Raw genomic sequence first — 115,343 nt, 5'->3', positions numbered from 1 at the left:
CGCCATTGCCGTGCTAGGAGGCGATAACGATGGCAGGGGAAGACATGGATATTGAAACGGACATGGAAACGGGCTGTCCCGGAAGTCCCGCCGGGCGTTTTGCGGCAGGCGAGGACCCGGCAAAGCGCGAACAGATACTTGCGGGTGCCTGGCGCGTGTTCAAGCGCAAGGGCTTCGATGCGGCCAGCATGAACGATATTACCCGAGAAGCGGGCGTTTCCAAGGGCACGATCTATGTCTATTTCTCCAATAAGGAAGATCTGTTCGCCGCCCTCGTCGACCATCACCGGCAGGAATTCGCCACCTCCATGCGCAATATCCTGGCCGGCACCGAAGAGGTGCGCGAGGGGCTGAAGCAATTCGGCAAGGCTTTCGCCAACAAGATGATCTGTTCCGAGATGATCCCCGCCATGCGCTCGGTCATCGGCGTCATCGACCGCATGCCGAAGCTGGCGCAGCGTTTCTTCATCGCGGCACCCAACAATGTCCGCACCGTGCTTCAGGATTTCATCGAGCACCATGTCGCGCTCGGCCACCTGAAAGTGGATGACGTCGAGCTGGCCGCCCGGCAATATATAGAGCTTTCCACCGGCACCTTCTTCAAGCTGCGGCTGTTTGGAGAAATCGACGGTCCGGTGCCCGAAGAGGAGCTGGACCGGGTGATTACCAGCGCCATCAAGGTGTTCATGGCCGCCTACGGAACCGACAAGGCCTGAGATCATTCAGCAACGGCGGGAACGCCAATACGCGGTTTACGCGAAATTTCGATGAAATCTTGCCATGCAAAGACTTCATCTCCTTGTTTCTCGCGTATTGCGCTATAAATCTCGTTGACCGAATTCTCGGCTGGCCTTGTTGCTGAAAGGAAATATTCCCTGATGGAGTCCGTTCTCCCTCTCCTGTCCGACCCCGCTGCGTGGGTGGCGCTTGTCACGCTTATCGTCATGGAGGTCGTGCTCGGCATCGACAACCTGATCTTCATCTCGATCCTCACCAACAAGCTGCCGCCCGAACAGCGCGAAAAAGCCCGCAAGATCGGTATCGGCCTTGCGCTTGTCATGCGTCTCGGCCTTCTCGGCACCGTCGCCTGGATAGTGCAGCTAACCACGCCGGTCTTTGAAATCTTCGACTATGCCTTCTCCTGGAAGGACATGATCCTGATCGCCGGCGGTCTCTTCCTGATGTGGAAGGCCACCAAGGAAATCCACCACAATGTCGATCCTGAAGATCACAAGGAAGACATGGTGGGCGGTCCCGTCGCGATGAATTTCGGCGCGGCCATCGGCCAGATCCTGCTGCTCGACCTGGTCTTCTCGGTGGACAGCATCATCACCGCCGTCGGCATGACGCCGCATCTGCCGATCATGATCGTCGCCGTCGTCTTCGCCGTTGCGGTCATGCTTCTGGCCGCAACCCCGCTCGCCAACTTCATCGAGCGCAACCCCACCATCGTCATGCTGGCGCTCGCCTTCCTGATGATGATCGGCACGACGCTGATCGCCGAAGGCATGGGCCTCCATGTTCCCAAGGGCTACGTCTATGCCGCCATGGCGTTTTCGGCGCTGGTGGAACTGCTCAACATGCTCGCCCGCAACGCGCGGCGTCGGAAGAAGGCGAGTGCTGAAGAGGCACATTGACCGCACTTCCGTCATGCCGGACTTGATCCGGCATCCAGCCAGCCCAAGTCCTTGGGCAGAAAAACTCCTCTCGCCGCGCAGACGCGCGTCGGCTGGATACCGGATCAAGTCCGGTATGACGGAAATAATTTCACCTCTTGCCAAAACAATGACCTTTGCGCATGCTTTTCTCATGCGCGAAGGTTACGTTTATATTCTTGCATCCAAAAGAAACGGCACGCTCTATACTGGCCTAACAAGCGACCTTTCTCACCGTTTATATGAACATCAGAACAACCTGACGCCCGGCTTCACAACCCGTTATGGCGTTAAGACGCTTGTGTGGTCCGAAACATACGATCTCGTCACGGACGCAATTGCGCGAGAAAAGACTATAAAAAACTGGCCGCGGGCATGGAAGATCAAGTTGATTGAAGGTCTCAATCCAGCCTGGGACGACATTGCTCATTTTCTTCTCTGACAACGCCGCCGCTCCGTCATGCCGGACTTGATCCGGCATCCAGCCAGCCCAAGTCTTGGGCTGAAAAGACTCTTCTCATCGCGCAGACGGCTGGATTTCGGCTCAAGACCGGTATGACGCAAGAGATATGAATGACCATCCCACTCCGGAACCGCTTCACCCCGGCTTGCGTTCTTCGATATCCTCATCGATAGAGTCATTCCCGCCGCCTCTCCTTCGAAAGCATAAGCCAGCATGACAACCGACCAGATCCTCGCCTTCACCGTGATCGCCGGCATGATGGTCGCGTTCATCTGGGACAGGTTCCGCTATGATGTTGTCGCCTGCAGCGCCTTGCTGGTGGCGGTGGCGGTGGGTGTCGTGCCTTTCGAGAAGGCTTTCTCCGGTTTTTCCGACGATATCGTCATCATCGTCGGCAGCGCGCTGATCGTCAGTTCGGCCGTGGCGCGCTCCGGCATCGTTGACATGACCATCAAGAAATATTTCCCCGAAATGCATTCCAAGGGCCTTCAGCTGGCCTTTCTGATGATCGTCGTCGCCATCATGTCGGCCTTCATCAAGAATATCGGTGCGCTTGCCATCATGATGCCGGTCGCTTTCCAGTTCGCCCGCAAATCCGGCAGCCCGGTCTCCTATTATCTGATGCCCATGGCCTTTGCCGCTCTTCTGGGCGGGTTGATGACGCAGATCGGCACCTCGCCCAACATCGTCGTCTCGCGGTTGCGCGAGGAAATGACCGGGCAGAGCTTCTCGATGTTCGATTTCACCCCCGTCGGCCTCGGGCTGACAGTGATCGGCATCGTCTTCCTGACCTTCGGTTACCGGCTGCTGCCGGTGCGCAACCGCCAGCAGGCGTCGGTGGAGGATATTCTCGACCAGTCGGCCTATACCGCCGAAGCGACGCTGCCCGCAGACAGCACCTTTGCCGACAGACCGCTGCGCGAGCTTTTGAAACAGGCGGATGGCGATGTGATTGCCAGCACCATCCTGCGCGGGCCGCGGCGCATCTCCCCCTTCCCCGATGTCAATCTGAAGCCCGGCGATACCATTCTTCTCGAAGGCAACCCGGAAGGCCTCGATCGCATCGTCTCGCAGGCCAAGCTGCTGCTATCAGGCAAGCCGCTCACCGAAAACGGCCAGAAGACCGCCGACCTCATCTCAATGGAAGCCGTGATCAGCAACGAATCCGTTCTCAACGGAATTTCGGCGCGCGAACTGGCGCTGTCCTATACACGCGGCGTCAATCTGATCGCGGTCAGCCGGCGCGGGCACCGGGTCAGCCAGAGGCTCTCCGACCTGACATTGCAGGCGGGCGACGTCATTCTCTTGCAGGGAAGCCGCAAGAACCTGCCGCAGGTGCTGCAGGAATTTTCCCTGTTGCCCCTGGCGCAGCGGGAAATCCTGCTTGGCGTGCAGCGACGCGCGCTTTTGCCTGTCATCGTGCTTGCCGCCGCCATGATTGCCGCCGGCAGCGGGCTCGTGCCGGTCTCGGTGGCCTTTTTCGCCGCCGCTTTCCTGATGATCGTCGTCGGCGCGATCCCGCTGACCGAGGTCTATAAATCGATCGACGGGCCGATCCTCGTCATGCTCGCCGCCCTCATTCCCGTCAGCGACAGTCTGCGCACCAGCGGTGCCAGCGAGCTTATCGCCGCCTGGCTCGGCCACGCGGCGCAAGGTCTGCCGCCCTTTGCCGCGCTGGGCATGATCCTGCTCACCGCCATGGCGGTGACGCCCTTCCTCAACAATGCCGCAACCGTTCTCGTCATGGCCCCATCGCCGCCGGTTTCGCCACCACGCTCGGCTTTAGGCCGGAGGCCTTTCTGATGGCGGTGGCGATCGGCGCCGGCTGCGATTTCCTCACGCCCATCGGCCACCAGTGCAATACGCTGGTCATGGGTCCCGGCGGTTATCGTTTTGGTGATTATCCACGCCTCGGACTGCCGCTGTCGATCATGATCGTCATCGCCAGCATTCCCATGCTGCTTTACGTCTGGCCGGTGAATTAAGGGTGGTTTGGTTCGGGCGGTGCACCGAGGCAAAGACAGCCCAACGTCCTTATTTCCTTGACGCCTGCGGCATAATATGGCCTAAGCCGATGCCGAACGGGAATGTGCAAAAGCGCGCGTGACACGCGCCTTTCGGCATGATTTCCTACCGCATTCAAACGAAAACTTCGTGATGTCAGGGTGAAAAAGCCCTGATCTCACTGCCCCGTCACGACGAGTGAATTTCATGACCACTTCCGGCGTTCGCGTCCGCATCGCACCTTCCCCCACCGGCGAGCCGCATGTCGGCACCGCCTATATCGCGCTGTTCAACTATCTCTTCGCCAAGAAACACGGCGGCGAGTTCATCCTGCGCATCGAGGATACCGACGCCACCCGCTCGACCCTCGAATATGAGCAGAAGGTGCTGGAGGCGCTGCGCTGGACCGGCCTCACCTGGTCGGAAGGTCCCGATGTCGGTGGCCCCTACGGCCCCTATCGCCAGTCCGAGCGCAAGCCGATGTACTGGCCCTATGCTGAAGAGCTGCTGGAAAAGGGCCATGCCTTTCGCTGTTTCTGCACGCCCGAGCGGCTTGAGCAGATGCGCGAGGCGCAGCGCGCCGCCGGCAAGCCGCCGAAATATGACGGTCACTGCCTCAACCTGAAGGCAGAAGAAGTCACGGCCCGCGTTGCCGCCGGCGAGCCCAATGTCGTGCGCATGAAGATCCCGACCGAAGGTTCGTGCGATTTCCATGACGGCGTCTACGGCGATGTCTCGATACCCTGGGATTCGGTCGACATGCAGGTGCTGATCAAGGCCGACGGCATGCCGACCTATCACATGGCAAACGTCATCGACGACCATCTGATGAAGATCACCCATGTGGCGCGCGGCGAAGAATGGCTGGCCTCCGTGCCCAAGCACATCCTGCTCTACCGTTATTTCGGCTGGGAGCAGCCCACGTTCATGCATCTTTCGCTGATGCGCAACGCCGACAAGTCGAAGCTCTCCAAGCGCAAGAACCCGACCTCGATCTCCTATTATTCCGCTCTCGGCTACCTGCCGGAAGCGCTGATGAACTTCCTTGGCCTGTTCTTCATCCAGATCGCCGAAGGCGAAGAGCTTTTGACCATGGAAGAACTGGCGGCGAAGTTCGACCCGGAAGCGCTTTCCAAGGCCGGCGCCATCTTCGATATCCAGAAGCTGGACTGGCTGAACGGCCGCTGGCTGCGCGAGAAGCTGACACCGGAAGACTTCATTGCCCGCACCCTGGAATGGGCGATGGAAAATGCCCGCCTGACCGAAGGCCTGAAACTCGCCCAGAGCCGCATTTCCAAGCTCGGCGAATTGCCGAACCTTGCTGGCTTCCTGCTTTCGAGCGATGTCGGCCTGACGCCTGCTTCCTTTGCGGGTCTCAAAAGCAAGCCGGAGGAAATCCACGAAATCCTCACCACCGTTGCCGCCGATCTGGAAAAGATGCCGGATTGGAACGTGGAAGCGATCGAGGCCGAGCTGCGCGATGTTGCCGAACGCACGGGCAAGAAGCTGCGCGTCGTGACGCCGCCGCTCTTCGTCGCCGTCTCCGGTTCCTCGCGCTCGCTGCCGCTGTTTGACTCGATGGCGCTGCTTGGCCGCTCCGTGGTGCGCCAGCGGTTGAAGATGGCGATTGCCGTTGTGGCCACGATGGTTGGCAGCGGTGTTTGATGCCTGCCGGGGCGGGTTTTACATCCACCCCTCATTCCTGTGCTTGTCACAGGAATCCAGCCACGGCGCGTCTGCGCCGTGAAAGAATGAATTGAGGTCTCCCGCGCCCAAGGACTTGGGCGCACTGGATTCCTGTGACAAGCACAGGAATGAGGGATACGGGAGGCGATGGTCGCCGCGGCAACGCCGCAACAGGAATTGAACGATGAACGACAAGACAACCGAAACCACCGCCCTTTCCTCCGACGCCACCGAAGTGCGTCGCCAGAAACTCGCGCTGCTGCGCGAGCAGATCGGCGATGTCTATCCGGCGCATTTCCACCGCACGCTCACCAATGCGGAGCTCGCGGAAAAATATGCCGATATCGAAGCCGACGTCGAAACCGGCGATACGGTGACGGTGGCTGGCCGCGTTTATTCCTCGCGCAATTCCGGCATGTTCATGGATATCCATGATGCCTCGGGCAAGGTGCAGATCTTCTCCCACAAGGATACGACGCCGGAAGCGGCGCGCAACCTTTTGCCGATGATCGATATCGGCGACATCATCGGCGTGACCGGCAAGGTGCGCCGCACCAAGCGCGGCGAGCTGACGATCAACGCCGAAGAAATCACCATGCTGACGAAGTCGCTGCTGCCGATGCCGGAAAAGTGGCACGGCGTCTCCGACATCGAGCTGCGTTACCGCAAGCGCCATCTCGACATTCTCTCCAACGAGGAATCCAAGCTGCGCTTCCTGCAGCGTTCGAAGATTCTCTCCGGCATTCGCCGTTTCATGGAGGCCGAAGGCTTCCTTGAAGTGGAAACGCCGATGCTGCAGACCATCTATGGCGGTGCGACGGCCGATCCGTTCAAGACCTTCCACAATACGCTGAAGATGGACATGTATCTGCGCATCGCGCCGGAACTGTTCCTGAAGCGCACGCTGGTTTCGGGCCTCACCGACAAAGTCTTCGAAATCAACCGCAACTTCCGCAACGAAGGCGTCTCCACCAGGCACAATCCAGAATTCACGATGATGGAGTGCTACTGGGCCTATGCCGACTACGAGGACATCATGGGTCTCGTGGAGCGGCTGTTCGAGACGCTGGCGATTGCCCTGCACGGCACGACCGAGGTGGAATTCCAGGGCCAGACGATCTCGTTCAAGGGTCCGTTCAAGCGCGTGCCGATGCCTGATGCGGTAAAGGAAGCAACCGGCATCGACTTTCTTGCCATCAAGACGGATGAAGAGGCCCGCGCTGCGGCCAAGGCCGCCGGTTTTGCCGTCGAGAAGGACTGGACATGGGGCGAATGCCTTGCCTTCATCTTCGAAGAGAAGGTGGAAGGCACGCTGATCCAGCCGAGCCACGTCACGCATTTCCCGAAGGACATTTCGCCGTTTGCCAAGGAAGTGCCGGGCGAGCCGCGCCTCGTCGAGCGTTTCGAAAGCTATTGCAACGCCTGGGAAGTGGGCAATGCCTTCTCGGAACTCAACGATCCGGAAGAACAGCGCCGCCGCATGGTGGAACAGCTGGAACAGGCGCACGCCCGCGGCGAAAAGGACAAGCAGCTGGACGAGGAATTCCTCGATGCCATCGACCAGGGCATGCCGCCCGCCGGCGGTCTCGGCATCGGCGTCGATCGTCTGATCATGCTTCTGACCAACGCCCGTCGATCCGCGACGTCATCCTGTTTCCGGCCCGCCGCAACAAGGCGGATTAAGCAAAGAACGACACGGGAGCTTCATGTGACGAAGTTCCCGATAGTCTCCGTCAGCCAGCCCATCCATTATTCCTCATTCCTGTGCTTGTCACAGGAATCCAGTCAGCCCAAGTCTTTGGGCTGATAAGGCTTTTTTCGCCGCGCAGACGCGCGTCGGCTGGATTCCTGTGACAAGCACAGGAATGAGGGAAGATGGGTAGGCTCGTGCGAAAAATCTTCGCGTGGCATATTGTGGATTCAGCTTAAATCCGCCGTACCCTAATGCCCCGACTTCCCCGCAACCGGCTCTTTCGCCGGTGCACTTTCAGCTGGCTTCCCCTCCGCCGCCTGCGCAGTCGTCGAGCCTTTTCCGAAGATCAGTGACTTCAGATAGGTCAGGCTGAAGATGCTGCCGCCATCGGCTTCCGGTGTGGAGGTGAGAAGCTCATCGGCGCCAGGTTCGCCGTGGGCTTCGGGAGACGAGGCCTCCGGAGACGGGGTTTCGCCATGGGCGGCTCCGCCGTCATTCGTCTGCTCCGGCGCGGCGTCATGTGCGCCCTCGCCCTTGGTTTCGCCGTGGCCCGATGCCGCTTTTGCGGCCTTGCCATCGTGGCCTTCGGCAGCGGCATCCGAAGCGGGTGTCGCGCAATCGGTCGCATCCGTCAGGCTTGCCGCCATCGCTTCGCTGTCTTCCAGCGGCAGATCGATGCGAAGCCCGTAAAACTGGCCGCTGCCATTGGCGGCGCCATCATAATAAAACGCTGAGTAATGCTGGGCATCGGCGCCCTCGGGCATTTTCGCCGGGTCGGCAATAAAGACCACCTGCGCGGCAATGGCGCGGCCGCGCATTTCCGAGCGCAATTGCGGTCCGTTTTTGTCGAGCACGGAAACCTGCACCAGATCCGGCTTCTGCTTGTCGTAAACCGCTTTGGCGACGCGTAGCGCGGTCTTCAGGCGATCCGTGCCATCGCCGCCATCGGTGCGGATGAATTTGCGCACCCAAAGGGAGCCGTTCTTGCGGATGTTGACTGTCTGGACTGCGTCGCACGAAAGCCCGTTGGCGGAGGCATAGGATGGGCCAAGCAGCCGCTCGCTGCCGATGAACACGGCAGCAGAACCGGTCGCACCCGCCAAAAGCAGGATCCCGCCTCCGATCATAACGAGTTTGCGCGAAAACCGCATTCGTCCGAATACAGCCTTCACCCGCAACATCCTGACATCCAGTACCCCGCCTATCGCCCTCACCCCAAAACGTGGCTCGAAGGATGAGGAACACACGCGGGATGAAGCCCAGGACCACGCTGTCCCAAGCCTTGCGATAGTGCCGCTTTCTCATTGAAAAAAGTTTAACCCGCGCAGCATGGCATCGGCAAAAACGCACCATTTTCGGACATTTGCGAATTCCACTAAATTGCGAATGATTTGCAATAGCGTTGACAAGTGTGATTTTATAACAGATGGTATTGAGAATTAATCGCAACAACATTCGGTGACAGACGTGAATTTCCTTAAAATCCGGCATGCCGTTTTCGCTTTCTCCCTTTTCCTGCCCGCCGCCGCCATTGCCCAGGAAAAACCGACGGTGGTTACCACCTTCACCATCATCGCCGACGTGGCGCGCAATGTGGCGGGCGACGCGGCCGAGGTGGAGAGCATCACCAAGCCGGGCGCGGAAATTCACAACTACCAGCCGACACCGCGCGACATTCTCAAAGCCCGCAAGGCCGATCTGGTTTTACGCAACGGTCTCAATCTGGAATTGTGGTTTGAGAAGTTCCTGGCCAACCTCTCCGGCGTGCCGAGCGTGACGGTGAGCGACGGCGTGAAACCGATGGCGATCAGCGGCGGCGCCTACCAGGGAAAACCCAATCCGCACGCCTGGATGTCACCCGATAACGCCTTGATCTACGTGGAAAATATCCGTAAGGGCCTGGCCGAGATAGACCCTGCCCATGCCGATGTCTATGCCGCCAATGCCAAGGCCTATTCGGACAAGATCAGAGCCACCATCCAGCCCATCCGCGACGAGCTTTCCGCTCTCCCACAAGACAAGCGCTGGTTGGTCACCAGTGAAGGCGCATTTTCCTATCTCGCCCGCGATTTCGGACTGAAGGAACTGTTCCTGTGGCCGGTCAACGCCGACAGCCAGGGAACGCCGCAGCAGGTGCGCGGCGTGATCGATGCCATGCGCGAACATAATATACAGGTCATCTTCAGCGAAAGCACGGTTTCCGCCGATCCGGCCGAACAGGTGGCAAAGGAAACGGGTGCGGCTTACGGTGGCATACTCTACGTGGATTCGCTGAGCGAGGCCGACGGGCCGGTGCCGACCTATCTCGATCTGCTGCGGGTAACCAGCAGCACGATTGCGAAAGGACTGTCCTCATGAGGATGGGCGGTAAAAAAACCGCAGGCGGCCTGACGGTTCAAAATGCGACAGTGACCTATCGAAACGGCCACACCGCATTAAGAAATGCCAGCTTTTCCATTCCACGCGGTACGATCACTGCACTTGTCGGCGTCAACGGTGCCGGCAAGTCCACGATTTTCAAGGCGATCATGGGTTTCGTGCCGCTGGCCGCCGGTTCCGTCTCGATTTTCGACCTGCCGGTGAAGGACGCTCTGCGCAAAAACCTCGTGGCCTATGTGCCGCAGGCCGAAGAGGTGGACTGGAGCTTTCCGGTGCTGGTGGAGGATGTGGTGATGATGGGCCGCTACGGCCACATGAACTTCCTGCGCATCCCTTCAAAACGCGATCACCAGATGGTGGAGGAGGCGCTGAGACGCGTCAACATGCTCGACTATCGCAAGCGGCAGATCGGCGAACTCTCAGGCGGTCAGAAGAAGCGGGTGTTTCTCGCCCGTGCGCTGGCGCAGGAGGGCCAGGTCATTCTGCTGGACGAACCCTTCACCGGCGTCGATGTGACGACGGAGGAACAGATCGTCGCCCTTTTGAAAGCGCTGCGCGACGAGGGCCGCGTCATGCTGGTTTCCACTCATAATCTCGGCAGCGTGCCGGAATTCTGCGATCGCGCCGTTTTCGTCAAGGGAACTGTGCTGGCCTCCGGCAAGACGGCGGATACCTTCAACGAGGAGAACCTGCAAAAGGCCTTTGGCGGCAGCCTGCGCCACTTCATCCTTGGCGGAGCCGACCTGCATGACGACGCCGATCCGCGCCGCGTGAAGGTCATCACCGATGACGAGCGGCCCTTCGTGATTTACGGAAAGAACGGCCAGAACGGGCACGACCCTGACGCTCCGAAGGAAAAAATCGATGATAAACAGCCTTCTTGAGCCCTTTACCTATGGCTACATGCTGAACGCCATCTGGGTAAGCGCGCTTGTCGGCGGTGTCTGCGGTTTTCTGTCGGCCTATCTGATGCTGAAGGGCTGGTCGCTGATCGGCGACGCGCTCTCGCACGCCATCGTTCCGGGTGTGGCGGGCGCCTATATGCTGGGCCTGCCGTTTTCACTAGGGGCATTCCTCTCCGGCGGGCTTGCGGCCGGCTCCATGCTATTCCTGAACCAGAAGACGAGGCTCAAGGAAGACGCGATCATCGGGCTGATCTTCACCTCGTTCTTCGGGCTCGGACTATTCATGGTCTCGCTCTCGCCCACCTCGATCAATATCCAGACCATCGTGCTTGGCAATATTCTGGCGATCACCACCGAAGACACGATCCAGCTCGCGCTGATCGGCGGCATCAGCCTCCTCGTACTGGCGCTGAAATGGCGCGACTTCATGGTGGTGTTCTTTGATGAAAACCACGCCCGCACCGTGGGTCTGAAGCCGGAAGTGCTGAAGGTGATCTTCTTCACCCTGCTCGCCGCCTCCACTGTCGCGGCCCTGCAGACGGTCGGCGCCTTCCTCGTCGTCGCCATGGTGGTGACGCCGGGTGCAACCGCCTACCTCTTGACCGACCGTTTCGAGCGGCTGATCCTGATGAGCCTCGTGATCGGTGCGGCCACCAGCTTCGTCGGCGCCTATCTCAGCTATTTCCTCGATGGCGCAACCGGCGGCGTCATCGTCGTGCTGCAAACGGCGATCTTCCTTGCCGCTTTCGTCTTTGCCCCGAAACACGGGCTTCTCGCTTCCAGAGCCAAAGCCCGCAAGGCGCTCGGAGAAACGTCATGAGCGAATATCTCGAACTCGCCATCCTGCCGTTCCAACTGCCATTCATGCAATATGCCTTCGTGATCACGCTGATGATCGCGGTGCCGATGGCCATGCTGTCGTGTCTTCTGGTATTGAAGGGCTGGTCGCTGATGGGCGACGCGGTTTCGCATGCCGTTCTGCCAGGCGTCGTCATCGCCTATATTGCCGGAATTCCGCTTTCCATCGGCGCTTTCATCGCCGGCATGATCTGCGCGCTCGGCACCGGTTTCATCAAGGAAAACAGCCGCATCAAGGAAGATACGGTGCTTGGCATCGTCTTTTCGGGCATGTTCGGGCTTGGGCTGGTGCTTTATGTGAAGGTCCAGAGCGACGTACATCTGGATCACATCCTCTTCGGCGACATGCTTGGCATTGCCCCGTCAGACATGCTGGAAACTGGCCTGATTGCGCTTTGCGCAACGCTGTTCCTGACGCTTCTGCGCAAGGACCTGCTGGTCAACGCCTTCGATCCGCAGCATGCCAAGGCGATCGGCCTGCCGGTGCGTGTGCTGCATTACGGCCTGCTGATGGTTCTGTCGCTCGCTGTCGTCGGCGCGCTGAAGGCGGTGGGCATCATCCTGTCTGTCGCCATGCTGGTGGCGCCGGGCGCAATCGCTTTCCTGCTGACGCGGCGCTTTTCCACCATGCTCGTCGTGGCGATTGCGGTGGCGGTCATCTCATCCCTATCTGGCATATGGCTAAGCTTCCTGATCGACAGCGCGCCTGCTCCCACAATCGTGCTCTTCATGAGCCTCGCCTTCGTTGCCACCTTCATCCGCACCACCTGGAAAGCCCATCGCATCAATGCGGCGCGTGAAACGGCGATTTAAAACAACGATTTTTGCGGGCGCATGGAACATTTTCGCCTTTTGCGCGTCATTTTCGAGAGTCCGCTGCAAGACGGCAGACTCTTGAAAATTAAGCGAAAGGGGAAGCTCCATGCTGAAATGGGCTCTTATTTTCTTTGTTATTTCTTTGATCGCGGGCGTATTCGGCTTTACCGGCATTTCGGCGGCGGCAGCGGGCGTGGCCCGAATATTGTTCTTCATCGCCGTGGTGATCTTCCTGGTCTTCCTCGTGCTTGCACTGATGGCCGGAAGCGCGGTCGTCTGAATGAAAAAAGGCGACCGGCTTTTACGCCGGTCGCCTCTCGCATTTCCCTTAAAAAAATCAGCCCGTCCAACCGCCATCGATCACATGGATCTGGCCAGTGGTGAAGCCCGCCTCATCAGAAGCGAGATACGTCACAAGAGCTGCGATTTCTTCCGGCGTGGCGATGCGGCCCATCGGCTGGCGGGCGATGAAATCTGCCAGAGCCTGTTCGTAATTGCCGGTAGCGCGCAGCCGGTCATGCAGGGACGGGCTGTCCACCGTGCCGGGGCAGATGGCGTTGCAGCGAATGCCCTTGGTGACGAAATCGGCAGCAATGGCCTTGGTCAATCCCACGACGGCCGCCTTTGAGGCAGTATAAGCGAAGCGGTTCGGCACGCCTTTTACACTTGATGCAACCGAGGACATGTTGACGATCGCGCCTTTGCCCTTTTCCAGCATGCCGGGCAGGAAGGCGCGGCAGGTGCGGTACATGGCCTTGGCATTGAGATCGAAGGAGAAATCCCAGTCCTTTTCCTCGCAGTCGAGAATGGTGCCGGAATGAACGAAACCGGCGCAGTTGAACAGCACATCCGCATGGCCGATATCGGCGGCGAAATCCTTGACGCCGTCGCCATCCAGCACGTTCAGAACCCGCGTTTCCGCACCTTTCAGGGTGGAAAGCGCCTGTTCGTTGATATCGGTGGCAATCACGCGCGCGCCGAGCGATATGAAACGCTCCGCCGTCGCCCGGCCGATACCCTGGCCGGCGGCGGTGATCACCACTGTCCGGCCGTTAAAATCCTGCACCATGAATAGCCTCCCGCTATGGCGCGCCCGCCCATCGGGGACCGGACCGCTGAATTTCGATGATCTCAAATATGGATCGACAATTCATATGTAAACGCGGTATTCATATGGCGTCAAGCAAACTTGCGCGGATGGCGGGCATCGGGCAACCATATTTTCAGGTTGCCATATCCGCCCGGCCACCATGCAAAACACCATCGAGGCCAGATGACCGACGACGACAGCGAAAGATACCGCGCTCCTGCCCTCGACAAGGGCCTTGATATTCTCGAGCTTCTGGCCCGCACCGATGGCGGGCTGACGCAGATCGAGATCGCCAAGGCGATCGGCAAAAGCCCGAACGAACTTTACCGCATGCTGGACCGGCTGGTGCGCCGCGGTTACGTGCAGCGGCTGGAGGGCGACCGGTTTTCACTGACGCTGAAGATGTTCGGGCTGGCGCATTTCCACGCACCGATCCGCCGCCTCGTTTCTTTTGCCGCACCGGTGATGCGCGATTTTTCCGCAAGCGCCGCGCAGGCCTGCCACCTGGCGGTCTATGACCGCGGCAGCGTGGTCGTCATCGCCCAGCAGGAATCTTCCACCTACTGGGCCATGTCCCTGCGGGTGGGGGCGCAGATGAGCCTGTTCCACACCGGTTCCGGCCACGTGCTTCTGGCCTTCCAGACAGACGCCCAACGCGAGATCATGATCACCGAGCAGGTGCGGGGCGGTGGCGAAACAGTGCCTGAAGGCCTTGCCGAGCGGCTGGCGGAGGTGCGCCGACAGGGTTTCGAATCCATGGACAGCCTTCAGACCGCTGGCGTGCGCAATATTTCCGCCCCGGTGCTGACGCTCGACGGCACAGCACTTGCCGTCATCACCTGCCCCTACATCACCCCGCTCGGCGGCAAGGCGCCCACGCGCGAGGCCTGCGAGGCGCTGATCCGCGATGCGGCAAAGCGCATTTCCGAAGTGGCGACGGGAAACGGAAGCGACTGAAACGCACAAAAAACGCGACCGGCAGGGGCCCGATCGCGTTTTGAGTGACTGGAGATTATGTGGTGTAAACGCGGTGAGAGCGTTGATGGTTCCCGTCGCGGTTGATAACAAAGTCCGAGCAACTCTCCTCCGTCATTCCGGCCTTGAGCCGGAATCCAGCCACGGCGCGTCTGCGCCGTGAGGAATGAGTCTTTTGCGATCAATGACTTGATCGCACTGGACCCCGGATCAAGTCCGGGGTGACGCGGTGGGGATGCTACGCTTTCGCCAAACACCCGAATTATCCAAGAGGAACACAATGTTCCCCCTTTTTTATTAGGCAGCAGCCAGCGTCAGTTCCTTGCGGACCATTTCGCGCAGCGTCACCAGATCCTTTGCGAACAGACGGATGCCTTCCGAGAGCTTCTCGGTTGCCATCGCGTCTTCGTTCATCGCCCAGCGGAACGCCTTTTCGTCAAGCGACTGCAGCGCCTCCGGCTTGGCGTTGTCGGGCGAAAGCTTGCGCTCGAGCGTACCGGTGTCCTTGTCCAGCTCTTCCAGGAGAGCCGGGCTGATCGTCAGGCGATCGCAACCGGCAAGCGCCTCGATCTCGCCGACATTGCGGAAAGATGCGCCCATGACGACGGTGCTGATGCCATTGGCCTTGTAGTAATTGTAGATGCTGCGCACCGACACAACGCCCGGATCGGTCTCGGCGGTGTAGGTCTCGCCGGTCGACTTTTTGTACCAGTCGAGGATACGGCCGACGAAAGGCGAGATGAGGAAGACCTTGGCTTCGGCGCAGGCGATGGCCTGTGCCTGCGAGAACAGGAGCGTCAGGTTGCAGTCGATACCCTCGGACTGGAGAACCTCGGCAGCCTTGATGCCTTCCCAGGTGGAAGCAAGCTTGATGAGGATGCGTTCACGCTCGATGCCGCGCTCCTTGTAGGCGGCGATGATGTGGCGCGCCTTGGTGATGGAGGCCTGCGTATCGAAGGAAAGGTCCGCATCGACTTCGGTCGATACGCGGCCTGGAACGAGGCCGGCAAGAGCCGCACCCACGGAAATGGCGAGGCGATCGGCAACGGCAGCGACGACGGCGTCGGACTGGCCGCCCTGCTTCTTGCCCCAGGCGACGGCTTCCTTCACCGCATCCGCAAAAGCGGGCGTGCCGAGAGCTTTCAGAACGATGGTGGGGTTGGTGGTGCAATCCACCGGCTTCAGGCGCGCAACCGCCTCGATATCGCCGGTATCGGCAACGACCGTTGTGATGGCGCGAAGTTGTTCGAGTTTAGACGTCATACCGAATGATCCTTCATGATCTCTTCAAAACTTGCCAAGCCGTCTTTTCGTTCCCGCACCATGGGTGCGCCCAAGGCCGAAATCGCGGTTCTGTCCGGCTCCGACTATCGCAAGCGACAGGGCCAAAAGTCAAGACATTTGCGCATCGCAATTGACATAAGTTTCACGCCTGCGATACTCGGCCGTCCATAAAGAATGGCGGAAACCGTGGCGAAACTGAGAAGAGAAACCCATACGGCCTATTCGGAAGCGGCTTCGCTGAGGCTGCGCGCCGCGTGGCTCTATTATAATCAGGGCATGACGCAGAAAGATGTCGCCGAGAAACTCGGCATTAGCCGCTCCACCGTCATCCGTCTTCTCGACGAGGCGATGAAGCGCTCCGAGGTGCAGATCTGGATCAATGAAGGCATCGAGGATTTCGTCGAGCTCGCCGGCCGGCTGGAGGCGGCTTATGGGCTGGATGAGGCGGTGATCATTCCCTCCCCGGCTCATCCCCCGGCAAGGCAAGTGCTGAAGGCACCGCCAAGGCCGTGGGCCTGGCGCTCGGGCAATTTCTCTCTGAAGCGGTACCGAATGGCGCCACCATCGGCGTCGGCTGGGGCCGCACCATGACCGCATCGCTATCGAGCTTTCGTCCGCCGCGCCGGGAAAACTGCAAGGTCGTCTCACTGCTCGGCGGCATCGTCGCCGTGCACCAGACCAACCCGCTCGATTACACCTGGCGGCTGGCGAGCGCGCTCGGCGCGGAATGTTACATGTTTCTCGCACCGCTACTGGTGGATTCCGTCGAGACCAAACGGGCGCTGATCGAAAAATGCGGACTTGCGACGCTTTACGATCTGGCCGAAACCCTTGATCTCGCCATTGTCTCCTGCGGCGATATCGGCCCGCATTCGACATCGCTGTCGGAAGGCTTCATTTCGAAGGCGACGCTTCAGGAACTCATCGACGCCGGCTGTGTCTGCGACACGATGTTCAACTTCATCGACGCGGAAGGCCGTTCCGTCGATCACCCGATCAATCAGCGCGCCATGGCGATAGATCTCGACACGCTGCGCAAGGCCAAGCATATCGTCCTTGCCTCCGGCGGCGCTCACCGCGCCGTCGCCATCCGCGCCACCATCAAACGTATCGGATGTAATACGCTGATCACCGACGAGGCGGCGGCAAGGGCGTTGATGGAGCTGGTTTAGGCCTCGTCAGGCGTTTCAGTCTCTTCCTCATTCCTGTGCTTGTCACAGGAATCCAGCCGGCGCGCGTCGGCGCGACGGGAAGAGTCTTTTCAGCCCAAGGACTTGGGCTGGCTGGCAACTGTATTGTCAGGTTTTAGCAAAGACGGTTTTATCCCTGAGGATTGCGTTTGCGGCGACGAGGATTTTGCGGGCGATGGCAATGATCATGACCTTGAACGGTTTGCCCTTGGTCTGCATGGTTTGCGCCGTGCGGGCGAAGGCGGTCTTCAGCCTGTAAGCCACCAGCGCCGCCATGTAGAGGGCATCGCGCACGCGCTTTCGTCCGCCGCGAATATGGCGCTGGCCGCGTTTGATGCCGCTGTCGGCATTGAAGGGAGCAAGTCCCGCCAATGCCGCCATGGCTTTGGAAGAGCTGCCGCCCAGTTCCGGCATATGCGCCATCAGCGTGAATGCGGTGACTGGCCCGACGCCCGGAATGGAACGAAGCCTGGTGCTTTGTTCGTTCAGTTCCGCGTTTTCCCGGACATGGGCGTGACAGGCTTTTTCGATCGCCTCGATCTCGCCGTCCAGCCAGATGAGATGGCGCTCCAGACTATCGTGCTCCATGGGTTCTGCGCTGGAAAGGCGAAGCCGCTCCTGCTGGCGCATGGCAACGAGCTGATCGCGCCTTGTATGGAAGCTGGCAAGCGCCTGCCGGGCCGGATCGGGTGGTGTGCTGGTTGCGGGGCCAAGCGTTTCGCCCATGCGTGCCAGCAGGCGGGCATCGATGGCGTCGGTCTTGGCCAGGCGGCCGGTGGCTCTTGCGAAGTCGCGCGCCCGGGCGGGGTTGACCCGGCAATACGGACGCTGTTGCCGATCGAGAGCCGCGCGCAGCTGCCTGTCATAACGCCCGGTCGCCTCCAGAATGACCGTCGCCTCCTGCCCCTCCAGGCTTTGCAGCCATGCATGAATGGCGGCAGCGGTGTTGTCGATGCGGATATGCCGGGATGTCCGGCCGTCGAAAAGATCAAGATGCGCCTTGGCGACGTCGCATCCAATGAAAACAGGGTGTATCATGGCAAGCCTCATCCTGTGCTTCGAGGTCCGCGCTCACGGCCTCAATCAACTGTTCAGGTTGGGATATCAAAGGCGGACGGAGGACCAGAGCCAGCAAGCGGTCTCAAACGACCAGGATCCCGACGGCCTTCCGTCCGCTACCATTCTAGCACAGACGCAATACACAGGATCCCTGTGACAAGCACAGGGATGAGGGAGACCAGCCTCACACCTTCCCCGTTTCCCAGCCGAGCATCGCCCTCTTGCGGGTCAGGCCCCAGTGATAACCGGTCAGCGCCCCGCTTTTGCCGACAGCACGGTGGCAGGGAACGACGAAGGAAACGGGGTTGGCGCCGACGGCCGCACCGACAGCGCGGGAAGCCGTGGGCTGGCCGATATCGCAGGCGATATGCGAATAGGTGACGGCGCGGCCCATCGGGATTTTCAACAGGCTCTCCCAAACCCGCACCTGAAAATCCGTGCCGAGCAACACGACGCGCAGCGGCCTGTCCGCCGACCACATGGACGGATCGAAAATGCGCGCGGCATAGGGCGCCGTCGCTTCGCGATCCTCGACATAGCCCGCATTCGGCCAGCGGCCGGCCATGTCCTCGAAACAGGCCCTTTCATCACCGGCATCGGCAAAGGCGCAGCCGGCAAGGCCGCGATCTGTCACCATGACCAGCGCAAGCCCGAAGGGCGAGGTGTGGAAACCGTAACGGATCGTCAGCCCACCGCCTTTGGCCTTCCATTCGCCCGGCGACATGGCCTCATGGGTGACGAACAGATCGTGCAGGCGGCCCGGCCCCGACATGCCGACCTCGATCGAGGTTTCCAGCAGCGGCAAGTCCTCTTCGCGCAACAACCTCTTGGCATGATCGAGCGTCACGGCCTGCAGGAATGCCTTGGGTGAAAGGCCAGCCCAACGGGTGAAGGTCTTCTGCAATTGCGTCGGCGACTGGCCGAGCTCTGCGGCAATGGCTTCGAGGGAGAGCTGCTCGCGATAATCCAGCGTCAAAAGCTCGATAACCCCGCGCACCGTGTCGTAATCCGATCCGATGGGGGTGATGTCTTCATTCAGCATGATATTGGCGTTCATCGCATTTCTCCTAACGCTTCACAGAAAACCACCAAAGCGCGTCGGTCTCCACCCGTTTCTTGCGTTGCATCACAATACGCAACCTAAATGTTTTATCTGCCGGAATATCCCCACCCCCTCATTCCTGTGCTCGTCACAGGAATCCAGCCGACGCGCGTCCGCGTGGCGGAAAGAGTCCTTTCATCCCAAAGACTTGGGCTGGCTGGCAACTGTATTGTCAGGTTTTAGCAAAGACGGTTTTATCCCTGAGGATTGCGTTTGCGGCGACGAGGATTTTGCGGGCGATGGCAATGATCATGACCTTGAACGGTTTGCCCTTGGTCTGCATGGTTTGCGCCGTGCGGGCGAAGGCGGTCTTCAGCCTGTAAGCCACCAGCGCCGCCATGTAGAGGGCATCGCGCACGCGCTTTCGTCCGCCGCGAATATGGCGCTGGCCGCGTTTGATGCCGCTGTCGGCATTGAAGGGAGCAAGTCCCGCCAATGCCGCCATGGCTTTGGAAGAGCTGCCGCCCAGTTCCGGCATATGCGCCATCAGCGTGAATGCGGTGACTGGCCCGACGCCCGGAATGGAACGAAGCCTGGTGCTTTGTTCGTTCAGTTCCGCGTTTTCCCGGACATGGGCGTGACAGGCTTTTTCGATCGCCTCGATCTCGCCGTCCAGCCAGATGAGATGGCGCTCCAGACTATCGTGCTCCATGGGTTCTGCGCTGGAAAGGCGAAGCCGCTCCTGCTGGCGCATGGCAACGAGCTGATCGCGCCTTGTATGGAAGCTGGCAAGCGCCTGCCGGGCCGGATCGGGTGGTGTGCTGGTTGCGGGGCCAAGCGTTTCGCCCATGCGTGCCAGCAGGCGGGCATCGATGGCGTCGGTCTTGGCCAGGCGGCCGGTGGCTCTTGCGAAGTCGCGCGCCCGGGCGGGGTTGACCCGGCAATACGGACGCTGTTGCCGATCGAGAGCCGCGCGCAGCTGCCTGTCATAACGCCCGGTCGCCTCCAGAATGACCGTCGCCTCCTGCCCCTCCAGGCTTTGCAGCCATGCATGAATGGCGGCAGCGGTGTTGTCGATGCGGATATGCCGGGATGTCCGGCCGTCGAAAAGATCAAGATGCGCCTTGGCGACGTCGCATCCAATGAAAACAGGGTGTATCATGGCAAGCCTCATCCTGTGCTTCGAGGTCCGCGCTCACGGCCTCAATCAACTGTTCAGGTTGGGATATCAAAGGCGGACGGAGGACCAGAGCCAGCAAGCGGTCTCAAACGACCAGGATCCCGACGGCCTTCCGTCCGCTACCATTCTAGCACAGACGCAATACACAGGATTCCTGTGACGAGCACAGGGATGAGGGCGGCAGAGCGCGTCGACACTTCCTGATTCCCTCACATCCGCCTCCTGACATTCGCCAGCGCACCGCCAAAAGCCTTGGCGAAACTTTCCCGGTCATCCGGATTGAGAAACGACCCGATATCGGTCGCCTTGCCTTCGCCCGTGACATGCATGGAGACAATGCCGATTTCGTCGTGCCGCTGAACCCTGAAGCGTGCCCAGAAGGGATTGAAACGGTGCTCCACCATGCGCCCTGCCGGCGAGAACTTGCGGATCGACAGGCTCGTGCGCGAGACGCTGACCTCCTCCCGCGCCTTTGCGGCCCGGTAATTGGCGCGGAAGGCGACATAAAGCAGCAGAAAATCCAGCCCGAAAAACAGGCCGACGGGCCATGCCCGCTGGCGAGGAAAAAACCGCCATAAAGGAGGCAGGCGAGCCCGGACAAGGCAAGAAGCAGCCGGAAACCTCTTCTGCCAAGCGAACGGTGCGGAACGAGTTCCGCCGCGAAAATCGGGTGGTCGTTGAGCGTATCCACGTTGATTTCCTCAAGGCGGGCTGGCTATAGATAGGTCATGACAGTCGCCAAAAAACGATCCAGCACCCAAACCTTGAAAAAGTCAAATGCGACATCCGCCCGCAAACCGGTTCGGGTGAAGACGGCCTATTCCAGGGACGAGCTGACCGAAATATTCCGGCGTTTCTCCATCCAGCGGCCGGAGCCGAAAGGCGAGCTGGAACATACCAATCCCTTCACCCTGCTGGTGGCCGTGGCGCTTTCCGCGCAGGCGACCGACGTGGGCGTGAACCGGGCGACGCGGGCGCTGTTCAAGGTGGCCGATACGCCGGAAAAAATGCTGGCGCTCGGAGAAGAACAGCTGATCGGCCACATCAAGACCATCGGGCTTTACCGCAACAAGGCCAAAAACGTCATTGCCCTGTCGCAGATGCTGATCGACAATTTCGGCGGCGAGGTGCCGAAAACCCGCGAGGAGCTGGTCACCCTGCCGGGCGTCGGCCGCAAGACGGCCAATGTGGTGATGTCCATGGCCTTCGGCGTGCCCACGCTTGCCGTGGATACGCATGTGTTCCGCATCGCCAACCGGCTCTGTCTTGCGCCGGGGAAAACCCCGGACGAGGTGGAAGACCGGCTCGTCCGCATCATTCCCGAAGAATATCTGTTCCATGCCCATCACTGGCTGATCCTGCACGGGCGTTATTGCTGCAAGGCGCGCAAGCCGGAATGCGAACGCTGCGTGATTGCCGATATCTGCAAGTCGCCGGAAAAGACCTTCGATATTCCGGCGCCGCTGGTGGAATTACCCGCGCAGCTGTTCGGTGCGGCCAGCGGCGAATAAAGGATCACGCCGGCTGACGGCCTTGTGCAGATGCACCATCATCGAGGCGGCGAAAAGCGGTGTCAGAAGGTTCAGGAACGGGACGGCAAGAAATGCGGCGATCACCAGCCCGGCCATAAACACGGTGGTGCGGTGTTTTGAGCGGAACAGCCTCGCCTCGGCCGGTGTGCGGAAACGCATCGCCGCAAATTCGAAGAACTCCCGTCCCAGCAGATAGCCGTTGACCAGAAAAAACGCGATGAGGTTCACACCCGGCACCAGCAGCAGCAAAAGCGCGATGAGGTTGCCGGCAATAACGACGCCGAAGAACTTGATCGAGGAAAGCACCGCCTCGCCGATCGGCATCGCCTGGCCTGGCGGATCATTGGGATAGGTCTTTTTTTCCACCACTTCGGCGACATCGTCGAGAAACAGGCCGGCAATGACGGCGGTGACCGGCGAAATCAGCAGCGCCAATGCCAGCGCCAGTCCTATGCCGGCGAAAATGGCGAAAACGAACGTCAGCCATCCCGCCCAATCTGGCACGCCGGGGATCAGCGTATCCACCCACGGCAGGGCGAAATAGATGAAGATAGAGCGGATGGCGAACCACAGCGCCGCCAGCACCAGAAGCGTCAGCCCCAGAACCTTCCAGAAAACAGACCGGGTCTCGGCGGCGAAGAGATTTTGAAACGCCAGCCTTGCCGCATCGAATATCATTCGGAACTCCCTTGACGCTTCCGCGTTGAAACTTTCTGACTGAGCGAGAGATAAGAGCTTGCCGCCAGCTCTGCAAGAAGCACGGCAAGACGCCAACCGCTTGGAATTAAACCGCAGATGGAATTTCCCTTGAATAAAAGATATCTCTAAAATATAATAAAACATCTATTATAATTCGCATTCCGGTCCGGTGGAGGACATGGCCGGAAAAGCTTCCCCCACCGTCAAAACGCGGTTCGCACGCTGTTTTGCGCGCGCGCATGCATCATCGTTCAATAATCATAAGAATGAGGCGTTGGTGGAAAAGCTGCTGTTGAACCTCACGCGTGCCATGAAGGCTGGCACACCCTCCGAGCGCAAGATCGCCAAATATCTGATCGAGCATCTGGACGAGCTGCCATTCGAAACGGCGCAGACACTGGCTGCAAAGCTCGGCCTCAGCCCGATGACGGTCGGCCGCTTCCTGCGTTCGCTCGGATACCGGCAATTCAGCGATATCCGTGCCGATCTGCGCCATGCGGAGGAAGTGGTTGGTGAGGAACAGCCCGCATCGTCTGGAAGCAGCGAACAGTCCAATCCGTTTTCGCAGCTTCTGTCGCAGCAGATACAGGCCATTCAGACCGCTTTCGACATGACCTCACAGCCGATCTGGCGTCTGGCGATGAACGAGATTGCCTCGACGCCCGACGTTTTTCTGGCCACATCTCCCGAAGGCATGGGGACAGGACGCCACTTTCACGGGCGATTGCTGGAATACCGCAAGCAGGTCCATTATCTCGGCAGCGACAGCGCCGCTTATGTGACGTTATGGGATTTTGAGCCGGCAAAAGCCCTTCTCATCCTCATGGACTGCGGCGGCAGCCTCTCGCCGCTGCAGAACCTCTCATCCACGGCGCGCAAGAGCGGCTACAGAACCCTTTTGATCACCACCCGTTTCTATGAGTGGGGACCTGAAAGTGCCGATATCTGTCTTGCCATGCCGCACGCCCAGAATGGCGGCCAGGGCCTGCTGCAACTCGTCGCACTGATGGAATTCACGCTCTGCAGCCTGATTGCCGGCGCGGACGAGACGCGCAGGGCACGCATGAAAAACCTCACCGGCCTGAAGCGCTCGCTGGGCATCTGATCTGCGTCCTACGGGCATATGGATCGAGCGGGTGCCCCATCGCCAAACATTCTTGCCAAAATCAGAGGCTTTCCAGCTCCTGGCGATGGCGGTACATGGCAAGAAACCGGCGATAATCTCGCTCATAGCGGGACGCAAGCGCCGGATTTCCGGAAATTTCCGCATTGCCCGGATACATGGCGGCCCCCGCCGCCGCAATATCCGCATGGACGCCGCCGGCGGCGGCCGCCGTCATTGCCGTGCCGAGAAGAACGGCGTCAGCGGTGGCGGGAACCACGATGCGTTTGCCGGTCACATCAGCGTAAAGTTCCATCAGGAGCCGGTTTTTCACATGGCCTCCGGTGACATGCAGACTTTCCACCGCATAACCGAAGCGCTCCATGGCATCGAGAACATGGCGTGCGCCAAGCGCGATTGCCACTGCGGTGCGCCAGTAAAGCCGGCAGAGACTGTCGAAAGACGTATCCAGCGTCAGCCCGCTGATGACGCCGACGGCGTGCGGATCAGCCAGCGGCGAGCGGTTGCCGTGGAAATCCGGCAGCACATGCAGCCGATCGGCGAAGGCCTCGCCCTCGAGTGCGCGCAACTCAGCCACCCGTGCAACGATCCGGGCATGCAGCGCCGTATCCGGCTCACCACCGGCCGCATGCATGCGCACGATATGATCGAGCAGCGCGCCGGTGGCCGATTGCCCGCCCTCCACCAGCCAATGGCCGGGCAGGATCGCCTGCCAGTAGGGACCCCAGAGACTGTGGCCGGGCATCTGCCGCTCGGACATGGCGACAAGGCAGCTTGAGGTGCCGGCAATCAGCGCCACATGCCGGCCCACATCCCCCGAAAGGCATCCGCCGAGCGCGCCGAGCGCACCCGCATAGGCATCGATCATGCCCGCCGCCACCTGGCAACCCGTATCCAGACCAAGTTCTGCCGCCGCTTCAGGCGACAGGGGACCGATGCTTTCCCCCGGCATCACCGTGGTGTCAGGCAGCCCGGCCCGCTCTTTCAGATCGCCAAGCCCGGCCAGTTCGAGATAATCCGCCTGCCAGCCGGGATTTTCCTGCGCCAGGAAATTCCACTTCGCCGTCTGCGTGCAATTTGAACGCTTCGCCGAAGCGGTCGCTTTCCAGGTGAGGAAATCCGCCAGATCGAAGGCGAAAGACATGCGGGCCCAGCTTGCCGGCAAATTCTTCTTCAGCCACATCAGCTTCGGCATCTGCATTTCCGGCGACACGCTGTTACCGGCAAAATCCAAAACCCGGTGGCCGGATGCCGTCAACCGATCGGCCTCGGCGATTGCGCGGTGGTCAAGCCAGACGATCGTGTCGAACTTGTCTTTGCCAGTGACGGAGACCGAAACCGGCTCTCCCTTTTCGTCGCGGATAACCAGCGAGCAGGTGGCGTCGAACCCGATGGCGGCAATGCTTTCGCGCGGAACAGCCGCCTCGGCAAGCGCTGCCCTGACCGCGATGCAGACCGCGTTCCATATGTCGGTGGAATCATGTTCAGCGTGGTTTTCCTGCGGCCTCTGCATCAGGATGGGATGGGTGGAGCGGGCGAGAAGCCGGCCGGCCGGATCGAAAATCCCGGCGCGCGCGCTCGCCGTACCGACATCGACAGCCACGAGATTCTGACGCATCAAGACTTCAATTCCATCCCTTGCGCAACGACTTCCGGGCGGCGGCAGGCATGGTTTCCTTCAGCCTGCGTCACGTGCCACCTGGCTGTCAAAACCGCCCTTCCCCACATAACCGTCGACAAGTTGGACCAAATCCGGCATCGCGTCAAACGTGGCATCGGCCCCGAGACCCGCGATCTTTTCCCGGAATGCGGGAAACCGCGCATGCGAGCCGCCGGTAAAGGCAAAAACCGCCATGCCGGCTGCCTTTGCCGCCGCAATGCCCGCCGGGCTGTCCTCGATCACGATGCAGTGACGCGGATCAGCGCCCATTTCACGCGCGGCATGCAGGAAAAGATCGGGCGCCGGCTTGCCATTCTTCACCATGGTGGCGCTGAAGACGTGCGGCTCGAATTTGTCGATCAGGCCGGTCAGCCCCAGCGAATAACGGATGCGCTCCGGCTGGCTGGAAGAGGCAACGCAGCGTTTCAGGCCCACAAGCCTGTCCAGCGTTTCGGCAATGCCGTCAATGGGCCTGAGTTCGGTGCGGAAACGCTCGAACAATGTTGCGCGCATATGGTCGAGAAAATCGATATCGGTTTCGACACCGTAATCCTCAAACAGCGTCGTCGTCATGCTGGCAACGCTGCGTCCGAGAAAGCGGTTATAGGCTTCCTCCTCTCCCATCTCGACGCCGAGATGGGAGAGCATGTCGAGAAGAACCGAGATGGAGACCGGCTCGCTGTCGACGAGAACGCCGTCGCAGTCGAAAATCAGAAGAGGTCCGGTCCCGTCTTGCATCTCTTGGTCACTTTTCAGCCAGCTTGTCGTCCAGATAAAGCTGCAAGGTCTTCGCCGTGCCTTCTTGCCACAACGTCGCCAATGCGTGAGCGAAGCGTTTACGGAAAAGCGCCGATTCGGCAACCTCCCCGAAAATATCGCCCAGCGCGAGGAAGGCCATCGGATCGTCCTTGGCCTTGATCGCCGCCGCCTGAAGCCGCTCGGCGCTCGCATCGTTGAAGGCGATTTCCTTGCCGCTATCGGAGGTGCCGTAGAAATAACGGCACCACAGCGCCGAGACCAGCGACAGGCCGACAATATCCTCACCGCGCGCCAGACGGTCGGCGGTGGATGGAAGAATGAACTTCGGCTGACGGTTGGAGCCATCCTGCGCCAGTCGCGGAATGGTGTCGCCGATTTTCGGATTGAGGAAACGCCGCTCGATCAGCCCGAAATAGTCGGCAAGATTCGTATCGGGAACCGGCGGAATGACCGGGATGATCTCTTCATTTTCGAGCTTTGCCAGAAACGCCCGGATCAGCGGATGTTCCATGGCCTCATGCACGAAATGGATGTCGAGCAGCGCCGCCGGATAGGCTATCGCCGCATGGCCGCCATTGAGGATGCGGATTTTCATGTGCTCGTAGGGCGCAACATCCTTGACGAACTGCACGCCCGCCTTTTCGAGCGCCGGGCGACCCGCAGGGAAATTATCCTCCATAACCCATTGCTTGAACTCCTCGCAGAAGACCGGCCAATTGTCCTCGATGCCGAAATCATCGCGGGCGATATTGCGTTCGCGCTCGCCTGTCGCGGGCGTAATGCGGTCGACCATGGAATTCGGAAAAGCGACGTTTTCGCCGATCCAGTTGGCGAAAGCCGGATCCGAGAGAGCCGCCAGGCCGACCACGGCATTTTTCGTGACCTTGCCATTATGGGGAATGTTGTCGCAGGACATGACGGTGAAGGGTTGCAGCCCTTTGTCCCGTCGTGCCTTCAGCCCGGCGACGATGAGGCCGAACACGGTTTTCGGCGAAGCCGGGTTTCTGCCATCCTCGGCAATGGCCGGATGCTGCGGGTTGAAGGAACCGGCGGCATCGATGAAATACCCGCCTTCAGTGATCGTCATGGAAACGATGCGGATTTTCGGGTCTGCCAGCTTATCGATGATGGCCTTGCTGTCACCAACCGGCAATATGTCGATCATCGGCCCGGTAACGCGCGCGCCGGTGCGGTTATTGTCCTGCTCCACCACCGTCGTCAGGAAATCCTGCGCGGCAAGCTTTTCACGCATCACTGCATCGGAGGGCAGAACGCCCGCGCCGATGATGGCGAAGTCATGGTCCGCGCCCGTGTTGAACAGGTCATCCAGATAGACCGCCTGATGGGCACGGTGGAAATTGCCGACGCCGAAATGCACGATGCCGGCGGAAAGATCGGCCCGGGAATAGGCCGGAACCGCCGCCGTTTTTCTGGCTTCATCAAGCGTTGCGAGGGAGAGTTTGCATGTCATGTCACGATCCTCGAAGGGGAAACGTTGTTAGTGCCAAGGCCGGGCGGCAGACGCCCGATACTCAGCTCATCCAGTTGCCGCCGTCGACATTATAGGTCTGGGCGACGATGTATTCGGCCTCATCGGAGGCAAGGAAGATCGCCATGCCGGTCAGGTCTTCGGCACGGCCCATGCGGCCGAAGGGTACGGCCTCCCCGACCAGCCGCTTCTTTTCACCGGCGGGGCGGTTTTCATATTTCGCAAACAGCGCATCCACGCCGTCCCAGTGCTCGCCATCGACCACACCCGGCGCAATCGCATTGACGTTGATGCCGTGCCTGATGAGATCGAGCCCCGCCGATTGGGTGAGGCTGATGACGGCGGCCTTGGTGGCGCAATAAACCGCCACCAAGGCCTCGCCGCGCCGGCCCGCCTGGCTTGCCATGTTGATGATCTTGCCGCCTCTTCCCCGAGCAATCATTGTTTTTGCGGCGGCCTGCATCATGAACAGCGTGCCGGACACGTTGATCGAAAACAGTCTTTCGTAGCTCTCGCGTTTGATCTCGACAATCGGTGCCAGATCGAACAGCGCGGCATTGTTGATGAGGATATCGAGGCCACCGGTCTGGCCCTCCACCGTGCGGATGGCGGTATCGATGGAATGCTGTTTGGTCACGTCGAGTTCGACGGCATAGGCGTTCTCGCCGATCTCACGGGCCGTCTTGCTGGCGCGATCGAAGTCGATATCGGCAATGGCGACCCGCGCCCCCTCACGCAGATAAGCTTCGGCAAAGGCGCGGCCGATGCCGCGCGCCGAACCTGTTATCAGCGCGGATTTGCCTTCCAGTCTCCCCGTCATATTGCGATACCCTTGTCATCGAACCTGTGGATCTTGGTCTCGTCCGGGGTGATGAACACGGTATCGCCATGCCTGCATTCGAACTCGCCGTCGGTCCTTGCGGTAATCGGCCCGATGCCGGGAACATCGAGATGCAGGAAGGTATCCGAGCCGAGATGTTCGGCAACGGTGACCTTGCCCTGCCAGAGACCGCTGTCCTTCGACAGCTTCAGGTGCTCCGGCCGCACACCGGCGGTGGTGGCGCCCTTGCTGCGGGCGTAATCGCCGGTCACCAGGTTCATGCGCGGCGAGCCGATGAAGCCGGCGACGAAGAGGTTGGCGGGGGAGCGGTAAAGCTCCATCGGTGAGCCGACCTGCTCGATATTGCCGCGGTTGAGCACGACGATCTTGTCGGCCATGGTCATGGCCTCCACCTGGTCGTGGGTGACATAGATCATCGTCGTCTTCAGCGTGTTGTGCAGCTCGGAGATTTCCAGCCGCATGGTGCCGCGCAGCGCCGCATCGAGGTTGGAAAGCGGCTCGTCGAACAGAAACGCCTTCGGTTCGCGCACGATGGCGCGGCCGATGGCGACACGCTGGCGCTGGCCTCCCGACAGCTGCGAGGGCCGGCGTTCGAGATAATCGGTGAGATTGAGGATGCGGGCGGCATCATCGACCTTTTTATCGATGACGGCCTTGTCGAGCTTGGCCATCTTCAGCGGGAAGGCGATGTTGTTGCGCACGCTCATATGCGGATAAAGCGCATAGGACTGGAACACCATGGCAAGGCCGCGCTCGGCCGGGGCCTTTTCAGTGGCGTCATTGCCGTCGATGACGATCCTGCCGCCGGAGACGTCTTCGAGCCCGGCGATCAGGCGCAGCAGCGTGGACTTGCCGCAGCCGGACGGGCCGACGAAGACGACGAACTCGCCGTCATGGATATCGAGATCGATCGACGGGATGACTTTTGCCTCGCCGAAGAGCTTGGACACGTTCTGAAGGGAAATGCTGCCCATTATTGTCGTTCCTTATTTCACGGCGCCAAAGGTGAGGCCACGCACGAGTTGTTTCTGCGAGAACCAGCCGATGACGAGAATGGGGGCGATCGCCATCATCGAGGCGGCTGAGAGTTTTGCCCAGAACAGCCCCTGCGGACTTGAGAAGGAGGCGATGAAGGCCGTCAGCGGGGCTGCATTGGTGGTCGTCAGCCGGATCGTCCAGAAGGATTCGTTCCAGGCGAGGATGACGTTCAAAAGCAGCGTCGAGGCAATGCCCGGTACCGCCATCGGGGTCAGCACATGCACGATCTCGTTCCAGAGCGATGCGCCATCCATGCGCGCGGCTTCGAGGATCTCGCCGGGGATTTCGCGGAAGTAGGTGTAAAGCATCCACACCACGATCGGCAGGTTGATGAAGGTGAGCATGACGGTGAGCCCGATGCGGGTATCGAGCAGGCCGGCATTGCGGAAGATCAGGTAGATCGGCACCAGCACGGCAACGGCCGGCATCATCTTGGTGGAAAGCATCCACATCAAAATGTCCTTGGTGCGTTTGGTCGGCGAGAACGCCATGGCCCATGCGGCGGGAATGGCAATGATCAGCGCGATGATCGTTGAGCCGAGCGACAGCACGACCGAGTTCATGAAGGGCTTGAAGTAATCGCGCTGGGTCTGCACGGTGATGTAGTTTTCGAGCGTGCCCGAGGGAATGAGGCTGAAGCCCGAGATCGCCTCCGGCTCGGTCTTGATCGAGGTGAGGAAGGCATAGAGGATCGGGAAGAACAGCAGGAGCGCCACGGCCCATGCCGCGATGGAAAAGCCGATCTTCGCACGTGTCGTTGTCTTGCGGGCCATGATTAGACCTCCCCTGAGGTAATAGCGGTAAAAGCACGGGGCCGTTTTGGTGTGGAGACGGAGGCATCCCCACCTCCCTCATCCCTGTGCTTGTCACAGGGATCCAGCCAGCCCAAGTCTTTGGGCTGAGAAAGAGTCTTCCCGCCGCGCCGACGCGCGTCGGCTGGATTCCTGTGACGAGCACAGGAATGAGGAGGAGTGGGCGCTGATGCCGCAGATAGAACCATTGTCATACCCCCTACCGATCCAGGTTCTTGCCGACGGCGCGCATCAGGAAGATGGCGACGATATTGGCGAGGATGACGGCGATGATGCCACCGGCCGATGCGCCGCCGACGTCGTAACCGAGAAGCGCGGTGCGATAGATAAGGAAGGCAAGGTTGGTCGAGGCATAACCGGGCCCGCCATTGGTGGTGACGAGGATTTCCGCGTAGACGCCGAGCAGGAAGATCGTCTGGATCAAAATGACGACGGTGATGGCGCGCGACAGATGCGGCAGGGTCAGATAGACGAAGCGGTTGACGAAGTTGGCGCCATCCATCTCGGCGGCTTCCTTCTGTTCGCCATCGAGCGACTGCAGGGCGGTCAAGAGGATCAGCGTCGCGAACGGCAGCCATTGCCAGGCGACGATGATGATGATGGAGAGCAGCGGAAACTGCGCGAACCAGTCAACCGGCTGGAAACCAAAGAAACGCGAGAGATCGGCAAGCACGCCATAACCGGGATGCATGATCATGTTCTTCCACACCAAAGCTGCGACAGGCGGCATGACGAAGAAGGGCGAGATGATCATGATGCGCACGATGCCCTGGCCGAAAATGTCATTGTCGAGCAGGAGCGCAATGGCGATGCCGCCGATGACGGTGATCAACAGCACGCCGCCGACGATCAACAGCGTGTTCCAGATCGACTGGAAGAAGGCCGGGTCGGTGTAGAAATACTGGTAATTGAACAGGCCCGCGAAGCTGACATTGGCCGGGTTGAGGAGATTGTAGTTCTGGAACGAGAACCACAAGGTCATCGCCAGAGGCACGATCATCCACACCAGCAATAACAGCACCGATGGCGCAAGCATAACCCGCGCAAGACCGCTCGTGTTTCGGGTTGCCATTACACTAACCTCCCCTTGGGCCTGCGCGTCACGACGCCCGGCATATCCGGAAGAACCGGCTCATTCTTGTTTTGATTTGAAAGGCATTAAAGCCGCATCGCGGCTTCCGGCCCGGAGAGTTCGCTGCCCGGCATTGGCGCCGGACAGCGATCTTCGGGAGGATTACTTGATGTAACCGGCGCGGGTCATTTCACGCGTTGCTGTCGACTGGGCGCCCGCAAGCGCATCATCGACGCTGGACTGACCGGCAACGACCGCCGAGAACAGCTGACCAACCGTGGTGCCGAGCGCCTGGAATTCAGGGATCGCCACGAACTGGCCGCCCGTATAAGGCACGGGCTTTACGGTCGGCTTGGTGATATCGGCGGCATCCATCGCCGCAAGCGTCGGCTTGGCGAAGGCGGCGGCCTTTTCATAATCGGCGTTCTTGTAAAGCGAGGTGCGGGTGCCCGGAGGCACGTTTGCCCAGCCTTCCTTGGAAGCTACGAGCGTGGTGTAATCCTTGCTGGTTGCCCAGGAGATGAACTTTTCAGCCGCATCGGCCTTCTTCGAGCTCTTCGGGATGGCAAGGTTCCACGACCACAACCAGTTGCCGTGGTTCTTCAGCTCGCCATGCGTCGGGAACAGCGCATAACCAACCTTGTCGGCAACGGTCGAATCCTTCGGGTTTGATACGAAGGAGGCAGCCACCGTGGCGTCGATCCACATGCCGCATTTACCCTGCTGGAACAGCGTCAGGTTTTCGTTGAAGCCGTTGGAGGACGCGCCCGAGGGACCGGCATCCTTCATCAGATCCACGTAAAACTGCAGCGAGCTCTTCCATTCCGGCTGATCGAACTGAGGTTTCCAGTTCTCATCGAACCAGCGGCCACCGAAGGAATTGGTGAGCGCGCTGATGAAGGCCATGTTTTCGCCCCAGCCAGCCTTGCCACGCAGGCAGATGCCGTTGATATCGGTCTTGCGGTCGGTAATCTTGCGAGCCGCGTCGCCGATGAATTCCCAGGTCGGGTTTTCAGGCATCTTCAGGCCGGCTTTTTCAAACAGGTCCTTGCGATACATGATCATGGCGGATTCGCCGTAGAAGGGTGCTGCGTAGAGCTTGCCCTCGGCGGAAAGACCACCACGGATCGCCGGCAGAATGTCATCCACGTCGTATTTGTCGCCAAGCTTTTCGAGCGGCAGCAGCCAGCCCTGCTTGGCCCAGATCGGCACTTCGTAGTTGCCGATGGTCATGATGTCGTATTGGCCACCATTGGTGGCGATATCGGTCGTCACACGCTCGCGCAGGACGTTTTCTTCAAGCGTGACCCATTCGACCTTGATGTCGGGGTTCTTTGCCGTGAAGTCGGAGGTCAGCCCCTGCATGCGGATCATGTCGCCGTTGTTCACGGTGGCGATGGTCAGCGTTTCAGCGGAAGCAAGGGTCGAAAAGGCGAGGGCCGAGCATGCGCCCAGCAAAATGGTCTTCAGTGTCATATCTTCCTCCCAGAAGAAAAATGATGAGCATTCGCTTTGCTCTGGGGCATTTACTCACCCGGAGACGAAAAAAGTCAAGCGACATCCTGTGCTGCGGCGCACATGGAAAAATCAAGCCATTGATTTTATGTGATTAATTTTTGCTCAATGCGTGAGCAAATATTCACTTGTCGCTTCGTCGGTGATGAGACCGTTCAACAGACCGCCCTCAGCGCCGCCAGAATCGAGGCATTCTTGCGCGCACCCTGCGCCATGCCGATGACGGTGCAGGTCTCTCTTGAAGGGATGGGAACGGAGGCGACGCGCTCGTTCACGGAATGCTCGAGAATGCGGCCCTTGGCATCATACATCCAGCCGCAGATCTCTCCGACCGCACCGCTTGCCATCAGCGCCTTCATCTCATCGACACCGAGAAAACCATCGACGCAGAGCGGTGCGTTCTCGCCGAGTTCGCCGACACCGACGAAGGTGACATTGGCCGCGGAACCCAGCGCCAGCGTGGAGCGCACCATGGACTGGTCGTGCAGCAGTTCCCGCTCTTCCGCAGAGGAGCAGAGGACAGGCAGCGGCATCGGAAAATGCCGGGCCTTGATGGCATCGGCCATGCTGAAGATGACGTTGTAATAAGCGGCCGAGCCATCCGGCCCGATATTGCCCGTCAGTGAGACGATGCGGTGCTGCGGGCACTCCATTGGCGGCAGCTGGTCGACGGCGGCCTTCAATGTACGGCCAGTACCGATGGCGAGCACGATGGGATCGGCATTCTTCAGCCAGCGTTCGATCTCCGCCGCCCCGGCCTCGGCAATGCCGACAGTGGAGGAGACGCCGGCCGGATCGCTCGGCACCACCTCGATATATCTAAGGTCGAATTTCTCTTTCAACCGCTCGGCTTTTTCGAGACAGGCGGCGATGGGATGATCGAGCCGGACCTTGATCAGCCGTTCGGCAACGGCGAGCGACACCAGCCGCTGCGCCGACTGCCGGGAAATGCCCATGGCGGCGGCGATCTCATCCTGTGTGCGGCCGGCGACATAATAAAGCCAGCCGGCACGGGCCGCATCGTCCAGCCGTCCATGTGCGTCGTTTCGTCTGGCCATGCCGCTGCCCTCTAGGAATTATGCTTGCGCATTTGCTGGCATTTTTTTGCGTCGGCTGTCAAACGGGGGATGCGGAAGAGAGCGTGCGGCAGAATGAAAAATGCATTGGCACAACGGTGCGGCGCGTTTCTTCTCCCCGAGGGGAGAAGGTGGCCCGAAGGGTCGGATGAGGGGGAACCCTCTCCCAATATCGCTACCGTCGCCCCCTCATCCCGCTGCCGCGACCTTCTCCCCGGCGGGGAGAAGAAACAAGAGGTGACCACTCGATCCCTTACCAGCCCTCAGCCCAAAGCCGACACTGTTCGATCACGCCGCTTCCTGCACCAGATGCCCCGCCGAAACCTCGCGGTAATGCCGCTGCGGCGGCACATAATCCACCGGCCGGATCGGGCTTTTGATCTCATCCGTCGCCATGTTGCGCCGGATCTGCCGTCGCGCCGGATCCGGCACCGGAACGGCAGACATCAGCTTTTTCGTATAGGGGTGCTGCGGATTGTCGAAAACCGCCGCACGCGGCCCGATTTCGACGATCTCGCCGAGATACATCACCGCCACACGGTGGCTGACGCGCTCCACCACTGCCATATCGTGCGAGATGAACAGGAAGGCCAGATTGAGGCTCTGTTGCAGGTCGAGCAGCAGGTTGCAGACCTGCGCCTTGATGGACACATCGAGCGCCGACACCGCTTCATCGGCGACGATGACCTTGGGGTCGAGCATCAGCGAGCGGGCAATGGCGATACGCTGGCGCTGGCCGCCCGAAAACTCATGCGGGAAACGCCGCATCATATCCGGGCTTAGACCCACTTTTTCCATCAAATCCGCCGCCTTTTCACGCGCCTCCGGCTTCGTTCCCAGCCGATGCTCAATGAAAGGTTCCATGATCGCCGTACCGATGCTCATGCGCGGATCGAGCGAGGCGAAGGGGTCCTGGAAGATCATCTGCACGCTGCGGCGCATGGTGCGCAGCGTCGTCTTGTCGAGCTTCAGGACCTCGTAACCGTCGAGCGTCACATTGCCCGAGGTCGGCTCGATCAGCCGGGTGATCGACCGCCCCGTCGTGGATTTGCCACAACCGGATTCGCCGACCAGCGACAGCGTCTCGCCCTCGGCCAGATCGAAGGAAACCTTTTCCACCGCATGCACGGCGCCGGATTTGCGGCCGAAAAGACCGGAACGGATATCGAAACGCGTGGTCAGGTCCTTCACGGAGAGAATGGGCGTGCGCGAACCGGACACCGTGTCCTTCACCTCCACCACGGGCTGGCTCTCGCCGGTCTTGATATCGATGATCGGGAAACGGGCCGGCAGCACGCGCTCCTTCATCGAGCCGAGCTTCGGCACCGCCGAAAGAAGAGCGCGCGTATAGGGGTGGCGGCCGCGGTGGAAGATATCGTCGGTGGTGCCGGTTTCCACCACATCGCCGCGGAACATGACGATGGTGCGATCCGAGACTTCCGCCACCACGCCCATATCATGGGTGATGAACAGGACCGACATGCCCTCTTCTTCCTGCAATTGCTTGATCAGGTCGAGGATCTGGCCCTGAATGGTCACGTCGAGCGCGGTTGTCGGTTCATCGGCGATCAGGAGTTTAGGCTTTGAGGCGAGCGCCATGGCGATCATCACGCGCTGGCGCATGCCGCCGGAAAACTGGTGCGGATAATCGTCGAAACGGTTCTTCGCATTGGGAATACGGACCTTTTCAAGCAGGCGAATGACCTCCGCCTTCGCAGCGGATGAGGAAATATTCTGATGTACCGTCAACGCTTCGGCGATCTGCTTGCCGATCGGGAAGATCGGGTTGAGGCTGGTCATCGGCTCCTGGAAGATCATCGAAATGTCCTTGCCGCGAACCTTGCGCATCTCCTCTTCCGGAAGGGCGAGCAGATTGCGCCCGCCCAGCATGACCTTGCCCTCGATGCGGCTGGTTTTCTTATCCAGAAGCCGCATGATCGACAGCGACGTCACGCTTTTGCCCGAGCCGCTTTCCCCGACAATTGCCACCGTCTCACGCGGCGCGATCTCGAAACTCATATTGCGGACCACGGATTTCCAGCCGCCATCGACGCGGAAGGATGTGGTCAGATTTTCAACCGAAAGAACCGGGCTTACCGAGCCGCCGGTCTGTTCCATGGACGTTGCCGCCAAAAGCATGCCGATCTCCTGAAAAGCGAAAGGCGGCCATGAAGGCCGCCGGATGTCTTACGCAGCAAGCGCGGTTTCGGCCATCGAGACCCAGTAGCTGATGCCGTAAGGCAGGGCGTCGTCGTTGAAGTCATAGGCAGCATTGTGAAGCCCGGCGGTATCGCCGTTGCCGATGAAGATGAAGGCGCCGGGGCGCGATTCCAGCATGTAGGAGAAATCCTCCGCGCCCATATGCGGGTTGGGATTGGTGTTGACGGCATTTGCACCGGCAACGCCCACCGCCACGCCGGTCGCGAATTCGGTCTCGTCATTATGGTTGAAAGTGACGGGATAACCGCGATCATATTTCACCTCGGCGGTCGCGCCATGCGCCATGGCGGTGGCGGTCGCCACTTCCTTCAGGCGCTTTTCGGCGAAATCACGGGTTTCCGGCAGCAGGGTGCGTACCGTGCCCGTCAGCGTTACCGAACCGGGAATGACATTGCCCGCGGTGCCGCCATGGGTGGTGGCGACGGTGACGACCAGCGATTTCAACGGGTCCGTCTCACGCGAGACGATGGATTGCAGGGCGATGATGATATAGGCCGAGGTCAGCACCGGATCGATGGAAAGATGCGGCGCGGCCGCATGGCTGCCCTTGCCGGTAATCGTGATCTCGAAAGCATCCGCCGCCGCCATGGTCGAGCCCTTGCGGATGGCGAAATTGCCGACGGGAATGCCCGGCTCATTATGCATGCCATAGACCTGAGAAATGCCGAATTTCTCCATCATTCCGTCGTTCAGCATGGCAAGAGCCCCTGCCCCGCCTTCTTCGGCCGGCTGGAAGATGACCGCGACGGACCCTTTGAAATTGCGGGTCTCGGCGAGATATTGCGCTGCACCCAGAAGCATCGCCGTGTGCCCGTCATGGCCGCAGGAATGGGCTTTGCCCGGCACCTTGGAAGCCCATGGTTTGCCGCTGGTTTCAAGGATTGGCAAAGCGTCCATGTCGGAGCGGAAACCGATGGTCGGGCCGTCCCCGTGCCGCCCCTTGATGATGCCCACCACGCCGGTCTTGCCAATGCCGGTTTCGACGATGTCGCAGCCGAAGGCTTTGAGTTTCTCGGCCACGAATTTCGATGTTTCGAAGACGTCGTAGAGCAGCTCCGGCGTCTCATGCAGATGGCGCCTCCAGCCGGCAACTTCTTCCTGCATCTCGGCCACACGGTTCAATATCGGCATTCCCATTTTTCCTTTTTTTGTTCCCCGCCGGGTTGTCGGGAGCCATATTGCGTTTGGAATTTCTGCTTTTGCAAGTATGAATTTTGCTCCATGAGCGAAAAATAGGCCCAAAGTCGAATGGCACAAATTTTGTTCATCAATAAAAGTTTGGGGCTTGCTTTTCAAAAAAACTGACAATAGCATCATCGGGGATGGAGGATTATTCATCAGCAAAATCAAATACTTAGAACAAAAGACCTTGCTCATGGCGACAGGAAAAGCGTCAAACATTCAAATAGATAAAATCTAAAAAGGGGAAAACCACAATGAAGAAGCGCAGCGTTCTCTTTGCCAGCACGGTGGCGGCGATGGCTTTGGCAGGCTCTGCCGCCCATGCCGAGCGTGGCAGTGACGGCGAACTGAAAATCCTGTTCTGGCAGGCCGTATCGACACTTAACCCTTATCTTTCTGCGGGCACGAAGGAAGTCTACAGCTCGTCCATGGTAATCGAGCCGCTGGCGCGCTACGACGAAAAGGGCGAGCTGGTGCCGATGCTGGTCACCGAGATTCCGACGATTGACAATGGCGGCGTCGCAAAGGACCTGCTCAGCATGACCTGGAAGCTGAAAAGCGATGTGAAATGGTCGGATGGCACACCGTTCACCGCCGAGGACGTCATTTTCACCTGGAAATATTGCCTTGCACCGGATGGCGGCTGCGCGCAGGCGGCGCAATATGAGGGCGTGAAGAATGTCGAGGCCGTCGACGCCCATACCGTCAAGATCAGCTTCACCGAACCGAAACCTTACCCCTATTCCGCATTCGTCGGCGCGCAATCGCCGGTTATCCAGAAGAAGCAGTTTGAGAAATGCGTTGGCGCTGCTGCACCCGGCTGCACTTCCGCCAATTTCGGTCCCATCGGCACCGGCCCCTTCGTGGTCAAGGATTTCAAGCCGAACGACGTGATCAGCTTCGTCGCCAACACCAATTATCGCGACCCCGCCAAGCCCGCCTTCGCCACCGCGACCCTGAAGGGCGGCGGCGACGCCGCTTCTGCCGCGCGCGCCGTGCTGGAAACCGGCGAATTCGACTATGCCTGGAACATGCAGGTGGAGCCGGAAGTGCTCGCCACCATGGTGGCTGCCGGCAAGGGCAAGCTGGAAACCGCCTTCGGCACCCAGGTCGAACGTATCAATCTCAACTGGTACAATCCCGATCCGTCGCTCGGCGACAAGCGCTCCACCAAGGAAGGCGGCCCGCACCCGGCCATATCAGACCCGGCCGTGCGCCGCGCGCTTTCGCTTGCCATCGACCGCGATATCATCGACGAGGCCGGTTATGGTGAGGCGGGCAAGCCGACCTGCAATATCGTGCCGGCGCCGGAAGCCTTCGCTTCCACCAAGAATGACAGCTGGTGCCTGAAGCAGGATGTGGAAGGCGCAAACAAGCTGCTGGACGATGCCGGCTGGGTGAAGGGTGCCGATGGCATCCGCGCCAAGAACGGCGTGAAGCTCTCCTTCCTCTACCAGACCTCCACCAACTCCGTTCGCCAGGCCACGCAGGAGCTGGTGAAGGACATGTGGTCGCAGATCGGCGTCGCCTCCGAGCTGCGCAATGTCAGCGCCTCGGTCTTCTTCGGCGGCGACCCGGCAAGCCCGGATACCTTCCAGAAATTTTATGCCGACGTCGAAATGTACACCAACAACTTCGACGGCACCGACCCGGAAAAATACCTGGCGGAATGGCTGTGCGATAAAATCCCGGCACCCGCTAACGGCTGGCAGGGACAAAACATTCCGCGTTATTGCAACCCGGCATTCGACAAGCTGGTCGGCGAACTCTCCAAGACCGCAGACCTTGCCAAGCGCGGTGAGATTTCCAAGCAGCTGAACGACATGCTGACGGAGGAAGGCGCGCATATTCCGCTCATCCACCGCGGCAGCGTTTCCTCGCATTCGCTGACGCTGGAAGGCGTTCGCATGAATGCCTGGGATTCGGAACTCTGGAACGTCGCGGACTGGTCCCGCAAGAAGTAACACGCAAATGCGCCGGCTTCTCCCCCGGAGAGGCCGGCCTTCTGCATGCCCCTGGACCATGATCTGAAGACACATTTGCCGCGCTAAGGCGAAAACGCTCCCAATTTTCGCCCTGTCGCGCTCTGGGTCTGGAGAGTTTCAGATGTTTACCTTTACGCTCCGGCGGCTAGCCTTTGCCGTACCGACGCTGCTCGTCATCAGCTTCGTCATCTTCGCGCTGCTCGATCTTGCGCCGAATGACCCGACCGGCGACCTGCCGCTCACCATCCCGCCTGAAGTTCGCGAGCAGATCCGCGCCTCGCTTGGCCTCGACCAGCCTTTCTTCATCCGTTACCTGATGTGGCTGCAGCAATTCTTCATCAACGAGCCGCTGAACCTTATTGAAAAACTCACCGGCTGGCAGATCGGCGATGGCAATCGCATGCGTGTGCTGTCCTGGGCAACGCGCAGCCCGGTGGTTGATCTCGTCATCCAGCGCATGCCGCAAACGCTCTGGGTGGTCGGCCTCGCCTATCTTTTCGGGGCGCTTCTGGCGATCCCGATCGGCGTCATTTCCGCCTACAAGCAATATTCGATTTTCGACCAGATCGGCACCTTCGTCTCGATGGTCGGTTATTCGGTTCCCACCTTCTTCACCGGCGTGCTGCTGGTCGTCATCTTCAGCTCTTATCTGCAATGGTTCCCTTCCGTCTATGACACCAACCTGCAGGTGACGGACTGGGGAAGCTTCGTCGCGCAGATCAAACAGATGTTCCTGCCGGTTCTGGTGCTGACCCTCTACAATGTCTCGCAGATCAGCCGCTTCGTGCGGGCCTCCATGCTGGACAATCTGCATCAGGATTATGTGCGCACCGCACGGGCAAAGGGCGTGAAGGAAAAATCCGTTCTGCTCGTTCACGTGCTGCGCAACAGCCTCATCCCGGTCGTCACCGTCATCGCACTCGGCGTGCCGACGATCTTTTCAGGCGCCATCATTACCGAGCAGATCTTCCGCGTGAACGGGCTTGGCCAGTTGCTGATCACCGCCGTTCAGGGCGCGGATATTCCGCTGGTGCAGACGCTGACCTTCATTTTCGCGGTGCTTATCGTGCTCTTCAACCTGATTGCCGACGTTCTGTACGGCATTCTCGACCCGAGGATCCGCTATGACTGACGCCACCATCGCAGCGCCGGCCGTCGCCGCCACGCCCGTGCAATCGGCACTTGCCGATATCTGGAAACAGTTTCGCGCCCATAAGGGCGGCGTGGCGGGCCTGTTCGTTTTCATCTTCATTCTGCTTGCGGTCTTTGTCGGCCCCTATATCCACACCGTCGCGCCAAACGCCATCAATGTGAGGGAGCGCAACCAGTGGCCGTCGCTGGCGCATCCCTTCGGCACCGACAATCTGGGCAAGGACATGCTGGCGCAGGTTCTGGCCGGCGGGCGCATCTCGCTTGCCGTCGGCATCACCGCCATGCTGCTGGCGCTGTTTCTCGGCACGCTGGTGGGGGTACTGTCTGGTTATTTCCGAAGGCTTGACGGGCCGCTGATGCGGCTGACGGACCTGTTCCTCGCCCTGCCGCTGCTGCCGCTGCTGCTTGTCATCCTCATGCTGTTTCGCGATACGCTGCGCGCGGCCTTCGGGCCGGAAACCGGCATCTTCATCCTGATCGTCTTCGTGATTGGGATAACCAGCTGGATGCATACCGCGCGTATCGTGCGCGGCGATGTGCTGACGATTAAAAGCCAGGAATTCATCATGGCGGCGAAATCGAGCGGCATGCGCGAATACCGCATCATTCTGAGGCATATATTGCCGAATGTGCTGAGTTCGATCATGGTCTCGGCCACGCTCGGCATTGCATCAGCCATCATCACGGAATCGGCGCTGTCCTTCCTCGGCCTCGGATTTCCGTCGGACTTTCCGACCTGGGGACGGCTGCTGTTCGACGGCGCCAACTTCCTGCAGCTGACGCCATCGCGCGTCCTGTGGCCGGGACTGGCAATCTCGCTGACGGTTCTGAGCGTCAATTACATCGGCGATGCGGTGCGCGATGCGCTTGATCCAAGGGCGCTGAAGAGCTGAGCACGCCCTCCCTCATCTCTGTGCCTGTCACAGAGATCCAGCCAGCCCAAGTCCTTGGGCTGAAAAGACTCCTCCCGTCGCGCAGACGCGCGTCGGCTGGATTCCTGTGACAAGCACAGGAATGAGGTGGCGGGGATGCATCGGCACGTAAAAAGCGGCACGCACTGCTAGTGGTAATTCACCTTCTCCGCATCGAGGATGCTGTCGGCGTCCAGCGCGGCAATCGGAACGTCGCTGCGCGCCGGAATATCGCCGGAAAGCTGCAAGGCCAGATAGCGTCCGCAGCAGACCCGCAAAAAAGAGGTGAAGTTGCCGAGATCGTGCCCGGCATCGATCGATTCATTATAAAGCTTGGCGATGAGCTGCACGCTGTTCATGCCATCGCGGCGTGCAATCTCGTCCAGCGTGGTCCAGAAGAAGTTTTCAAGCCGCACACTCGTGACCATGCCGTCGATCCGCAAAGACCGGGTGTGGCTTTCCCAAAGTGCCGGGTCCGCCTTGATGAAAAGCTTGCACATGGTTTCCTCCCTCACCACGCTCCAAAAGATAGACGGGAAACAGGGCCGGTAAAAGCCCCGTTCCGCGCAGCTTATTTGCCAAGCACCGCCATGAACTGCGAAAGCCATGCCGGATGGGCGGGCCATGCGGGCGCCGTCACCAGCTTGCCGTCGGTCACCGCCGCGTCGATGGCGATATCGGCATAGGTGCCGCCCGCCAGTTCCACCTCGGGGCGGCAGGCCGGATAGGCCGAGCAGGTGCGGCCTTTGAGGACACCCGCAGCCGCCAGCAATTGCGCACCATGGCAGACGGCCGCCACCGGCTTGTCGACCTCGAAAAAGTGCTTCACGGCGGCCAGCACATCCGCATTGAGCCGCAGATATTCCGGCGCGCGGCCGCCCGGAATGACCAGCGCATCGTAATCGGCAACCTTGATATCGGCGAAGGTGGCGTTGAGCGCGAAATTGTGGCCGCGCTTTTCCGAATAGGTCTGGTCGCCCTCGAAATCATGGATGGCGGTCGCGATCGTCTGGCCCGCCTTCTTGCCGGGGCAGACGGCGTGCACCGTGTGGCCGACCGCGAGCAGCGTCTGGAACGGCACCATGGTCTCATAATCCTCGGCGAAATCGCCGGCGATCATCAAAATCTTCTTCGGCATGCTTGCTCCTCCCGTTTTTTGAATGCCATGGGCACCGTAGCAGGGCGGGTGGAGATGCGGGTATTATGGCTATACTACACGGCCGATAAAGGCGGGATCATCGGCGCTCCGGCGGCTCCGGCCAGCGCCGCACGCCGCCGCCCCAATCCTCGAAGGCTTTGGACAGCTTGAGGACGAACAAATCCTCGTAGCGTGGGCCGACGATCTGCAATCCGATGGGCATCCCGGATTTCGAGAAGCCGCAATTGATTGAGGATGCCGGCTGCTCCGACATGTTCCAAGGGACGGTGAAGGCGATATGCTCGAAAGGCCGCTCGGGATCGTTGGTAGGCGAGGCCCAGTCGGCCGGATAGGAGACGATGGGATTGACGGGTGAAATCACCACATCAACCGACTGCATCAACCGTCCGCAACTCCTACGCATTTCCATGGTCTGGTTGAAACCGAAAACGGCGCGCGCGCCGGAGACATCGGCGCCCTTTTCCGCCCACTCATGAATATAGGGAAGGATCGCGCCGCGCCGCTCCGCGCTCAATGCCGCCATGTCACCCCAGAACTTCGCCCGCCAGAAATCGTCCAGCCCGTCCAGCATGTCCCGCGTCAGCACCGGCTCGACCGGGATGACGATGGCGCCTGCCTCTTCGAACAGTTTGGCGGCAGAGAGCACGGCATCGCGCACCTCGTTCTCCAAAGGCAGTCCGCAGCCGGCATCCAGCATCAGACCTATCTTCAGGCCCTTCACATTAATTTCGAGGTCCATCCAGTTGATATTGTTGGGCGGCAGCGCGGTGCCATCACGCCAGTCCGGGCGGGAAAGTGTGGCCATCGCATAGGCGGCATCGACAACCGTGCGGGTCATCGGCCCGGCGCAGCGGCCGGTATAATAGGGATCGACGGGTATGCGGCCCTGGCTGGGCTTAAAGCCGAACAGGCCCGTCCATCCGGCCGGCAGGCGCACCGAGCCGCCAATATCCGTACCGATATGCAGCGTGCCGTAACCCGCAGCACCGGCAGAGGCCGCACCGGCGCTGGAGCCGCCGGGGTTCTGCGTCGGGTCCCACGGGTTGCGGCTGAGCTTGTGGAAACTGGAAAGGCCTGATGACAACATGCCGTAATCCGGGCAGGTCGTCTTGGCGTAAAGGATCGCGCCGTCCTCGCGGCAGCGGGCGGCGACCGGCGCGTCTTCCAGAGCCGGCACCAGTTCCACCGCTTTGGTGCCAAGCGGAACCGGCTGGCCTTTGGTGGCGATGAGTTCCTTCAGCGAGACCGGAATCCCATCGAGCGCGCCGAGCGTTTCCCCTTTTTGCCAGCGCTCCGTCGAGGCCAGCGCCTGTTTGCGGGCATCCTCGGGATCATAGGCGTAAAGCGCGTTCACCGTGGGCTCGAATGCGTCGATGCGGGCCTCTACCGCCTGCCAATATTCCGATGGCGATAGCTTCTTTTGCCGGTAAAGCGCCAGGATTTCGAGCGTGTTGAGGTCTATGAGATCGGTCATCAGCGTCGTCTCGTCAGAAAAACAGATAATAGGGCGATATCGGCTAGAAGCGATCAGCTGGTATCGCGCGGGTCCAGCAGGTCGCGCAGGCCATCGCCGAGAAGATTGAGGCCGAAGACGGCAAGCGCGATCGCAAGGCCGGGCATGATGGCGAGCCATGGCGCTGTCCCAAGATAGGTCTGCGCATCGGCAAGCATCCGACCCCAGGTGGCGGCAGGCGGCGGCATGCCGAGACCGAGGAAGGAAAGCCCCGCTTCGGTAAGGATGGCAAGACCGAGCTGGATCGTCACCTGCACGATGATCTGGTTGGAAATATTCGGCAGGATATGAAACAGCGTGATCTTGGCGCGGTTCTGGCCGATGCTGGTGGCGGCGGTGACATATTCCCGCGACCATATCTGCAAGGCCGCCCCCAGCGTCAGCCGGGCAAAGACCGGCACCATGAAGGTGGCGATGGCGATGATGGCGGTGAACCGGCCCGTGCCGATGAAAGCGCCGAGCATCATGGCCGACAGGATCGGCGGCAGGGCGAAAATGATATCGCAGATGCGCATCACCACGGTTTCGGTGAAACCTCGCAGGGCCGCGACCGATACGCCGACGGCGGTGCCTATGAGAGCGCCGATGGCAACGGCGGCGATGGAGGTGGAAAGCGAGTTCCACGCCCCGGCCATCAGCATGGAGAGAACATCCCGGCCGAAATGGTCCGTGCCAAGACCGCCATAGGCAAAGGGCGATTTCAGTTTCTGGGCGATCTGCATCTTGGTCGGCGAAACCGGCGTCCAGACCAGCGAGAGCAGCGCAACCGCGACAAGAAAGGTGGTGACGGCGATGCCGACAACGAATGCGGGGCGGCGGCGGATCAGTCGCATCATCGCGCACCTGCCCGCAGTCTCGGATCGATGAAGAGATAGGCGATATCGACCAGAAAATTCATGACGATGACCAGCGCCGAGAAGAACAGCACGACGGACTGCATGACGACGATATCCCGCTGGGTCAGCGCCTGATAGGCAAGGCGCCCGAGGCCCGGCAGATTGAAGACATTTTCCACCAGCACCGCGCCGGCGATGAGGAAGGTGAATTGCAGGCCGATCATGGTGACCACAGGGATCATCGCATTCGGCACCGCATGCCGCCACAGCGCCACCCGCTCGCTCAGGCCCTTGGCGCGGGCGGTGCGCACAAAATCCTCGTTCATCACCTCCAGCACCGCCGAGCGGCAGACGCGGGTGAGAACACCCGCCTGCGAGAGCGCAAGGGCAATGGCCGGAAGCACCAGCGCGATGAGACCGGCCGAAAAACTCGGCTGCCAGCCGGGAAAACCGCCTGACGGCATCCAGCCGAGCGTGGTGGAAAAGACGATGATGAGCAGCAGTCCGACCCAGAAGCCGGGCACGGCAATGCCCACGTGGGAAAACAGCCCGGCTGCGAAATCCACCGGCCCGTTGCGGCTTCTCGCCGCCGCAACGCCGAGCGGAATGGCTATGGCCACCGAAAGGCAGACGGCCAGCAGCGCAAGCGGCAGGGTGACGGCAAGCCGCTCGACAATCAACCCCGCCACCGGCACGCCATAGGTATAGGATTGTCCGAGATCGCCATGAAACACGCCGGCCAGCCAGTGGAGATAACGCAACGGCAGCGGCTGATCGAGGCCCATCTGTTTCTGCAGCGCGGCGAGCGTATCGGGGCTCGCCGAGGTTCCAAGCATGATGGCCGCCGGATCGCCCGGCAGCAGGCCCATGACGACATAGATGATGAGGGAAACGGCAAACAGCGTGATGACGAGGCTTAAAAGACGCCGGATGAGGACGGCTAACATCTGGCATTCTTTCCTTGCTTTGTTTCGCCTGCGATCGAAGGTCCAGTTATCTCTCTCCCGTCATTCCGGCCCCGAGCCGGAACCCAGCCGACGCGCATCTGCGCGGCGGAGAGAGCCCTCTCAGCCCAAGGACTTGGGCTGGCTGGATGCCGGATCATCCTCGGGCTCGACCCGGGGACCGGCATGACGGAAGAAACGGCTATCGACAAACGTCACTCTTCCCAATGCACATCCGTCAGCACATTCGAGGGAATGGGCTCGTTTTCCCAAAGCCCCTTCACCTTCTTGTCCCAGACACCGAGTTTCGGCATGACGAAAAGGAAGAGAGCCGGCACATCTTCCGCGAGGATTTTCTGGGCTTCGCCATAGAGCTTTTCCTGCTCGCCGGCATCCGCCGTCTTTTCCACATTCGCCACGACCTCGTTGAAGGCCGGGTTCTTGTAATTGAAATAATAGGGGTCGCGCGCATAGATATCGATATCCATCGGCTCGGCATGGGCAACGATGGTCATGTCGTAATTCGCGCCTTTGAGAACATCCGCCACCCATTTCGCCGGAAATTCGGTGGTCTCGATGGTCATGGTCACGCCGAGTTCGGCAAACATCGCCTGCAGGATTTGCGAGGTGCGCTGGGCATAGGCCATTTGCGGCGCCTTGATGGTGAAGTTGAAACCATCCGGATAACCGGCTTCGGCAAGCAGCGCCTTAGCCTTGTCGATATCAAAGGGGTGAACGCCCGTCGTATCGATATAGCCGCGGTCATTCGGGGTGTAATGGCTGCCGATGGCCGTGCCGAAGCCGGACCAGGCGCCTTCAATGACAGTACCGCTATCCACCGCCATCATCAGCGCCTGACGCACGCGCTTGTCGTCAAAAGGCTTGCGGGCATTGTTCATGCCGGCCACGACCTTCAACTCGGTATTGCCGACGAAGGTGCCGAGGCGCGCGTCGCCATCGAAGGAGGTCATCAGTTCCGGTGCGCCGAATTCCGGGAAGGCATCGATATCGCCGGATTTTAGCGCCGCGGCCTGCGCCTGCGGATCGGAGACGAAACGGAAGGTCGCCTTCTCCAGCTTCACCGAAACGGCCTTGTCCCAATAGGCGTCGTTCTTCTGCAACTCGACCTTGTCGCCCTTGGCCCAGGCCACGAATTTGAACGGGCCAGTGCCGACAGGAGTGGTGCGGTTATTCTCCGCACTTTTCGGCGCCACCATCACGGAGGCCGGCCAGCCGAGCCAGTAGAGAAGGCTGCCGGCCGGCTGCTTCAGCTTCAGCACCAGCGTTGCGGCATCCGGCGTCTCGATACTGTCGATGGCGGCGAAGAAGCGTTTCTGCGGATTGACCGAGCTTTCGCCACGCGCCCGATCCAGCGCAAATTTCGCGACAGCGGAATCGAAAGCCTCACCATCATGGAAGGTCACGCCCTTGCGCAGCTTGAACGTATAGGTTTTGCCATCAGGGGAAATTTCCCAGCTTTCGGCAAGCTGCGGCTTTACCTTGCCTTCGCGGTCGATTTTCACCAGACCTTCGAAGACATTCTGCCAGGTGACCTGGCCGATGGCGACGGGGGCGGCGATGGTCGGATCGAGACCGGCCGGCTCGACGGCCATGCCAAGCGTCAGCGCGGTTTTCGGCGCTGCCTCGGCAGTCGTCATCGAAAGCGGCAGCCAGAGCGCCGTGCTCAATGCGAGGCCCAGCGCGGCGCGGCGCGAAAGCGTTGCCGCCTGCGAAAGATAAGTGCGTGGCATCATTGTCCCCTGTCTGGCGGCCGGGGCATTTTTGCCCTCGGAAAGACCGCCCGTTGCAAAAAGAGTGTCATGTTGCAGGCGCACACACAATCTCGATTTTTGTGTGCTCCGTGTAGCTGAAATGGCTACACGGAAATGCGGATGGAAATCAACCTTCCGCGCGGAAAGACCAAACCATCCCGCTTACCCCGCTGTCGCTTCACGCATGAAGCGCTCGATGAAATCGGCAAGCTTGGAGGCGGCAAAGGACAATTGCCTGTCGGGCGCAACGCAGAGATCGATCTGGGTGTGAATGCCCTTTTTGCCGGCAAGGGGAACGGCAACCATCTGGCCGCTGCGGATTTCACGCGCCACCGAAAGCGCCGGCAGCAACGTGGCTGCGGCGTGGCCCAGCACCAGCTCCTTAAGCATTTCCAGCGAGCTGGTGATGAAGACGGGATCAAGCTCGACGCCCGCATCCGCAAACAGCGTATCGAAGGCCTGACGCGCAGCAAAACTCTTGTCCGGCAGGGCGAGCGGCAGGCTGGCCAGTTCCTTCAGCGAAACTTCCGCCTGCGCAGCAAGAGCATGGCCGGCGGGAAAGATCGCGTCATAGCTGATGCGGGTGCGCGAGCGCACCTTCACGCCGGAGACCTTTGGCGCAAAAAGGCTGACGACCAGATCAGCCTCTGCCGCCCCTAGGGCTTCCATCGCCTGGCGTGCGCTGGTGATATGGACCTCGAAGCGCAGTTGCGGATATTTAAGGCTGAACTGTGCCAGCACCGGTGCCAGAAGGTTCGCCACCGTCGCGCCATTGGCATAGACCGTGACCCGGCCGCGCTGCAGGCCTTTCAGATCGTCGATCAGCTGGTGCACATGGTCGAGTTCCCGCAACGTCTTGCCGGCGCGGGCGGCCAGCAGTTCCCCCGCAGCCGTCAGCTTCACGCCCCGGCTGGAGCGCTCAACCAGCGGCGAGCCGAAATAATATTCGAGATTCTCGATCTGGCGGCTGACCGCCGTTGGTGCGACATTCAGATTTTCCGCCGCGGCGCGCATGGAATTGGTGCGGACCAGTTCGTCGAAATACATCAATGCGCGCAATTGCATAGTCTGAATACCTTGTTTTGGCCGACACCGTCCGTCATGCCGGGCTTGACCCGGCATCCAGCGCGATCAAGTCCTTGATCGCAATAGAGTCTCTGACCGCGCAGACGCGCTGTCGCTGGATTCCGGCTCAAGGCCGGAATGACGGAAGATGTCATTTGACCCGACTATAGCGGCACCTCAAGCGCGCTTGAAGCCCTCGCTCGCCACCAGCAGCTGCCTTGTATAATCCGCGCTGAATTCGCGGCTTTCCAGCGCCTCGGCTTCCAGCATTTCCACCACCTTGCCGCTTTTCATCACCGCAAGGCGATCGCACATATGGCTGATGACACCGAGATCGTGGCTGACCATGACGAAGGTGAGATTGCGGTCCTTGCGGGCCTGTTCCAGCAGGTTGAGGATTTCCGCCTGAATGGAGGCGTCGAGCGCCGAAGTCGGCTCATCCAGCAGCAGGATTTTCGGCTCGACGATCAGCGCACGCGCAATGGCGATACGCTGCCGCTGGCCGCCGGAAAGCTGGTGCGAATACCGGAAACGGAAGCCGGTGCCGAGACCCACCTCGTCCAATGCCCGGGCAATGCGCTGCTCGCGATTGTCGAGTCCGTGGATGACCAGCGGTTCGAGCAGCAGCGCATCCACCGTCTGGCGCGGGTGAAGCGAGCCATAGGGGTCCTGAAACACCATCTGCACATCGCTATAAAAGCTCTTGTCGCGGTGCTTGCCGGAATAGGAGCGCCCGGCCACCATCAAGGAGCCTTCATCGAAATGATTAAGGCCGGCAATGGCGCGCAGCAGTGTCGACTTGCCGGAACCGGATTCGCCGACGATGCCGAAGGATTCACCCTCGGCCACATCGATGCTGACGCTGTCGAGCGCGATGTAACCGTCGAAATCGACCACCATGTCGCGAACGGAAAGAACTGAACTCATGCGCGCCACTCCGGCTTGCGTTCCAGAACCGGCAGCGGATGCCGGTGGCCGCCAATCTCCGGCAGGCAGTTCAGCAGGCCCTGCGTATAGGGGTGCTTCGCCTCTTTCAGATTGGCAGAAGCAAGCTCCTCCACCACCTTGCCAGCATACATGACGAGAACACGGTCGCAGAAAGACGATACCAACCGCAGATCGTGGCTGACGAAGATCAGCCCCATGCCGCGATCCCGCACCAGCTTGTCGAGAATGTCCAGCACTTCGAGCTGAACGGTCACGTCGAGCGCCGAAGTCGGTTCATCGGCGATCAGCAGCTCCGGGCCGCAGACCAGCATCATGGCGATCATGACACGCTGGCCCATGCCGCCTGAAACCTCGTGCGGGTAAAGATCGAAGACGCGCTCGGGATCACGGATCTGCACAGCTTCCAGCATGGCGAGCGTGCGCTGGCGCGCCTCGCTGGAGCCGATATTTTCATGGGTGCGCAGCGTTTCCATGATCTGGCGGCCGATGGGCATGACCGGGTTCAGCGAATATTTCGGGTCCTGCAGGATCATGGCCATGCGCTTGCCGCGCATGAGCCGCCTTTCCTTCGCCGAAGCTTTGAGAAGATCGATATCCCCGAAGCGCAGGGCATCGGCCTCGATGCGCGCACTTTTCGGGGTCAGCCCCATGATGGCGCGGCCGGTCTGCGATTTGCCGGAGCCGGATTCGCCGACAATGCCGAGGCGTTCGCGTCCCAGCGTGAAGGAGACGCCGCGCACCGCCTCCACCAGCCCGGTGCGGGTGGGAAAGGAAACGCGCAGGTTCTCGACAGTCAGAAGCGGCGCGCTCATTGGTTCGCCTCCTTGGGGTCCAGCGCATCGCGCAGGCCATCGCCCAGAAGGTTGAAACCGAGGCTGACGATCAGGATCGCGATACCCGGCATGGCGGCAACCCACCATTGATCGAGAATGAACCGCCGACCGGAGGCGATCATCGCGCCCCATTCCGGCAGCGGCGGCTGCGCGCCAAGGCCGAGGAAGCCGAGACCGGCGGCAGTGAGGATGATGCCCGCCATATCGAGCGTGACACGCACGATGAGCGACGACATGCAAAGCGGCATGACGTGTTTCAGGACGATGCGGAAGGGCGAGGCCCCCATGAGCTTCACCGCCGCGATGAAATCGGAATTGCGGAAGGTCATGGTTTCGGCGCGTGCGATGCGCGCATAGGGCGGCCATGAGGTGACCGCGATGGCGAGCACGGCGTTTTCAATGCCCGGCCCAAGGGCGGCCACCAGCGCCAGCGCCAGAACCAATTTCGGAAAGGCCAGAAAGATATCGGTGATGCGCATCAGAACGGCATCCACCCAGCCGCCGGCATAACCCGAGACGGTGCCGACGATGAGCCCGATGGGGGCCGCGATGATGGCCACCAGCAGCACGACGAAGAGGGTCAGCCGCGAGCCATGAATGAGACGCGAGAGAATATCGCGCCCCTGATCATCCGTGCCGAGCAGGTAACCTTCCGTCCCCGGCGGCAGAAGCCGGGCATTGCGCAGATCGCCCTGCACCGGATTGTGCGGTGCCAGCACATTGGCAAACAGCGCGACGAACAGCAGCGCAACAATGATGCCGAGGCCCAACAGCGCCAGCCGGTTTTCCGAAAAGCGCCGCCAGATGACATAGGCACGGCCAAGGCGCGCCTGTCTGCGCGAGGCCGGCCGGTCGGAGAGCAGCCATTCGCGGCTGTAGGGTTTCAGTGTATCGGTCGAAATCGTCATCGGCTGCGCGTCCTTGGATCGAGCGTCCGGTAAAGCAGATCGGAGAAGAGATTGATGCCGACAAAGATGGCGCCGATCACGATCGTGCCGCCAAGAACGGCATTCATATCCGCATTCTGCAGGGAATTGGTGATGTAGAGGCCAAGGCCCGGCCAGGCGAAGATGGTTTCGGTCAGCACCGAACCTTCCAGCAGGCCGGCATAGGACAGCGCAATCACCGTTACCAGCGGCACGGCGGCGTTGCGCAGCGCGTGGAACCAGATGATGCGGGTTTCCGAAAGCCCCTTGGCGCGGGCCGCAACGATATATTCCTGGGCGAGCTCATTCAGCATGAAGGAGCGCGTCATGCGGCTGATATAGGCCAGCGAAAAATAACCGAGCAGAGAGGCAGGCAGGATGATGTGGCGGAAGAGATCCCACAACACGTCCCATTGCCGCTGCCAGATCGCGTCGATCAGGAAAAAGCCCGTGACCGGCGTGAAGGTGAATTCATAGACGATATCCATGCGGCCGGGATAGGCGACCCATTGCAGCCGGGCGTAAAACACCAGCAGCGCCAGGAGGCCGAGCCAGAAGATCGGCACGGAATAACCGATGAGGCCGATGACGCGCACGACCTGGTCGGCAAAACTGCCGCGCTTGACGGCGGCAAGCACGCCGAGCGGTATGCCGAAAACGGCGCCGATGATGGTGCCGATCGTCGCAAGTTCGATCGTCGCCGGGAACACCCGCTTGATATCCTCCATCACCGGATTGGTGGTGAGGACGGAGATGCCGAAATCGCCCGAAAGCGCCTGCTTCAGATAAAGAAAGAACTGCTGCCAGAGCGGCAGGTTGAGGCCGAGCTGCTCACGCACCCGCTCGACCACGTGCGCAGGCGCGCGGTCGCCGACAATCGCCAATGCGGGATCGATCGGCACCACACGGCCAATGAAAAATGTGACCGCCATCAACCCCAGAAAGGTGGTGATGACGGTGACGGCGAAGCCGAGAACGGCCTTCACACGGGCGTTGGCACGGCGTTTGCCCTGCCTCGCCCGGCTGTTCGTTTCAACGATGCTCAAGAGACCGATCCTTCCGGATCATTCCTTGGAGATCGTATAGACGTAATTGGTGTCGAAGCTCGGTCCGAGCTTCAGGCCCTTGAGCTTGGCGGAATAACCGGCCACTTCCGTCTGCTGGAAGATGATGACGAAGGGACCCTTCGCCAGAACTTCCTTCTGCAGGTTTTCATAAATGGCGGCGCGCTTGGCGCTGTCCTTCTCCAGCAGCGCCGACTGGGTTTCCTTGGTCAGATCAGGAACGTCCCAGGCATTGCGCCATGCGAGCGTCTTGTTCTTGCCCTCATCGGAATTGTCGTAGTTGATGGTGAAGGTTTCGGCATTCGAGTTCGGATCGAAATAGTCCGAGCCCCACTGGCCAATGTAGATATCATGGGTGCGGGCGCGGTACTTGGTCAGCGTCTGCTTGCCATCGCCCGGAATGATTTCCAGCTTGATGCCGGCCTGCGCCAGCGTCTGCTGCACGCTTTCGGCAATACCGGTTACCGGCTGCGTATTGCGCACATCCATGGACACGGTGAAGCCGTCCTTCAGGCCGGCCTTGGCCAGAAGTTCCTTCGCCTTGGCGACGTCGAGCTTGTAGGGGTTCTCGTTGAGCGCGCCGAGCTGGCCCTTCGGCAGGAACGTCTGGTGGACTTCGCCGATGCCCTTGATGATCGTCTCACCGATCGCGTCGTAATCGACGAGATATTTGAACGCCTCGATGACCTCGGGCTTCTTCAGGTTCTCGTTCTTCTGGTTGAGGCTGAAATAATAGACGGTGCCCTTCGGCGCAGAGGTGACGGCAAGGCCTTCCTTCTTGGAAACGGCTTCCATGTCGCCCGGCTCGAGGTTGCGGGCCACATCGATATCGCCGTTTTCAAGCGCCAGGCGCTGGCCGGAGCTTTCCTTCATGTGGCGATAGACAACGCGCTTCAGCTTCGGCTTTTCACCGTAATAATTCGGATTGGCCTCGAGGATGACCGCTTCATTGGCCTTCCAGCCAAGGATCTTGTAAGGGCCGGAACCGGCATAACCGGTCTTCAGGAATTCATTGCCGAAATCGGTGTCATATTTGTAATCGGCGCTCGGGGTAACGGACTTCGCCTTTTCGGTGATGAGCTTCTTGTCGACCACCGAAGCGACAGTTGCGGTGAGCACGTTCAGCACGAAGCTCGGCGCATAGGGCTTGTCGACGGTCAGTACGAAGGTGTTCGCATCCGCAGCCTTCGCCTTTTCATTGACGTTGTCGCCCTTGAGGCCGAACTGCGTCAGCAGGAATGCCGGCGACTTGTCGAGCTTGACGGCGCGTTCAAACGAGAATGCCACATCGTCAGCCGTGATCGGATTGCCGGAGGCGAATTTCAGGCCAGATTTCAGCTTGAAGGTATAGGTCAGGCCGTCTTCGGAGGTCGTCCAGCTTTCGGCGAGATCGCCGATCACCTTGGAGGTGTCGTTGAGATCGATGGAAACCAGCTTGCTGTAGGTGTTGCCGGTGACTTCAGCTGCGGACAGCTCGAATGCCTCGCCCGGATCGAGCGTGATGATGTCATCGATGGCGAAACCTTCGACCAGCGTATCGGCCGGTGTGGCAGCGAAAGCATGCGGCGCAGACAGCATCATCAGCGACAAAGCGGCGCTGGTGCTGAGAATACGCATGGATTTGTTGAGCGATTTGATCATAGGATCTCCCCTTTTGTTATAAGATTGATTTCGTTCGCTTTTATGTGCTCTCAGGCGGCCTCATGCCAGGCCTGGGATAAGACGCGCAGCCAGTTTTCCCGGCATATTTTAGCCAGTTCTCCGTCACCGTAGCCCGCCGATTTCAGCGCCGCAACCAGATTGTGATTGCCGCTCGCGTCAGCAACGCCAACGGGTACCGTCGCACCGTCGAAATCGGATCCGAGCGCCACGCAGTCGATGCCCATGCGCTCCACCATGTAGTCGATGTGGCGCACCATGTCGGAAAGCGGGGTGTCGGCAATGTCGCGCGCATCCGCCCGCAGCATGGTCACGGCATAGTTGAGGCCGACCAGTCCGCCGCTCTCTTTGATGGCATCCATCTGCCGGTCGGTGAGATTGCGGGCGACGGGGGTGAGCGCATGCGCGTTGGAATGGCTGGCGATCAAAGGCTGGTTCGTGGTCTTCGCCACATCCCAGAAGCCCTTTTCGGTGATATGCGCAAGATCGATGAGAATACCGAGCCGGTTGCATTCCTTCACCAGCGCAAAACCGGCATCGGTGAGGCCGGGCGCGGTATCGGGCGACATCGGATAGGAGAAGGGAACCCCGTGGCCGAAAATATTGTGCCGGCTCCAGACCGGACCAAGCGAGCGCAGACCGGCAGCGTAAAAAACCTCGAGCGCATCGAGATCGGCTCCGATCGCCTCGCAGCCTTCCATGTGCAGCACGGCCGCGAAGATATCCTCGGCAAAGGCCTTGCGGATATCGGCTGTCGAGCGGCATAGCCGCCAAGCCCCGGCGCGATCGAGTCTGAGCGCGATCGCAGCTTTTTCCATGGCGATATCAAGCGAAGGCTGGCGTTCGAGCGGCGCCGCGAGCGGTGTATTATAGTGACCCTGCGCGTCCGGCTCCTGCAGGATGAGATCGCCGGAGGGGATGTAGATGGCGCAGATGCCGCCGCCAAGACCGCCTGCCCGTGCACGCGGACCATCGATATGGCCTTCGCGTGTGCCATTCCTGAATTCCGCAACCGGATCGGCGCCGGCCTTGCTGTTGCGCCACAACCGAAGCAGCACATCATTATGACCGTCGAACACTGCATGCATTTGAAGAAATTCCAGTAAGCGGCAAAAACAAAGGGGGCGGGCAGACGCCGGAATGACACCGCGCAAAAGCAAACCGGCGCATTTTTTGCCGGCCGCTATAATCTGTCAGAGACGATCTTAGGACGATCTCTCGCGGCTCCGCAAGACGCAAATTAGGCAACGATGAAATTATCACCACTTGCCTTTTGCCGGGAATTGCGCAACGTCAAGCCCGCCAGCCGCCTTCCGCCTTTGTCAGCAGCGGCGTGGCGAAAACACCCCTCACCCGCTCCGGCCATTCCGGCCCGAAAGCAGCGATTTTTTGCTCCCAGCGGTCCGATTGCAGCATGGCTGCACCGATCACCACCGGCCGGATGCCGGACGAGGCGAGAAGCGAAAGACCTGAAATGATGGAACTGCCGCTCGATATGACATCATCCACCAGCGCCACCCGCCTGCCCTCGATAAGCGGCAACATGCGCGGATCGATATAAAGCCGCTTTTCCTGTTTGGTGGTGATGGAGGACATGGGCACCGACAGTTCCTCCAGATACCAGAATTTGCGCGACGTCCCGAGCGGCACGTAACGCGAATGGCCGAGATGGCGGGCGACGGCGGCGGCGAGCGTCAGCCCGAGCGTCGGCAGGCCGATCACCACCTCTGGCTTGAGGGGGAGAAGCTTCTGAGCAAGATCGGCGGCCAGCGCTTCCAGCACCTCAAAGGAAGCCTGATTGACGATGAGCGAGGCCAACGCATGCTCGCCATCCGCCAGAGGCCGGATCGGCAGGCAGATCTGACGTCCATCATCCAGTTCCGCCGGAAAGAAGGCGGAATGCGGACCTGCCGTTTCAAATGTGCGGGGCGCGCGGATATCCTGCCAGAACTCATGCGGAGCAGCAGGGGATAGGGCGGCAGGCGATGCGGATTGCGGCATCGTTCTTTTCCTTTCAGGAGCGGGGTGGCGAAAGACACTCGCATTGTTCGGCCACGCCAGCCCGGTTCTTCACATCAGGCATTTCAACAACCGCAAGCATGCGGCGGGTTCTTTTCATTGGCTTTTTCAGCTAGAACAAAACAAAGCAACAGGCATTCGGACAAGCTCACCTATGGCGTGGGTTTTTCCCATATTCAAGGACAAGCTATGAGACTGCTGGACCGCATCGGCGAGGACCTGCCATTCCTGACGGAGCTTCGTCACGACCTCCACGCCCACCCGGAACTGGGCTTTGAAGAGGAGAGAACGAGCGCCATCGTCGCCGACCTTCTGGAAAGGGCGGGACTGAAGGTCCATCGCGGTCTTGGCGGCACCGGCGTGGTCGGCACGCTGCAGGTTGGCAACGGCACGCGCAGCATCGGTCTTCGCGCCGACATGGATGCACTCGCCATGCCGGAAGTTCCGGATCGGCCGTATAAATCGAAATTCCCCGGCAAGATGCATGCCTGCGGCCATGACGGCCACACCGCCATGCTGCTGGGGGCCGCGCGTTATCTCGCCAGAACCCGCGATTTTTCCGGCACCGTGCATTTCATCTTCCAGCCGGCCGAGGAAGGCCGCGGCGGCGCAAAAAAAATGGTGGAGGACGGGCTTTTTACGCTGTTTCCCTGCGATGCGGTCTATGGCCTGCACAATATGCCGGGGCTTGGCATTGACGAGATGGCCGTGGTGGAAGGCCCGCAGCTCGCCTCGTCCGATAGCTGGCGCGTCACCTTCAGGGGCATCGGCACCCACGGCGCCAAGCCGCATCTCGGCCGCGATCCGGTAACGGCGGCGGGCACCTTCCTCTCTTCGCTGCAAAGCATCGTCGGCCGCGTCGTCGATCCACTACAACCTGCCGTGGTCAGCGCCTGCTCGGTGCAGGCGGGTGACCCCAAGGCGCTCAATGTCATCCCCGATCTCGTCGAGATCGGCGGCACGGCGCGCGCCTATGCGCCGGATGTGCGCAGCCAGCTTGAAACGGAAATCGGCAGGCTCGCCAGGGGTACGGCCGCGATGTTCGGCATCGAGGCAAACTATGAATTCATTCGCCGCATTCCACCCGTCATCAACGATGCCGATGCGACGAAACGGGCGCTCCGGGCCGCCAAGACCGTCTTCGGCAGCAAGGCCCGCACCGCCTTCCCGCCCTCGACCGCAGGCGACGACTTCGCCTTTTTCGCGGGCGAAGCCCCCGGCTGCTACGTCTGGCTCGGCAACGGCCCGGCGGTGGATGGCGCGCTGCACCACAACACCTCCTATGACTTCAACGACGCGGCAATCGTTCCCGGCGTCGCCTTCTGGGCAACGCTGGTGGAGCAGGAACTGGCGGCAGAATAAGGCGGCAAACCGCATTGCGCATTCCCAAAGCTGAAAAGCCAGGCAACACCAATGGTGCTGCCCGGCTTTCTCTCTCAGATGTCCCGGCGGTTCAGCCAATACAGCGCGATCAGAACGATGCAGGCCATGATCGATGAATAGGCGACCACCGGCCATGCCGCATCACCCGGCAGGACGACGACCGCCAGGGTGCCCACTATTCCCACACACAGACTTTGAATGCAGAAGTAGAAGGCGACGGCCGTGCCCGCCATATGCCCGAACTCCTCCAGCGCACCATTGGCGGTGACCGAGACCGTAAAAACGATACCGACCGCCATGACCCACATCGGCACGATGAATGTCAGGAATGACGGGACCGCCCCGATTTCACCTGCCGCAAACAGAAAGGCCCCCACCAGCAACAGGGCCATGCCCCTGACGAGACTGCCCTGCACACCCCATCTGGCGACGAAGAACTTCGCAAAACGGGTGGTAACGATCATGGCGATCGCCACCGTTGCAAAAGCCAGGCTGAACTCCACCTCGGACAGACCTGCCCTGCCGATCATGACGCGCGGAGCTGTGGAGAAGAATACGAAAAACGTCCCCATGGCAGCGCTGAACCCAAGCGTATAGGTCCAGAAGCGGCTACTGCCCAACATGCGCAAGGGCGATGGGCGCGACATCCCTGCCGTCACCGGCCGGGTTTCACTCCAGTTCATCAACGCGGCAACCGTGGCGATGAGAGCGGCCGCCCGAGAGTGACGAAGATGGCACGCCAGCCGTATCCTTCGGCGATGACCGCCCCGACAATCGGGCCGAGGGCCGGGACGAATGCGAGAATGGAGCTGAACGTTCCGTACATCGTCGTTGCTTCCGGGCGGTCCGCATAGACGTCGCGAACGGTGGCGAAAGTGGCAACCAATGCCGCCGCCGCACCCGCCGCCTGCAGGAACCGGAACACGATGAAGGCACTCGCAGTCGTCACGGCTGCAAGGCAGAACGAGGCCACGACGAATAGCACGGCGCCGCCGAGCAAAACGGGCCGGCGACCAATGCGGTCCGAGATGGGGCCAAACACGATTTGGCCAAGGCCGAGCATCAACATATAAACGGTGAGCGTCAATTGGATAACGACGGGCGTAGTGCCGAGAGTTTCCGGCATGATGGGGACGACCGGCAGGTAAATATCCATGGCCAGCGAGGCGAGAATATCAAAGGGAGCCATGAGCAGCATTGCTGCAAACAGCGATCTCCCCCAAACGGGAGTTTGAATAGACATGAGAATTGATCCGCTCAAATGAGGACATTTGGCGGCGTCTGCCCGTTGGAACAGAGATTGCTCGACAGAACGCCGCAACAACGAAATATCGTCGTTGCGGCTTACTTATCTGCTGACTTCGAGGCACCCATGTTCAACATTCCTATAAAGCGACGGGTAAACGGGGGTTGGATTTAGCAATATACCGGCTTTTTGGCAACGCTTGGCCCCGGCCTACCCCACCGTCGCAATCACCGGGCTCTCCATCACCCTTCCCGTCAACACATCGGCAATACCCATATCCGTCTGGTGCGGGCCGATGTTGCAGGCGAGCGTGGCGCCGAAGCAGGCCTTGAAGACCAGATAGGGCGGCTGCCATTCGACGACATCGCCGACAGCGGCGCGCAACGCTTCGAAAGCCCTTGCGACGTCTTCAAGCGGCGCATCGGAAACAAGGCCGGAGAGCGGCAGCGGTAGAAGTGCCGTCACCTTGCCCTCAGAGGCGACAGCCATGCCGCCGCCTGCCGTTATCACCGCATTGGCGGCCAGCGCCATGTCCTCGGCATTGCCGCCGAAGACGGTGAGGTTGTGGCTGTCATGCGAGACGGTGGTGGCGAAGGCGCCGTTCCAGCTTCCCCAGCCGGTGAGGAAACCGGTTTTTGTGACAGGCTCGGCCTTGCCGTGGCGATGGGTGACGGAAATCATCGTGGCACCCTCTGGCGGAACGACGAAACCATCCTTCACCTCGGCCTCCACCTCACCCCATTGCGTGAAACGCGGGCGGTCGATGGTGGCGAGGCGGACCTTCGAGCCTTCGGAGGCAACCCGGAAATCATCGGCCTTGCGCTGCGGCAGCTTCATCGAGCCTTCGAGCGTTGTCGCATCGCAGGCCGGAACCTCGACGCGCATACGCCCGCCTTCCGCGACTGCTTTGCCACCGGCCAAGACATGACGGGCCGAAAAGCCGCTCAAATCCTCGAAGATGACAATATCGGCACGGCGACCGGCGGCAATGAGGCCGAGATCGGAACGGCCGAGCCGTTGCGCGGCATTGAGAGTGGCGGCGCGCAGCGCCCATTCAGGCCTCAGCCCGTAACCGACGAGGCGGCGCACCACATCATCCAGCCCGCCACCCCGCAACAGATCGTCCGGGAAAACATCGTCGGTGCAGAGCGTCACCGTCTGCGGCAGATGGCCGAGCGCATTCAGCGCTTCCACGAATTCCGGCAGCAGATGATCGTGCGAGCCACGCAGTTCGATGGTCAGCCCCGCCCGAAGCTTTGCCATCAGGTCTTCAGCCGAGACCAGCTCGTGATCGGAAGAAACGCCCGCCGCCATGAAGGCGTTGAGATCGGCATCCTTCAGGCCGCGCGCATGGCCACAGAGCAGCTTTTCCGAGATGAGACCGGCCTGCACGATGCCGCTCATGCGCGGATCGCGCTCGATGACGCCGCGCATGTTCATGATTTCCGCAACACCACCAATCTGCGGCCAAGACAGGATATCGGTGAGAATGGCAGCGTCGAAATCCGCACCGCTGCATTCCAGCCCCGGTGCTGACGGTACTGAGGACGGCGCAAGCAGAATGGCGCGGAGTGGCAGGTTTTCTATTGCTTTCGCCGCCCAGCGCACGCCTTCGACACCATGCACATTGCCGAATTCATGCGGGTCCCAGACGATGGTGGTGACGCCACGGGCGACCACTGCCGCCGCATAGGCGGCCGGTGTAACCATCGAGCTTTCGATATGCATATGTGTGTCGATCAGGCCCGGCGAGACATAGGCACTGGTCGCATCGATAATCTGTGCAGCATCGCTGCGGCTTGCCGGTTCGTGAATGCTGGCGATCAGCGGGCCGACAATGCCGATATCGGCGGCGCGAAGCTCTCCCGTCACCACATCCACCAGCGTTCCGCCAGCAATGAGGACATCAAAAGGCGCATCGCCGCGCGCAGCGGCAACCGCGCGGGTGCGCAGTGCATCGTCGTTGAGATCGGTTGGCTCGCGCATCGGGATTTGCGCACTCATAGGGCAGCCTCCCGGCGCAGCGCCTCGAGAACCGCAGCCTTTGCAGCCTCGGCATTCACGGTTTCGGCGAAATGCGCGTTGAAACCCGTCACCTTCTCGGCCCGTGCCTCAACCACCGTTCGTCCGCGCGTCAGCGAGGCGTGAAGTTCGACATCAATCCGCGCATGGCGCCAGCCAAGGAACTCGGAGGTGAAGGCGACTGCGGCGACGGGATCATAAAGCGCCATGGCGGGTCTGCCGCGCCTTGTTGCGATGCCGATGAAACCTTCCAGCAGATCGGCAATCAGACCGGCGTTTTTTCCGCCGGCATTGCGGATCGGCAGCACATCGGCCGACGAGGCGGTAACCTTGCGGCAGGCGTCCAGATCGACCATGCGCAGCGGCAGGCCATGGGATAGCACGATGGCTAGCGCTTCCGGATCGGCAAAGGCGTTGAATTCGGCAGATGCCGTGTGGTTGCCGCTCGTCACACCGCCGCCCATCCAGGTGAGGTCAGAAATTCTGGCCGCAAGATCAGGCCGGGCAAGGCAAAGGGCGGCGATATTGGTGAGCGGGCCGAGCGCGAGGATGCGCTTCTCACCGGCTCCGTCCGCCAGCCAGTCGCAGAGAGCGGCGAAGGCATCGCTTTTCGGCAGAGCCGCCGCATCCGGCAGGCTTTGACCGACAGTCGGAATGCCGTTATCGCCGAGGATAGACTGGGCGGTTTCGAGTGCGCCGAGCACCGGCATGGCGCGGCCCTGATGGATCGGCATCGACCAGCCGAAGGCGGCAACGGCACCCGCCGCATTGCGGCAGACCGCCTGAAGCGTCGCATTGCCGAAGACCAGCGAAATGCCGTCAACGGCAAGGCCTGCCGATTGCACCACCATGATGGCGGCGATATCGTCAAAGCCCATATCGGTATCGATCCACACACCCATGATCAGCCAAACACCTTCAGGCTTGCCGCTTTTTCGACCGGCAGGTCGAAGGCGAGCGTATCACCGATCGTATGGGCGGTGAGCGCAGCATCGGTTTCCGCCTTTATGGCGCCAAGCGGCGTATCGAGCAGATATTCACGCGTATTTCCGGCAAAGGATGTGCCGCGCACGGTTCCCTGGAAAGGACCTGAACCGAGGGTGACCATGCGCGGCCGCCAGGCCAGTCCAGATGCTGAAGGGACTGGTCCGGTGAGCGGTGTTGTGCCGTTTGCGGTTTTCAGCGCGCCGCCTTCCAGCGCGAAGATATTTTCGAAGCCGACGAAGTCAGCCACGAAGGACGAAACCGGCGCATTGTAGATGTCTTCCGGCGTGCCGATCTGCTCGATCTTGCCGCCCTTCATGACGACGATGCGGTCGGCCAGCGCCAGGGCCTCGATCTGGTCATGGGTGACAAAGATCATCGTCACGCCGGTTTCCTTCTGCACGCGCTGCAATTCTGTGCGCATTTCGAGCCGGAGGCGCGCATCGAGATTGGAGAGCGGCTCGTCGAGCAGCAGCACCTTCGGCTCCATAACCATGGAGCGCGCCAGCGCCACGCGCTGCTGCTGGCCGCCGGAAAGCTCTGCCGGCTTGCGCGATGCGAAGTTCGACAACCCCACGGACTTCAGACCGGAGGCGACCTTGTCGTCCAGCGCCTTGCCGTTCATGCCCTTGAGCTTCAGGCCGAAGGCGACGTTTTCATAGACCGTCAGGTGCGGGAAGAGCGCGTAGGACTGGAACACCAGACCCACGGCGCGCTTGTTGGCGGCAACGCGGGTGATATCGGCCCCATCGAGATCGATGCGCCCGCCCGCTACCGGCATCAGCCCGGCAATGGCGCGCATCGTCGTGGTCTTGCCGCAGCCGGAAGGCCCCAGCAGCGCGAGAAGTTCGCCCTTGCGGATATCGAGATCGAGATCCTTGACGGCAATGCTGTTGCCATAGGCGAGCGAGACTTTTTGGAGCGAAAGATAATTTGCGTCAGACATAACGGGAGAACCCCAGAAAACGTTCGGCCATGAAAACGATGCCGATGGAAAGGAAGGCGAGCAGCGAGGAGAGTGCGGCCACGGAAGGATCGAAGACGATTTCCATGTAACCCAGCATGTCGATGGGCAGCGTGCGCACGCCGGGCCCCGACAGGAACAGCGATACCGGCACCTGGTTGAAACTCGTCACGAAACCGAGAATGAAGGCGGAGAGAATACCGCCGCGAATATTGGGCAGCACCACGCGGAAAAACGCACCGAGCCGCGACGAGCCGAGCAGCACCGCCGCCTCCTCGATGTCCGAGCGCAGATTGTTGAGGCTGGCCGATACCACCCGCACCGCATAGGGCAGGATGAGCGCGGTGTGGGCGAGAAACAAAGCAAGCGTGATGCCGATGCCGAAGGGCACGACGAAATAACGCAGCAGCGCGAGACCCACGATGATGCCGGGCACGATGATCGGCGCGGAAACGATGGTGCGCACCGTCTCTGCAAAAGGCAGCTTGTAACGCGACATGGCGTAGGAGGCGGGAATGCCGAGGATGAGCGCTGCAAAGGTGCCGCCAATGGCGAGGAACATCGACATTGCAAAGCTTTCCCGGAAGCTCTCAACCGTAAAGACCTTGGCGATCCATTTCAGCGAAAAGCCCTGCGGCGGGAAGGCAAGCGTATCGCCGGCCGAAAACGAGGCCGCGACGATGATGAGGAACGGCCCGATGAGGAAACCGACGACAAGAAGGAGCGTGAGCGGAATGAAGAGCTGCCGGGTCATTTCTTGTTCCTCGCGGTGGCGATGCGCTTCAGCAGGATATTGGCGGCAAAGCTCATGACGATCAGGATGAAGGCGATGACGCTGGCGGCGACGAAATTGTTGGAAACCGTCACCTGCTGGTAAAGCAGGGTTTCCAGCATCAGCACCTTGGAGCCGCCGAGAATGGCGGGCGTGATATAGGCCGTGAGCGAACCGGTAAAGACCAGCGTGCCGCCGACGACCAGCCCTTCCTTGGTGAGCGGCAGGATGACCTTCCAGAACACCTGCAACCAGTTTGCGCCGAGAACGCGCGCGGCGGCGATGGTGTCCTTCGGCATATTCTCCAGCGCACTGATGAGGGAGATGATCATCAACGGCAGAAACAATTGCAGGAGACCGATGAAGACGGCCGTTTCGGAAAACAGGATGCGTATAGGCGCGTCACTCAGCCCGACCGCCTGCAGCGCCTGGTTGACGATACCGGTTCTGCCCAGAATGACGATCCAGGCGTAGGTGCGGGCAACCGGCGAAATCATCAGCGGCAGCACGACCAGATTGACCACATGGCCTTTTGCCCCGGCGAAAGATTGACGATGGCGAAAGCCGCCGCATAACCCACCACCGCCGAGACGATGGTGACAAGCGCGCCAAGCTTCAGGGTGCGCAGGAAAACCGTCTGGTTCAGCGGATCGGAAAAGAAATCGGCGTAAGCGGACAATGTCCAGCCTTCGGCGCTGTGGAAGCCCTCCGACAGAAGCATGAAGACCGGCACAAGAAAGACCGCCGCCGCAAAAATAGCGGCGGGCAAGGCAAGCGCCAGCGCTTCGGCCCGGTTCTGAAACATGGGTTTATTCCCTGAACGGCCACGCGGCCGGTTACGGTTGAAGCCGGCGTGCCGGCTTGCGGTCTGAAAAGGTTGGAAAAGCGGTCAGGGGACGACCAAACCGCTTTTCCTGAAACGGGGCGAGCCCTTGCGGACGCTGAAAATCACCCCGTTCCTGACTGAAACTGTCCCGGCTTATTGCCCGACCTTGGAGTTCCACTCGGACAGCCACTTGTCGCGGTTATCCAGCGTCACGTCGGAAGGGATGAGCTGCAGGCTTTTTGCGGTTTCGTCGCCATAGGTGATGTTGTTCGCCACCTCGTCGGAAACCTTGACTTCCCTGTTGGTCGGGCTGTCCACCAGCTTTTCGGCCAGCGCCTTCTGAACGTCGGTCGAGAGCCAGAAATCCATGAACTGCAGCGCCAGATCTTCGTTCTTCGTGCCCTTCGGCACCACGAGCACGTTCATGCCGCCGGTCTGGCCTTCCTTGGGCGTTGCCCAGGCAAGCGGCAGGTCAAGCTTGGTGAAAGGCGCCCAGGAGAAGCGGCCGATCGGGGCAGCCCAGATTTCTTCCTGCTGCATCAACTGCACCAGCTGCGAGGACTTGACGTAGAAAGTGACGATATCGTCCTTCTTTTCGCCCACGGCCTCGATCGCGCCGGAAAGATCAGGCGTATCCTTGCCGATGGCCTTGCCGAGCATGTAAAGCGCCGGCGGGCCCTGGTTGGTGGTGACATTCGGGAAGGCGACGTGGTCGACGATACCGTCCTTGAGGAGATCGGCCCAGCTATCGACCTTCATCTTGTCGGTGCGATAGACGATGGAGGTGGCGTAAAAATTGACGCCGACGCTCATGCCGTCGCCATTCGGGTCCTTGGCGATATCATAGAGCTTGTCGATATTCGGGACCTTGGAAGCGTCGATCTTCTGGATCAGGTCCTTGCGGGTGGCGGAAAGCGCATCCGCCATGGAAACGATGGCGAGATCGACCACCGGATTGGCCTTGTTGGCCTCCATCTTGGCCAGACGCTCGACACTGTTGCCGGTCTCGACGACCAGCTTGCAGCCGCATTGCTTTTCGAACGGCGTATAGACCAGTTCCTTGAATTCGTCCTGCGCGAAGGCATAGACAGAGATCGTCAGCGTCTTGTCCTGCGCCTGCGCGGCACCCATCGTCAGCATCAGGGCGGTGCCCGATGCAAGAATGATTTTTTTCATGGTGTGAGTTCTCCTGCTGTCGTGTTTTTGGCTTCAATCGCATCATGCTTTTTTCTGCCGGTGGAGCCGCGCATGATCAGCGCCATCGGTATGTTCGATATTTCGGCCTTCACCTCGGCGGCAATGCCGTTTTCTAAACCGGCCTCGCCATCGATTGCGCGCAGCAGCGCCTCGACCGCCAGATCGGCGATGCGGCCCATATCCATGCGCATCGTCGTCAGCGGCGGCGTCACGACGGCCGAAAAAATCAGATCGTCGAAGCCTGTTACACTGGCCTCTTCCGGCACCTCGATACCCTCGCGCTGCAATTCGGTAAGCGCGCGCAGCGCATGCAGGTCCGATACGCAGGCAAAGGCGGTAAAACCATCCGCAACCCGGTCGGCAAGGCCAAGACGGCAACCCGCGCCATCAGCCTTTTCAATGGCATCTATCCATAGCGTCTGCGTGGTGCAGGCCTTGCCGAGCCCATCGCGAATGCCGCCAAGGCGGTCGTTCTGCACGTTGGAATCGCGGTTCTTGCCCACCAGCACCACCCTGTCGTGGCCAAGCCCCGCCAGATATTCGCCGACCTGCCGGCCACCATCCCAATGGTCGGCGGCAACCGTGTTGCCGGGCGTCGATGGACTGTCGATCACGGCCACCGGACAATCGACATCGGCGATGCGCGTGCCGCGGCGGGCACGATGACCATGCCATCCACGCCGCGCTCGATCAGCCGGTTGATCGCGTCCGTCTGCATGGCGATCTCACCGCGCGAGTCGGCGATCAGCACACCGTAACCGGCATTGACGGCCGCCTTTTCGATGGCCTGTGCGATCTGCGGGAAAAGAGGATTGGCAATATCGGGCAGAACCAGCCCCAGAACGCCACTTTTGCCGGTGCGAAGCGCCCTGCCCGCCGAACTCGGCACATAACCAAGCTCGGTTGCGGTCTTGCGGATGCGCTCCACCAGCTCCGGCGAAACCCGACCCTTGCCCGACAGCGCATTGGACACGGTTGCAACCGACACGCCGAGTGCCGCTGCTATCGCGCTCAGATTGGTGGCAGGCCGTGAAGACGCCATAATGGTCCGAAAGGGCTGATTAAACGTTTAATCACGATAGTCGAGCAAAACCGCCCTGTCGAGTCCGGACCGGGGCAAAACCGGGCGAAAACCGAGGCATAAAGTCTAAACGCCCGAAAAAAGTGCTATTATTTTTTAGAGCTGTGGATTGCTGGCCGCACGATAGGCCTCCACCTGCCGCACCAGCCAGTCGCGAAACAGCACGACCGGAACGTGGTTGGCGCGCGAAAGCGGCGCCACGGCATAATAGGAGCTGGGGCTTTTGGCCTGATGATCGAAGGCTTTCACCAGCTGCCGCGATTTCAGCTCATTATCGATCAGGAAAAGCGGCATCAGCGCCACGCCCAGTCCGGCGATGCAGGCCTGCGCCACGCTGGAAAACTGCTCGAAACGCATGCCCTGGGGCAGGGCAAGCGACAGGCCGAGGCTTTCAAACCAGTGGCTCCATGCGCCCGGCCGCGAAGCCATGTGCAGAAGCGGAAGCGCCGCAATATGTTCGCCCTTTTCGATCGGATGCGCCTTCAGGAACTCGGGACTGCACACCGGGGCGACCATTTCATGCATCAGAAAGGTGCTTTCCGCCCCGGCCAGTCCGCCTGACCGATATGGATCGCCATATCCAGCTGCTCGCGCTCAAAATCGAATTGCCCGATACGGGTGGCGAAATTGATGGTGATTTCGGGATGGTTCGCCACGAAATCCGGGATACGCGGCAGAAGCCAGCGGGTGCCGAATGTCGGCAGCATGGCAAGGTTCAGCGTATTGCCATGCGTTTTGGTCATGATTTGGAGGGACGCGGAGCGTATCTCGCCAAGGGCTGCGGCAATCGATTTCGCATAGGCGCTGCCCTCGGTCGTCAGCGCCACCCCGCGTGCGCCGCGCTCGAACAGGCGCACGCCAAGCTGTTCTTCCAGTGACATAACCTGCCGGCTGATCGCCCCTGCGTCAGGGCAAGCTCATCGGCGGCTGCGGAAAAGCTGCCGAGCCGGGCCACGGAATCGAAGGCGGCGAGCGCACTGGTGGAGGGCAGAAGTTTGCGGCTGAGAGACGTCATGAGCCATTACTATATGTAATGCAAAAATGAGTAAACATGGCTTGTGCCGGCTGGCTCGAATACCAATAATCCGGCCAGCAAATCCGGAGGCATCACGTGAGCGAACACGCAGCATTCAATTGGCAGGACCCTTTTCTGCTCGAAGACCAACTGACCGACGACGAGCGGATGATCCGCGACGCCGCCGCCGCCTTCGGCAAATCGGAACTATTGCCGCGTGTCTCCGAGGCCTATCTTTCCGAGACCACCGAGCCGGAACTGTTTCGCCTGATGGGCCGAACCGGCCTTCTCGGCGTCACCCTGCCGGAAGAATACGGCGCAGCCAATGCAAGTTACGTGGCCTATGGTCTCGTCGCCCGCGAAGTGGAACGGATCGACAGCGGTTACCGCTCGATGATGAGCGTGCAGTCATCGCTCGTCATCCATCCGATCTTCGCCTATGGCTCCGACGAGCAGAAGAAGAAATATCTGCCCGGCCTCGTCTCGGGGGAACTGATCGGCTGTTTCGGCCTGACCGAGCCGGATGCCGGTTCCGATCCGGGCGGCATGAAGACCCGCGCTGAAAAGATCGCTGGCGGCTATCGCCTGCGCGGTTCGAAAATGTGGATTTCCAATGCGCCGATCGCCGATGTCTTCGTCGTCTGGGCGAAATCGGAAGCCCATGACAACCAGATCAAGGGCTTCGTGCTGGAAAAGGGCATGAAGGGACTTTCGGCCCCAAGATCGGCGGCAAGCTTTCGCTGCGCGCCTCCATTACGGGCGAGATCGTTCTGGACGGTGTGGAAGTGGGCGAAGACGCACTGCTGCCCAATGTCTCCGGCCTGAAAGGCCCGTTCGGCTGCCTCAACCGCGCCCGTTACGGCATTTCCTGGGGGGTCATCGGTGCGGCGGAAGATTGCTGGTTCCGCGCCCTGCAATATGGTCTCGACCGCAAGCAGTTCGGCAAGCCGCTGGCCGGCATGCAGCTTTACCAGAAGAAGCTCGCCGACATGCAGACCGAAATCGCCCTCGGCCTCCAGGCATCGCTGCGCGTCGGCCGTCTGATGGACGAACACAGAATGGCGCCGGAAATGATCTCCATCATCAAGCGCAACAATTGCGGCAAGGCGCTGGACATCGCCCGCCAGGCCCGCGACATGCATGGCGGCAACGGTATCCAGATCGAATACCACGTCATGCGCCACGCCCAGAACCTCGAAACGGTCAATACCTATGAGGGCACGCACGACGTCCACGCGCTGATCCTCGGCCGGGCGCAGACGGGCATTCAGGCGTTTTTCTGAGGCTTGTGGACTGGAGGCGGGATCAGCACCGGCATAGTACACCCGCGAAGATTCCCCCACCGTCATTCCGGCCTTGAGCCGGAATCCAGCCGACGTGCGTCTGCACGGCGGGAAGACTCCTTTCAGCCCAAGGACTTGGGCTGGCTGGATTCCGGCTCAAGGCCGGAATGACGGAGGGAGAGTGCATGACGCCCCGGCAAATGTGAACCTGCCCTCTGAGCTAAGCTCAAATCGTATCATCGGGAGTAATCCCCCTGAAACAGAAAGACCTCCGAAGATCGCTTCGAAGGCCTTTTTCTTTTCGAGTTCAGGTGACGGCTCAGAACGTGCCGCGCACGCCGATGCCGAACATGCGCGGTTCGGTCATGCTGGCCTCGATGCCGCCAATGCCGCGGTTTTCCTTCATGAGCGTCGGTGCGCGCTCGTCGAAGACGTTCTTGACGTAGGCGTAGAACTCAAGCTCCTCCTGGAACTTGTAGCTCGCCCGCACATCCGCGATCGTATAGGGGTCGATCGCATAAACGGCCTTGTTATCCGTGTCGGAATAATAACCGTCGAGATGACGGACCTGGCCCGAGACGGTGAACTTGTCCGTCACATCCCAGCTCGCGCCGATGGTGAAGCTGTAACCCGGCGATTTGGCGAATTCCTTGCCGACATAGGCGGCGTTGCTGGAAATCTCGTCGATTTTCGTCTTCAGCAGACCTGCGCTGGCCTTCAGTGTCAGATTGTCGAGAACCTGATAATCCACGCCGATTTCCAGACCGTAGGCATGGGCTTCCTCGGCATTGACGGTGTAGGATTCGCTGATGCCCGTGGAAACAACGACCGGCACGTTAAACTGGGCATTGTTCATGTCCATGTAGAACAGGTTGCCGTTCACCGTCAGCGTATCGTCCAGCAGGTTGGCACGCGTGAACAGCTCGTAGTTCCAGATGGTTTCCTTGTCGAAGGTCCGCCATTTGCTGGTCGTCAGGTCGAATGCGACACCGCCGGGATTGTAACCGCGGCTGATCAGGCCACCGACCGTCCAGTCGTCATTGATGGCATAGGCAAGCGAGGCCTTTGGCAGGATTTCCGAGAAGGTTTCGTCATAATTCACTGAGCTTCTGGAGGTCGCGCTCAATGTGCGATAGCCGCTGCGCTGAATCTGGTCCTGCTGGTAGCGCAGGCCGCCGGTCAGGGTCCATTGGTCGGTCAGGCGATAGCTCAACTCGCTGAAAAGACCGAGATTGTCTTTGGTATCGTCAAATTTGGACGTCCCGCGCAGATAAAGGACTTCGTCAGCCTGTGAGTGGGCGTAATAAATACCCGCAACGCCGCTCAGCACATCTTCCTGATCGCCGAAGGTCACGCGCGTTTCGTGGGAGGTGTTCTTGAGATCGACATCCGCATCGCCGTTATTGGCAATGCCAACCCGGCGCTTGGCGATGGAAGAGGAAAACTGCGTCTGGTTGAACAGTTTCACGCCGTTTTCGAAATCATAATTGACGTCCAGAATCCCGGTATTGGTATACTGGCTGAAGCTCGGCATCGTCGTGGTAATGTGGTTGAGATCCTCGAAGGGGCGCGACGCAGCCTCCTGGCTTGGCCGGTTCGAGGCGTTGTAGGAATAGGTCAGCTTGGTCGAAAGGCCGGGAATTTCAGCCGGTTCCCACAGAAGCTTGAAGCGCCCATTGAACTCCTTGAAGTTCTGGTCCGTGCCGTCATGGGCAAAAGCCGAGCTGATGTAATCGATGAAGGTGTCGCGGCCGGAGTAGTCGATGGCCATACGCGCCGCCAGCTCATCTTCGATCAGAGGACCGGAAAGCGCGAATGAACCCCGCTTCTGGTGATAGTTGCCGATTTCAGCCTGATAGGATGCCTCAGGCGTAAAGGTCGGGTCCTTTGTATTGACGAGGATCGCACCGGCAATGGCATTGGCGCCCTGCGAGGTCGTCTGCGGACCGCGGAAGACCTCGATGCTGTCGACATCCCAGATGGAGGAGGCGCCATAGATGAATTCATTGTAGCCGAGATAGTGGCCGTCGACATTGATCGTGGCACGCGGCACCGTGCCGGTGAAGAAGGCGATCGAACCCGTGTTCGGTCCCTGCGTATCCTGTCCGCGAATGATGGGGGCGCTGACATTGTCAGTATAAACGATGTTCGGAATATCCTTGATCGCTTCCGATACGGTCGGGTCGCCGGTCTTTTCCTTTTTGATTTTTTCACTGGAAATGACCGAGACGGATGACGCCGTGTTCTTCATGTCGCGTGCGACTTTTTCACCGGTCACCACAATCGGCTTGAGAACGGTCGTTCCCGAGGCCTCAGCCTGCTGATCCTGACCGAAAACCGGCGTCACAAACAAAGCCGCCAGCGTCAACACGCTGACCCCGCTCATCAAACGGCCGCTAGAACGAAACCCCATCACACACCCCTAAATAAACATGAGTATTAAAGTCATATTCAAGTAACGGAAGCGTTATCCGTTTCGCAATAGAGAATGCGTTCTGTATTGCGGACACACAGGGTTCCGCAACGGCATGTGCCATATTTACAACAAAGTTTATCGAGTTTCCTTTGTCGCCTCCTTCCGCACCGCAAGGGGAAGACGTTGAAACGGCTCAGAAATCGATTCCGATTTCCGCTCCGATGCGCTAGGCATGGTCACGCGAAAAGGGGGAACGGGCTTGAGCGCCATGGATGACGAGCTGGGCAATCTGCCGGAAAACGAGGGAGAGAAGCGCTCTGCACTCATTCAGTCGGTGTCGATTGCTGCGCGTTTTCTCGATCTTCTGGCAAAATCGGACAGGGCGCTTGCACTCGGCGAACTCGCCAAACGCGCCGGCACCGGCCGCTCCACTGCCCATCGTTACCTGCAAAGCCTGGTGCGCGAAGGGCTGGTGGCGCAGGATCCCGCAACCGGCAGCTACGATCTCGGCCCGACCGCACTCGCGATAGGCATCAGTGCGCTCAGGCGAATCAATCCGGTCGAGACCGCCGGTCGCCAGATGAAAGCGCTGGCCTCGCAGATCGGCGCCAGTTGCGGCGTGGCGATCTGGACGGATCGCGGCCCGACCGTTGTGCAGTGGCACAGGAGCGCCAGCTTCTCCATCAGCACGGTGGCGCTGGGTGATGTTCTACCACTGGATAACAGCGCCTGCGGGCTGGTTTTCCAGGCTTATCTGCCGGCTGACAGGATAGCGGCGGTGCGCAAGTTGCAGCCCGCCGCCTTTCGCGGCTCCCGCCCGGACGCCAAAGTCCTGCACGCCATTCGCGAAACGGGCGGCGCGGAACTCAACGAACACCTGTTTTCCGCCCTGACCGGCAAGGCCGCCCCGGTTTACGACGCCCAGGGCGAAATCTGTTGCATCGTCACCACCGTATCATTTCTGGCCACCGCCGAGACCGAGGGGCATTTTCCGCAGCTTCTCGAAGCCGCCAGAAAGGCAACGGCAGAATCCGGCGGATCGTAAACCTACCCGGCCAGATGTTCCGCGAAGGTGCGGCCGGAATAGGCCGTGCGGAAAAGCCCGGCATCACCAAGCCTCGGAAGCAGCCGCTCCAGCACCAGCCGCATCGAAGAGACCGAACCGCCGGGCACCGCGACAAAGCCGTCGATAGCACCGGCTTTTGCCCATTCGCGGATATTCTCGAAGGCATCGTCAACCGTGCCGATGATCTGCCAGTGGCCAGATCCCATCACTTCCGGACGCCGCAACAACTCCGCAACGCTCAGCGTTTCCCGCTCGATCAGCCGCAGCAGCAGGCTGGCATGGGTGCGGCTTCTGGGTGTCTCGGGCGGTGGCGGCAAATCCGAAGCGGTGACAATCCGCGTGAGCGGCCAGTCGGAGAGATCAAGGCCCGTCAAATTATGAATGGAGGCGAAGATTCGGGCGCGATTGGCGCGTGCATGGGTCTCGGCAAAGAGTTCCTGCGCCTCGTTTTTCGTGTCCGCCAGATAAAGGCTGAGACCCGGCATCAGCTTCACCACATCCGGTGAGCGACCATGCCGCTCCGCTCTTTGTCGCAAATCCGCCCGCAACTCGATTGCCGCCTGCATATCCGGCGTCGAGGCAAAGACCGCATCCGCCACCGACGCCGCAAAATCGCGCCCCTCGGGAGAAGCACCCGCCTGCACCAGCGGAATGCGGCTGGCATGGGCCGGCAGGTTGAGCGGGCCTTTGACGCTGAAGTGCCTGCCCGCATGGGCGACCGGCTGCACCAGCGATGAATCGGCAAAACGTCCGCTCTCTTTGTCGAGCTTCAGCGCCTCGTTGGGAAAGCTCGCCCAGAGCTGCTGCACCACCTGCGTGAACTCGGCGGCCCGCTCATAACGCTCCTGCGGCGACGGCATTTCCGTCAGGCCGAAATTTTCGTGACCGTCCAGCGCCGTGACGATGTTCCAGCCCGCCCGGCCGCTGCTCAGCCAGTTCAGGGACTGGAGCTGGCGAGCAACCACATAGGGCGGCAGAAATGTCGTCGAAACGGTGGATAACAGGCCGACATGGCTGGTCTCCCGTGCGATGGCCGCCAGAAGCATGGTCGGGTCCATGCTCGCAAATCCACCACCGCTCTCCAGCCCCTCGGTGCGCAGAAACAGCGTATCGGGCCGGAACACGAAGTCCACATGCGCAGCCTCGGCACGCTTTGCAAGATCGACGAAATAATCGCTGGAGAACACCCCGTCTATACCGCTGTCTTGACGCCGCCATGCCTCGCCGCTGAGCCAGGTTGGCGCCAGCGACATGCCGATGTGGAGCTTGCGCGCGACTGACATGAAACACCTCGAATGAAAAAATCCTTCCGAAATCCCCGATGTGAATCGGCAAATTTCGATTTGTGGAGAATTTTACTATAGTTTAGTGTTGCTTCAAGACCACCCTGTCGCGCTTGCCGGTATGAAACCCGATTTCCGCAAGTTCGATGTGTGAATTCAAAAACTTAGATAATCCGTGCGTCGTCTCGACGCACGGCCCTATGAATAACAGGAGTTGTAATCCGGTGCTTGATGCCACGGACCTTCATGCGAGTTACGGACACGTCCCCGTATTGCAGGGCCTGTCTGCCCGCTTTCAATCCGGCCGCGTCACCGCGCTGGTCGGCCCCAACGGTTGTGGCAAGTCGACGCTGTTGAAGACCATCATGGGGTTTGTGCCTTTTTCATCCGGCAAGATAAGCCTTGATGACCGCCTGATCGGCGAGATCGGACGCCGGGAACTCGCCCGCCGCATCGCCTATCTGCCGCAGGAATGCCATTGCCCTGACTATATGACGCTTGGCGAATTGATCGAGCTTGCGGGTTATGCGCGTTACGGGCTTGGCGGCGGCCCATCCGAGCGCGACCGGGCGCTGTTTGCCGAGGCGCTGAAGACCGTCGGGCTGGAAGACAAGGCCAAGGCGCAGGTCAACACGCTCTCCGGCGGCCAGCGCCAGCGCGCCTTCATCGCCATGGTGCTGGCGCAGGACACGGAGGTGATCCTGATGGACGAACCGGTCAACCATCTCGACATGAAATATCAATATGCCGTTCTCAACCTCGTGCGCGAACTGACGGACAGGCACGGCAAGACGGTCATCGTCGTGTTGCACGATCTCAATCTCGCCTCCACCTTCGCCGATGACCTCATCATGCTGAAAGCCGGGCGGGTTCTCGCCTCCGGGCCGGTGGCGAATACGGTCACATCAGCCAATGTTGCTGATGTCTTCGATCTCGAGGCCGACATATTCTCCCGGCAGGGGCGGCTCATTTGCGTACCCCGGCTGGAGCGGCAGGAACAGGCCATCCCGGCATGATATCGAAAATAACGCTGATCTTTGCCGCCGTGCTGCTGCTGGCCGTTATCCTCGTCATCAACCTCTTGCTGATGGCTGGCGACCTGCCACTTGCCGAAATCGCGACAACGCTCCTGCGTGGGGAGGCCGAAACCTATGAACAGTCGGTCCTCCTCTATCAGCAGATCCCGCGCTCCCTGATTGCGATCTATGTCGGCGCCACCACGGCCGTCAGCGGCTGCGTGCTGCAGGGACTTGCCCGCAATCCTCTCGCCTCGCCCTCCACCCTGGGCTTGAATGCCGGTGCAGCACTGTTTGTGGTTGCCGGCACGCTGGTGTTCGATCTCTCTCCAGAGGTGCAGGGGCTTGCGGCGTTGGCAGGCGCCGGTTTCGGCTTTGGCGCCTGCTTTCTCGTCGCCCGGCTGGCAGGGCGGGCAAACGATCCGCGCGGCCTGTCGCTCATCCTTTCCGGTGCGCTTGTCTCCATGCTGCTGATCGGCATCACCAACGCCCTCCTTTTGTCAAACCCCACACGCCGCGCCGAATTCCTGAGCTGGGTTGGCGGCAACATCAACCACGTTTATGCTGGACGCCTCAGCGATTTCTGGTGGATTGGCGCCATTGCGCTGGTAATGCTCTGGTCAGTCGCCCGTCCGCTGACGCTCGTTCTGCTGGGTGCGGAAAAAGCCGCCTCCGCCGGCGTCAACGTCACACGCGTTTCCCGCATCGCACTGTTCGCCACCATGCTGGCCTCCGGGTCAGCCGTGGCGATCTGCGGCCCGATCGGCTTCGTCGGCCTCATCGTTCCGCATATGGTCCGGCCGCTGGTTGGGGTGAATTTCACGCTCGCTTTACCCGCTTCCGCCCTTGTCGGCGCAAGTCTCTGCGTGCTGGCAGATCTTGGCGCGCAGACCCTTTTCAGGCCCTATGTGGTCAATACCGGACTGTTCATGGACCTGCTCGGCGGGCTCGTCTTCATCGTTATCGTCAAGCGCTTTTACCTCTCGCCTTCGGCAAGGGGGCTGTCATGAAGCGGCAATTCGCCACCGACGGCAAAGCGGTCCTGCGGTTGCCGAGCGGTCTGCAGATCGGCATCGGCAACCTGAAGGCCGGCCTTGCGCTGATCCTGCTGGCGCTGGCGCTGGTCGCCATTTCCGTCAGCCTAGGCAATACGCAGACGGGTCTCATCGACCTCCTGCGCGGCCTTGCCGGCGGGCATCTGGGCGAGGATCAGGCCTATGCGCTGTGGACGGTGCGGCTGCCACGCATCCTGCTTGGTTTCATGGCCGGCTGGAGCGTTGCGCTGGCCGGCGCCATGCTGCAATCGGTCGCCCGCAATCCGCTCGCCGATCCCGGCCTGTTTGGTCTGAGCCAGGGATCGATGACCACCATCATGCTGCTTCTTGTGCTGGTGCCAGCGGCACCCAAGACCATGGTGGCGCTTGCAGCCGTCGGCGGCGGTCTGGCCGTGGCCTTCCTGCTCATCGCGCTTGTCGGGCGCGAACGTTCGAGCGGTCTCGCCATCCTGCTGATGGGCATCGCAATCGAATCCGCCCTCTCCTCCGTCTCCTCAGTGCTTCTGCTCTACACGCCGACGGAAACCTCGCTTTCGCTTGCCGACTGGATGGCGGGTTCGCTGTTTCAGGCGAACTGGCCGATCATCCTCGTATTCGCGCCCCTCTTCGCGGCCAGCCTTGCCGGCATTTTTCTCATCGGTCGGGCGCTTGCGGTTTTCGACCTCGGCAACGAGATGGCCATGGCGCTCGGTGAAACCGTCAAACATTCGCGCCCGCTCGTCATCGTTTTCGCCGTTATCCTCAGTTCCGCTTCCGTCACTGCTGTCGGCCCCTTGACCTTTCTCGGAGTCATTGCCCCACATCTCGCCACCTTCGTGTCGCCCGCCGTCGGCCGCGCCCGGCTTTTCCTGTCGGGGCTCACCGGCGGCATTCTGGTCGTGACTGCCGATACACTCTCGCGTGGGCTGGTGGCCGATACGCCGATGCCAATCGGCCTTGCGCTGACACTGATCGGCGTGCCGCTTTTCATCCTCACGCTGCGCCTGCAGGCGCTGCGCCGCATCAACAGCCACTGAAGAAATTGAACAAAGGTAATGCCATGCGATTTGCCCTCCTCGTTGCAGCACTTCTGACCGCCGGAAGCAGCCTTGCGGCTGAGCGAACCGTCACCGATGCCGCCGGCCGCACAGTCTCCGTTCCGGAACAGCCGCAGCGCATCGTCGTCATGCACGAGCCTCTTTTGGGCGTGCCCTTGATGGATCTCGGCGCCAACGTCGTCGGCGCCTATGGCCGCAACAGCGACGGCAAATTCGCGACCGCCGTCGATTTCATCGACACCGTTCTCGGTGAAGGCCGCACGAAACCGAAGGGTTTTGGCGCAGTCGGCCAGATCGACCTCGAAAAGCTTAGGGCGCTGCAACCCGATCTGATCGTCGCAACGGAAATGGATAGCGGCAAGGCCGAGCAGCTTTCCACCGTGGCGCCCGTCTATCTGCAAAAGGTAAGTACCGGCCACACCTATGGCTTCAGTGTCGAGGAAGATCTTTCGCGTCTGGTGGGCAGAAGCGACGCCTTCGCAGAGCGCCGCAAAATCTATGACGAAAAACTTGCCGCCGTCAAAAAAACGCTCGGGGAAGACGCAAAGGGCAAGACCTATCTCGCCATCCTGCTGACCGACCAGATAAATGCGGTGGGCGACATGTCCGGTGCGGTGCAGGCGCTGGAGGATCTGGGTTACGCGCGGCTGAAAATCGACAACGCCACCCCATCGGGCGGGCTGGGTTCGACCCTGACAATGCCGCTCAGCGCCGATGCTTTCGGCAAGCTCAACCCGGATCTCCTGGTGGTGATGAACAGCTATAACAGCCCCGCCCGTGGCGAAGCCGGAACGCGCGCCGCACTTGAAAAGATCATTCCCGGCTGGGAACGCTTCGTCAAACCGGCACGCGAGGGCAGGATTGTTTTCCTCGATTCCACCCGGGTGACGACGCCATCGATCCCCAGCGCGCTCCACACGCTGGACGCGGTGGAGAGCTGGGCAGGCCGCCGCTAACCTCCCCTGCCGCACGCACAATTCCGGCGCAAACCATGCGCCGGATATAAACTTGAGTTTTTGAAGAAACTTATATTGCGAGCGCCGGAACCGCCTGTTATGGTTCGCGCATCTTGACGCAACGACGTCGGATCTCCCGCCGGAAACTCCGGTGCGCGATTGTCCGGCATGCCGATCCGGGACAGCGAAACTGCCGACCCCCCATCGGCGATATCCCAGGGAACTTAGCAACATGAGCATTGCACAAAGCATTGAAACCGGCGTTCCGGACCGTACCCCCAAACGCCATCGCTACGCCGTCAAGCTGCGCTGCCTTGACGTGGCTCGCGTGGAAAAACTCAGCCGCTCCATGGTGCGCATCGTATTGACCGGGCCTGAACTGGAGGGCTTTGAGAGCCTTGGTTTTGACGACCACGTCAAGATGTTCTTCCCGCTTCCCGGTGAAACCGAGCCCAACCTGCCGGTGATCGGCCCGAACGGCCTTGAATTTCCCGAAGGTGCACCCCGCCCGCTGGCGCGCGATTATACGCCGCGCAGCTTCGATGCCGAAAAGGGTGAACTCGCCATCGATTTCGCCACGCATCATGAAGGCCCCGCCAGCAACTGGGCAAAATCCGCCAAGGTGGGTGACAAGGCGTGGATCGCAGGTCCGCGCGGCTCGTTCACCGTTCCCTTTACCTTCGACTGGCATCTGCTTGTCGCCGACGATACCGGCCTTCCCGCGCTGGCGCGGCGACTGGAAGAAATGCCTGAGGGCACCCGCGTCGTGGCCCTGATTGAGGTCGAGACGGAGGCTGACCGCCTGGACATCGCCACGAAAGCTGACGCTTCGATCATCTGGGTAACGCCGAAGGCCGCAGGCGGCGCCGACGCCCTGACGGATGCGCTGCGCGCACTCGACCTGCCGAAGGGCGATTTCTTCAGCTGGGTCGCCTGCGAATCGAAAACCGCGAAAGACCTGCGCACCCTTCTCGTCGGCGAATTCGCTGCAAATCCCAAATGGACCCGCGCTTCCGGCTACTGGCGGCGCGGCGCAAGCGGCGTTCACGATCATTTCGATGAGTGAGCCGGTAATCGCGGCGGGGGCGAGGCTGGAGGCGAAAATGATGACGACGGAACTCAAGGCCCATCTCGCCAAGGTTCTCGACGATGAGGTGGGGGATATCGGGCCGAATGCCAACCTGTTCGGCTGCGGGCTTCATTCGCTTGCCCTCATGCGCCTGATCCCGCCGCTTTCGCAACTCGCCGGCACGCGCCTTGACTATGATGATCTCGCCCGCCAGCCGACGCTTGCCGCCTGGCAGGCGCTGATCGAACGGTCGCGCGCGAAACATTGATCCCAACAAAGACGGGACTTGCCGCAGCGGGCGCAACGCCCCCGGACATGTCCCCACGCACTTCCAAGGAGAGGACAATGGCAGCAGACAATTCGCGCATGCTTGCGCGCCGCATCGAAGAAACCTTCGATGGTGAGGACACGTCCCCGCGGGGCGGATCGCAGCCAAGCCAATATGAGGAACGGGTCTGGTTCTCGCAGTTTCAGGACCCCGATCAGGTCTTCCGGCATATTCTCACCTACCGCATCGGCGGCGAGAGCGACCTCCTGCGCCTCACATCGGCCCTGGAGACGGTTTGCGCTGCATGGCCCGAACTTCGCGTGCGGTTTTCCTTCGGGGAAGACGGCACCCTTGCCAAGAGTGTCGAAGCGCCATCGGCCTCTCTCGTGCAGCTGTTTCAGGCGCCTTCGACAGACGAGGCGATAGCCCTGCTGCACGACCTTCAGGCAAGCCCCTATGACGCGGAAATCGATCCGCCGTTTCAGGCGATCGTGCTTTTGAGCGAAGGAGAGGTGCTGCTGGCGCTTCTGGTGCATGGCCTGCTTGGCGAAACCCTGTCATCGCAGACACTTCTGGAAGCTATTGCCGCCGCCTATGCCGGCGAGGCACCAAAGCCGCTTTTACCGCGCATCGCCGAAACCGGCATCGTCAATCCCCTTCCGCTACCCTGGTTGCAGGGGTCGGCCTCCGGCACGCATGTGATCTCTTTACGGGACAGCGGGGCGAAACCAGCGAGCCATAGCCACGGCGTCGATCTCCCGGCCACCCTGCTTGACCTCGACGGCTCAACCACGACCGAAGCGCTTCTGGCACGCGCAGGCGCCCGTTTCGCACATTTTATCGCAACGAACGGCAACCTTGATACGGTTACCCTGCGCCTGCCGTTGCAATCGGGCGGCGAGACCGGCTTGCCGCTTCCCGCGGATGCGGTCGCCCGCGTGTCGATCCCGCGTGGCCAGTCGCTGCCGGAGGCCGAAAAGGCCGTGCTGGCGGGCCTGAAACGGCAAATCGGAAACAGCAGCAAACACAATGACGAAGCAGCCACCTTCACCTTGCAGGCGCTGGCAACGTCAGCTGAAACCTCATCCGTCGAGCGCCTCCGGTTCGAGCGCCTGCCGCTCCCCTCGCTCCAGTCCGGCCTCGGCCTGACGCTTGCCGCCGGCAGCACGGTTGACGGCCATATCCGTCTGGAGCTGACGGGTGGCAAGGAGACCTCCCCGCATGGGACGGCGTTCCTGCTGGAACGCTTCGTCACCCATCTCGAAGGCGGTGCGGATTTTTCCGCCATCACGCATTCGATCCCTTCCGCAGGAATGGCGGCGACAGCATCCCCGCCCGCCGCCTCTTACTCGAGCGACGACGAAATTGCCGCAACGATCCTTGCCGAATTCCGCGAGGCGCTTGTATCTCCCGACATGGGGCCGGATGACGATTTCTTCGACTTTGGCGGCCATTCGCTGATCGCCACCCGCATCATCGGACGCCTTCTGAGCAATCATGGCATCGAGGTGCGGTTCAACGACCTGTTCAGCTATCCGACCGCCGCATCGCTTGCAAAACAGGCGACGCGTCTCGAAACCGCAGCGCCTGCACAGTTGGAGTCCACGGAGACCGGCTCGCTCACGGCACCGCTTTCGCTGGCGCAGATGTCGCTCTGGAAAGCCTATGCCGCTTTCGGTTTCGGCGAGATATTCAACATACCCTTTGCCCTCGACTTCCTCGACCCTGTCGATGAGAGCGCCTTCGAATGCGCATTACTCGATATTATCGAGCGCCATCCCGGTCTGCGGACCCATTTCTACGTCGAGAACGACACGGTTCTACAGAAGATCGTGCCCATGCACGACCTGCCCGGCTACAAATGGTTCTGGACCAGCGAAGAAAGCGAAGGTGTGGACCGGCACGCGGAGGCTTCCTGGCGGTTCGATCTTTCCCGCGAATTGCCGATGCGGCTGCGTTTCCTGCGCAATCCGCAAACCGGCGGCCAGGTGCTCTCCTTCCTCTTCCACCATATCGTCCTGGACGAATGGTCGGTGAACCTGATGATGGACGAGCTGGCGGAAGCCTATAGGGCAAGGGCGGCGGGCAAGGCCCCTGTCTTTGCGGGCAAACCGGCGCCCTTCCATGAATTCGCCAGAAAACAGGTGGCATCGGGCGTCAATGCCGACCATCTTGCCTATTGGACAGATATGCTGCAGGATGCACCCAAGGGCCTTGTGCTGCTCGGGCAGGACAGCATGCCGGCAGAAACTTCGCATGACGAGGCGCCGGCAGGCGGCTGGATCGAGTTCAAGCTGGAAAAACACGTCAGCGACGGGCTTTACGCCATCGCCAAGCAGAACAGCGCCTCCCTGTTCAACGTCGTTTATGCCGCCATTGCCGCGTCACTGCGGCATCTGGGCGGGCTGAGCGATCTGGTGGTCGGCACGTCGGCATCCGGCCGCACCGATAGTGGTTATTTCGATACGATCGGTTATTTCACCACGGTCGTCGCCCATCGTGTGCGTTTCCAGAAAGAGATGACGGTCGGCGAGCTGATTTCATCGGTGAAGAACACGGTCAACGGTTCGCTGGAACACAGCGAAATCCCGATCGATCTGGTCGAAGAGGCACTCGGCATGACGCCGGGCCGCGACCATCTGTTCGAGGTGTTCATCCAGATCCACGCCAAGAACAAGCTGAACGGCACGCTTTCCGGACCGGACGGCAAATCCGTGGAGTTCCGGCAGATCGATCCCGACAAACACGAATCCATGCTGGGGCTGCAATTCGAGGTGATGGAAGAGATGATTGGCGGCGAACGCTCCATCCGCGTGCTGATGAGCTACCGCTCCGACCGTTACGGCCCGGAGGATGTCGACCGGCTGCGCAGCACCACCAGCGGCGTCTTCAGCCGTTTCGCCGAGGCAGGCGCTTCGAGCCGGGTGCTGACGACACTGGCCTGAGTGCGGGCAAGCGCGCATAGAAAAACCCGGCTTCGCATGGCGGAGCCGGGTTTATTTTGCTGACAATTCCTTTGCGTAGATCTGTTTGACGAAGCCGCAGCATTTGCGCCCCGTCACCCCGGACTAGATTCGGGGTCCAGTGCGATCAAGTCATTGACCGCGAAAGACTCTTCTCGCCGCGCAGACGCGCGGCGGCTGGATACCGGGTCAAGCCCGGTATGACGGGGAGAGATTTTCCGTCCTCTTTTGTGCAGAGGACCCGGCCATTCAAACCGCCAGGCGGAACCTCGCGGAGACCTCTTCAGCCGCAACCGCCAGCGCCTCGCTGTGCAGCATGGCATCCAGAAACAGCGGCAGCTCCTCGCGATAGCGCGCGAAATCGTCCGCTTCCGTCAGCGCCGAATCCGCGTCGATATGCAGGTTGAGATCGCTGCCGTCATCTTCGCCACGGAAGGTCAGGTTGAAGCCATCGCCCGGGCCATTGGCGAGAATGTGCCGGGAGACGGTAAGCTCCGCAAAGACCGGTGCGCTGAAAGGCAGGACGTTGATGAGCGGAGAGAAAAAGAACCGCCGGCCCTTCGATATCTCCTGGTCGGCGGCGATCTGTTCGATGCGGTAGCGGCCGTGCAGGCGCTGCTTGCGCAGATTGGCGGCATTGCGCGCAAGGAAGCCGCCAAGGGTTTCCTGCGGTTCGATTGTCAGATGGAACGGCAATATATTGACGAGCATGGCGGGCATATGCGCGCCGACGCTGCCCCAGCGGCTCATGAAGGGCAGCCACAGCGTCAGCACATCGCGATCCGGGCGCGGCAGGACGCGGTGAAGATAAAGGCCTGAAAGCAGCACCAGCAGGTCCGGCCAGCCGATCTCAAGCGCACCCGATATCTGTTGCAGCCTTGTGCTGAAACCTTCCGGCAACCCCGCATCCGCATGCAGGCCACCGCCGCCGTAATCCTCGCAATCCTTGTCCAGCACCGGCAAATCGACCGGCGGCGCGAGATAGACCGACCAGAAATCGCAGTCCTTTTCGAAACGGCGGCTTTGCCGGTAGGCGTCCTCTTCGGCAAGAAAACTGGGGAAAGGATGGAAATCCGGACCCGCCTCGCCCTTGCCGCAATAATGCCCGTAAAGCTGCCCGCAGCGCTGCTCCATCAGCGTCAGGCCATAACCGTCGACGACGATATGATGGGCGCGGATATACCAGAGGTAGCGATCATCGGCGATGCGGTAAAGCACCTGGGCGGAGAGCCTGTCTGTTCGAAGATCAAGCCTTGCCTCGACATCCGCGTTCATGCGCCGCAACGCCTCTTCAAAGGGCGCGGGATCGTCGCGGAGATCGACACGCTCCACCACCGGAGCGTGGAGCGGATCGCAGCATTGCTGCGGCGTCTCACCATCCTCGCCGACACGAAAGCGGGTCGACAGCACGTCCGATTCGCGCACGGTGCGTTTGATCGCCTCAAGCAGGGCGCCTTCGTTCACGGCACCGGAAAGCTCGATATAATGAGCGACGGTGGAGACCGGCTCGTCGGGATGGAAGGAAAATTCCTCCCAGAAATCGAGTTGCGGCTGGGTCAGGGGAAGCCAGCCGCCGGCAGGATCGATATGCGCCATCTGTTTTTCCTTGGATTATTCCTGTGATTTCTGGCCGTGAGGCCTCATGCCGCCGAGGCGGGTAAAAGCGAACTGACCTGTTTGGCGTTGCGGCACCGCAAAAGCTGTTGCGGTGAAAGCTCGACGCCGAAGGCGCTGCGGATTTCAGCCGAGACGGTTTTCAGATGCGAAGGCAAGAGGCCAAGCGCCAGCAGATCGCTGTTCATGTCCACATTCGCCGGGTTTTTGCCGAGCACGCCAAGATAGATATCCAGCACCCGGCGATCACCCTGATCGGCGGCTTTGACTGCCACAGCTGCAGGTGCCTTCGCAGGTTCCGCTGCCGTCAGCAACTCACGGGCGCGGCGGCGATCCGGCTTGCCATTGGCCGATAGCGGCAGATCGGTGACATTGAGAAAGCGGCCGGGCACATGCGATTCCGGCAGATGCCTGCGGGCGAAATTGCGCAGATCTGTGGCGGAAAGCTCAAGGCCGGGCATCGGAACATAAAGCACGCCGATAGCGGCTTCCCCCTTTTGCTCGGCGCCGTAATCCACCACCAGCACTCGCTGGATGGAGGGATGGCGGATAAGTTCGTTTTCCACATCCGGCAGCGAGACCCGCACTCCGCGCACCTTGACGTAACCGTTGACCCGGCTTGCGAACATGATCTTGCCATCCGGCCGGTAGCGGCCCCGGTCTCCGGTGCGGAAAGCCAGCAATGCATTTCCGTCCGTATCGCTGACCGTCACGAAATCCGTCTGGGTAATGGCACCATCTTCCAGATAGCCGATCGCCACATTGACGCCCACTGTGTGGATGCGGCCGACAACGCCCGCCGGGCAATGGCCGCCCTGATCGTTGAGGATGAAATAGCGATTGCCGGGTAGAGGATGCCCATAGGGTATCGCTGTGGTATCGGCTGCCACAATCTCGTGCCAGATGCTCCAGATGGTCGTTTCTGTCGGCCCGCCCAGCGATATCAATCGAAGTTCAGGTTTCAGCCGGCGCATCTCCTCGATGACGGAAGGCTTGATGTAGTCACCGCCCTGCGCGACGAGCCGGAGCGAATCGAGCTGATCGCCACGGCGGCAGGACAGGAGCATTTCAAGGATGGCCGGCACCGAGCACCACAGCGTCACGCCATGTTCGGCCACCAGTTCGTTCCAGCGAACCGCATCCTTTTCCTCGCCGGGTTCCGGCAGCACCAGCGTCGCACCGGCGGCAAGCGCGCCGAAAACATCGAAAACAGACATGTCGTGATGCAAAGGCGTAACCGAGATGAAGACGTCGTTTTCCGTCACCGCCCATTCCGAAAGCGTGCTGCCGATGACATTGGCCGTGGCCCTGTTAGAGAGCACGACGCATTTCGGTTTGCCTGTCGTGCCGGAGGTGTAGAGGTAATAAGCGGGCGCTTCGCTTGCCGAATGTGCCACCAGTTCCGCCGCGTCAACGGGCACACCGGACGTGGCTGGCGTTGCCAGAAGCTCCTCGGGATCGATAGCGTCAAAGCCTTGCGGAACGCTACGGGCAACGATGATGGCCGGGCGGCAATTGGTCAGCAGGTGGCGCAGGCGGTCTTCCGGCGAGCCCGCATCGATCGGCACCCAGATGGCGCCTGTCAGGGCAGCGGCCAGCGTGACGGCCGTGTGCTCGGGACTGCGCGGCAGGCACACCGCCACGACATCGCCGCGGCCGACACCCCGCGCCTTCAGGCCCGCCATCGCCCTGGCCACCATCTGACCGAGTTCGCCATAGGAGATTCGCCGTTTGCCATTGATGAGCGCCGTGCGCGATCGGTCGCCTTCGAAAAGATGAGAGGCGATCCGTTCTAGAAATGGCGGGCAGACGAAGTTCCCCTCGTCGCCGTTCAACCGGTAGTGGGACAGGTCGACGATCTCACGGGAATTCATCGAGAACGTCCCGCTGGCCATGATCGCGGCAATGGCGCGTTCGATCGCACCGAGAATATCCGCCACCATTGCGCCATCGATCGCCTGTTCCGCATAATCGATATCGAGGACGAGATCGCCAGCCGGATTTTGCGAAAAACGGAAATCCAGCGCCACCTGCGGTGTCTGGGTCAGCCCGTCCGTCCAGCGCAGCGCTGAGTTTTGCGAAAGCGTGGGCCAGGATAGGCCGTTGGTGATGACGACAGGCAAAGCGAGTCCACCGGGATTGGCGTTGAGAAGGATGCGATTAAGATCGATTCCCGAAAAAGCCAGATGGTTGAGGCCCTCAAGCACATCCGTTTGCAAAGCTGCGGCCCGCTCCGCAAAATCGCCCTTGGCCGCATCCCATTTGACCGCGATGAAGCTCGAGCGATTGGCAAAGGCGCCTTCCACCTGCGGGGCGACGGGAATGCCGACGACGAGTGCGCCTTCGTTCAGCCAAAGCGACAGTACATCGAGGATCACCGCCGTCAGCGCCGAATTCTTGAACAGCCGCTCTTTCGCGCCGATCCGTGAAAAGGCGGTAAAGCGTTGTTTTTCCACGGTCAGGCTCTGGCGGCTGTAACGCGAAACGGCAATGGTTTCGAGCGGAGCCTTCCAGGGCAGTTGCGAGGGCACTTCGGCGCCCTCAAGCTTTTCAGCCCAATAGGCCGCATCCTCGGCACGGGCCGCTGCGATATCCTGCTGCGCGGCGGTGGTTGCGACGGCTGATGCGGGCAGCACGACATCATCGAAGAGTTCCGCCGCAAGGCTGGCTATTCCCCGCCCGTCGAGAATGAGGGCGTCGAAGCGCAAGAAGACCGCCACGCCATCGCCTGCCGCAATTTCCGGCAGACGAAACACCGTGACCTGCCAGGGAGAGGCCGCAAGATCGAAATGGGCATGCGAGAAATCCCGCCGCACTGTGTCCATCCGCGCTTCGGCTTCGGCAAAGGACAGGTTCGAAAGATCAACAATATCAAGGTTGATTTCCGGTTCTGCGGAGACAACCTGCACCAGACGCCGCTCATCGATGCGGGTGCGCAGGCTTTCATGCCGCCCGACCATTGCGGTGAGGCGCGAGCGAAGCAATGCCGGATCGATATTGCCGCGATACTCGCGGAACTCCTGCATCGCCACGCCGCTCAGCGGCAGGTGGGTGCCGCGACCGAGCAGATAGGCCTTTTGCAAGGCTGAGAGTGGCCGTTCCATGGGTTTTCCTTTTGTCTGCGCGGTCGCTTCCGGCGCTTGCAAGCCGAATCGCTCCACGGTTTCGGAAACGAGATCGGGGCTGGCGGCCAGACGGCGAAGAAGGGCGGCATAGGTGTCGAACAGGGCTCGCAGCCAGCTTTCCGGCAGCGCATCAAGGCGCACATCCCAGTTGATCAAAAGCCCGCCATCGAGCGCTGCCACCTGCGCATCCAGCGCAACTCCCGGCCCTTGCGAGACGGTGTGGATCATCGGGCCGAACACCCGCCCGACACGCTCTGAAAACAGTTCGCCGCCCGGAAGATCGACCCCGGCGGTAAAGACCACCGGCGAGGTCTGCAAACCGCCGTGCAGGCGGGAAAGATCACGCATGACGCTGACACCGGGATAGGACTGGTGCGCCAATAGCCCGTTCATATCCCCGACCAGCCGCGCAAGCAGCCTTTCGAGGCTTTCCGCAGGCCGAATATCGACGCCGAGAACCAGCACATTGGAGAATTCGCCGACGATACCGTCGACCCCTTCCACCAAAGGCGCCCGCCAGAAGCCCGGCACCGAAAGCCGAAATTTTTCCGTAGCCGTCGCCTGCGAGAGCGACAGGGCAAAAACACCGAGCAACAGGGTCGACGTGGTCACGCAGCAGCGCCGCGCCACCTGTTCCAGACTGCTGCGTTCCGCCGGTGAAAGTGTCGCGGCAAAGCGATCGGTGTGAACGGCGCGTGATGCGTCATCGGGCAAAAACGGCAATGGCGGGGCCCCTGGAATATCGGCAATATGCTGCCGCCACCACAGCCGGTCCCTTTCACGCTGAGCCCTAAGTTCCGGATCGGATGCAAGACGTTCCGCCCAGCTGAAAAAAGACGGCGGCGACTCAGCCGAAAGCTCGCCTTCATCTGCACCGCCTTCATAAAAACGGGCGAGGACCTCCATCACGATTCGCATGCTGGCCGGATCGATCGCCAGCATATCGGTATCCACATGCAGCCGGGCGCGGCCCTCGGGCAGCAGGCTGAGCGAAACCGCAGCCGGCGGGGCGACGCGCAGATCGGCCCGGCGATGGCTCCACTCCTCACGTTTGGCGGCAAGACGATGCGCAAGCGCCTCCGTATCTAGTACAGTCATATCCTCCACATCGAGGCGGAGCGGCCGGCCGACAGCGTCCACCGTCTGGTGCCCTTCCGCATCGATCCTGAGGCTGAGCATGGGATGACGCCGGCACAGTTTCTCGACCGCGACAGCCAGTCTTTCCGCCTCCAGCCCTTGGCCCTCGAACTCGAGATAAAGATGCGGCGTAACTTTTCCGAGTATCTCGTCCGCCTCTCGGCCGACCCAGTGGGCAACCTGCATGGGGGTTAAATTTAGCATGTGAATTTGCACCGATTGACAAAACATGATTATCATAATCAAGTATAAGCCATCGTCAACCACTCGCACAGGAGGCATCCCATGAAAACGGGAGCACTCAGGACGAATGACGTCGAATCCGACGAAATTACTGATTTTGATAGAGAATTTCTGTTTACTTCCGGCACCGGACAATTGCGGGCCAAAGGTATTCGCGAAAAGATAACGCTTCCCGCCCGGGGCGGCGAAGATGTTGCAAGCCCTTTGCAGCAGGCAATAAAGGGCGCTTTCGAGCGGGCACGCAGGGCGGGACAGGACAATCCCATCGCCATTGGCGCAATCCCTTTCGACGTCAGCGAACCCTCATGCCTTTATATTCCGGACAACTATGAGTGGAGTTCGAAGGATACCGCTCCGGTCTCGACTGATTCGGCCATGCCGGCGCTTGTCGGCCAGAACAGCCTGCCCGACGAGAGCGGTTTCAAGCGCGCCGTCGAGCATGCCATCGTCAATTTCCGCCATTCCGATGTCCGCAAGGCGGTGCTTTCGGTGATGCGCGAATTGACCTTCGCCTCCGAGGTCAATGTCGAAAGATTGCTGGCCAGCCTCGCCAAACAGAACCGCGAGGGTTACCAGTTCCGCATTCCGCTGCCCGATGGCGGCGATCTGATCGGCGTCAGCCCCGAACTCCTCATCCGCAAGCAGGGTGAAAAAGTCATCTCGAATCCGCTCGCGGGCTCGGCAAAACGCATGGCTGACCCGGTGGCGGACAAGGCCAATGCCGACCGGCTTTCGGCATCGGAAAAGGACCATTACGAGCATAGCCTGGTGATCGAGGATATCCGTTCGCTGCTTACGCCCTGCTGCGCGGAAATCGACGTTCCCGAAAAGCCCTCCCTCATCAACACGGCCGCTCTCTGGCATCTTTCGACGTGTATCGAGGGTCGTCTTGCCGATCCTCAGACCAACGCGCTGCAACTGGCGTGCCTGCTGCATCCGACACCGGCCGTTTGCGGTTTCCCCACCGAGCGCGCCCATCGTCTCATCCGCTTCGTCGAGCCTTTCGAGCGCGGGCTGTTCACCGGCATGGTCGGCTGGACGGATGCCGAGGGTAACGGCGAATGGGTGGTGACAATCCGTTGCGGCACCGTGCAGCGGGAAACCGTGCGGCTCTTTGCGGGCGCCGGCATCGTTGAGGCCTCGGAGCCCGAATCCGAATGGGCCGAGGTGCAGACCAAGCTCAAGACCATGCTGAACGCCTGCGGTCTTTCTGCCTAATTTTCCCAGGGACAAACCATGACAATCGAATTTGAACGCTGGCCCGACGATCTGGCGCGCCGATACCGCGACCGCGGCTACTGGATCGACAGACCGCTCAGCGACATCCTCACCCAGCAGGTGGAACGCCGGCCGGATGCGACCGCGCTGATCTGCGGCGAACGCCGCTTCACCTATGCCGATCTCGACCGGCAATCCTCCAATCTTGCCGGGCATCTCTCCGCCGCCGGCATCGGCACGGGCGACACCGCACTGGTGCAATTGCCTAACATCGCCGAGTTCTACCTCGTCTTTTTCGCGCTCATCAAAATCGGCGCGGCCCCCGTCAATGCGCTTTTCAGCCATCGCCGGCTGGAAATGACCTCCTATGCGGAGCAGATCGCGCCGAAGCTGGTGATCGGGTCGCGTTCCCACGAGCTTTTTGCTGATGACACATTTGTGGAGGCGCTGAAGGCGGTCTCTCCAAAGCTTGCCGTGACCCTGCTGCTCGGCGAAACCGATCCGCAGCGCAGCCTGGAGCAGCGGCTGGCCGCCCCGGCCGAAAATCCACCGACTTACGCTCCTTCCGCCGCCGATGAGGTGGCGCTGTTCCAGCTTTCCGGCGGCAGCACGGGCACGCCGAAACTGATCCCCCGCACGCATAACGACTATGGCTACAGCGCCCGGGCCAGCGCGGAAATCTGCGAACTCTCTCCGCAGACCCGTTTCCTCTGCGCCATTCCGGTGGCGCATAATTACCCGATGAGTTCGCCCGGCGCGCTCGGCGTGTTCCATGCCGGGGGTGCGGTCGTCATGGCTGCCAATCCGGAGCCGCTTGCCTGCTTCGACCTCATCGAAAAACACAGCGTCGATATCGTGCCGCTGGTGCCGCCGGCGGTGGCGCTGTGGCTGCAGGTGGCTCCCGCCCATCGCGAACGGCTGAAATCCCTCAAGTTGCTGCAGGTCGGCGGCGCAAGCTTCGCTGAAGCTCTCGCCCGCCAGGTGCCGGAGGTGCTGGGCTGCGCACTGCAACAGGTCTTCGGCATGGCGGAAGGTCTGGTGAACTATACCCGGGCAGGTGATCCGGACCACATCGTCTTCACCACGCAAGGGCGGCCGATCAGCCCGGATGACGAGATCCGCATCGTTGACGAGGACGGCAACGACGTGCCCGAGGGCGAAGCCGGCATGCTGGCGACGCGCGGCCCCTATACGTTCAGGGGGTACTACCGTGCGGCCGAGCACAGCGCCCGCGTCTTCGACAACCAAGGTTTTTATTATTCCGGCGACGTCGTGCAGCGCACGCCCGAAGGTTACCTGCGCGTGGTTGGCCGGGTGAAGGACCAGATCAATCGCGGCGGCGAAAAGGTGGCGTCGGAGGAGGTAGAAAACCTGATCCTGCGGCATCCGGATGTGACCCATGCCGCACTGGTGGCGATGCAGGACGAGCTTCTCGGTGAGAAAAGCTGCGTTTTTCTCGTCTCCCGCAATCCCGCGCTCAAGGCGCCGGCCATCCGCCAGCATCTCGCCGGTCTCGGCGTTGCCGATTACAAGCTGCCGGACCGGGTGCGCTTCATCGAGACCATGCCGCTTACCGCCGTCGGCAAGATCGACAAGAAAAAGCTGCGCGACCTGCTGGCAGCGCCCGTCCCAGCGTAAGGCGGCACCTTAAAGGCGTGCGGCAAGCGCACGCCTCAACCATTTTGAAAATTGCGCGTCGCCCATGCCGGTGCGCCAAACCATCGAGGTCAACATGACGATCCCCACAATTTCCGATTATCCGATGCCGGTTGCTGCGAGCTTTCCGGCCAACAAGACCAAATGGCAGCCAGACGCCAAGCGCGCCGTGCTGCTGATCCACGACATGCAGCGTTACTTCCTGCGGTTCTACGAGACCGACGGCAAGCTGATGACCACGCTCATTGACAATCTCGCCAGGGTGAAGGCATGGGCCGTTCAGCACGGCGTGCCGGTCATCTATACCGCCCAGCCGCATGAACAACCGCCCGGCGACCGCGCGCTCCTGAACGACATGTGGGGACCGGGGCTTACCGTCGTCGATCCGGAGTTGCAGAAGGTCGTGGACAAGCTTGCGCCGACGCCGGATGACGTCGTGCTGACCAAATGGCGCTACAGCGCCTTCCAGCGCTCCGATCTTGCAGAACGCATGAAAGACTGGGGCCGCGACCAGATCATCGTTGGCGGCGTCTATGCCCATATCGGCTGCATGATGACAGCTGTGGAAGCCTTCATGAAGGATATTCAGCCCTTCATGATCGGTGACGGCGTCGCCGATTTTTCGGAAGGCGAACACCGCATGGCGCTGCAATATGTGGCGACGCGCTGCGGTGTGGTGATCGATACTGCAAGCCTTACCGGTTCGGGCGAAGCCACCGATCTCTGCGAATGGCTGAAAGCCCGTGTCCTGCAACTGGTGGAGGACGACAGCGACATCGACCCCGATGAGAACCTGATCTTCTACGGCCTGGATTCGCTGCAGGTGATGAAGCTTGCCGGAGAACTGAAGGAACGCGGCGTCACCGTGGGCTTCGATGAGCTTGCCCGTGTGCCGACACTTTCCGCCTGGTGGGCGCTGATCGAAGAAAAGCGGCTCGCAGCCTGAGCGGACGGACCAGATGACGCAGAGAAGATTTACCGAACGGCGCGTGCTGGTGACGGGCGCCGCGCAGGGCATCGGTCGCCGCATCGCCGAGCGTTTCACCGAGGAAGGGGCCGAGGTCATCGGCCTCGACCTCATCGCCGATGCAACGGATGCAACCTTCCGCCACATCACGCTCGATATCACCGACGCAGCGGCGGTGGAGGCGGTCAGCAAGGCAATAGAGAAGGAGTGGGGCGGGCTCGACATTCTGGTCAATGCCGCCGGCATATTGCGGCTCGGCGACAGCGAGAGCCTGACGCCGGAAGACTGGAGAGCCTGCATGGACGTCAATGCCGCAGGCCCCTTCTACCTGCTGCGGCAATGGAGCGGCGTCTTCAAGCGGCAGCGGCGTGGGGCAATCGTCAATGTCAGCTCCAACGCCGCCGTTGTGCCGCGCATCGGCATGATGGCCTATTGCGCCTCCAAGGCAGCGCTGGTCAGCCTCAGCCATTGTGCCGCCCTTGAACTCGCGCCCTATGGCGTGCGCTGCAACGTCGTGTCCCCCGGTTCCACCGATACGCCTATGCTTGCGGGTATGCTGAGCGATCCCGCCGGCAAGGACCGGTTGGTCGCCGGCCTGCCCGAGCAGTTCAAGCTCGGCATTCCGCTCGGCAAGATCGCAAGGCCGGACGATATCGCCGATACGGTGCTGTTCCTCGCCTCCGATCAGGCCGGCCATGTGACGATGCAGCAAATCGTGGTCGACGGCGGCGCCACGCTCGCGGCCTGAACATCGGTCCGCTTGATGGAGGTGACGGATATGGCAGTTGCACCGGCGTTTCACCGCGAAGCCGTTTCCGGCGATCCACCCGAGGCCATCTGGCCTTGGCCGGATGGCAGATGCGATTGCCATTGCGTCACCCTTCATTACAGCGCCGACGAAGGGTGCGGCGGCAGGGTCCCTCCCCTGCCGCCGCAGCTTTTGCGCGCCGTGCCCAGACGCAAGGCGGAATTCGTCGCCGGGCGCAGATGCGCGGCAGAAGCCATCCGCCGCCTCACCGGCCGCGCCGCCTTTCCAGGCATGGGAGAGGACCGCGCGCCGATCTGGCCAGAAGGCGTGATCGGCGCGATTTCCCACAGCCATGAACGGGCGATTGCCATTGTCGGCTCTTCCGAGCGGTTCTGTGGCATCGGCATCGATATTGAAAGACTCCTAACCGAGGAGGAGGCCGGCGATATCGCCGCGCAGGCCCTGACGGCAAACGAACGCCACAGCCTCGGGAATGACATCGATCCCTTCATGACCGGCTTGATCTTTTCGGCCAAGGAAAGCCTGTTCAAGGCGCTTTATCCGACAGTGAAACGTTTTTTCTTTTTCGACGCGGCCGAACTATCCGGCTTAGACGACAACGGCTCGGCCTCTCTGCGGCTGACCGCCGACATAGGCGGTGAATGGCACAGGGGAACGGAGATTCCCTTCCGTTTCTGCCGCTTCGACGGCTTTCTCGTCACCCGCATCATGATCGGGCGCTAACGAAGAAAGCGGCCTCGTTGAAGGGAAAATGACCAGTTCCACTGCCCTTCCCGTCATTCGCATGAAATATTGAGACGGTAGGCACCTTGCTGGAATGATTCCAAACAAGCAACGGTGGAGACAGACTATGACCGACATCGATACAAGCAAATTGTCCTGGGACGAATGGGACGAACTGCAAAACCCGCCGCCGGCCGAAACCGATTTCGACCGCGTTGTCGAAACCGCGATTTCCCGCCGAGGCTTTCTCGGCGGCGTGCTTGCCTTCGGCTCGGCCGCAGCCGCCATGGGCACGCTCGGCAACCTGATGACCAGCACTTCGGCCGAAGCGCAGGAGGCAGCCGCCGGCCGCTTCCCCTTCAAGCCGGTTGCTGCCGCGACGGACCACACCATCCATGTGCCCGAAGGCTACAGCTGGAAGCCGGTTGCCAAATGGGGTCAGCCGCTGTTTTCCAACGTTCCCGATGTCGATCCGGCCAAGGGCGTCAGCGTTGAGAATTCCGACAAGGTCTTTGGCGAAAACACCGACGGCATGGAACTGTTCATGGTCGGCGCTCATCAGCTGATCGCCGTCAACCATGAATATGTGAACCCGGAAACCAACCTGCCGCACGCTGAGAAAGGCAACCCGAAGACGGCCGACGACGTGAAAATCCTGCAGAACATGCAGGGCGTCACCGTCATGGAAGTCGCGGAAGGCACCGAAGGCTGGGAAATCGTTCTCGACAGCCCGTTCAACCGCCGTATCCACCACAACACGCCGATGAAGCTTTCCGGCCCGGCCGCCGGCTCCGACCTCGTCAAGACAGCCGCCGATCCGAACGGCATCGACTGTCTCGGGACCTTCAATAATTGCGGCGCCGGCCGCACGCCCTGGGGCACCTACCTCACCTGCGAAGAAAACTTCAACGGCTATTTCGGCACCGCGGACGCCGCCTTCAAGCTGCCTGACGATTACAAGCGTTACGGCATCGTCGCCGAGACCCGTTATGCCTATGAGAAATTCGACGCGCGTTTCGACGTTGCCAAGAACCCGAACGAGCCGCGCCGCGCCGGCTACGTGGTCGAGATCGATCCTTCGGACGCCTCCTCCACCCCGATCAAGCGCACCGCGCTTGGCCGCATCAAGCACGAGAACGCCGCTGTGGTGATTGCCCGTGACGGCCGTGTCGTCGTTTACATGGGTGACGACGAGCGTGGCGAATTCCTCTACAAATTCGTCTCCAACGGCATTTATGTTCCGGGTGGCGACACCTCGAAACTGCTCGACGAAGGCACGCTCCACGTCGCCAAGTTCGCCGATGACGGCGCCGGCGAATGGGTGGCTCTGACACCTGAAACCACTGGCATGAAGATCGATGAGATCTGCGTCTTCACCCGTCAGGCCGCTTCCAAGGTGGGCGCAACCACCATGGACCGTCCGGAATGGGTCGCCATCAACCCGGTCGCCATCGAAGCCTATTGCGCGCTGACCAACAACAGCCGCCGCGGCGAAATGAAGGATGGCAAGCTGCGTGCCAATGCCGGCGGCGACGCCATGGCCACCAATGCCGCCAACCCGCGCGAAAAGAACGAATACGGCCAGATCGTGCGCTGGTATCCGGAAAATGACGACCATGCGGACAGCAAGTTCAAGTGGGACCTGTTCTGCATGGCCGGCAACCCTTCCGTTCACAAGGACGCCTTTGCCGGCTCCTCGAACATCAACGAAGGCAACATGTTCAACTCGCCTGACGGCATGATGTTCGACTCGACTGGTCTCCTCTGGATCCAGACCGATGGCGAAGACAGCAATGAAGGCAACTTCGCTGGCCAGGGCAACAACCAGATGCTGGCGGGCGATCCGGCCACCGGCCGTATCGAGCGCTTCCTGACCGCGCCGAAGGGTTCCGAAGTCACCGGCCAGACATGGTCCGGCGACAAGCGCACCCACTTCGTCGGCATCCAGCACCCCGACGCCCCCTTCCCGGATGGCGAAGGCAAGCTGCCACGCTCGACCGTCATCGCCATCAAGCGTGACGACAACGCACAGATCGGTTGATGCTGTGAAATAGACGGAACCGGGTCCCGGGATAACGGAGAGCCGGTTCCATTAATGAGAGCGCCGTGCGCCCCGAAGGATGCACGGCGTTTTGTTTTGCGAGCAAATCCCGAAGGCTCTGTTTTCCGTAACAGGTTGTGTCACCGACCCCTTCTCCACAAGCGGGGTCATTTTCAGCCCCAGTAGATAACGACGATTTCAAGCACGCAGACAATGGAGCTGTGAGGGCGTCCCCACGACTGCGGGAACGGAGTTTCGGTCTATTTAACGACCCCTAGCACTGCTGCGGGAAGAAAGGGCACGACGTTCCCGCCAACCCTTCCTTCCCGCAACACGCTTTTGCCCGCACCGAACTCTGGAAGGCGTCAGGCCTCACGGAACGTGCGATTGGCCTGATCGAGCAGGGGTTTGAGGAAATACGACAAAACGCTTCGCTCACCGGTGGTGATGAAGGCTTCAACCGGCATGCCGGGCATCAGGGTAAATTCCCCGAGCCGCTTTATCTGCTCCTGCGAGGTGGCAACACGCACGATATAATAATTCGTCCCTGTCCGCGTATCGACCGTCACATCGGCCGAAATGCGTTCCACCGTTCCGTTGATTTCCGGCGTCGTTTTCTGGTTGAATGCGGAAAAACGCAGGTTCGTCGCCTGACCATAGTAAATCTGGTCGATATCCTGCGGCGCGACTTTCGCCTCGACCACGAGTTTATCGACCTCCGGCACGATCATCATGATCTGCTCACCGGGAGCGACGACGCCGCCGACCGTGTGGACCGCCAGCTGATGTACGACACCATCCTGCGGCGCGATGATATCGACGCGCTTTAACTGGTCTTCCGCCGCCACCCGGCGCTCGACATATTCGCCGATGCGGGCGTCCATCTCGCGCAGATCCGAACCGACTTCTTCTGACCATTGCTCGTCGATCTGGATGATCTGCAGAGACGTCTCGCTGATTTTCGCTTCAACCCCGGCAATGCCGGCCATCAACCGGCCGATATCGCCTTCGATATCCGTGGCCTGCCGTTCCAGCGTGCTGAGCCGGCTTTTTTCCATCAGGCCCCTGTCATGCAGGGAACGAAACCGGGTCAACTCGTCATCGACCATGCCCTGCTCGCGGAAATTCGCCGCACGCTCGGCGTCCATGCCCGCTATTTCATCGCGAAGCTGCCGAACCCGCTGTTCGAGCTGACGTTTCTTGCTTTCACGAACGGCCCTGCGGTCCTCGTAAAGACGCTGCTCGGCGCTCATCATCGCGGCGATCTCAGCATCGCCTATTTTGTTGAGAAGCACCTGTGGGAAAACCACCTTGCCGACCCGGTCGCGCTCGCTTTCAAGCCTCGCCCTGCGGGCGATGAACTGATCGAGGCTTTTGACGATGATGGCGAGGTTTGCCCTGGTCATCGTCGCATCGATGCGCATCACCACGTCACCGGCCTTCACCCGGTCGCCGTCTCGCACCATCAGCTCGCTGACAACGCCGCCCACCGGATGCTGTACTTTTTTAAGGCTTGTTTCCACCACCAGCGAACCCTGAGCGATGACCGCGCCGACGATTTCTGTGCCGACGGCCCAACCGCCGAACAGGCCGATCAAAGTTAGAAATCCGAGCGCACCGACAAGAAGATGGCTGCGGATCGAGCGTTTGAGTGACTGCCATTCGTCCATCTCTTATGCCTTTCCTGTTTCTGCGCCCTGCACGACCTTGAGAGCACCGGCCATGCCACCGACAGGGCGAAGCACCTTGGCCAGCACCTCCTCCTTGGGTCCGAAAGCCTGCTGCCGGCCATCGGTGATCATCAGCACCTTGTCCACGGCATAGAGCGCGCTCGGCCGGTGGGCGATGATGACGGCGACGCCACCGCGCTCGCGAACCCCGAGAATGGCCGCGGTCAGCGCATCCTCACCCTCGGAATCGAGATTGGAATTCGGCTCGTCGAGCACAACGAGGAAGGGATCGCCGTAAAGCGCCCTCGCAAGCGCGATCCGCTGCTTCTGCCCCGCGGACAATTGCCGTCCGGTTTCACCAACTTCGGTGGAATAGCCATCCGGCAGGCTGACGACGAGATCGTGGATTCGCGCGCTGCGCGCCGCCGCGATGATCTTGCCCGACGTCGCTTCCGGATCGAAGGAAGCGATGTTTTCGGCGATCGTGCCGTCCAGCAGTTCTATCGATTGTGGCATATAACCGATGTGGCGCGCCAAGGCGGCGGCCGGCCATTGGTCGAGTGTCGCGCCGTCCAGCCGGATCGCACCTTTGAACGGCCGCCAGAGGCCGACAAGCAACCGCGCCAGCGAACTCTTGCCCGAGCCGCTCGCCCCGATCACGCCGAGGCCGCTGCCAGCCGCAAGCGTAAAGGCGATGTCCTGCAACACCGGCTCATCCGCTTCCGGCGGGATGGCGCCGACACGCTCGACCGACAAAAGGGCATGCGGTGCGGGCAGGTCCATGCGGGCGGCGGTATCGGGCAGCAGCGCCAGCGTTTTTTCAAGACGTCGGCGGCTTTGCCGCGCCGCGATGAAACCCTTCCAGTTGGCAATGGCGAGATCGACCGGCGCAAGCGCCCGTGCCGAGAGGATCGAACCGGCGATGATGATGCCGGGCGTCGCCTGCTCGTTGATGACGAGCCAGGCACCGACAGCCAGAATGCCGGATTGCAGCAGCATGCGCAGCACCTTGCTGGCCACCCCGAAACCGGAGGAGACATCGCTTGCCGACCGCTGCTCGCGAACAAATGCGCGGTTATCCGCCTGCCAGCGTTCCCGCAGGAAAGGCGCCATTCCCATGACGGCGATGATATCGGCGTTCCGGCGGCTGGTTTCAGCCAGCCGGTTACGTTTGGAGGAGTGCCGCGCCGCTTCTTCCACGGGATGCCGCGACACCAGTTCCGTCATCAATGTGAAGACCGTGAGAATGGCGGCGCCGGCAAGTGCGGTGACGCCGAGCCAGAAATGGAAGGCGAAACAAATGGCGATGTAAAAAGGCAGCCAGGGCAGGTCAAAAAGCGCGGTCGGCCCGCTTCCCGACAGGAACGAGCGGATCGTATCGAGATCGCGAAGCGGCTGGGCCTGACGGCCGCTGACAGGCAGGCGCAGCTGAAGGCCGATCATCGCATCGTAAACCTTGGAGGACAGCACCTGATCCAGACGGTCGGAAATGCGCACCAGCAAACGCCCGCGCAAACCGTCGAACAGACCCTGAAACGCATAAAGCACGACGACGATGCCAAACAGCGCCACCAGCGTCGGCAGGCTTCGGCTCGGCAACACCCGATCATAGACCTCCATCATGAACAACGAACCGGTGAGATAGAGAATATTGACCAGAGCGCTCAGCAGGCCGATGCCAATGAAGGCGCCTGTGCAGCCGGCGAACACGCCCCTGATCTGGCGGACATTATTGTTGGCGGAATTATAACGCATTTTTACTAATCCGTTGAGATCGGGGCGGTAACGGCCGGCGGTAACATGCCGGTGTCAGGTGCCCGCGAACGTGAAAAAGGCGCATCCCGAAGGATGCGCCCTTTGTGGGTCAGGCGAAGCGGAAATCGTCGATCGCGAACTGCTCGGTCTTCACTCCATCAAAGGTGATGGACGATCCGTCCTTGAAGGCGATCTGCGCACCGTTTTCTCCGTCGGTGAAGGAGCCGGAGGCGATGAGCGCCTGATAATCGGCGAAGACATCCTTGGAGAGCTGTACGACATCCGTGCCCTCGGCACCGGCCTGGAAGTCCGTCACCACATCACGGCCGCTGCCGGCTGCGAAGACAAAGGTGTCCCCGCCGCTACCACCGGTCAAGACATCATTGCCCGCGCCGCCATTCAGCGTGTCGTTGCCGGAACCGCCGTTCAGCGTGTCGTTACCAGCACCGCCGTGAAGTGCGTCATTGTCTGCGCCGCCCATCAGCACATCGTTGCCGGAACCGCCCTCGACGATGTCATTGCCATCACCGGCAACCACGCGGTCATTGCCAGCACCGGCATCCACCATGTCGTTGCCACCGCCGGCGAGCAGGGTGTCGTCGCCGGCATCGCCGTCGAGCATGTCCTTGCCGTCGCCCGCCACCAGCACATCGTTGCTGCCAGTGCCTTCCACGATGGTATACTCGGTATATCCGTCCACCTTCACAGTCGTGATACCCTTGGCTTCGCCACCATTTGCATCACGAACCGTATAGCTGAGCGTCACGGTTGCCTGCTGGTCGTCCTGCAGCGCCGCAAAAGCGGATGAGGGATCGACAACCAGCTTGCCATCCACGACCGAGAAGGCCGCAGCAGCCTGTGCGTTGGTCACGGCAATTCCGGCAACCGCCATCACGGTTACACCTACGAGCGTCAGGCGGTCGCCTTCCACGTCGGTGTCGTTGGCGACGAGATCGAAGGAGGCGTTATCCTTTTCACCCAGGGTGATCTGGTCGTCCACGGAGACAGGCGCATCGTTGACGGGAGCGATCGTCACGGTGACCACGCTCTCAACGCTGCCGCCCTTATTATCGGAAATGATGACTGTGAAGCTGTCGGTTCCGTTGACATTCGCGTTCGGCGTATAGACCCATTCGCCGGTCGCCGCGTCGATCTTGACATCACCCTTGGCCGCTGCGGCTCCCGTCTTGATGGCGTAGGAAAGCATGTCGCCATCGATATCCGAAGCGACGATCTTGCCCTTAAGAACAACATCCTCATCCGTTTTCGCGGCAATGGCAGCGGCAACCGGTGCATCGTTGACCGGCTTGACGGTGAAGTTCGCCGTTGCCTCGCTCGAACCGCCGCGGCCGTCGGAGATCTTGTAACTGAAGGATGCCTTGCCGTTGAAATCCGCCGCCGCAGTGAAGCGTATGCCATTTTCTTCCAGAACCGCCGTTCCACCGGCAGCCAGGGAAACTTCAGTCACCGTCAACCGGTCGAGATCGGCGTCCATGTCATTGCCGAGCAGAGCGCCAAAGGAGATGAGGAAGGATGCGGCATCCTCATCGATCGCGGCAAGCGTATCAGCCGCCGCGACCGGACCACGGTTGACGAGACCCTTGACGATCCCATCGCGGTTCAGCTGCGTTCCATCTGCAAAAGACACCAGTTCGATGCCGCCGCCAGAAAGCTGGTTGCGCAGCGAGAGTTTTTCGCCATTGGCAAACTCGATTTCGACGGTTTCGCCGAACTTGCGCAGAACAGCTTCGTTTCTGGCGATATCGTCCAGCACGAGCACATCCTTGTCGCCTGCCACACTCGTGGTCTCGATGATGTCGTCGGAACCGTCGCCACGGCCGTAGATGTAGGTATCGGAACCATCACCGCCTAAGAGCAGGTCGTTGCCCGCGCCGCCTTCAATGACGTCGTCACCAAGACCGCCGGAGACGATATCGTTGCCATCGTCGCCAAACAGCGTGTCGTCGCCGTTGCCGCCCGACAAGGCGTCGCGTCCTGCGCCACCCTTCAGCACGTCATCGCCATCGTCACCGCTAAGGCGATCATTGCCGCCGTTGCCGAACAGCCTGTCGTTACCGCCTTGGCCAAGGATCATCTCGTCCGCATCGGTTCCGGTCAGTACGTCGTTTGCCCCGCCGCCGTTGAGGGTCTTGCCCGCATCGAGACCGGATTTAAGGTCAACCACCGTCAGATTGTCGAAGGTCAGACCCGCATTGCCCCAGGAGTAAAGGCCGAAGGTGCCTGCATCGAGTTCGAGGTCACCGATCGGATAGGCAAACAGCGCCTCATCATTGAGGAAGGCAGTGATCTTGTCGCCGGAGACTTCGGCGCGAAGCTTCATTGCCTGACCCGGCTCGTATTTGCCCGGCACCTGGGCCAGAATTTCCTCAACGCCGTTCTTCATGCGCACGAGGTTGAAGATGCTGCCGGCACCGTTTCTCGGACTGCGGTCGAGAATGCCGTCGGCATCCAGTTCGAGCTTGTAGTAGTTCTTGCTGTCCTTGTAGCGGAACAGGAAGCCGAGGCCGTCCTTATCAGGCGTCTGGATCGTCGCTTCGATGGCGTAGTCGGTCCAGGCGAGCGCCGCCGGATCGTTAAACAGTGCATAGGTACCAAGACGCAGAACGTTGACACCATCGCCAAGCGGGCTCCAGCCGCGCTGCCAGTAGTCAGCCGCAGTTGCACCGGTCCAGATCAGTTCGCGGCTAGCAAGCCCGGTCGTCTGAAGAAGCTTGCCATCGGAGATCAGCCATTCGGACGTCTTGCCGTCCGGTCCGATACCGCCAAGTTCGCCCTCGTCGACGATCTTGAAGCGAGCCATTGCCTCGGCCGAAGAGAAATCCTCGGCGACAAGGATTTTCGTCCTGTCCACGACCGTGACGTCGATACGGTCCGTCGAAACGGAACCATTTGCCGCTGTAACCTTCAGGAGCAGCTTGTTGACGCCTGTATCGAGGGCGACATCAACCGTCTTGCCGGTTGCGACGACATTGCCCTTGAGGTCCGTCCAGACGAAGCCGGTCAGTTGCTCAGGCCCGAAAGAACCCGACGCGTCGAGCGTGACGGACGCCTTGCCGTCGCCGTCGATGTCGTAGGCTCTTTGATCAATGCCGGCCTTGGCGGTCGTGCCTGCCTTGGTGACGACGATGTCATCGAAAACCGAAGCGCGCTGGCCACTGGAATAGACGCCGACGGTGCCGCCGGAAAGCGGAGCGGTCGCATCCATGACAGGGCCGCCGAAGACGTTCTTGTCGCCAATGAAGACGTTGATGGAGCCACCGACCACGGCAACAGTCAGCGGGATATCCATATTATAGGGCGTGCCTGCATTGACCTCGGCAAGCAGGACTGCCTTTCCGTCGGCGACCTTTACAAGCTGGCGGCGGTTTGTTTCGCCGTCCATGGCGAAGCGGTAGTAGTTGTTTGCGTCCTTATAGTAGAAGTAGACGCCCATCGCATCGTTATCGAGTTGTGTCAGCGTCGCCTCGAACACGTAGTCGCTCCAGGCGGCCGACTGAGCGCCGATATAGACGAGCTTGTTGCCCGCAGCATCGCTCTGGTCGAAAAGTGCCGCCTCAGGTGCCGCAAGATTGGCGCTTGCGGTCGGGCGGGAAAACACCGTGCCCTTGAGCAGGAACCGGCCGGTATTGCCGTCAGCTGCGCCAAAATCGGTGGCCCAGCCCTCGGCTTTGCCGTCGTTGAAGTTTTCAACAAGCAGTGTGCGGTCGCCGCGCACCAGAACATCGATCTTATCGCTGGTCTTGACGCCGTTCACATCCGTTGCTGTGAGCGTCAATTTATGCTTGCCGAGAGCGAGATCGGCCACAGCCTCCTTGCCTTCAGCAACGATATCGCCGTTCTTGTCGGTCCAGACGAAGCTCTGTATTTCACCGACAAGCAGCGACTTCGCACCGGACAGGGAGACAGCGGCTGTGGATGCCCCGGCAGCGGCATTGGCGACGATATCGTCTCCGGCCTCGGCCATGGCGCGGGCCTTGCCTGCACCGACATAGACATTCTCGAACACTTCCTGATGTCCGCGATAATAACCGGTCAGGCCATCGCGATCGAGCTCAGGCTTCGTGCGGTAACCGTCAAGATAGTCATCGAAGGCGGTGAAATAGGTCTCTGTGGTGATGCGGTTATTGTCAGGATCAACGGTGATCAGGCGCATCGCGCCGTTGCCGCCATTATTGCCGCGGGATTCGACGCCGTTGCCGGTGATTTCACGCGATACACCGTTCTGGTAATTGACCAGGAACTGGAAGACGGGCTCGCCATACTGGTTGTAAGTGATGTCGGTTTCCGCGCCGTCGCCGAAAATATGGCCGGAGAAGGTCATGACGATGTTGGGGTAACGTGCAAGCAGCGCGCGGGCGACATATTCGCCGTCGTTTGCACCGCGCTGGTCGGTGCGCATGCCGTAGTCGTAGCCGGCACCTTCGTCATAAAGCGGCAGGGCCAGGTTGTCCTGACGCGTCGCATAGCTGGTCAGCGAATGCGTTGCGAGCATGACGCGGTGGTCGGGAAACTTCTCGATGACGTCGCCCGCCCAGCGGATCACGTCGTCGCGCGGACCGAATTCGAGCGAGATGGACAGCCACTTGGTGCCATCCGGCGCGGTGAAGGTGCTGTAGGTATTGCGCGCGGCAGCCTGTTCCTGATCGTAGGCACCGCCGAAGACGCCGGGATTGGTTGCCGCCTGCTTTTCAGCAGAAAAGCGCCTGTCCAGTTCAACTGAGGTGTGGTCGGCAGCACTTCCGCCATTCGCCTGATCATGATTGCCAGGCAGCAGCGCGTAAGGCACCTTGCCGTCGAGCTTGCGAAGCGCCGGCTCGGCGACATCCCACTCGGCGGGGCGGTTGTTCTGGGTGATATCGCCGACATGGCTCATGAAGACGATTTTATGACTGTCGCGATTGTCGACCAGCCATTGCGTCATCTCGCCGAACAGGTGCTTGATGCCGGCATTGGACGTGTAGTCCTGCGTGTCTGGGAAGACGGCGATGGTATAGGCGTTCGGACCGGCCACGCGCACGCGGAAGTCGTCCGTGGCGCTCTTGCCGGCACCGTCGGTGGCCGTCACGCGGATATCGGAATGGCCGAGAGCCGCAAAGTCGAGCGTCAACTTGTTGCCATCCGTCAGGACCGCGGTAACGGTCTCGTTCTTGCTGTTCTGAACGGTGAAGGTGAGCTTCTCACCGGAGAAATGCTTCGACAGATCGATCGTCACATTCGCCGCATCAGGCGTCACCATCATATCCTTGATGGCCGACGTTTTAGCGACAGCAACCGGATCGACCGCAGGCTTCTGGCCGATGGCGAGAATGCCGGCCTGGGCCGGAGTCTTGAATTCGAGGGTTGTGCCGTTACCGGTGACTGTACCCTTTCCAATCGCGGGCGTGGCCGAACCCTGGGCAAAGCGGGTTTCGAGGACGCCGACCTTTTCAGCCTCCTGCTTCATCGCATCCGGCAAGATGCCGGAGGCCTTAGGGCCTCCGAGATACGACATTTCGTCGGCTGTCAGAACCTGTTTGAGGAAAAGAAGAGTGCTGAGGTAGCCGGGCGAGGTTTCGCCATCCTCGTCGGAAAAGATCAGGAAGCCCTTGGACATGTCGATGCCGAAGCGACCGGCGCCGGACGCAGCAATCTTCTGGTCGGCGACGAATTCACCGTTGATGTATTTTTTCATCGAAACCGCGCCGCCCGCATCTGTTTCGATCGTCAAGCCGATGCGGTTCCAGGCGTCCAGCTTGGCCGTGCCGCGATAATCGCTGCTGATGCCAAGGCCATAGCTATCACCGCTTGCCTTGCCGAAAATATCGCCATCGCTGCGGTTGGTAAGGTCAGTCTGCAGGAAAGGCATCCAGCCGGTGGAGCCGTTCTTCGGGAAATAGACGTCGTAGACCAGGCTGTAGGAGGTTGCCGTGCCGGCACCGTTCGGCGAGACGAGAATGCTCTGCTGTTGCGACAGGCGCGGAATGGTCAGGAGCCAGTCAGAGGAGGATTCGATGGGATTGGCGATCGAGTTTTCAGAAGTCGTCATCTCTTTGACCCTTTACGTGAAACGGATTGGCCCTGTGGCCATGCCGGCACGATTAAGGACGACGACTAACGCGCCGATGACGAATTCCTAACAAAACGTAAACGCGCCATAGTGTTTTCCCATGCCCGCCATCGGTTTCCCCAACAGGGTAAACGAAACCATCCGGCAGGCGTCATGGTCTTGTCAGCGTTTTCGCCGATGATCCACATCGCATCGACGCTTGTCGTGTCGACCGGCGGCAGAACAGGAACCCATGTCGATCACACAGCTGAAAGCCTTCCACATCGTTGCGCAATCGGGCGGCTTTTCCCAGGCTGCACGGGACATGGCAATCAGCCAGTCCACCCTCTCGACCCATGTGCGGGAGCTGGAAGCCATCAGCGGGGTCAATCTTCTGGAAAGAAAAGCGCGCGGGGTGAGCCTCAGCCCACAGGGTGAGCGCCTCTTCGAAATCACCGCCCGCCTGTTCCAGGCGGAAAACGAGGCTAAGGCGTTGCTACGGGGTGAAGTTGACGCCGCCGGCGGACATTTGCGCGTGGCGGCGGATGGCCCCATCCTGCCGCTGCCGATCCTTTCACGGCTGAAGGCCGAGCGACCGCAACTGACCTTTTCCCTTTCCGTCGACAATTCGGCACGGGTGGTGGAGCAGATCATCGATTACCGGGCCGATGTGGCCATCACCGCCCGTGCGCCGGACGATCCACGTCTTTACGGGATCAAATTTCTGAGCATGCGGATTGGTCTGTGCGTATCCGTCTCACACCCGTTTGCGCAGCGGGACGGTGTCTTCATGGCCGAACTGGAGGGGATATCCTTCGTCATGCGTGAAAGGGGATCGCGCACGCGTGAAATCTTCGAGAAGAACCTAGCTGATCACGGCATTTCCATTCAGCGTGTGGTCGAGATTTCCTCCCGCGAAGGCGTGCGGGAGGCCATCGCCAACGGCGTGGGATGCGGCGTGGTGGCCGATCTCGAATTCGGCCACGATGCGCGCCTCTGCTTCGTACCACTGCGCGACGCCAGCGAACTGATCGACGAATATGCGATCTGCCTTGCCGAACGCCGGCATCTGCCGCTGGTGCGAAGCTTCATCGAGCTATCCGCCCGGGTCTGATCGCGCGTCAGCAAGGCCAGACAAATCCGGATGCCGTTTTACGATCTTTGCCACATCACGGGAAAGAGCAGAAAAATCATCGGTCGGGTGATGGCGGCGGGAGATATCTCATAAGGGCGCCGTCGGAGGCCGTTGCGGGCGGCAGAGCGATTTTCAGGTGCGACTTCACAAAAGCCGCTATAAATCATTCACTTGCCAAGCGAGGAGACCGCCCATGTCAGACATAAGGGTAAAACGGATTTACGATGCCGTCAGCGACGATGACGGCGCGCGCATCCTGGTGGACCGGCTCTGGCCCCGTGGCATGCGCAAGGAAACTGCACAGCTTTCCATCTGGCTGAAGGAGATCGCGCCGAGCAACGAATTGCGCAAGAGTTTTTCCCATATGCCGTCACGCTTTGCGGAATTCACCCGCCACTATGACGCGGAACTGTCAGCCAATCCCGACGCCGTGGCGCGCATGAAGGCATTTATGGCCGAGGGGCGCGTGACGCTGCTTTATGCCGCCCATGACACCGAACATAATCACGCCCTCGTTCTCGCTGACTATCTCCGTTCGCACTGAATCTCGCCGCCTCGCCCGCAGGCCGGGCTCTCTCTCCCGGCAAGGTGTGCAGCCTTATTCAGCCGGTTTGGAGGCCGCGCTTTCGATATAGGCGATGAGATTGTCCAGATCTTCCGGCTTGCTGATGCCAGCCAGCGCCATCTTGTTGCCGGGTATCTTTTTCTTGGGCGCGCTCAGGAAATCCCGCAATTCTTCCGGTGTCCAGACAAGGCCGTCCTCGCCCGCCTTTTTCATCGCAGCCGAATAAGTATAGTCAGGATCGCCGCCTGCCGCACGGCCGATGATGCCGTTAAGCTGTGGGCCGACCCTGTTTTTCGCGCCCTCGCCTATGGCGTGACAGGCGGAACAGCGCTTGAAGACCGCCTCCCCCTTGGCAACATCGCCTTCCGAGAGAGCGGGAATGGCGCTTGCGGCAAACATTGCCGCCGCGATGATTGTTATATTGCGCATCGTATTATCCTTGTTTTGCCGCTTGAGTGCGGCCCGCCCACAAATGCGGACGGGCCGACAGTTATTTCTTCAGGTCGTGCCCCAGGCGGGCGTGCCCTTCTTGTAGGGAACGCGGTCTTCGAAACCACCGGGAATCTCGTCGTAGACGAGAACTTCCGTGGCGCCGATTTTCGAGGTGAAGAAGCCGAGCAGCGTCAGCTGCTTGACCAGCGTGAAGGCGTGCGGCTTTGCCGGCGTCTGTTCCGCCTTGGCCTGCTTGTCGAGAGCGGCTAGCAGCACCTGCCGCTGTTCCGGCGTCAGCTCGAGAAAGGCCTTTTTGTGTTCGGCCTGACTGCGCTTTTCGATGTCGGAAATCGCCGAAAGGAAAAGTGTCCGCTGTTCCTCGGTGTAGCAATCGGCCGCATAGACGGCCATGAATGCACCCACTCCGGCATCCTTCGCCCCCGGCGTGGAGGTGCGCGGAATGATGGTTTCCGCCACCTCGTCCAGAAACCGGATTTCCTCCGGGGTGAAGACGTGGGCAGCGCCGGCTGGTTTGGCGGCGTTTTCCGTGGCTGTGAGGACATCCGCGCCGATCAGCGGAAGGCCCGAGGCAATGGCTATCAGTTTCAGCAGTTCGCGTCTGTTCATCACAGGTTCCCCTTCTTGCGTTCGGAAACGGCGAATTCAGCGGCACGCGCCGTCAGCGCCATGTAGGTCAAAGACGGGTTGACGCAGGAAGCCGAAGTCATGCAGGCACCATCAGTCACGAAGACGTTCTGCGCATCCCAGACCTGGTTGTTGCCGTTGAGGACGGAGGTTTTCGGGTCGCGCCCCATGCGGGCAGTGCCCATTTCGTGAATACCCATGCCCGGCGCATAGGTGCCCCTGGAGGGTTTGACATTCTTGATGCCGACCGCCTCGAACATCTCGACGGCGTCATTGACCATGTCTTCGCGCATGTCGAGTTCGTTCTGCTTCATCTCGACATTCATGGAGAGGACCGGCAGGCCCCATTTGTCCTTCTTGTCATGATCCAGCTTCACGCGGTTGTCGTGATAGGGAAGCATTTCGCCGAAGGCAGTCATGCCGATGGTCCAGCCGCCCGGCTCGGTCAGCGCTTCCTTGTAATCGGCACCGATATTGAGCTCGGCGATTTCCCGTTCCCAGCGCGAACGACTGGCCGAGCCCTGATAACCGAAACCACGCAGATATTTGCGCTTGTCGTCGCCGGTATTGCGGAAACGCGGAATGTAGAAGCCCGCCGGGCGGCGGCCCTTGAAGTAGAAGTCCTCGAAACCTTCCACCTGACCGGTCGCGCCCATGCGGAAATGGTGGTCCATCACGTTGTGGCCGAGTTCGCCGGAGCTGCTTCCAAGCCCGCCTTCCCAGACATCGGTGGCCGAATTCATCAGCACCCAGGTCGAGTTCAGCGTCGAGGCGTTCAGGAAGATGATGTCGGCGGTGTATTCATAGGTCAGGTTGGTTTCTGCATCGATGATCTCGACGCCGCGCGCCTTTTTCTTGTCCTTGTCGTAGAGGATTTCCTTGACGATGGAGAAAGGCCGAAGGGTGAGATTGCCGGTGGCGAGTGCCGCAGGCAGGGTGGATGCCTGCGTGCTGAAATAGCCGCCGAAGGGACAGCCCAGCCGACACTTGTTGCGGAACTGACAGCGTGTTCGCTCCTGATCGGGAAGCTCCCGGGTAATATTGGCGCAGCGCGAATTGATGAGGTGACGCGTGCCCTTGAACTCTTTCTTCAGCCTGCTGGCCACATCCTGTTCAACGAAATTGAGCGGAATCGGCGGCAGGAATTCACCATCGGGGAGAATATCCAGCCCCTCGCGGCTGCCGGAAATGCCGGCAAAACGCTCGACATAATCATACCAGGGAGAGACGTCTTCATAACGGATCGGCCAGTCGACGGCGATGCCTTCTTTCGCGTTGGCCTCGAAATCGGTCTGCGACCAGCGATAGGTCTGGCGTCCCCAGAGCAGCGAGCGGCCGCCGACGTGATAACCACGAAACCAGTCAAAACGCTTTTCCTCGACATAGGGTGTTTCCTGCTCATCCGCCCACATGCCGAGCGTGGCCTCTTCCAGCAGATAATCGCGGCTGAGAACGGGGTATTTCGCCTTCATTTCCTGCGTGGCGCGGTTGCGATGGGGATAATCCCAGGCTTCCTTGTCGGCATTCTGATAATCGGTGATGTGCTCGATGTTGCGGCCGCGCTCCAGCATCAGGACCTTCAGGCCCTTTTGCGTGAGTTCCTTTGCCGCCCAGCCTCCACTGATGCCTGAGCCGACAACAATCGCATCATAATGATTGTCTGCCATGATAACTCCTCCGATTGGTACTTGGGTAAAAAGTCGACGAGACGAAGCGCTTCCCGTCGCAGCGCGGCGGAAACTGGATAGGCGTCTGTCGAACCTCATGCGCCCCGGCGAAACCGGCCGCCGGGGAGGGGTTCTGGTTTTACTGGCAGTGTTTACTGAATGGTCGGCAGGCGTTCGCTCAGAAACGCGTTGCCCTTGGTCACGACCGCTTCGGCATCGAGCGGAAGGTCATGTTCAAGGATGAACCACTGTGCGCCGGCATGTTTGGCCGCCGGCAGGATCGTTTTCCAGTCGAGAACGCCGGTTCCAAGCGTTGCAAAGCCACGCTCGTTTTCGGCCGTGCCGGCCGGCGCATTGTCCTTGGCGTGGATTGCAAAAACCCGGCCATTCAGGGTGCCGAGGAACTCAGCCGGATCATTGCCGCTGCGCGCCACCCAGGCGACGTCGAGTTCGCTCTGCAGTTTCGGGCCTGCGGCATCGAGCAGCAGTTCAAGCGCCGTCTTGCCGTCGAACTTGACCATTTCAAAATCATGGTTGTGGTAGGCCATGGAGAGACCGGCTGCAGACAGCTTGTCGGCATATCCACCAAGCTCCTTGCCGAAGGCGGTCCAGCCGGCAGCGTCCTTCGGGCGGTCTTCCGGCTTCAGGAACGGCACGGTCACGACCGGATTGCCGACAGCCTTCTGCTCGGTGATGACCTCATCGAGATTGCCGCGAAGCTTGTCGATCGGCACATGCGAGGAAATGACCTTGATCCTGTGCTTTTCCAGAAGCGCGTTCAGCTCGCTGGCGCTGACCTTCTGCATATCCACCGTTTCAACGGCCGAAACACCGGCACGGTTGAGGATGGCAAGCTGCTCTTCCAGCGTTCCGGCGTTGCGCAGGGTGTACATCTGCGCGGCAATCGGCAGCGTCTTGCTGTCTTCGGCCAGAACCGGATTTGCGATACCGGCCGCCAATCCGACGACGAATGCCATGCTGGCTAATTTTGACTTGAACGTTTTCAAACGCGTAACTCCCTTTCCGTTTGATCAATGTGACGACACGCCTGCCCGCATCTTCCCCGAGCGATTAGCCGGATAATGCGGGCACAACCTCCAGTGCCCTGCGTCGTCAGTCCCCGATATCCAGTGGTCTAGATGTCGATCTTCACCCAGGACGAGGTCAGGCTGGACCGAACGGCCGCATCGATGAATGCGAGACCCGCAAGGCCGTCCTCTATGCCGGGATAAATCACATCCCCGGCGGCTGCTTTTCCCTCCCTTTTTGCGATGATTGCGTCTGCGGCTTCGCGGTAGATCGTCGCAAAACCTTCGAGATATCCCTCCGGGTGCCCCGATGGTACGCGGCTGACGCGGTTTGCGGCGGCACCGGCACCCGCGCCATTGCGTGTAATCAGCCGTTTCGGCTCCCCATACGGCGTGAACCAAAGCTCGTCCGGCACGCGGTGGTGCCATTCAAGTCCGCCCTTGTCTCCATAGACCCTCAGCGACAGGGCGTTTTCATTGCCGACCGCGATCTGGCTTGCCCAGAGCATGCCCTTTGCGCCGCTTTGATAACGCAGCAGGATATTGGCGCTGTCATCCAGCTGCCTGCCCGGAACGAACGACGTGAGATCGGCATAGAGGCTGGCGGGGATTTCACCGGTCACGAAGGCGGCGGCATTGAAGGCATGGGTGCCGATGTCGCCGATTGCCCCACCCGCCCCCGAGCGGCTCGGGTCGGTGCGCCATTCCGCACCCTTTGCCCCTGTCTTTTCAACCGCTTCGGTCAGCCAGTCCTGCGCGTATTCGGCCTGGACATGGCGCAGCTTGCCGATGTCGCCGTTCGCCACCATCTCCCGCATCTGCCGTAACATGGCATAGCCGGTGTAATTATGGGTGAGGATGAACAGCCTGTCGGATGCCCTGACGATCTTCGCCAGCTCCTTGGCCTCCTCCAGCGTCGCGGTAACGGGCTTGTCGCAGATGACGTGGATGCCGGATTCGAGAAAGACCTTGGACGGGGCGAAATGCAGGTGGTTGGGGGTGACGATGGCCACTGCCTCGATACCGTCTTCGCGGCCGGCCTCGGCCGACGCCATCTCCTCAAACGAGGCGTAGGAGCGCTCGGGCGTTATGCCGAGCAGGGTTGCCGAGGCGCTGGCGCGTTCCGGGTCTGAGGAAAGCGCGCCTGCCACCAGTTCGTAACGGTCATCGAGCCGGGCCGCGATGCGATGCACGGCACCGATAAAGGCGCCCTGACCGCCGCCGACCATGCCAAGACGGATACGGCGGCTATTAAATTTTGCTGTTGTGGAGGACATGGCTATCCCTTTCAGAGACCGAGAAGGCGACGGTTGGCGGCATCATCGACACCGCTTTTGGCAAAATCGTCGAAAGCCCGCTCGGTCACGCGGATGATGTGGTTTTCAATGAAGCCGGCACCTTCACGCGCCCCGTCTTCCGGATGTTTCAGCGCGCATTCCCATTCCAGCACCGCCCATCCGTCGAAGTCATATTGGGTGAGCTTGGAAAACACCGCGCCGAAATCGACATGCCCGTCACCCAGCGAGCGGAAACGCCCCGGCCGGTCGATCCAGCTTTGATAACCGCCATAGACGCCCGAGCGGCCGGTCGGATTGAACTCGGCATCCTTGACGTGAAAGGCGCGGATGCGCTCGTGGTAGATATCGATGAAATCAAGATAATCCATCGCCTGCAGGACGAAGTGGGAGGGATCGTAGAGAATGTTGGCACGCGCATGATTGCCGGTGGCTTCGAGAAAACGCTCGAAGGTGATGCCGTCATGCAGGTCTTCGCCCGGATGCAGTTCGTAGCAGAGATCGATACCGTTCTCCTCGAATGTATCGAGAATGGGCGTCCAGCGCTTGCCGAGTTCGGCAAAGGCCATTTCGACAAGACCCGCCGGGCGCTGCGGCCACGGATAAACGAAGGGCCAGGCCAGCGCACCGGAGAAGGTGGCGTGGCTCTTGAGGCCGAGATGCTGCGAGGCCTTCGCCGCGCACTTCAGCTGATTAACCGCCCATTCCTGCCGCGCCTGCGGTTTGCCGCGCAGTCCAGCGGGCGCAAAACCATCGAACATCTCGTCATAGGCAGGATGAACAGCGACGAGCTGGCCCTGAATATGGGTTGAAAGCTCGGTGATCTCGACGCCTGTCTCGGCCAGACGGCCCTTGATATCATCGCAATAGGCCTTGGAGGCGGCGGCTTTCTCGAGATCGAAGAGCTTGGGATCGGTCGGCACCTGAATGCCCTTGTAACCAAGGGAAGCCGCCCATTGTCCGAGATTGTCGAGCGTGTCGAAGGGGGCTTTGTCCCCGACAAATTGTGCGAGGAAAATCGCCGGGCCTTTGATCGTCTTCATGTCCTTACACTCCTTGCATTCACAGTCTGGCCGCTACCGGTGCGGCGGGCGGCAGGGCGCGACCGAGCCGCGCACCACCAGTTCCGTATCCAGCACGATGGTTTCGGCCGTGCGTTTGCCGTTCAGCCGGTCGACCATCAGCGCCATGGCCTTGCGGCCCATTTCCTGTCGGGGCTGGCGCACCGTCGTCAGTGGCGGCTCGAAGGCATTGGCGAAAATGATATCGTCGAAGCCGATGACCGAGACATCGGCCGGAACCGAAAGCCCGCGCCCGCGCAACTCGCTGATCGCGCCAATCGCCATCTGGTCGCTCGAGGCGAAGATGGCGGTGAAGGCAATACCGCCTTCGAGAAGGCTGGCAATCGCCTGACGGCCTGCTTCGATGCTGTAATCGCCTGTCACCAGAAGTTCATCGGCATAAGCGATGCCGGCCTCGGCAAGTGCGTCGCGGTAACCGTCGAAACGCTCCTGCGCCAGACTTTCCGGGACGGGACCGGCCAGATGCACGATCCTTCTATGCCCTGCCTCGATGAGGTAGCGCATGGCGTTGATGGAAGCGGCGCGGTTGTCGACCTTGACGGTGGGCAGCGCGAGGCCGGGCACGGTTTCTGACGCGATGACGATCGGCGGCAGCGCGTCGCCCTGATCGAGAAGCTCGGACGGGAACTGTCCGGTCATCAGGATAAGGCCATCGGCATGTTTCTGCCGGACCATATCGATATGGGTGGCCACGCGGTGTTCGTCATTGCGGGCATCGCCCATCAGCACCTTGAAGCCCGCTTCGCCTGCCGCTTCCTCCACACCCTTGTAGATTTCGAGATAAAACGGGTTGCCGATATCGCGAACGAGAAGAATGACGGTGTTGTTGGATTGGCGGCGGAAGCTCGCGGCCTGGGCGTTGGGAACAAAGTTCGCCTGCCGGACGGCGTCGAAAACCTTCTTCCGGGTTTCCGGGCGAACCTTGTCGGGTTGCTGCAGCGCCCGCGATACGGTCGCGATCGACACGCCCGCAAGAGCTGCAACTTCCCTGATATTCGAACCTTGGTCTTTGCTCATCTGTCACACACGCAGCTGCTTTTGGCGGCCATAAAGCAGCATCAGCGCAAGTAACGTGACACCGAATATGATCTGCCGGGCCCATACATCGAGGTTGAGCGTTATCAGTACGCTTTGCAGAATGGTCAGTGCAACTGCCCCGGCCATGGTTCCGATATATCCGCCCGCACCGCCGGCAAGCGAGGTGCCGCCGATGACGACCGCGATGATCGACGGAAGGACATATTGGTCGCCGACGGAAATGAAGGAGGTGCCGGTATAACCGATCACGCAGACCCCGGTCAGCCCGGCAAACAGGCCGGACAGGCCGTATAGCAACGTGCGGATCAAAGACACAGGCAATCCGACCAGCGTTGCCGCCCGCTCATTGGAGCCGATGGCGTAAATGGAGAAACCGAACGCCGTGCGGCGCAGCACGAACAGCATGATCGCGGCAATGCCAAGCCAGACGAAGAGGACGCCCGGAATGCCGAAGACGAGCGGCCGGTTGATGAAGCCCGCAAGCAGCGGCGCCGCAGCACCTGACGGAACGCCCTGCGAATAAACCACCAGTCCGCCCTGGATGACGGCCGTCATGCCGAGCGTCATGACCAGCGGCGGAATGCGCACGAAGGTGATGCCGAGACCGTTGATGAGGCCGATCAGGAAGGGAATGCCGCCCGCAACCAGTATGGCGAGCGGTATGCCCGCATTCTGGCCGTTCATCATGTTGCCGGCAAGCACCGCGCCAAGCGAGATCATCGCACCGACGGACAGATCGATGCCTTCGCGTCCGCCGAGGATGACGAGGTTCTGGCCCGCCGCGACGATGCCGAGAATGGCGGCAATCGTCAGCAGCCGCACGATCTGCGACCCCTGCGCGAAGCCGGGCGACAATAATTCGCCGACCAGCAGCAGGAAGACTGACGCGCCAATGGCAATGGTCAGGGGATCGGTAAGGAGGGATTTGATTTGCAAGCCGGGATTGGTCATGTCAACGCCTCGTCACCAGAACACCGCCGGCCAATGCCGTCAGCACGATCAAACCCTGCACCAGCGTCTGGTACTCGAAAGGTAGCCCCGCAAAGAAGATCACATTGCCGATCATGCCGAGCACCAGCGCTCCCGCAATCGACCCCGTAGAACTGCCAAACCCGCCGGAAAGTGCTGTGCCGCCGAGAACCACCGCCGAGATGGAGGAGAGCGCAAGGCTTGCGCCGAGAAGCGGATCGCCAGAGGCGGTCTCACCCGTCAGGCACAGCGCCGCCAGCGCCGAAAACAGGCCGGAAATCATGTAGGCGCCGATGCGGATACCCGAGAGGCGCAAGCCCGTCTGGAAAGCGCCGGTACGATTGCCGCCGACGGCCAGCAAATGAACGTGGAACGGAATGCGCGATACGATCAGCGTAAAGGCCATGCCTCCCAGCAGCACCCACAGCACGAAGGGCAGGCCGATGAAGCTGCCGGAATAGGTCTGCCAATAGGCTTCCGGCACCGGAAGACCGGCCTGCGGCAGGACCCAGATTGCAAGCCCGGCGAAGATGATGCC

At 60.6% G+C, this 115,343-nt stretch carries 84 protein-coding genes and 10 pseudogenes (1 of these 94 running past the window's edge); 36 read left to right on the top strand and 58 right to left on the bottom strand.

The window, feature by feature from the left end; genetic code table 11:
- Positions 1 to 29: 29 nt before the first annotated feature.
- The 6 genes and pseudogenes from G3A56_RS24240 to lysS all read left to right on the top strand — a co-directional run bounded on the left by G3A56_RS24240 (position 30) and on the right by lysS (position 7,491).
- Positions 30 to 716 (top strand): TetR/AcrR family transcriptional regulator, encoded by a 687-nt coding sequence (locus tag G3A56_RS24240; RefSeq protein WP_003499109.1) that lies wholly within the window; start codon positions 30 to 32, stop codon positions 714 to 716.
- Between the two features lie 162 nt (positions 717 to 878).
- Positions 879 to 1,637, top strand: coding sequence for a TerC family protein (locus G3A56_RS24235; RefSeq protein ID WP_082184885.1), 759 nt, complete (start codon positions 879 to 881; stop codon positions 1,635 to 1,637).
- 148 nt (positions 1,638 to 1,785) lie between these two features.
- Complete coding sequence (locus G3A56_RS24230) at positions 1,786 to 2,097, top strand: GIY-YIG nuclease family protein (RefSeq protein ID WP_082184886.1); 312 nt, start codon at positions 1,786 to 1,788, stop codon at positions 2,095 to 2,097.
- Positions 2,098 to 2,331: 234 nt separating this feature from the next.
- Positions 2,332 to 4,103: pseudogene (locus G3A56_RS24225) on the top strand (SLC13 family permease).
- Positions 4,104 to 4,329: 226 nt separating this feature from the next.
- Entirely contained in the window at positions 4,330 to 5,787 is a 1,458-nt protein-coding gene (gene gltX, locus G3A56_RS24220) for a glutamate--tRNA ligase (RefSeq protein WP_082185980.1), read from the top strand.
- Between the two features lie 205 nt (positions 5,788 to 5,992).
- Positions 5,993 to 7,491, top strand: a pseudogene (lysS, locus tag G3A56_RS24215) (lysine--tRNA ligase).
- A 258-nt stretch (positions 7,492 to 7,749) separates the two neighbouring features.
- On the opposite strand, the gene G3A56_RS24210 reads toward lysS, so the two are convergent.
- Positions 7,750 to 8,652: a hypothetical protein gene (locus G3A56_RS24210; RefSeq protein ID WP_164056881.1), complete on the bottom strand. Its 903-nt coding sequence runs from the start codon at positions 8,650 to 8,652 to the stop codon at positions 7,750 to 7,752.
- Between the two features lie 316 nt (positions 8,653 to 8,968).
- On the opposite strand from G3A56_RS24210, the gene G3A56_RS24205 reads away from it, so the two are divergent.
- The 5 genes from G3A56_RS24205 (at position 8,969) to G3A56_RS24185 (ending at position 12,739) form a co-directional block, all read left to right on the top strand.
- On the top strand, positions 8,969 to 9,859 hold the full coding sequence (locus tag G3A56_RS24205; RefSeq protein WP_164056855.1) for a metal ABC transporter substrate-binding protein: 891 nt from the start codon (positions 8,969 to 8,971) through the stop codon (positions 9,857 to 9,859).
- Positions 9,856 to 10,764: a manganese/iron ABC transporter ATP-binding protein gene (locus G3A56_RS24200; RefSeq protein WP_164056854.1), complete on the top strand. Its 909-nt coding sequence runs from the start codon at positions 9,856 to 9,858 to the stop codon at positions 10,762 to 10,764. The genes G3A56_RS24205 and G3A56_RS24200 overlap by 4 nt, the downstream gene beginning before the upstream one ends.
- Complete coding sequence (locus G3A56_RS24195) at positions 10,745 to 11,605, top strand: metal ABC transporter permease (RefSeq protein WP_082184891.1); 861 nt, start codon at positions 10,745 to 10,747, stop codon at positions 11,603 to 11,605. Before G3A56_RS24200 ends, G3A56_RS24195 begins: the two co-directional genes overlap by 20 nt.
- Positions 11,602 to 12,456, top strand: a complete 855-nt coding sequence (locus tag G3A56_RS24190; protein ID WP_082184892.1) for a metal ABC transporter permease — start codon at positions 11,602 to 11,604, stop codon at positions 12,454 to 12,456. The genes G3A56_RS24195 and G3A56_RS24190 overlap by 4 nt, the downstream gene beginning before the upstream one ends.
- 109 nt (positions 12,457 to 12,565) lie before the next feature.
- Entirely contained in the window at positions 12,566 to 12,739 is a 174-nt protein-coding gene (locus tag G3A56_RS24185; RefSeq protein WP_003499086.1) for a DUF1328 domain-containing protein, read from the top strand.
- A gap of 57 nt (positions 12,740 to 12,796) precedes the next feature.
- Here G3A56_RS24185 and G3A56_RS24180 read toward each other — a convergent pair whose 3' ends face one another.
- The gene (locus tag G3A56_RS24180) at positions 12,797 to 13,528 is read right to left on the bottom strand and encodes an SDR family oxidoreductase (RefSeq protein WP_003499083.1); all 732 of its coding nucleotides are present in this window, start codon (positions 13,526 to 13,528) and stop codon (positions 12,797 to 12,799) included.
- A gap of 204 nt (positions 13,529 to 13,732) precedes the next feature.
- On the opposite strand from G3A56_RS24180, the gene G3A56_RS24175 reads away from it, so the two are divergent.
- On the top strand, positions 13,733 to 14,506 hold the full coding sequence (locus G3A56_RS24175; protein ID WP_082184893.1) for an IclR family transcriptional regulator: 774 nt from the start codon (positions 13,733 to 13,735) through the stop codon (positions 14,504 to 14,506).
- A gap of 315 nt (positions 14,507 to 14,821) precedes the next feature.
- Here the strand turns inward: G3A56_RS24175 and tal are convergent, their stop codons facing one another.
- On the bottom strand, positions 14,822 to 15,787 hold the full coding sequence (gene tal / locus G3A56_RS24170; protein ID WP_003499079.1) for a transaldolase: 966 nt from the start codon (positions 15,785 to 15,787) through the stop codon (positions 14,822 to 14,824).
- A 195-nt stretch (positions 15,788 to 15,982) separates the two neighbouring features.
- On the opposite strand from tal, the pseudogene G3A56_RS24165 reads away from it, so the two are divergent.
- Positions 15,983 to 16,980: pseudogene (locus G3A56_RS24165) on the top strand (sugar-binding transcriptional regulator).
- Between the two features lie 126 nt (positions 16,981 to 17,106).
- On the opposite strand, the gene G3A56_RS24160 reads toward G3A56_RS24165, so the two are convergent.
- The 4 genes and pseudogenes from G3A56_RS24160 to G3A56_RS24145 form a co-directional block, all read right to left on the bottom strand.
- Positions 17,107 to 18,036 carry an IS110 family RNA-guided transposase gene (locus G3A56_RS24160; RefSeq protein WP_082182843.1) on the bottom strand — a complete coding sequence of 310 codons (930 nt, stop codon included), beginning with the start codon at positions 18,034 to 18,036 and terminating at the stop codon, positions 17,107 to 17,109.
- Positions 18,037 to 18,241: 205 nt separating this feature from the next.
- Positions 18,242 to 19,114, bottom strand: coding sequence for a methylated-DNA--[protein]-cysteine S-methyltransferase (locus G3A56_RS24155; protein WP_164056853.1), 873 nt, complete (start codon positions 19,112 to 19,114; stop codon positions 18,242 to 18,244).
- A 217-nt stretch (positions 19,115 to 19,331) separates the two neighbouring features.
- Positions 19,332 to 20,261, bottom strand: coding sequence for an IS110 family RNA-guided transposase (locus G3A56_RS24150; RefSeq protein ID WP_082182843.1), 930 nt, complete (start codon positions 20,259 to 20,261; stop codon positions 19,332 to 19,334).
- A gap of 227 nt (positions 20,262 to 20,488) precedes the next feature.
- Positions 20,489 to 20,970, bottom strand: a pseudogene (locus tag G3A56_RS24145) (DUF2244 domain-containing protein).
- A gap of 37 nt (positions 20,971 to 21,007) precedes the next feature.
- Between G3A56_RS24145 and nth the strand changes: the two are divergent.
- The gene (nth, locus tag G3A56_RS24140) at positions 21,008 to 21,790 is read left to right on the top strand and encodes an endonuclease III (RefSeq protein ID WP_082184896.1); all 783 of its coding nucleotides are present in this window, start codon (positions 21,008 to 21,010) and stop codon (positions 21,788 to 21,790) included.
- Here the strand turns inward: nth and G3A56_RS24135 are convergent.
- Positions 21,752 to 22,489, bottom strand: coding sequence for a sulfate transporter family protein (locus tag G3A56_RS24135; RefSeq protein ID WP_082184897.1), 738 nt, complete (start codon positions 22,487 to 22,489; stop codon positions 21,752 to 21,754). The two genes, nth and G3A56_RS24135, sit on opposite strands and share 39 nt — an antisense overlap.
- A gap of 295 nt (positions 22,490 to 22,784) precedes the next feature.
- Between G3A56_RS24135 and G3A56_RS24130 the strand changes: the two genes are divergently transcribed.
- On the top strand, positions 22,785 to 23,615 hold the full coding sequence (locus G3A56_RS24130; protein ID WP_051032462.1) for a MurR/RpiR family transcriptional regulator: 831 nt from the start codon (positions 22,785 to 22,787) through the stop codon (positions 23,613 to 23,615).
- A gap of 61 nt (positions 23,616 to 23,676) precedes the next feature.
- Here G3A56_RS24130 and G3A56_RS24125 read toward each other — a convergent pair whose 3' ends face one another.
- The 11 genes and pseudogenes from G3A56_RS24125 to G3A56_RS24075 form a co-directional block, all read right to left on the bottom strand.
- Complete coding sequence (locus G3A56_RS24125; RefSeq protein WP_164056852.1) at positions 23,677 to 25,251, bottom strand: FGGY-family carbohydrate kinase; 1,575 nt, start codon at positions 25,249 to 25,251, stop codon at positions 23,677 to 23,679.
- Positions 25,252 to 25,311: 60 nt separating this feature from the next.
- Positions 25,312 to 26,031 carry an HAD family hydrolase gene (locus tag G3A56_RS24120; RefSeq protein ID WP_082184899.1) on the bottom strand — a complete coding sequence of 240 codons (720 nt, stop codon included), beginning with the start codon at positions 26,029 to 26,031 and terminating at the stop codon, positions 25,312 to 25,314.
- A 7-nt stretch (positions 26,032 to 26,038) separates the two neighbouring features.
- Positions 26,039 to 27,523: a mannitol dehydrogenase family protein gene (locus G3A56_RS24115; protein WP_082184900.1), complete on the bottom strand. Its 1,485-nt coding sequence runs from the start codon at positions 27,521 to 27,523 to the stop codon at positions 26,039 to 26,041.
- A gap of 61 nt (positions 27,524 to 27,584) precedes the next feature.
- Entirely contained in the window at positions 27,585 to 28,361 is a 777-nt protein-coding gene (locus tag G3A56_RS24110; protein ID WP_082184901.1) for an L-iditol 2-dehydrogenase, read from the bottom strand.
- Positions 28,358 to 29,356 (bottom strand): ABC transporter ATP-binding protein, encoded by a 999-nt coding sequence (locus G3A56_RS24105; RefSeq protein WP_082184902.1) that lies wholly within the window; start codon positions 29,354 to 29,356, stop codon positions 28,358 to 28,360. Before G3A56_RS24105 ends, G3A56_RS24110 begins: the two co-directional genes overlap by 4 nt.
- A gap of 12 nt (positions 29,357 to 29,368) precedes the next feature.
- On the bottom strand, positions 29,369 to 30,193 hold the full coding sequence (locus G3A56_RS24100; protein ID WP_003499055.1) for a carbohydrate ABC transporter permease: 825 nt from the start codon (positions 30,191 to 30,193) through the stop codon (positions 29,369 to 29,371).
- 238 nt (positions 30,194 to 30,431) lie between these two features.
- On the bottom strand, positions 30,432 to 31,304 hold the full coding sequence (locus G3A56_RS24095) for a carbohydrate ABC transporter permease (RefSeq protein WP_082184903.1): 873 nt from the start codon (positions 31,302 to 31,304) through the stop codon (positions 30,432 to 30,434).
- A 162-nt stretch (positions 31,305 to 31,466) separates the two neighbouring features.
- A complete protein-coding gene (locus tag G3A56_RS24090; RefSeq protein WP_082184904.1) occupies positions 31,467 to 32,780 on the bottom strand; it encodes an ABC transporter substrate-binding protein in 1,314 nt (437 codons plus the stop codon).
- 144 nt (positions 32,781 to 32,924) lie between these two features.
- Positions 32,925 to 33,877: pseudogene (locus tag G3A56_RS24085) on the bottom strand (sugar-binding transcriptional regulator).
- Between the two features lie 306 nt (positions 33,878 to 34,183).
- Positions 34,184 to 36,034, bottom strand: coding sequence for an ABC transporter ATP-binding protein (locus G3A56_RS24080; RefSeq protein WP_082184906.1), 1,851 nt, complete (start codon positions 36,032 to 36,034; stop codon positions 34,184 to 34,186).
- Positions 36,035 to 36,082: 48 nt separating this feature from the next.
- Positions 36,083 to 37,246 carry a M20 aminoacylase family protein gene (locus G3A56_RS24075; RefSeq protein ID WP_082184907.1) on the bottom strand — a complete coding sequence of 388 codons (1,164 nt, stop codon included), beginning with the start codon at positions 37,244 to 37,246 and terminating at the stop codon, positions 36,083 to 36,085.
- Positions 37,247 to 37,551: 305 nt separating this feature from the next.
- On the opposite strand from G3A56_RS24075, the gene G3A56_RS24070 reads away from it, so the two are divergent.
- The 3 genes from G3A56_RS24070 (at position 37,552) to G3A56_RS24060 (ending at position 41,327) form a co-directional block, all read left to right on the top strand.
- The gene (locus G3A56_RS24070) at positions 37,552 to 39,261 is read left to right on the top strand and encodes a peptide ABC transporter substrate-binding protein (RefSeq protein WP_082184908.1); all 1,710 of its coding nucleotides are present in this window, start codon (positions 37,552 to 37,554) and stop codon (positions 39,259 to 39,261) included.
- 142 nt (positions 39,262 to 39,403) lie between these two features.
- A complete protein-coding gene (locus G3A56_RS24065) occupies positions 39,404 to 40,414 on the top strand; it encodes an ABC transporter permease (RefSeq protein WP_082184909.1) in 1,011 nt (336 codons plus the stop codon).
- Complete coding sequence (locus G3A56_RS24060; RefSeq protein WP_082184910.1) at positions 40,407 to 41,327, top strand: ABC transporter permease; 921 nt, start codon at positions 40,407 to 40,409, stop codon at positions 41,325 to 41,327. Before G3A56_RS24065 ends, G3A56_RS24060 begins: the two co-directional genes overlap by 8 nt.
- A gap of 167 nt (positions 41,328 to 41,494) precedes the next feature.
- Here the strand turns inward: G3A56_RS24060 and G3A56_RS24055 are convergent, their stop codons facing one another.
- From G3A56_RS24055 to G3A56_RS23990, 14 genes are all read right to left on the bottom strand, one after another.
- Complete coding sequence (locus tag G3A56_RS24055; protein WP_035243147.1) at positions 41,495 to 41,845, bottom strand: ribbon-helix-helix domain-containing protein; 351 nt, start codon at positions 41,843 to 41,845, stop codon at positions 41,495 to 41,497.
- A gap of 71 nt (positions 41,846 to 41,916) precedes the next feature.
- The gene (locus tag G3A56_RS24050) at positions 41,917 to 42,483 is read right to left on the bottom strand and encodes a DJ-1/PfpI family protein (protein ID WP_164056851.1); all 567 of its coding nucleotides are present in this window, start codon (positions 42,481 to 42,483) and stop codon (positions 41,917 to 41,919) included.
- Between the two features lie 97 nt (positions 42,484 to 42,580).
- Positions 42,581 to 43,978, bottom strand: a complete 1,398-nt coding sequence (locus G3A56_RS24045; RefSeq protein WP_082184911.1) for an amidase — start codon at positions 43,976 to 43,978, stop codon at positions 42,581 to 42,583.
- A gap of 53 nt (positions 43,979 to 44,031) precedes the next feature.
- Complete coding sequence (locus G3A56_RS24040) at positions 44,032 to 44,853, bottom strand: ABC transporter permease (RefSeq protein ID WP_164056850.1); 822 nt, start codon at positions 44,851 to 44,853, stop codon at positions 44,032 to 44,034.
- A complete protein-coding gene (locus tag G3A56_RS24035; protein ID WP_082184912.1) occupies positions 44,850 to 45,800 on the bottom strand; it encodes an ABC transporter permease in 951 nt (316 codons plus the stop codon). The genes G3A56_RS24040 and G3A56_RS24035 overlap by 4 nt, the downstream gene beginning before the upstream one ends.
- Positions 45,801 to 46,012: 212 nt before the next feature.
- Entirely contained in the window at positions 46,013 to 47,548 is a 1,536-nt protein-coding gene (locus G3A56_RS24030; protein ID WP_082185985.1) for an ABC transporter substrate-binding protein, read from the bottom strand.
- Positions 47,549 to 47,731: 183 nt separating this feature from the next.
- A complete protein-coding gene (locus G3A56_RS24025; protein ID WP_082184913.1) occupies positions 47,732 to 48,634 on the bottom strand; it encodes a LysR family transcriptional regulator in 903 nt (300 codons plus the stop codon).
- A gap of 177 nt (positions 48,635 to 48,811) precedes the next feature.
- Positions 48,812 to 49,561 (bottom strand): ABC transporter ATP-binding protein, encoded by a 750-nt coding sequence (locus G3A56_RS24020; RefSeq protein WP_080839761.1) that lies wholly within the window; start codon positions 49,559 to 49,561, stop codon positions 48,812 to 48,814.
- Positions 49,558 to 50,394, bottom strand: a complete 837-nt coding sequence (locus tag G3A56_RS24015; protein WP_082184914.1) for an ABC transporter ATP-binding protein — start codon at positions 50,392 to 50,394, stop codon at positions 49,558 to 49,560. Before G3A56_RS24015 ends, G3A56_RS24020 begins: the two co-directional genes overlap by 4 nt.
- Positions 50,391 to 51,323 (bottom strand): ABC transporter permease, encoded by a 933-nt coding sequence (locus G3A56_RS24010; RefSeq protein WP_003499027.1) that lies wholly within the window; start codon positions 51,321 to 51,323, stop codon positions 50,391 to 50,393. Before G3A56_RS24010 ends, G3A56_RS24015 begins: the two co-directional genes overlap by 4 nt.
- Positions 51,320 to 52,387 carry an ABC transporter permease gene (locus tag G3A56_RS24005; protein ID WP_003499026.1) on the bottom strand — a complete coding sequence of 356 codons (1,068 nt, stop codon included), beginning with the start codon at positions 52,385 to 52,387 and terminating at the stop codon, positions 51,320 to 51,322. The genes G3A56_RS24010 and G3A56_RS24005 overlap by 4 nt, the downstream gene beginning before the upstream one ends.
- 18 nt (positions 52,388 to 52,405) lie before the next feature.
- Positions 52,406 to 54,046 carry an ABC transporter substrate-binding protein gene (locus tag G3A56_RS24000; protein ID WP_082184915.1) on the bottom strand — a complete coding sequence of 547 codons (1,641 nt, stop codon included), beginning with the start codon at positions 54,044 to 54,046 and terminating at the stop codon, positions 52,406 to 52,408.
- 50 nt (positions 54,047 to 54,096) lie between these two features.
- On the bottom strand, positions 54,097 to 55,152 hold the full coding sequence (locus G3A56_RS23995) for a dipeptidase (protein WP_082184916.1): 1,056 nt from the start codon (positions 55,150 to 55,152) through the stop codon (positions 54,097 to 54,099).
- A 205-nt stretch (positions 55,153 to 55,357) separates the two neighbouring features.
- A complete protein-coding gene (locus G3A56_RS23990) occupies positions 55,358 to 56,065 on the bottom strand; it encodes a phosphoribosyltransferase (RefSeq protein WP_082184917.1) in 708 nt (235 codons plus the stop codon).
- A 207-nt stretch (positions 56,066 to 56,272) separates the two neighbouring features.
- Here G3A56_RS23990 and G3A56_RS23985 point away from each other — a divergent pair, with 207 nt between their 5' ends.
- The gene (locus tag G3A56_RS23985) at positions 56,273 to 57,445 is read left to right on the top strand and encodes a M20 aminoacylase family protein (protein WP_082184918.1); all 1,173 of its coding nucleotides are present in this window, start codon (positions 56,273 to 56,275) and stop codon (positions 57,443 to 57,445) included.
- Positions 57,446 to 57,519: 74 nt separating this feature from the next.
- Here the strand turns inward: G3A56_RS23985 and cml are convergent.
- The 9 genes and pseudogenes from cml to G3A56_RS23940 all read right to left on the bottom strand — a co-directional run bounded on the left by cml (position 57,520) and on the right by G3A56_RS23940 (position 67,573).
- Positions 57,520 to 58,709: pseudogene (cml, locus tag G3A56_RS23980) on the bottom strand (CmlA/FloR family chloramphenicol efflux MFS transporter).
- Positions 58,710 to 58,922: 213 nt separating this feature from the next.
- Positions 58,923 to 60,716: an adenine deaminase gene (locus G3A56_RS23975; RefSeq protein ID WP_082184920.1), complete on the bottom strand. Its 1,794-nt coding sequence runs from the start codon at positions 60,714 to 60,716 to the stop codon at positions 58,923 to 58,925.
- The gene (locus G3A56_RS23970; protein ID WP_082184921.1) at positions 60,713 to 61,636 is read right to left on the bottom strand and encodes a nucleoside hydrolase; all 924 of its coding nucleotides are present in this window, start codon (positions 61,634 to 61,636) and stop codon (positions 60,713 to 60,715) included. Before G3A56_RS23970 ends, G3A56_RS23975 begins: the two co-directional genes overlap by 4 nt.
- A 2-nt stretch (positions 61,637 to 61,638) precedes the next feature.
- The gene (locus G3A56_RS23965) at positions 61,639 to 62,664 is read right to left on the bottom strand and encodes an ABC transporter ATP-binding protein (RefSeq protein WP_082184922.1); all 1,026 of its coding nucleotides are present in this window, start codon (positions 62,662 to 62,664) and stop codon (positions 61,639 to 61,641) included.
- The gene (locus G3A56_RS23960; RefSeq protein WP_003499009.1) at positions 62,657 to 63,436 is read right to left on the bottom strand and encodes an ABC transporter permease; all 780 of its coding nucleotides are present in this window, start codon (positions 63,434 to 63,436) and stop codon (positions 62,657 to 62,659) included. The genes G3A56_RS23965 and G3A56_RS23960 overlap by 8 nt, the downstream gene beginning before the upstream one ends.
- Positions 63,433 to 64,259: pseudogene (locus G3A56_RS23955) on the bottom strand (ABC transporter permease). The gene G3A56_RS23960 and the pseudogene G3A56_RS23955 overlap by 4 nt, the downstream one beginning before the upstream one ends.
- A 174-nt stretch (positions 64,260 to 64,433) precedes the next feature.
- On the bottom strand, positions 64,434 to 65,456 hold the full coding sequence (locus G3A56_RS23950; RefSeq protein ID WP_035227020.1) for an ABC transporter substrate-binding protein: 1,023 nt from the start codon (positions 65,454 to 65,456) through the stop codon (positions 64,434 to 64,436).
- A pseudogene (locus tag G3A56_RS23945) lies at positions 65,453 to 66,519 on the bottom strand (LacI family DNA-binding transcriptional regulator). The gene G3A56_RS23950 and the pseudogene G3A56_RS23945 overlap by 4 nt, the downstream one beginning before the upstream one ends.
- A gap of 135 nt (positions 66,520 to 66,654) precedes the next feature.
- A pseudogene (locus G3A56_RS23940) lies at positions 66,655 to 67,573 on the bottom strand (LysR family transcriptional regulator).
- 168 nt (positions 67,574 to 67,741) lie between these two features.
- On the opposite strand from G3A56_RS23940, the pseudogene G3A56_RS23935 reads away from it, so the two are divergent.
- Positions 67,742 to 68,856, top strand: a pseudogene (locus G3A56_RS23935) (acyl-CoA dehydrogenase).
- 319 nt (positions 68,857 to 69,175) lie between these two features.
- Here G3A56_RS23935 and G3A56_RS23930 read toward each other — a convergent pair.
- Entirely contained in the window at positions 69,176 to 71,269 is a 2,094-nt protein-coding gene (locus tag G3A56_RS23930) for a TonB-dependent receptor (RefSeq protein WP_167373918.1), read from the bottom strand.
- A gap of 271 nt (positions 71,270 to 71,540) precedes the next feature.
- Between G3A56_RS23930 and G3A56_RS23925 the strand changes: the two genes are divergently transcribed.
- Positions 71,541 to 72,317, top strand: a complete 777-nt coding sequence (locus G3A56_RS23925; RefSeq protein WP_082184926.1) for an IclR family transcriptional regulator — start codon at positions 71,541 to 71,543, stop codon at positions 72,315 to 72,317.
- A 2-nt stretch (positions 72,318 to 72,319) separates the two neighbouring features.
- Here G3A56_RS23925 and G3A56_RS23920 read toward each other — a convergent pair whose 3' ends face one another.
- Positions 72,320 to 73,621: an NtaA/DmoA family FMN-dependent monooxygenase gene (locus G3A56_RS23920; protein ID WP_082184927.1), complete on the bottom strand. Its 1,302-nt coding sequence runs from the start codon at positions 73,619 to 73,621 to the stop codon at positions 72,320 to 72,322.
- A gap of 200 nt (positions 73,622 to 73,821) precedes the next feature.
- On the opposite strand from G3A56_RS23920, the gene G3A56_RS23915 reads away from it, so the two are divergent.
- The 7 genes from G3A56_RS23915 to G3A56_RS23885 all read left to right on the top strand — a co-directional run bounded on the left by G3A56_RS23915 (position 73,822) and on the right by G3A56_RS23885 (position 81,967).
- Positions 73,822 to 74,637: an ABC transporter ATP-binding protein gene (locus G3A56_RS23915; RefSeq protein ID WP_082184928.1), complete on the top strand. Its 816-nt coding sequence runs from the start codon at positions 73,822 to 73,824 to the stop codon at positions 74,635 to 74,637.
- Positions 74,634 to 75,647, top strand: coding sequence for a FecCD family ABC transporter permease (locus G3A56_RS23910; RefSeq protein WP_082184929.1), 1,014 nt, complete (start codon positions 74,634 to 74,636; stop codon positions 75,645 to 75,647). The genes G3A56_RS23915 and G3A56_RS23910 overlap by 4 nt, the downstream gene beginning before the upstream one ends.
- A complete protein-coding gene (locus G3A56_RS23905) occupies positions 75,644 to 76,708 on the top strand; it encodes a FecCD family ABC transporter permease (RefSeq protein WP_082184930.1) in 1,065 nt (354 codons plus the stop codon). Before G3A56_RS23910 ends, G3A56_RS23905 begins: the two co-directional genes overlap by 4 nt.
- A 23-nt stretch (positions 76,709 to 76,731) precedes the next feature.
- Complete coding sequence (locus tag G3A56_RS23900; RefSeq protein ID WP_164056849.1) at positions 76,732 to 77,685, top strand: ABC transporter substrate-binding protein; 954 nt, start codon at positions 76,732 to 76,734, stop codon at positions 77,683 to 77,685.
- Positions 77,686 to 77,917: 232 nt separating this feature from the next.
- Positions 77,918 to 78,751 carry a siderophore-interacting protein gene (locus G3A56_RS23895; protein ID WP_082184932.1) on the top strand — a complete coding sequence of 278 codons (834 nt, stop codon included), beginning with the start codon at positions 77,918 to 77,920 and terminating at the stop codon, positions 78,749 to 78,751.
- Complete coding sequence (locus G3A56_RS23890; protein WP_035226994.1) at positions 78,744 to 79,022, top strand: phosphopantetheine-binding protein; 279 nt, start codon at positions 78,744 to 78,746, stop codon at positions 79,020 to 79,022. The genes G3A56_RS23895 and G3A56_RS23890 overlap by 8 nt, the downstream gene beginning before the upstream one ends.
- A gap of 77 nt (positions 79,023 to 79,099) precedes the next feature.
- On the top strand, positions 79,100 to 81,967 hold the full coding sequence (locus G3A56_RS23885) for a condensation domain-containing protein (protein ID WP_082184933.1): 2,868 nt from the start codon (positions 79,100 to 79,102) through the stop codon (positions 81,965 to 81,967).
- A 267-nt stretch (positions 81,968 to 82,234) separates the two neighbouring features.
- On the opposite strand, the gene G3A56_RS23880 is transcribed toward G3A56_RS23885, so the two are convergent.
- Together G3A56_RS23880 and G3A56_RS23875 are read right to left on the bottom strand one after the other, a co-directional pair.
- A complete protein-coding gene (locus G3A56_RS23880) occupies positions 82,235 to 83,581 on the bottom strand; it encodes a condensation domain-containing protein (protein ID WP_082184934.1) in 1,347 nt (448 codons plus the stop codon).
- A gap of 44 nt (positions 83,582 to 83,625) precedes the next feature.
- On the bottom strand, positions 83,626 to 88,065 hold the full coding sequence (locus G3A56_RS23875) for an amino acid adenylation domain-containing protein (protein WP_082184935.1): 4,440 nt from the start codon (positions 88,063 to 88,065) through the stop codon (positions 83,626 to 83,628).
- Between the two features lie 81 nt (positions 88,066 to 88,146).
- Between G3A56_RS23875 and G3A56_RS23870 the strand changes: the two genes are divergently transcribed.
- From G3A56_RS23870 to G3A56_RS23845, 6 genes are all read left to right on the top strand, one after another.
- Positions 88,147 to 89,322: an isochorismate synthase gene (locus G3A56_RS23870; protein WP_082184936.1), complete on the top strand. Its 1,176-nt coding sequence runs from the start codon at positions 88,147 to 88,149 to the stop codon at positions 89,320 to 89,322.
- A gap of 18 nt (positions 89,323 to 89,340) precedes the next feature.
- Entirely contained in the window at positions 89,341 to 90,960 is a 1,620-nt protein-coding gene (locus G3A56_RS23865; protein ID WP_082184937.1) for a (2,3-dihydroxybenzoyl)adenylate synthase, read from the top strand.
- Between the two features lie 94 nt (positions 90,961 to 91,054).
- On the top strand, positions 91,055 to 91,924 hold the full coding sequence (locus tag G3A56_RS23860; protein WP_082185986.1) for an isochorismatase: 870 nt from the start codon (positions 91,055 to 91,057) through the stop codon (positions 91,922 to 91,924).
- A 13-nt stretch (positions 91,925 to 91,937) separates the two neighbouring features.
- The gene (gene dhbA / locus G3A56_RS23855) at positions 91,938 to 92,693 is read left to right on the top strand and encodes a 2,3-dihydro-2,3-dihydroxybenzoate dehydrogenase (RefSeq protein ID WP_082184938.1); all 756 of its coding nucleotides are present in this window, start codon (positions 91,938 to 91,940) and stop codon (positions 92,691 to 92,693) included.
- A 30-nt stretch (positions 92,694 to 92,723) separates the two neighbouring features.
- Entirely contained in the window at positions 92,724 to 93,437 is a 714-nt protein-coding gene (locus tag G3A56_RS23850; RefSeq protein ID WP_082185987.1) for a 4'-phosphopantetheinyl transferase family protein, read from the top strand.
- A gap of 127 nt (positions 93,438 to 93,564) precedes the next feature.
- Complete coding sequence (locus G3A56_RS23845; RefSeq protein ID WP_082184939.1) at positions 93,565 to 95,478, top strand: PhoX family protein; 1,914 nt, start codon at positions 93,565 to 93,567, stop codon at positions 95,476 to 95,478.
- Positions 95,479 to 95,843: 365 nt separating this feature from the next.
- Here G3A56_RS23845 and G3A56_RS23840 read toward each other — a convergent pair whose 3' ends face one another.
- The 3 genes from G3A56_RS23840 to G3A56_RS23830 form a co-directional block, all read right to left on the bottom strand.
- Positions 95,844 to 97,148 (bottom strand): HlyD family type I secretion periplasmic adaptor subunit, encoded by a 1,305-nt coding sequence (locus G3A56_RS23840; protein WP_137067625.1) that lies wholly within the window; start codon positions 97,146 to 97,148, stop codon positions 95,844 to 95,846.
- 3 nt (positions 97,149 to 97,151) lie between these two features.
- On the bottom strand, positions 97,152 to 98,903 hold the full coding sequence (locus G3A56_RS23835; protein ID WP_137067624.1) for a type I secretion system permease/ATPase: 1,752 nt from the start codon (positions 98,901 to 98,903) through the stop codon (positions 97,152 to 97,154).
- Positions 98,904 to 99,012: 109 nt separating this feature from the next.
- Positions 99,013 to 104,949 carry an Ig-like domain-containing protein gene (locus G3A56_RS23830; protein WP_164056848.1) on the bottom strand — a complete coding sequence of 1,979 codons (5,937 nt, stop codon included), beginning with the start codon at positions 104,947 to 104,949 and terminating at the stop codon, positions 99,013 to 99,015.
- A 253-nt stretch (positions 104,950 to 105,202) separates the two neighbouring features.
- Between G3A56_RS23830 and G3A56_RS23825 the strand changes: the two genes are divergently transcribed.
- A complete protein-coding gene (locus G3A56_RS23825; RefSeq protein ID WP_003498958.1) occupies positions 105,203 to 106,063 on the top strand; it encodes a LysR substrate-binding domain-containing protein in 861 nt (286 codons plus the stop codon).
- 214 nt (positions 106,064 to 106,277) lie between these two features.
- The gene (locus G3A56_RS23820) at positions 106,278 to 106,628 is read left to right on the top strand and encodes a DUF488 domain-containing protein (RefSeq protein ID WP_082184940.1); all 351 of its coding nucleotides are present in this window, start codon (positions 106,278 to 106,280) and stop codon (positions 106,626 to 106,628) included.
- 54 nt (positions 106,629 to 106,682) lie between these two features.
- Here the strand turns inward: G3A56_RS23820 and G3A56_RS23815 are convergent, their stop codons facing one another.
- The 9 genes from G3A56_RS23815 to G3A56_RS23775 all read right to left on the bottom strand — a co-directional run.
- The gene (locus G3A56_RS23815) at positions 106,683 to 107,078 is read right to left on the bottom strand and encodes a c-type cytochrome (RefSeq protein ID WP_082184941.1); all 396 of its coding nucleotides are present in this window, start codon (positions 107,076 to 107,078) and stop codon (positions 106,683 to 106,685) included.
- Positions 107,079 to 107,147: 69 nt separating this feature from the next.
- On the bottom strand, positions 107,148 to 107,708 hold the full coding sequence (locus G3A56_RS23810) for a gluconate 2-dehydrogenase subunit 3 family protein (RefSeq protein ID WP_082184942.1): 561 nt from the start codon (positions 107,706 to 107,708) through the stop codon (positions 107,148 to 107,150).
- A complete protein-coding gene (locus tag G3A56_RS23805; protein ID WP_082184943.1) occupies positions 107,708 to 109,393 on the bottom strand; it encodes a GMC oxidoreductase in 1,686 nt (561 codons plus the stop codon). The genes G3A56_RS23810 and G3A56_RS23805 overlap by 1 nt, the downstream gene beginning before the upstream one ends.
- 152 nt (positions 109,394 to 109,545) lie before the next feature.
- Complete coding sequence (locus tag G3A56_RS23800) at positions 109,546 to 110,400, bottom strand: sugar phosphate isomerase/epimerase family protein (RefSeq protein WP_164056847.1); 855 nt, start codon at positions 110,398 to 110,400, stop codon at positions 109,546 to 109,548.
- 128 nt (positions 110,401 to 110,528) lie between these two features.
- Positions 110,529 to 111,698: a Gfo/Idh/MocA family protein gene (locus G3A56_RS23795; protein WP_082184945.1), complete on the bottom strand. Its 1,170-nt coding sequence runs from the start codon at positions 111,696 to 111,698 to the stop codon at positions 110,529 to 110,531.
- Between the two features lie 11 nt (positions 111,699 to 111,709).
- Positions 111,710 to 112,759, bottom strand: coding sequence for a sugar phosphate isomerase/epimerase family protein (locus G3A56_RS23790; RefSeq protein WP_082184946.1), 1,050 nt, complete (start codon positions 112,757 to 112,759; stop codon positions 111,710 to 111,712).
- A gap of 33 nt (positions 112,760 to 112,792) precedes the next feature.
- Positions 112,793 to 113,815, bottom strand: coding sequence for a LacI family DNA-binding transcriptional regulator (locus G3A56_RS23785; protein ID WP_082184947.1), 1,023 nt, complete (start codon positions 113,813 to 113,815; stop codon positions 112,793 to 112,795).
- A gap of 3 nt (positions 113,816 to 113,818) precedes the next feature.
- Positions 113,819 to 114,787 carry an ABC transporter permease gene (locus G3A56_RS23780; RefSeq protein WP_082184948.1) on the bottom strand — a complete coding sequence of 323 codons (969 nt, stop codon included), beginning with the start codon at positions 114,785 to 114,787 and terminating at the stop codon, positions 113,819 to 113,821.
- Between the two features lies 1 nt (position 114,788).
- On the bottom strand, positions 114,789 to 115,343 hold the 3' portion of the coding sequence (locus tag G3A56_RS23775; RefSeq protein ID WP_082184949.1) for an ABC transporter permease. 390 nt of this gene lie beyond the right edge of the window; the window shows 555 of its 945 coding nt (coding positions 391-945); the start codon falls outside the window, past its right edge; its stop codon occupies positions 114,789 to 114,791.

Source organism: Rhizobium oryzihabitans (genome assembly GCF_010669145.1).
In the GTDB taxonomy this organism is placed as follows: domain Bacteria; phylum Pseudomonadota; class Alphaproteobacteria; order Rhizobiales; family Rhizobiaceae; genus Agrobacterium; species Agrobacterium oryzihabitans.
Note: the sequence above shows the minus strand (reverse complement) of the source record. Positions and strands in the feature narration are given on the sequence as shown.

What these genes read in the sequence shown, in the direction of transcription:
- G3A56_RS24240 (WP_003499109.1), top strand. Translation starts at nt 30, where the DNA reads ATGGCAGGGGAAGACATGGATATTGAAACGGACATGGAAACGGGCTGT.
- G3A56_RS24235 (WP_082184885.1), top strand. Translation starts at nt 879, where the DNA reads ATGGAGTCCGTTCTCCCTCTCCTGTCCGACCCCGCTGCGTGGGTGGCG.
- G3A56_RS24230 (WP_082184886.1), top strand. Translation starts at nt 1,786, where the DNA reads ATGACCTTTGCGCATGCTTTTCTCATGCGCGAAGGTTACGTTTATATT.
- gltX (WP_082185980.1), top strand. Translation starts at nt 4,330, where the DNA reads ATGACCACTTCCGGCGTTCGCGTCCGCATCGCACCTTCCCCCACCGGC.
- G3A56_RS24210 (WP_164056881.1), bottom strand. Translation starts at nt 8,652, where the DNA reads ATGCGGTTTTCGCGCAAACTCGTTATGATCGGAGGCGGGATCCTGCTT.
- G3A56_RS24200 (WP_164056854.1), top strand. Translation starts at nt 9,856, where the DNA reads ATGAGGATGGGCGGTAAAAAAACCGCAGGCGGCCTGACGGTTCAAAAT.
- G3A56_RS24195 (WP_082184891.1), top strand. Translation starts at nt 10,745, where the DNA reads ATGATAAACAGCCTTCTTGAGCCCTTTACCTATGGCTACATGCTGAAC.
- G3A56_RS24190 (WP_082184892.1), top strand. Translation starts at nt 11,602, where the DNA reads ATGAGCGAATATCTCGAACTCGCCATCCTGCCGTTCCAACTGCCATTC.
- G3A56_RS24185 (WP_003499086.1), top strand. Translation starts at nt 12,566, where the DNA reads ATGCTGAAATGGGCTCTTATTTTCTTTGTTATTTCTTTGATCGCGGGC.
- G3A56_RS24180 (WP_003499083.1), bottom strand. Translation starts at nt 13,528, where the DNA reads ATGGTGCAGGATTTTAACGGCCGGACAGTGGTGATCACCGCCGCCGGC.
- G3A56_RS24175 (WP_082184893.1), top strand. Translation starts at nt 13,733, where the DNA reads ATGACCGACGACGACAGCGAAAGATACCGCGCTCCTGCCCTCGACAAG.
- tal (WP_003499079.1), bottom strand. Translation starts at nt 15,787, where the DNA reads ATGACGTCTAAACTCGAACAACTTCGCGCCATCACAACGGTCGTTGCC.
- G3A56_RS24160 (WP_082182843.1), bottom strand. Translation starts at nt 18,036, where the DNA reads ATGATACACCCTGTTTTCATTGGATGCGACGTCGCCAAGGCGCATCTT.
- G3A56_RS24155 (WP_164056853.1), bottom strand. Translation starts at nt 19,114, where the DNA reads ATGAACGCCAATATCATGCTGAATGAAGACATCACCCCCATCGGATCG.
- G3A56_RS24150 (WP_082182843.1), bottom strand. Translation starts at nt 20,261, where the DNA reads ATGATACACCCTGTTTTCATTGGATGCGACGTCGCCAAGGCGCATCTT.
- nth (WP_082184896.1), top strand. Translation starts at nt 21,008, where the DNA reads ATGACAGTCGCCAAAAAACGATCCAGCACCCAAACCTTGAAAAAGTCA.
- G3A56_RS24135 (WP_082184897.1), bottom strand. Translation starts at nt 22,489, where the DNA reads ATGATATTCGATGCGGCAAGGCTGGCGTTTCAAAATCTCTTCGCCGCC.
- G3A56_RS24125 (WP_164056852.1), bottom strand. Translation starts at nt 25,251, where the DNA reads ATGCGTCAGAATCTCGTGGCTGTCGATGTCGGTACGGCGAGCGCGCGC.
- G3A56_RS24120 (WP_082184899.1), bottom strand. Translation starts at nt 26,031, where the DNA reads ATGCAAGACGGGACCGGACCTCTTCTGATTTTCGACTGCGACGGCGTT.
- G3A56_RS24115 (WP_082184900.1), bottom strand. Translation starts at nt 27,523, where the DNA reads ATGACATGCAAACTCTCCCTCGCAACGCTTGATGAAGCCAGAAAAACG.
- G3A56_RS24110 (WP_082184901.1), bottom strand. Translation starts at nt 28,361, where the DNA reads ATGACGGGGAGACTGGAAGGCAAATCCGCGCTGATAACAGGTTCGGCG.
- G3A56_RS24105 (WP_082184902.1), bottom strand. Translation starts at nt 29,356, where the DNA reads ATGGGCAGCATTTCCCTTCAGAACGTGTCCAAGCTCTTCGGCGAGGCA.
- G3A56_RS24100 (WP_003499055.1), bottom strand. Translation starts at nt 30,193, where the DNA reads ATGGCCCGCAAGACAACGACACGTGCGAAGATCGGCTTTTCCATCGCG.
- G3A56_RS24095 (WP_082184903.1), bottom strand. Translation starts at nt 31,304, where the DNA reads ATGGCAACCCGAAACACGAGCGGTCTTGCGCGGGTTATGCTTGCGCCA.
- G3A56_RS24090 (WP_082184904.1), bottom strand. Translation starts at nt 32,780, where the DNA reads ATGACACTGAAGACCATTTTGCTGGGCGCATGCTCGGCCCTCGCCTTT.
- G3A56_RS24080 (WP_082184906.1), bottom strand. Translation starts at nt 36,034, where the DNA reads ATGCTTTTGGCGGCAACGTCCATGGAACAGACCGGCGGCTCGGTAAGC.
- G3A56_RS24075 (WP_082184907.1), bottom strand. Translation starts at nt 37,246, where the DNA reads ATGCCGATATTGAACCGTGTGGCCGAGATGCAGGAAGAAGTTGCCGGC.
- G3A56_RS24070 (WP_082184908.1), top strand. Translation starts at nt 37,552, where the DNA reads ATGAAGAAGCGCAGCGTTCTCTTTGCCAGCACGGTGGCGGCGATGGCT.
- G3A56_RS24065 (WP_082184909.1), top strand. Translation starts at nt 39,404, where the DNA reads ATGTTTACCTTTACGCTCCGGCGGCTAGCCTTTGCCGTACCGACGCTG.
- G3A56_RS24060 (WP_082184910.1), top strand. Translation starts at nt 40,407, where the DNA reads ATGACTGACGCCACCATCGCAGCGCCGGCCGTCGCCGCCACGCCCGTG.
- G3A56_RS24055 (WP_035243147.1), bottom strand. Translation starts at nt 41,845, where the DNA reads ATGTGCAAGCTTTTCATCAAGGCGGACCCGGCACTTTGGGAAAGCCAC.
- G3A56_RS24050 (WP_164056851.1), bottom strand. Translation starts at nt 42,483, where the DNA reads ATGCCGAAGAAGATTTTGATGATCGCCGGCGATTTCGCCGAGGATTAT.
- G3A56_RS24045 (WP_082184911.1), bottom strand. Translation starts at nt 43,978, where the DNA reads ATGACCGATCTCATAGACCTCAACACGCTCGAAATCCTGGCGCTTTAC.
- G3A56_RS24040 (WP_164056850.1), bottom strand. Translation starts at nt 44,853, where the DNA reads ATGATGCGACTGATCCGCCGCCGCCCCGCATTCGTTGTCGGCATCGCC.
- G3A56_RS24035 (WP_082184912.1), bottom strand. Translation starts at nt 45,800, where the DNA reads ATGTTAGCCGTCCTCATCCGGCGTCTTTTAAGCCTCGTCATCACGCTG.
- G3A56_RS24030 (WP_082185985.1), bottom strand. Translation starts at nt 47,548, where the DNA reads ATGCCACGCACTTATCTTTCGCAGGCGGCAACGCTTTCGCGCCGCGCC.
- G3A56_RS24025 (WP_082184913.1), bottom strand. Translation starts at nt 48,634, where the DNA reads ATGCAATTGCGCGCATTGATGTATTTCGACGAACTGGTCCGCACCAAT.
- G3A56_RS24020 (WP_080839761.1), bottom strand. Translation starts at nt 49,561, where the DNA reads ATGAGTTCAGTTCTTTCCGTTCGCGACATGGTGGTCGATTTCGACGGT.
- G3A56_RS24015 (WP_082184914.1), bottom strand. Translation starts at nt 50,394, where the DNA reads ATGAGCGCGCCGCTTCTGACTGTCGAGAACCTGCGCGTTTCCTTTCCC.
- G3A56_RS24010 (WP_003499027.1), bottom strand. Translation starts at nt 51,323, where the DNA reads ATGACGATTTCGACCGATACACTGAAACCCTACAGCCGCGAATGGCTG.
- G3A56_RS24000 (WP_082184915.1), bottom strand. Translation starts at nt 54,046, where the DNA reads ATGATCAAATCGCTCAACAAATCCATGCGTATTCTCAGCACCAGCGCC.
- G3A56_RS23995 (WP_082184916.1), bottom strand. Translation starts at nt 55,152, where the DNA reads ATGCATGCAGTGTTCGACGGTCATAATGATGTGCTGCTTCGGTTGTGG.
- G3A56_RS23990 (WP_082184917.1), bottom strand. Translation starts at nt 56,065, where the DNA reads ATGCCGCAATCCGCATCGCCTGCCGCCCTATCCCCTGCTGCTCCGCAT.
- G3A56_RS23985 (WP_082184918.1), top strand. Translation starts at nt 56,273, where the DNA reads ATGAGACTGCTGGACCGCATCGGCGAGGACCTGCCATTCCTGACGGAG.
- G3A56_RS23975 (WP_082184920.1), bottom strand. Translation starts at nt 60,716, where the DNA reads ATGAGTGCGCAAATCCCGATGCGCGAGCCAACCGATCTCAACGACGAT.
- G3A56_RS23970 (WP_082184921.1), bottom strand. Translation starts at nt 61,636, where the DNA reads ATGGGTGTGTGGATCGATACCGATATGGGCTTTGACGATATCGCCGCC.
- G3A56_RS23965 (WP_082184922.1), bottom strand. Translation starts at nt 62,664, where the DNA reads ATGTCTGACGCAAATTATCTTTCGCTCCAAAAAGTCTCGCTCGCCTAT.
- G3A56_RS23960 (WP_003499009.1), bottom strand. Translation starts at nt 63,436, where the DNA reads ATGACCCGGCAGCTCTTCATTCCGCTCACGCTCCTTCTTGTCGTCGGT.
- G3A56_RS23950 (WP_035227020.1), bottom strand. Translation starts at nt 65,456, where the DNA reads ATGAAAAAAATCATTCTTGCATCGGGCACCGCCCTGATGCTGACGATG.
- G3A56_RS23930 (WP_167373918.1), bottom strand. Translation starts at nt 71,269, where the DNA reads ATGGGGTTTCGTTCTAGCGGCCGTTTGATGAGCGGGGTCAGCGTGTTG.
- G3A56_RS23925 (WP_082184926.1), top strand. Translation starts at nt 71,541, where the DNA reads ATGGATGACGAGCTGGGCAATCTGCCGGAAAACGAGGGAGAGAAGCGC.
- G3A56_RS23920 (WP_082184927.1), bottom strand. Translation starts at nt 73,621, where the DNA reads ATGTCAGTCGCGCGCAAGCTCCACATCGGCATGTCGCTGGCGCCAACC.
- G3A56_RS23915 (WP_082184928.1), top strand. Translation starts at nt 73,822, where the DNA reads ATGAATAACAGGAGTTGTAATCCGGTGCTTGATGCCACGGACCTTCAT.
- G3A56_RS23910 (WP_082184929.1), top strand. Translation starts at nt 74,634, where the DNA reads ATGATATCGAAAATAACGCTGATCTTTGCCGCCGTGCTGCTGCTGGCC.
- G3A56_RS23905 (WP_082184930.1), top strand. Translation starts at nt 75,644, where the DNA reads ATGAAGCGGCAATTCGCCACCGACGGCAAAGCGGTCCTGCGGTTGCCG.
- G3A56_RS23900 (WP_164056849.1), top strand. Translation starts at nt 76,732, where the DNA reads ATGCGATTTGCCCTCCTCGTTGCAGCACTTCTGACCGCCGGAAGCAGC.
- G3A56_RS23895 (WP_082184932.1), top strand. Translation starts at nt 77,918, where the DNA reads ATGAGCATTGCACAAAGCATTGAAACCGGCGTTCCGGACCGTACCCCC.
- G3A56_RS23890 (WP_035226994.1), top strand. Translation starts at nt 78,744, where the DNA reads ATGAGTGAGCCGGTAATCGCGGCGGGGGCGAGGCTGGAGGCGAAAATG.
- G3A56_RS23885 (WP_082184933.1), top strand. Translation starts at nt 79,100, where the DNA reads ATGGCAGCAGACAATTCGCGCATGCTTGCGCGCCGCATCGAAGAAACC.
- G3A56_RS23880 (WP_082184934.1), bottom strand. Translation starts at nt 83,581, where the DNA reads ATGGCGCATATCGATCCTGCCGGCGGCTGGCTTCCCCTGACCCAGCCG.
- G3A56_RS23875 (WP_082184935.1), bottom strand. Translation starts at nt 88,065, where the DNA reads ATGCTAAATTTAACCCCCATGCAGGTTGCCCACTGGGTCGGCCGAGAG.
- G3A56_RS23870 (WP_082184936.1), top strand. Translation starts at nt 88,147, where the DNA reads ATGAAAACGGGAGCACTCAGGACGAATGACGTCGAATCCGACGAAATT.
- G3A56_RS23865 (WP_082184937.1), top strand. Translation starts at nt 89,341, where the DNA reads ATGACAATCGAATTTGAACGCTGGCCCGACGATCTGGCGCGCCGATAC.
- G3A56_RS23860 (WP_082185986.1), top strand. Translation starts at nt 91,055, where the DNA reads ATGACGATCCCCACAATTTCCGATTATCCGATGCCGGTTGCTGCGAGC.
- dhbA (WP_082184938.1), top strand. Translation starts at nt 91,938, where the DNA reads ATGACGCAGAGAAGATTTACCGAACGGCGCGTGCTGGTGACGGGCGCC.
- G3A56_RS23850 (WP_082185987.1), top strand. Translation starts at nt 92,724, where the DNA reads ATGGCAGTTGCACCGGCGTTTCACCGCGAAGCCGTTTCCGGCGATCCA.
- G3A56_RS23845 (WP_082184939.1), top strand. Translation starts at nt 93,565, where the DNA reads ATGACCGACATCGATACAAGCAAATTGTCCTGGGACGAATGGGACGAA.
- G3A56_RS23840 (WP_137067625.1), bottom strand. Translation starts at nt 97,148, where the DNA reads ATGGACGAATGGCAGTCACTCAAACGCTCGATCCGCAGCCATCTTCTT.
- G3A56_RS23835 (WP_137067624.1), bottom strand. Translation starts at nt 98,903, where the DNA reads ATGCGTTATAATTCCGCCAACAATAATGTCCGCCAGATCAGGGGCGTG.
- G3A56_RS23830 (WP_164056848.1), bottom strand. Translation starts at nt 104,949, where the DNA reads ATGACGACTTCTGAAAACTCGATCGCCAATCCCATCGAATCCTCCTCT.
- G3A56_RS23825 (WP_003498958.1), top strand. Translation starts at nt 105,203, where the DNA reads ATGTCGATCACACAGCTGAAAGCCTTCCACATCGTTGCGCAATCGGGC.
- G3A56_RS23820 (WP_082184940.1), top strand. Translation starts at nt 106,278, where the DNA reads ATGTCAGACATAAGGGTAAAACGGATTTACGATGCCGTCAGCGACGAT.
- G3A56_RS23815 (WP_082184941.1), bottom strand. Translation starts at nt 107,078, where the DNA reads ATGCGCAATATAACAATCATCGCGGCGGCAATGTTTGCCGCAAGCGCC.
- G3A56_RS23810 (WP_082184942.1), bottom strand. Translation starts at nt 107,708, where the DNA reads ATGAACAGACGCGAACTGCTGAAACTGATAGCCATTGCCTCGGGCCTT.
- G3A56_RS23805 (WP_082184943.1), bottom strand. Translation starts at nt 109,393, where the DNA reads ATGGCAGACAATCATTATGATGCGATTGTTGTCGGCTCAGGCATCAGT.
- G3A56_RS23795 (WP_082184945.1), bottom strand. Translation starts at nt 111,698, where the DNA reads ATGTCCTCCACAACAGCAAAATTTAATAGCCGCCGTATCCGTCTTGGC.
- G3A56_RS23790 (WP_082184946.1), bottom strand. Translation starts at nt 112,759, where the DNA reads ATGAAGACGATCAAAGGCCCGGCGATTTTCCTCGCACAATTTGTCGGG.
- G3A56_RS23785 (WP_082184947.1), bottom strand. Translation starts at nt 113,815, where the DNA reads ATGAGCAAAGACCAAGGTTCGAATATCAGGGAAGTTGCAGCTCTTGCG.
- G3A56_RS23780 (WP_082184948.1), bottom strand. Translation starts at nt 114,787, where the DNA reads ATGACCAATCCCGGCTTGCAAATCAAATCCCTCCTTACCGATCCCCTG.